General features: G+C 72.6%; 101 protein-coding genes and 1 riboswitch (2 of these 102 only partly in view). Of the genes, 50 read left to right on the top strand and 51 right to left on the bottom strand.

Features of this window, described 5'->3' with window-relative positions:
- Positions 1-217, top strand: partial view of a phospho-sugar mutase gene (locus BLT76_RS01665; RefSeq protein WP_090850105.1) — the end only. The gene continues 1,436 nt to the left of window position 1, outside the view; 217 of the gene's 1,653 nt are visible here — the last part of the coding sequence; the start codon falls outside the window, past its left edge; it ends in the stop codon at positions 215-217.
- Between the two features lie 7 nt (positions 218-224).
- Here BLT76_RS01665 and BLT76_RS01660 read toward each other — a convergent pair whose 3' ends face one another.
- Positions 225-815: a hypothetical protein gene (locus tag BLT76_RS01660; RefSeq protein WP_170866899.1), complete on the bottom strand. Its 591-nt coding sequence runs from the start codon at positions 813-815 to the stop codon at positions 225-227.
- A 52-nt stretch (positions 816-867) separates the two neighbouring features.
- On the opposite strand from BLT76_RS01660, the gene deoC reads away from it, so the two are divergent.
- From deoC to BLT76_RS01635, 5 genes are read left to right on the top strand one after another with little or no spacing between them, the layout of a single operon-like run.
- Positions 868-1,830, top strand: coding sequence for a deoxyribose-phosphate aldolase (gene deoC / locus BLT76_RS01655; protein ID WP_090850101.1), 963 nt, complete (start codon positions 868-870; stop codon positions 1,828-1,830).
- Positions 1,831-1,835: 5 nt separating this feature from the next.
- Complete coding sequence (locus tag BLT76_RS01650; protein WP_211752662.1) at positions 1,836-3,293, top strand: aldehyde dehydrogenase family protein; 1,458 nt, start codon at positions 1,836-1,838, stop codon at positions 3,291-3,293.
- Complete coding sequence (locus tag BLT76_RS01645) at positions 3,290-4,162, top strand: aldehyde dehydrogenase family protein (RefSeq protein WP_090850097.1); 873 nt, start codon at positions 3,290-3,292, stop codon at positions 4,160-4,162. Before BLT76_RS01650 ends, BLT76_RS01645 begins: the two co-directional genes overlap by 4 nt.
- Positions 4,162-5,226 carry a serine/threonine-protein kinase gene (locus tag BLT76_RS01640; RefSeq protein ID WP_139175373.1) on the top strand — a complete coding sequence of 355 codons (1,065 nt, stop codon included), beginning with the start codon at positions 4,162-4,164 and terminating at the stop codon, positions 5,224-5,226. The genes BLT76_RS01645 and BLT76_RS01640 overlap by 1 nt, the downstream gene beginning before the upstream one ends.
- 34 nt (positions 5,227-5,260) lie before the next feature.
- Entirely contained in the window at positions 5,261-5,899 is a 639-nt protein-coding gene (locus tag BLT76_RS01635) for a nucleoside/nucleotide kinase family protein (RefSeq protein WP_170866898.1), read from the top strand.
- On the opposite strand, the gene BLT76_RS01630 is transcribed toward BLT76_RS01635, so the two are convergent.
- Together BLT76_RS01630 and BLT76_RS01625 are read right to left on the bottom strand one after the other, a co-directional pair.
- Positions 5,855-6,322, bottom strand: a complete 468-nt coding sequence (locus BLT76_RS01630) for a DUF3592 domain-containing protein (protein WP_090850093.1) — start codon at positions 6,320-6,322, stop codon at positions 5,855-5,857. The two genes, BLT76_RS01635 and BLT76_RS01630, sit on opposite strands and share 45 nt — an antisense overlap.
- A 3-nt stretch (positions 6,323-6,325) precedes the next feature.
- Positions 6,326-7,441, bottom strand: coding sequence for an adenosine deaminase (locus tag BLT76_RS01625; RefSeq protein ID WP_090850091.1), 1,116 nt, complete (start codon positions 7,439-7,441; stop codon positions 6,326-6,328).
- 52 nt (positions 7,442-7,493) lie between these two features.
- On the opposite strand from BLT76_RS01625, the gene BLT76_RS01620 reads away from it, so the two are divergent.
- Positions 7,494-7,949, top strand: coding sequence for a MaoC family dehydratase (locus BLT76_RS01620; protein WP_170866897.1), 456 nt, complete (start codon positions 7,494-7,496; stop codon positions 7,947-7,949).
- Positions 7,950-8,038: 89 nt separating this feature from the next.
- Entirely contained in the window at positions 8,039-8,809 is a 771-nt protein-coding gene (locus BLT76_RS01615; protein WP_090850087.1) for a hypothetical protein, read from the top strand.
- A gap of 28 nt (positions 8,810-8,837) precedes the next feature.
- Here BLT76_RS01615 and BLT76_RS01610 read toward each other — a convergent pair whose 3' ends face one another.
- Positions 8,838-10,124 carry a thymidine phosphorylase gene (locus tag BLT76_RS01610; RefSeq protein WP_090850085.1) on the bottom strand — a complete coding sequence of 429 codons (1,287 nt, stop codon included), beginning with the start codon at positions 10,122-10,124 and terminating at the stop codon, positions 8,838-8,840.
- Positions 10,125-10,128: 4 nt separating this feature from the next.
- Entirely contained in the window at positions 10,129-10,545 is a 417-nt protein-coding gene (locus tag BLT76_RS01605; RefSeq protein ID WP_090850083.1) for a cytidine deaminase, read from the bottom strand.
- A 223-nt stretch (positions 10,546-10,768) separates the two neighbouring features.
- Here BLT76_RS01605 and BLT76_RS01600 point away from each other — a divergent pair, with 223 nt between their 5' ends.
- From BLT76_RS01600 to BLT76_RS01585, 4 genes are all read left to right on the top strand, one after another.
- Positions 10,769-11,860 (top strand): BMP family lipoprotein, encoded by a 1,092-nt coding sequence (locus BLT76_RS01600; protein WP_090850815.1) that lies wholly within the window; start codon positions 10,769-10,771, stop codon positions 11,858-11,860.
- A gap of 139 nt (positions 11,861-11,999) precedes the next feature.
- Positions 12,000-13,514, top strand: coding sequence for an ABC transporter ATP-binding protein (locus BLT76_RS01595; RefSeq protein WP_090850081.1), 1,515 nt, complete (start codon positions 12,000-12,002; stop codon positions 13,512-13,514).
- On the top strand, positions 13,511-14,746 hold the full coding sequence (locus tag BLT76_RS01590; RefSeq protein WP_211752660.1) for an ABC transporter permease: 1,236 nt from the start codon (positions 13,511-13,513) through the stop codon (positions 14,744-14,746). The genes BLT76_RS01595 and BLT76_RS01590 overlap by 4 nt, the downstream gene beginning before the upstream one ends.
- Positions 14,743-16,038 (top strand): ABC transporter permease, encoded by a 1,296-nt coding sequence (locus BLT76_RS01585; protein WP_139175372.1) that lies wholly within the window; start codon positions 14,743-14,745, stop codon positions 16,036-16,038. The genes BLT76_RS01590 and BLT76_RS01585 overlap by 4 nt, the downstream gene beginning before the upstream one ends.
- 15 nt (positions 16,039-16,053) lie before the next feature.
- Here the strand turns inward: BLT76_RS01585 and BLT76_RS01580 are convergent, their stop codons facing one another.
- The 5 genes from BLT76_RS01580 to BLT76_RS01560 all read right to left on the bottom strand — a co-directional run bounded on the left by BLT76_RS01580 (position 16,054) and on the right by BLT76_RS01560 (position 28,227).
- Complete coding sequence (locus tag BLT76_RS01580; RefSeq protein ID WP_090850079.1) at positions 16,054-17,250, bottom strand: amidohydrolase; 1,197 nt, start codon at positions 17,248-17,250, stop codon at positions 16,054-16,056.
- A gap of 79 nt (positions 17,251-17,329) precedes the next feature.
- Positions 17,330-18,310, bottom strand: a complete 981-nt coding sequence (gene meaB, locus BLT76_RS01575; protein ID WP_090850808.1) for a methylmalonyl Co-A mutase-associated GTPase MeaB — start codon at positions 18,308-18,310, stop codon at positions 17,330-17,332.
- 79 nt (positions 18,311-18,389) lie between these two features.
- Positions 18,390-24,164: a glycoside hydrolase domain-containing protein gene (locus BLT76_RS01570; protein WP_139175371.1), complete on the bottom strand. Its 5,775-nt coding sequence runs from the start codon at positions 24,162-24,164 to the stop codon at positions 18,390-18,392.
- 185 nt (positions 24,165-24,349) lie between these two features.
- On the bottom strand, positions 24,350-26,512 hold the full coding sequence (gene scpA / locus BLT76_RS01565) for a methylmalonyl-CoA mutase (protein ID WP_090850075.1): 2,163 nt from the start codon (positions 26,510-26,512) through the stop codon (positions 24,350-24,352).
- Positions 26,509-28,227 (bottom strand): methylmalonyl-CoA mutase family protein, encoded by a 1,719-nt coding sequence (locus tag BLT76_RS01560; RefSeq protein WP_090850073.1) that lies wholly within the window; start codon positions 28,225-28,227, stop codon positions 26,509-26,511. Before BLT76_RS01560 ends, scpA begins: the two co-directional genes overlap by 4 nt.
- A gap of 72 nt (positions 28,228-28,299) precedes the next feature.
- On the opposite strand from BLT76_RS01560, the gene BLT76_RS01555 reads away from it, so the two are divergent.
- Positions 28,300-28,716 carry a hypothetical protein gene (locus BLT76_RS01555; protein ID WP_090850071.1) on the top strand — a complete coding sequence of 139 codons (417 nt, stop codon included), beginning with the start codon at positions 28,300-28,302 and terminating at the stop codon, positions 28,714-28,716.
- Here BLT76_RS01555 and BLT76_RS01550 read toward each other — a convergent pair.
- Together BLT76_RS01550 and BLT76_RS01545 are read right to left on the bottom strand one after the other, a co-directional pair.
- Positions 28,713-29,225: a DUF1707 SHOCT-like domain-containing protein gene (locus tag BLT76_RS01550; protein WP_090850069.1), complete on the bottom strand. Its 513-nt coding sequence runs from the start codon at positions 29,223-29,225 to the stop codon at positions 28,713-28,715. The two genes, BLT76_RS01555 and BLT76_RS01550, sit on opposite strands and share 4 nt — an antisense overlap.
- Positions 29,222-30,790, bottom strand: a complete 1,569-nt coding sequence (locus BLT76_RS01545; protein ID WP_244509206.1) for a sulfatase-like hydrolase/transferase — start codon at positions 30,788-30,790, stop codon at positions 29,222-29,224. Before BLT76_RS01545 ends, BLT76_RS01550 begins: the two co-directional genes overlap by 4 nt.
- Before the next feature lie 151 nt (positions 30,791-30,941).
- On the opposite strand from BLT76_RS01545, the gene BLT76_RS01540 reads away from it, so the two are divergent.
- From BLT76_RS01540 to BLT76_RS01520, 5 genes are all read left to right on the top strand, one after another.
- A complete protein-coding gene (locus BLT76_RS01540) occupies positions 30,942-32,006 on the top strand; it encodes a glycosyltransferase (RefSeq protein WP_090850064.1) in 1,065 nt (354 codons plus the stop codon).
- A 49-nt stretch (positions 32,007-32,055) separates the two neighbouring features.
- On the top strand, positions 32,056-34,881 hold the full coding sequence (locus BLT76_RS01535; protein ID WP_090850062.1) for a helix-turn-helix transcriptional regulator: 2,826 nt from the start codon (positions 32,056-32,058) through the stop codon (positions 34,879-34,881).
- A gap of 130 nt (positions 34,882-35,011) precedes the next feature.
- Positions 35,012-35,716 (top strand): succinate dehydrogenase cytochrome b subunit, encoded by a 705-nt coding sequence (locus tag BLT76_RS01530; protein WP_090850060.1) that lies wholly within the window; start codon positions 35,012-35,014, stop codon positions 35,714-35,716.
- 21 nt (positions 35,717-35,737) lie between these two features.
- A complete protein-coding gene (locus tag BLT76_RS01525) occupies positions 35,738-37,759 on the top strand; it encodes a fumarate reductase/succinate dehydrogenase flavoprotein subunit (protein WP_090850058.1) in 2,022 nt (673 codons plus the stop codon).
- Complete coding sequence (locus tag BLT76_RS01520; RefSeq protein ID WP_090850055.1) at positions 37,759-38,502, top strand: succinate dehydrogenase/fumarate reductase iron-sulfur subunit; 744 nt, start codon at positions 37,759-37,761, stop codon at positions 38,500-38,502. Before BLT76_RS01525 ends, BLT76_RS01520 begins: the two co-directional genes overlap by 1 nt.
- An 86-nt stretch (positions 38,503-38,588) precedes the next feature.
- On the opposite strand, the gene BLT76_RS01515 is transcribed toward BLT76_RS01520, so the two are convergent.
- Genes BLT76_RS01515 through trpS form a run of 4 tightly spaced genes read right to left on the bottom strand, consistent with a single transcriptional unit; the run spans position 38,589 to position 41,469 of the window.
- Positions 38,589-38,810 carry an SCO4848 family membrane protein gene (locus BLT76_RS01515; RefSeq protein WP_090850053.1) on the bottom strand — a complete coding sequence of 74 codons (222 nt, stop codon included), beginning with the start codon at positions 38,808-38,810 and terminating at the stop codon, positions 38,589-38,591.
- The gene (locus BLT76_RS01510; RefSeq protein WP_090850051.1) at positions 38,807-39,859 is read right to left on the bottom strand and encodes a YihY/virulence factor BrkB family protein; all 1,053 of its coding nucleotides are present in this window, start codon (positions 39,857-39,859) and stop codon (positions 38,807-38,809) included. Before BLT76_RS01510 ends, BLT76_RS01515 begins: the two co-directional genes overlap by 4 nt.
- Positions 39,860-39,864: 5 nt before the next feature.
- Positions 39,865-40,401 carry a 2'-5' RNA ligase family protein gene (locus BLT76_RS01505; protein ID WP_090850049.1) on the bottom strand — a complete coding sequence of 179 codons (537 nt, stop codon included), beginning with the start codon at positions 40,399-40,401 and terminating at the stop codon, positions 39,865-39,867.
- Positions 40,402-40,410: 9 nt separating this feature from the next.
- Positions 40,411-41,469, bottom strand: coding sequence for a tryptophan--tRNA ligase (trpS, locus tag BLT76_RS01500; protein ID WP_090850047.1), 1,059 nt, complete (start codon positions 41,467-41,469; stop codon positions 40,411-40,413).
- A gap of 91 nt (positions 41,470-41,560) precedes the next feature.
- Here trpS and BLT76_RS01495 point away from each other — a divergent pair, with 91 nt between their 5' ends.
- The gene (locus tag BLT76_RS01495) at positions 41,561-42,274 is read left to right on the top strand and encodes a DUF4328 domain-containing protein (RefSeq protein WP_170866896.1); all 714 of its coding nucleotides are present in this window, start codon (positions 41,561-41,563) and stop codon (positions 42,272-42,274) included.
- A gap of 48 nt (positions 42,275-42,322) precedes the next feature.
- Entirely contained in the window at positions 42,323-43,441 is a 1,119-nt protein-coding gene (locus tag BLT76_RS01490; RefSeq protein ID WP_090850044.1) for a GNAT family N-acetyltransferase, read from the top strand.
- 125 nt (positions 43,442-43,566) lie between these two features.
- On the opposite strand, the gene BLT76_RS01485 is transcribed toward BLT76_RS01490, so the two are convergent.
- The 10 genes from BLT76_RS01485 to BLT76_RS01440 all read right to left on the bottom strand — a co-directional run bounded on the left by BLT76_RS01485 (position 43,567) and on the right by BLT76_RS01440 (position 55,551).
- A complete protein-coding gene (locus tag BLT76_RS01485) occupies positions 43,567-44,814 on the bottom strand; it encodes an MFS transporter (RefSeq protein ID WP_244509205.1) in 1,248 nt (415 codons plus the stop codon).
- Positions 44,815-44,839: 25 nt separating this feature from the next.
- Complete coding sequence (locus tag BLT76_RS01480; RefSeq protein WP_244509204.1) at positions 44,840-45,622, bottom strand: alpha/beta fold hydrolase; 783 nt, start codon at positions 45,620-45,622, stop codon at positions 44,840-44,842.
- An 11-nt stretch (positions 45,623-45,633) separates the two neighbouring features.
- Positions 45,634-46,077 (bottom strand): hypothetical protein, encoded by a 444-nt coding sequence (locus BLT76_RS01475; RefSeq protein WP_139175370.1) that lies wholly within the window; start codon positions 46,075-46,077, stop codon positions 45,634-45,636.
- The gene (locus BLT76_RS01470; RefSeq protein ID WP_170866895.1) at positions 46,074-47,222 is read right to left on the bottom strand and encodes a glycosyltransferase family 4 protein; all 1,149 of its coding nucleotides are present in this window, start codon (positions 47,220-47,222) and stop codon (positions 46,074-46,076) included. Before BLT76_RS01470 ends, BLT76_RS01475 begins: the two co-directional genes overlap by 4 nt.
- Before the next feature lie 145 nt (positions 47,223-47,367).
- Positions 47,368-48,159, bottom strand: a complete 792-nt coding sequence (locus tag BLT76_RS01465) for a DUF4184 family protein (RefSeq protein ID WP_090850036.1) — start codon at positions 48,157-48,159, stop codon at positions 47,368-47,370.
- Between the two features lie 74 nt (positions 48,160-48,233).
- Positions 48,234-51,743 (bottom strand): ABC transporter ATP-binding protein, encoded by a 3,510-nt coding sequence (locus tag BLT76_RS01460; protein WP_090850034.1) that lies wholly within the window; start codon positions 51,741-51,743, stop codon positions 48,234-48,236.
- A gap of 152 nt (positions 51,744-51,895) precedes the next feature.
- On the bottom strand, positions 51,896-52,324 hold the full coding sequence (locus BLT76_RS01455; protein ID WP_090850032.1) for a hypothetical protein: 429 nt from the start codon (positions 52,322-52,324) through the stop codon (positions 51,896-51,898).
- 23 nt (positions 52,325-52,347) lie between these two features.
- The gene (locus BLT76_RS01450; RefSeq protein ID WP_090850030.1) at positions 52,348-52,836 is read right to left on the bottom strand and encodes a DinB family protein; all 489 of its coding nucleotides are present in this window, start codon (positions 52,834-52,836) and stop codon (positions 52,348-52,350) included.
- Between the two features lies 1 nt (position 52,837).
- Complete coding sequence (locus tag BLT76_RS01445) at positions 52,838-53,359, bottom strand: hypothetical protein (RefSeq protein ID WP_090850028.1); 522 nt, start codon at positions 53,357-53,359, stop codon at positions 52,838-52,840.
- On the bottom strand, positions 53,356-55,551 hold the full coding sequence (locus BLT76_RS01440; RefSeq protein ID WP_090850026.1) for an NADP-dependent isocitrate dehydrogenase: 2,196 nt from the start codon (positions 55,549-55,551) through the stop codon (positions 53,356-53,358). The genes BLT76_RS01445 and BLT76_RS01440 overlap by 4 nt, the downstream gene beginning before the upstream one ends.
- A gap of 186 nt (positions 55,552-55,737) precedes the next feature.
- Between BLT76_RS01440 and BLT76_RS01435 the strand changes: the two genes are divergently transcribed.
- Complete coding sequence (locus BLT76_RS01435) at positions 55,738-56,781, top strand: MIP family channel protein (RefSeq protein ID WP_090850024.1); 1,044 nt, start codon at positions 55,738-55,740, stop codon at positions 56,779-56,781.
- A 1-nt stretch (position 56,782) separates the two neighbouring features.
- On the opposite strand, the gene BLT76_RS01430 is transcribed toward BLT76_RS01435, so the two are convergent.
- Positions 56,783-57,361: a hypothetical protein gene (locus tag BLT76_RS01430; protein ID WP_139175368.1), complete on the bottom strand. Its 579-nt coding sequence runs from the start codon at positions 57,359-57,361 to the stop codon at positions 56,783-56,785.
- Positions 57,362-57,466: 105 nt separating this feature from the next.
- Here BLT76_RS01430 and BLT76_RS01425 point away from each other — a divergent pair, with 105 nt between their 5' ends.
- A complete protein-coding gene (locus tag BLT76_RS01425) occupies positions 57,467-58,453 on the top strand; it encodes a malate dehydrogenase (protein ID WP_090850020.1) in 987 nt (328 codons plus the stop codon).
- Positions 58,454-58,574: 121 nt separating this feature from the next.
- On the opposite strand, the gene BLT76_RS01420 is transcribed toward BLT76_RS01425, so the two are convergent.
- The 5 genes from BLT76_RS01420 to BLT76_RS01400 form a co-directional block, all read right to left on the bottom strand.
- Entirely contained in the window at positions 58,575-58,994 is a 420-nt protein-coding gene (locus BLT76_RS01420; protein WP_090850018.1) for a DUF3017 domain-containing protein, read from the bottom strand.
- A gap of 12 nt (positions 58,995-59,006) precedes the next feature.
- Entirely contained in the window at positions 59,007-59,861 is an 855-nt protein-coding gene (locus BLT76_RS01415) for a bifunctional methylenetetrahydrofolate dehydrogenase/methenyltetrahydrofolate cyclohydrolase (protein WP_090850016.1), read from the bottom strand.
- 128 nt (positions 59,862-59,989) lie between these two features.
- Positions 59,990-61,549 carry a bifunctional phosphoribosylaminoimidazolecarboxamide formyltransferase/IMP cyclohydrolase gene (purH, locus tag BLT76_RS01410; RefSeq protein WP_090850014.1) on the bottom strand — a complete coding sequence of 520 codons (1,560 nt, stop codon included), beginning with the start codon at positions 61,547-61,549 and terminating at the stop codon, positions 59,990-59,992.
- A gap of 31 nt (positions 61,550-61,580) precedes the next feature.
- A riboswitch (ZMP/ZTP riboswitch) is annotated at positions 61,581-61,657 on the bottom strand.
- Positions 61,658-61,659: 2 nt separating this feature from the next.
- Positions 61,660-62,286, bottom strand: a complete 627-nt coding sequence (purN, locus tag BLT76_RS01405) for a phosphoribosylglycinamide formyltransferase (protein ID WP_090850012.1) — start codon at positions 62,284-62,286, stop codon at positions 61,660-61,662.
- Between the two features lies 1 nt (position 62,287).
- Positions 62,288-63,538 carry a cell division protein PerM gene (locus BLT76_RS01400; RefSeq protein ID WP_090850009.1) on the bottom strand — a complete coding sequence of 417 codons (1,251 nt, stop codon included), beginning with the start codon at positions 63,536-63,538 and terminating at the stop codon, positions 62,288-62,290.
- 70 nt (positions 63,539-63,608) lie between these two features.
- On the opposite strand from BLT76_RS01400, the gene BLT76_RS01395 reads away from it, so the two are divergent.
- On the top strand, positions 63,609-65,453 hold the full coding sequence (locus BLT76_RS01395; protein ID WP_090850007.1) for a SigE family RNA polymerase sigma factor: 1,845 nt from the start codon (positions 63,609-63,611) through the stop codon (positions 65,451-65,453).
- A gap of 37 nt (positions 65,454-65,490) precedes the next feature.
- On the opposite strand, the gene BLT76_RS01390 is transcribed toward BLT76_RS01395, so the two are convergent.
- A complete protein-coding gene (locus BLT76_RS01390; protein ID WP_090850005.1) occupies positions 65,491-66,273 on the bottom strand; it encodes an inositol monophosphatase family protein in 783 nt (260 codons plus the stop codon).
- A gap of 125 nt (positions 66,274-66,398) precedes the next feature.
- On the opposite strand from BLT76_RS01390, the gene BLT76_RS01385 reads away from it, so the two are divergent.
- Together BLT76_RS01385 and BLT76_RS01380 are read left to right on the top strand one after the other, a co-directional pair.
- Entirely contained in the window at positions 66,399-66,917 is a 519-nt protein-coding gene (locus tag BLT76_RS01385; protein ID WP_090850003.1) for a SigE family RNA polymerase sigma factor, read from the top strand.
- A gap of 46 nt (positions 66,918-66,963) precedes the next feature.
- Complete coding sequence (locus BLT76_RS01380) at positions 66,964-67,716, top strand: hypothetical protein (protein ID WP_139175367.1); 753 nt, start codon at positions 66,964-66,966, stop codon at positions 67,714-67,716.
- A 67-nt stretch (positions 67,717-67,783) separates the two neighbouring features.
- On the opposite strand, the gene sucD is transcribed toward BLT76_RS01380, so the two are convergent.
- The 3 genes from sucD to BLT76_RS01365 all read right to left on the bottom strand — a co-directional run bounded on the left by sucD (position 67,784) and on the right by BLT76_RS01365 (position 70,267).
- Positions 67,784-68,665 (bottom strand): succinate--CoA ligase subunit alpha, encoded by an 882-nt coding sequence (sucD, locus tag BLT76_RS01375; RefSeq protein ID WP_090849999.1) that lies wholly within the window; start codon positions 68,663-68,665, stop codon positions 67,784-67,786.
- Positions 68,666-68,683: 18 nt separating this feature from the next.
- Entirely contained in the window at positions 68,684-69,850 is a 1,167-nt protein-coding gene (gene sucC / locus BLT76_RS01370) for an ADP-forming succinate--CoA ligase subunit beta (RefSeq protein WP_090849997.1), read from the bottom strand.
- Positions 69,851-69,982: 132 nt separating this feature from the next.
- Positions 69,983-70,267 carry a hypothetical protein gene (locus BLT76_RS01365; RefSeq protein ID WP_090849995.1) on the bottom strand — a complete coding sequence of 95 codons (285 nt, stop codon included), beginning with the start codon at positions 70,265-70,267 and terminating at the stop codon, positions 69,983-69,985.
- Positions 70,268-70,586: 319 nt separating this feature from the next.
- Here BLT76_RS01365 and BLT76_RS01360 point away from each other — a divergent pair, with 319 nt between their 5' ends.
- Entirely contained in the window at positions 70,587-71,528 is a 942-nt protein-coding gene (locus BLT76_RS01360; RefSeq protein WP_090849993.1) for a M23 family metallopeptidase, read from the top strand.
- A 400-nt stretch (positions 71,529-71,928) separates the two neighbouring features.
- On the opposite strand, the gene pcrA is transcribed toward BLT76_RS01360, so the two are convergent.
- The 5 genes from pcrA to BLT76_RS01335 form a co-directional block, all read right to left on the bottom strand.
- Positions 71,929-74,346 (bottom strand): DNA helicase PcrA, encoded by a 2,418-nt coding sequence (gene pcrA, locus BLT76_RS01355; protein ID WP_090849991.1) that lies wholly within the window; start codon positions 74,344-74,346, stop codon positions 71,929-71,931.
- A gap of 53 nt (positions 74,347-74,399) precedes the next feature.
- Positions 74,400-75,821: an APC family permease gene (locus BLT76_RS01350; RefSeq protein ID WP_090849989.1), complete on the bottom strand. Its 1,422-nt coding sequence runs from the start codon at positions 75,819-75,821 to the stop codon at positions 74,400-74,402.
- Positions 75,822-75,882: 61 nt separating this feature from the next.
- Entirely contained in the window at positions 75,883-76,584 is a 702-nt protein-coding gene (locus BLT76_RS01345; protein WP_090849986.1) for a hypothetical protein, read from the bottom strand.
- An 85-nt stretch (positions 76,585-76,669) separates the two neighbouring features.
- Complete coding sequence (locus tag BLT76_RS01340) at positions 76,670-77,320, bottom strand: LuxR C-terminal-related transcriptional regulator (protein ID WP_090849984.1); 651 nt, start codon at positions 77,318-77,320, stop codon at positions 76,670-76,672.
- The gene (locus tag BLT76_RS01335; protein WP_090849982.1) at positions 77,313-78,596 is read right to left on the bottom strand and encodes an ATP-binding protein; all 1,284 of its coding nucleotides are present in this window, start codon (positions 78,594-78,596) and stop codon (positions 77,313-77,315) included. Before BLT76_RS01335 ends, BLT76_RS01340 begins: the two co-directional genes overlap by 8 nt.
- A 132-nt stretch (positions 78,597-78,728) precedes the next feature.
- On the opposite strand from BLT76_RS01335, the gene BLT76_RS01330 reads away from it, so the two are divergent.
- Both BLT76_RS01330 and BLT76_RS01325 read left to right on the top strand, forming a co-directional pair.
- Positions 78,729-79,937 carry a PspC domain-containing protein gene (locus BLT76_RS01330; RefSeq protein WP_170866894.1) on the top strand — a complete coding sequence of 403 codons (1,209 nt, stop codon included), beginning with the start codon at positions 78,729-78,731 and terminating at the stop codon, positions 79,935-79,937.
- The gene (locus BLT76_RS01325) at positions 79,934-80,248 is read left to right on the top strand and encodes a hypothetical protein (RefSeq protein ID WP_090849978.1); all 315 of its coding nucleotides are present in this window, start codon (positions 79,934-79,936) and stop codon (positions 80,246-80,248) included. The genes BLT76_RS01330 and BLT76_RS01325 overlap by 4 nt, the downstream gene beginning before the upstream one ends.
- Positions 80,249-80,251: 3 nt before the next feature.
- Here the strand turns inward: BLT76_RS01325 and BLT76_RS01320 are convergent, their stop codons facing one another.
- Together BLT76_RS01320 and BLT76_RS01315 are read right to left on the bottom strand one after the other, a co-directional pair.
- Complete coding sequence (locus BLT76_RS01320) at positions 80,252-81,394, bottom strand: glycerophosphodiester phosphodiesterase (RefSeq protein ID WP_090849976.1); 1,143 nt, start codon at positions 81,392-81,394, stop codon at positions 80,252-80,254.
- A gap of 48 nt (positions 81,395-81,442) precedes the next feature.
- Positions 81,443-82,447, bottom strand: a complete 1,005-nt coding sequence (locus BLT76_RS01315) for a glycerophosphodiester phosphodiesterase family protein (protein WP_090849974.1) — start codon at positions 82,445-82,447, stop codon at positions 81,443-81,445.
- Between the two features lie 77 nt (positions 82,448-82,524).
- Here BLT76_RS01315 and BLT76_RS01310 point away from each other — a divergent pair, with 77 nt between their 5' ends.
- Positions 82,525-83,076, top strand: coding sequence for a YbaK/EbsC family protein (locus BLT76_RS01310; RefSeq protein ID WP_090849972.1), 552 nt, complete (start codon positions 82,525-82,527; stop codon positions 83,074-83,076).
- Positions 83,077-83,079: 3 nt separating this feature from the next.
- On the opposite strand, the gene npdG is transcribed toward BLT76_RS01310, so the two are convergent.
- The gene (gene npdG / locus BLT76_RS01305; RefSeq protein ID WP_090850804.1) at positions 83,080-83,766 is read right to left on the bottom strand and encodes an NADPH-dependent F420 reductase; all 687 of its coding nucleotides are present in this window, start codon (positions 83,764-83,766) and stop codon (positions 83,080-83,082) included.
- Positions 83,767-83,878: 112 nt separating this feature from the next.
- Here npdG and BLT76_RS01300 point away from each other — a divergent pair, with 112 nt between their 5' ends.
- The 3 genes from BLT76_RS01300 (at position 83,879) to BLT76_RS01290 (ending at position 87,607) form a co-directional block, all read left to right on the top strand.
- The gene (locus BLT76_RS01300; protein WP_090849970.1) at positions 83,879-84,916 is read left to right on the top strand and encodes an LLM class F420-dependent oxidoreductase; all 1,038 of its coding nucleotides are present in this window, start codon (positions 83,879-83,881) and stop codon (positions 84,914-84,916) included.
- The gene (gene arr / locus BLT76_RS01295) at positions 84,913-85,335 is read left to right on the top strand and encodes an NAD(+)--rifampin ADP-ribosyltransferase (RefSeq protein WP_090850802.1); all 423 of its coding nucleotides are present in this window, start codon (positions 84,913-84,915) and stop codon (positions 85,333-85,335) included. The genes BLT76_RS01300 and arr overlap by 4 nt, the downstream gene beginning before the upstream one ends.
- An 88-nt stretch (positions 85,336-85,423) precedes the next feature.
- On the top strand, positions 85,424-87,607 hold the full coding sequence (locus BLT76_RS01290; protein ID WP_090849968.1) for an acyltransferase family protein: 2,184 nt from the start codon (positions 85,424-85,426) through the stop codon (positions 87,605-87,607).
- On the opposite strand, the gene BLT76_RS01285 is transcribed toward BLT76_RS01290, so the two are convergent.
- A complete protein-coding gene (locus BLT76_RS01285; RefSeq protein ID WP_244509203.1) occupies positions 87,585-88,292 on the bottom strand; it encodes a MerR family transcriptional regulator in 708 nt (235 codons plus the stop codon). The two genes, BLT76_RS01290 and BLT76_RS01285, sit on opposite strands and share 23 nt — an antisense overlap.
- Positions 88,293-88,371: 79 nt before the next feature.
- On the opposite strand from BLT76_RS01285, the gene BLT76_RS01280 reads away from it, so the two are divergent.
- The 15 genes from BLT76_RS01280 (at position 88,372) to BLT76_RS01210 (ending at position 106,480) form a co-directional block, all read left to right on the top strand.
- Positions 88,372-89,520 carry an acyl-CoA dehydrogenase family protein gene (locus tag BLT76_RS01280; RefSeq protein ID WP_090849967.1) on the top strand — a complete coding sequence of 383 codons (1,149 nt, stop codon included), beginning with the start codon at positions 88,372-88,374 and terminating at the stop codon, positions 89,518-89,520.
- A 134-nt stretch (positions 89,521-89,654) separates the two neighbouring features.
- Positions 89,655-90,497, top strand: coding sequence for an ABC transporter permease (locus BLT76_RS01275; RefSeq protein ID WP_090849966.1), 843 nt, complete (start codon positions 89,655-89,657; stop codon positions 90,495-90,497).
- A 34-nt stretch (positions 90,498-90,531) separates the two neighbouring features.
- A complete protein-coding gene (locus BLT76_RS01270; RefSeq protein ID WP_090849964.1) occupies positions 90,532-91,617 on the top strand; it encodes a taurine ABC transporter substrate-binding protein in 1,086 nt (361 codons plus the stop codon).
- Positions 91,614-92,402 (top strand): ABC transporter ATP-binding protein, encoded by a 789-nt coding sequence (locus BLT76_RS01265; protein WP_090849962.1) that lies wholly within the window; start codon positions 91,614-91,616, stop codon positions 92,400-92,402. The genes BLT76_RS01270 and BLT76_RS01265 overlap by 4 nt, the downstream gene beginning before the upstream one ends.
- 84 nt (positions 92,403-92,486) lie before the next feature.
- Entirely contained in the window at positions 92,487-93,974 is a 1,488-nt protein-coding gene (locus BLT76_RS01260; RefSeq protein WP_090849960.1) for a hypothetical protein, read from the top strand.
- Positions 93,971-94,939, top strand: a complete 969-nt coding sequence (locus tag BLT76_RS01255; protein ID WP_090849958.1) for a phosphatase PAP2 family protein — start codon at positions 93,971-93,973, stop codon at positions 94,937-94,939. Before BLT76_RS01260 ends, BLT76_RS01255 begins: the two co-directional genes overlap by 4 nt.
- Before the next feature lie 4 nt (positions 94,940-94,943).
- Positions 94,944-95,399, top strand: coding sequence for a VanZ family protein (locus tag BLT76_RS01250; RefSeq protein ID WP_090849956.1), 456 nt, complete (start codon positions 94,944-94,946; stop codon positions 95,397-95,399).
- Between the two features lie 101 nt (positions 95,400-95,500).
- Positions 95,501-95,905, top strand: coding sequence for a pyridoxamine 5'-phosphate oxidase family protein (locus tag BLT76_RS01245; protein ID WP_090849954.1), 405 nt, complete (start codon positions 95,501-95,503; stop codon positions 95,903-95,905).
- A 107-nt stretch (positions 95,906-96,012) separates the two neighbouring features.
- Positions 96,013-98,145 (top strand): MMPL family transporter, encoded by a 2,133-nt coding sequence (locus tag BLT76_RS01240; RefSeq protein WP_090849952.1) that lies wholly within the window; start codon positions 96,013-96,015, stop codon positions 98,143-98,145.
- Positions 98,142-100,640 carry a bifunctional FO biosynthesis protein CofGH gene (locus BLT76_RS01235; protein ID WP_090849950.1) on the top strand — a complete coding sequence of 833 codons (2,499 nt, stop codon included), beginning with the start codon at positions 98,142-98,144 and terminating at the stop codon, positions 100,638-100,640. Before BLT76_RS01240 ends, BLT76_RS01235 begins: the two co-directional genes overlap by 4 nt.
- A gap of 72 nt (positions 100,641-100,712) precedes the next feature.
- Positions 100,713-101,750 carry a mechanosensitive ion channel family protein gene (locus tag BLT76_RS01230; protein ID WP_090849948.1) on the top strand — a complete coding sequence of 346 codons (1,038 nt, stop codon included), beginning with the start codon at positions 100,713-100,715 and terminating at the stop codon, positions 101,748-101,750.
- Positions 101,751-101,933: 183 nt separating this feature from the next.
- Positions 101,934-103,028: a sugar ABC transporter substrate-binding protein gene (locus tag BLT76_RS01225; protein WP_244509202.1), complete on the top strand. Its 1,095-nt coding sequence runs from the start codon at positions 101,934-101,936 to the stop codon at positions 103,026-103,028.
- 132 nt (positions 103,029-103,160) lie between these two features.
- Positions 103,161-103,937, top strand: a complete 777-nt coding sequence (locus BLT76_RS01220) for an ATP-binding cassette domain-containing protein (RefSeq protein ID WP_090849946.1) — start codon at positions 103,161-103,163, stop codon at positions 103,935-103,937.
- A 20-nt stretch (positions 103,938-103,957) separates the two neighbouring features.
- Entirely contained in the window at positions 103,958-105,232 is a 1,275-nt protein-coding gene (locus tag BLT76_RS01215) for a sugar ABC transporter permease (protein ID WP_090849944.1), read from the top strand.
- A 21-nt stretch (positions 105,233-105,253) separates the two neighbouring features.
- Positions 105,254-106,480: an ROK family protein gene (locus tag BLT76_RS01210; protein ID WP_090849942.1), complete on the top strand. Its 1,227-nt coding sequence runs from the start codon at positions 105,254-105,256 to the stop codon at positions 106,478-106,480.
- Here the strand turns inward: BLT76_RS01210 and BLT76_RS01205 are convergent.
- The 3 genes from BLT76_RS01205 to xylB are packed head-to-tail and all read right to left on the bottom strand — an operon-like array spanning position 106,463 to position 110,224.
- The gene (locus BLT76_RS01205) at positions 106,463-107,677 is read right to left on the bottom strand and encodes an ROK family transcriptional regulator (protein WP_090849940.1); all 1,215 of its coding nucleotides are present in this window, start codon (positions 107,675-107,677) and stop codon (positions 106,463-106,465) included. The two genes, BLT76_RS01210 and BLT76_RS01205, sit on opposite strands and share 18 nt — an antisense overlap.
- A complete protein-coding gene (gene xylA, locus BLT76_RS01200; RefSeq protein ID WP_090849938.1) occupies positions 107,667-108,833 on the bottom strand; it encodes a xylose isomerase in 1,167 nt (388 codons plus the stop codon). The genes BLT76_RS01205 and xylA overlap by 11 nt, the downstream gene beginning before the upstream one ends.
- A gap of 26 nt (positions 108,834-108,859) precedes the next feature.
- Positions 108,860-110,224: a xylulokinase gene (xylB, locus tag BLT76_RS01195; RefSeq protein WP_090849936.1), complete on the bottom strand. Its 1,365-nt coding sequence runs from the start codon at positions 110,222-110,224 to the stop codon at positions 108,860-108,862.
- 103 nt (positions 110,225-110,327) lie between these two features.
- Here xylB and BLT76_RS01190 point away from each other — a divergent pair, with 103 nt between their 5' ends.
- Both BLT76_RS01190 and BLT76_RS25540 read left to right on the top strand, forming a co-directional pair.
- Positions 110,328-110,789 carry a DUF5709 domain-containing protein gene (locus BLT76_RS01190; protein WP_090849933.1) on the top strand — a complete coding sequence of 154 codons (462 nt, stop codon included), beginning with the start codon at positions 110,328-110,330 and terminating at the stop codon, positions 110,787-110,789.
- Positions 110,790-110,813: 24 nt separating this feature from the next.
- Positions 110,814-110,957 (top strand): GPGG-motif small membrane protein, encoded by a 144-nt coding sequence (locus BLT76_RS25540; RefSeq protein WP_170866893.1) that lies wholly within the window; start codon positions 110,814-110,816, stop codon positions 110,955-110,957.
- 53 nt (positions 110,958-111,010) lie between these two features.
- Here the strand turns inward: BLT76_RS25540 and BLT76_RS01185 are convergent, their stop codons facing one another.
- On the bottom strand, positions 111,011-111,409 hold the full coding sequence (locus BLT76_RS01185) for a VOC family protein (RefSeq protein WP_090849932.1): 399 nt from the start codon (positions 111,407-111,409) through the stop codon (positions 111,011-111,013).
- A gap of 60 nt (positions 111,410-111,469) precedes the next feature.
- Here BLT76_RS01185 and BLT76_RS01180 point away from each other — a divergent pair, with 60 nt between their 5' ends.
- On the top strand, positions 111,470-112,345 hold the full coding sequence (locus BLT76_RS01180) for a TIGR03619 family F420-dependent LLM class oxidoreductase (RefSeq protein ID WP_090849930.1): 876 nt from the start codon (positions 111,470-111,472) through the stop codon (positions 112,343-112,345).
- Between the two features lie 120 nt (positions 112,346-112,465).
- Here BLT76_RS01180 and guaA read toward each other — a convergent pair whose 3' ends face one another.
- Together guaA and BLT76_RS01170 are read right to left on the bottom strand one after the other, a co-directional pair.
- Positions 112,466-114,031 carry a glutamine-hydrolyzing GMP synthase gene (guaA, locus tag BLT76_RS01175; protein WP_090849928.1) on the bottom strand — a complete coding sequence of 522 codons (1,566 nt, stop codon included), beginning with the start codon at positions 114,029-114,031 and terminating at the stop codon, positions 112,466-112,468.
- A gap of 255 nt (positions 114,032-114,286) precedes the next feature.
- Positions 114,287-115,343 carry the 3' portion of a GMC oxidoreductase gene (locus tag BLT76_RS01170; RefSeq protein ID WP_090849926.1) on the bottom strand. 671 nt of this gene lie beyond the right edge of the window, so only the last 1,057 of its 1,728 coding nucleotides appear in the window; its start codon lies off the right edge, out of view; it ends in the stop codon at positions 114,287-114,289.

Here is a 115,343-nt window from a genome sequence, read left to right as displayed (position 1 = left end):
CAGCGCCGACCTGCCGCCGACCGACGGGCTGCGCTACGTGCTGGCCGAGGGCGCGCGGGTCGTCGTACGCCCGAGCGGGACGGAGCCCAAGCTGAAGTGCTACCTCGAGGTGGTCGTGCCGGTGAACCCCGAGGACGGCGTGGACGCCGCCCGGATCGCCGCCGCCGGTCGCCTCGACGCGGTGCGCGGCGACATCCAGGCTGCGGCCGGGATCTAGTGCCGCACTAGACGACCAGCGTCACGACGAACGCGACGACGGCCGCCGCGAACAGGCCGATCTCGAGCCAGGCCGGCTCGCGGCGGACCTCGGCGGCCAGCGCGACCTGCTCGTCGGAGTAGCGGCCCACGCCCTCGAGCGTGCGCGCCTCCTCGGTCAGGTGACGCAGCCGCTGCTCCACGAAGTCGGGGTACGACGGCGCGGAGGCCCCGGTCGGCTGCGGCTCGGGCGCCTGTCGGTTGCTCCTCATCACCTGGCGGAAGGACCGGCCGAGCGCGGGCGAGACGTAGCGCCGCTCGCCGGCGCGGACGGCCAGCACCTGCCGGATCGCCAGCTCCTCGATCGCCGCCAGCGGCACCCGGACGGTCTCGAACATGTTGCGCAGCACCAGCCAGCGCCCCTCGACCAGGACGCGGGGCTTGAGCATCGCGGCCCAGTCGAGCACGCCGAGCGCCAGCGCGCCCGCGGCGACCGACGGCGCCCCGGACACAATCCCCAGCAGCACCGCGCCCGCCGCGAGGACGAGTCCGATCCAGCCGACGACCTGGCCGCTCGTGGGTCGGAACCGCTCCACGGCCCCGTCCTGCCCCTGCGTCACCGGCACTCCCTGGGTTTGCGGTCCTGTCGGCGGCCAACCCTATGCTGGACCGGTGACAGCCTCCCCCACCGTCGCGGGCGGCGCCGACCTCGCAGACGTAGCCCGGTCGGACGCGAGCCTCCGACGCTTCCTCCACGGCCTCCCCGGAGTCGACCAGGTCGGCGCGGACGCCCGCGCCGCCGCCCTCGGCACCCGGTCGATCAAGACGACGGCGAAGGAGTTCGCCCTCGACCTCGCGATCCGGATGGTCGACCTGACCACCCTCGAGGGCGCCGACACCGCCGGCAAGGTCCGCGCGCTCGCCAGCAAGGCGATCCGCCCCGACCCGACCGACCCGTCGTGCCCGCCGACCGCCGCGGTCTGCGTCTACCCCGACATGGTGGCCACGGCGCGCGAGACCCTCGGCGACAGCGGCGTCCACGTCGCCGCGGTCGCGACGGCGTTCCCGAGCGGCCGCGCGTCGCTGGCCATCAAGCTGGCCGACACCCGTGACGCGGTCGCGGCCGGCGCCGACGAGATCGACATGGTCATCGACCGGGGCGCCTTCCTCTCCGGGCGCTACCTCCAGGTCTTCGAGGAGATCGTGGCGGTCAAGGAGGCCTGTGGCGACGCCCACCTGAAGGTCATCTTCGAGACCGGCGAGCTCCAGACCTACGACAACGTCCGGCGCGCCAGCTGGCTCGCCATGCTGGCCGGCGGTCACTTCATCAAGACCTCCACCGGCAAGGTGCAGCCGGCCGCGACCCTGCCGGTCACCCTGGTGATGCTGGAGGCGGTCCGCGACTTCCGCGAGGCCACCGGCCAGCAGGTCGGCGTGAAGCCGGCCGGCGGCATCCGCACCACCAAGGACGCGATCAAGTACCTCGTGATGGTCAACGAGGTCTGCGGCGCCGACTGGCTGGACCCCGACTGGTTCCGCTTCGGCGCCTCCACCCTGCTCAACGACCTGCTGATGCAGCGGTCGAAGATGCGCACCGGCCGCTACTCCGGCCCCGACTACGTGACCCTGGACTGATCGCCATGACCACCACTCCCGCAGGTGACGTGTTCGCCTACGCTCCCGCCCCCGAGTCCCGCGCGATCGTCGACATCAAGGCGTCGTACGGCCTGTTCGTCGGCGGCGAGTTCGTCGACGGCGGCGGCACGTCGTTCAAGACGATCAACCCGGCCACCGAGGAGGTCCTCGCCGAGGTCGCGGAGGCCACCGACGCCGACGTCGACGCCGCGGTGAAGGCGGCCCGCAAGGCCTATGACAAGGTCTGGGGCCCGATGCCGGGCCGCGAGCGCGCCAAGTACCTCTACCGGATCGCCCGGATCATCCAGGAGCGCGGCCGCGAGCTCGCCGTCCTGGAGTCGATCGACAACGGCAAGCCGATCAGGGAGGCGCGCGACGTCGACGTCCCGACCGTCGCGGCCCACTTCTTCTACTACGCCGGCTGGGCCGACAAGCTCGAGTACGCCGGCCACGGCACCACCCCGCTGGGCGTCGCCGGCCAGGTCATCCCGTGGAACTTCCCGCTGCTGATGCTGGCCTGGAAGATCGCCCCGGCGCTGGCCTGCGGCAACACGGTCGTGCTGAAGCCCGCCGAGACCACTCCGCTGACCGCGCTGCTGTTCGCCGAGATCTGCCAGCAGGCCGACCTCCCGGCGGGCGTGGTCAACATCGTCACCGGCGCCGGCGCGACCGGCCAGGCGCTGGTCTCCCACCCGGGCGTCGACAAGGTCGCCTTCACCGGCTCCACCGACGTCGGCAAGGCCATCGCCCGCTCGGTCGCCGGCACCGACAAGAAGGTCACCCTGGAGCTCGGCGGCAAGGCCGCCAACATCGTGTTCGACGACGCCCCGCTCGACCAGGCCGTCGAGGGCATCGTCAACGGCATCTTCTTCAACCAGGGCCACGTCTGCTGCGCCGGCTCCCGGCTGCTGGTCCAGGAGTCGGTGGCCGACGAGCTGCTGGCCAAGCTCAAGCGCCGGATGAGCACGCTGCGCGTGGGCGACCCGCTCGACAAGAACACCGACATCGGCGCGATCAACTCCGCCGAGCAGCTCGCCCGGATCCGCGAGCTCAGCGACATCGGCGAGGCCGAGGTGGGAACTGGGGAGGGGGCCGGCCGCTGGTCGCCCGCCTGCGACCTGCCGTCGACCGGCTTCTGGTTCCCGCCGACGCTGTTCACCGGCGTCTCGCAGGCCCACCGGATCGCCCGCGAGGAGATATTCGGCCCGGTGCTGTCGGTGCTGACCTTCCGGACCCCCAGCGAGGCGGTCGAGAAGGCCAACAACACGCCGTACGGCCTCTCCGCTGGGGTGTGGACCGACAAGGGCTCGCTGATCCTCCACATGGCCAACGCGCTGCGGGCCGGCGTGGTCTGGGCCAACACGTTCAACAAGTTCGACCCGACGTCGCCGTTCGGCGGCTACAAGGAATCGGGCTACGGCCGCGAGGGCGGCAAGCACGGTCTGGAGGCGTATCTCAAGTGAGCGACCGCATCGACGTCCGCAAGACGTACAAGCTCTACATCGGCGGCGCCTTCCCGCGCTCGGAGTCCGGCTACTCCTACGAGGTGACCGACAGCAAGGGAACCTTCGTGGCCAACGCCTCGCTCGCCTCGCGCAAGGACGCCCGCGACGCCGTCGTGGCCGCCCGCAAGGCCTTCGGCGGCTGGTCCGCGCGCACGGCCTACAACCGCGCCCAGATCCTCTACCGCGTCGCCGAGGTGATGGAGGACCGCCGCCCGCAGTTCGTCCGCGCCGTCGAGCAGTCGGAGGGCCTGCGGACCAAGGACGCCGACAAGGTCGTCGACGCCGCCGTCGACCGGCTGGTCTGGTACGCCGGCTGGGCCGACAAGCTCACCCAGGTCGTCGGCAACGCCAACCCGGTCGCCGGCCCGTTCTTTAACCTCTCCACCCCCGAGCCGACCGGTGTCGTCGCCGTGCTGGCCCCCCAGGGGTCGTCGCTGCTGGGCCTGGTGAGCGCGGTGGCCCCGGTCGTCGTCAGCGGGAACACCGCGGTCGTGGTGTCGTCGTACGCCCGGCCGCTGCCGGCGGTGACCTTCGCCGAGGTGCTGGCCACCTCCGACGTGCCCGGCGGCGTGGTCAACATCCTCACCGGCGCGGCCGCCACGGTCGCGCCCTGGCTGGCCTCCCACCAGGACGTGAACGCGATCGACCTGACCGGCATCGCCGGCGAGACGCAGCTCGCGACCGACCTCGAGGTGGCCGCGGCCGACAACCTCAAGCGCGTACGCCGGGCGCCCGCGGCCGAGCCCGACTGGTCCGCCGACCCGGGCCTCGACGCGATGACGGCGTTCCTCGAGACCAAGACCGTCTGGCACCCGATCGGCGTGTGATGCGGTGGGCGACGACCCTGGTCGTCCTCCTGCTGTTGGCGACCGGTTGCTCCGGTCAGCCGGGTGATCACTACGCCGACGCCACGGACGTCGCGCGGGCCGAGCGGGTGTGGGCCGACCCGTGGGCCGCGCCCCGACCGGAGCTGCCCGAGGCCGGCTACGGCAGCAACGGGCTGGTCTCGCGGGAGGCCGGCTCCCGCGAGACGTCGTACGACGGTGTCGACGCGGTCCGGGCCGCTCGGCTCGAGGTCGACGCCGCGGTGGCCGCCGGCTGGTCGCTGACCGGTGCGGAGTGCGCGCCGGACGAGGTGCGCCTGGTGCTCACGCGCGGCACCGAGGACCTCGACACCACCGCCGCGGCCGGCGTCACCGTGACCGGGTCGGCCGAGGTGCGGGTCGAGGTCGCCGTCCCCCACCACGCCGACGGCTCCTGGCCGGACCTCGGCTCCCCGGTCCGGCCGGCCGACAGCTGCCTCGGCGGCGGCGGCGCCGTACCCCTGCCCGACGTGCCGTACGACGGGTCCCCGATCGACGCGGACGGGACCGACCAGGACCCGCCCCGGTGGGAGGGGACCGACCCCGGTGACGAGGCCCTGCGCGCGAGGATCGCCGACGACGCCTGGTTCCGCTCCACCGGCGCGGAGCTGTCCGTCGGCGAGCCCGCCACGGGCGACCGGCGACGCTCCGCACCCGCGGCCGAGGGGTCGCTCACGCAGCCTGCCGCGGACGCCCGCACGGCCCTCGCCGTCGTGGTGGGCGACCTGACCGCCGGTGGCTGGGAGACGACCTGGGTCTCGTGCGGGGCCCAGGCGCCCGCCGACGCCACCCTGCGCCTGGTCGTCGGCGGCCGGCCCGCCACGGTGCGGCTCACCGCTGCGGCGACCGGCACGGTCTCCTGGCAGCTCACCCTGCCCGTGACCGACGGACCCGACCCGGCCTGGGTGCTGGACCCGCCGGCGCTGCGGACCCCGGCGTGCCTCGGGGCGGAGCCGCTCCCCCGTGGGCTGGTCCACGAGGGCACCCCCGTCGGGCTGCCGCGCCGGCTGCAGCCGATCAGCCGATGACGCCCCCGGCCCAGGGCTCGGGCAGAATGACCCGGTGCACGCGCGGGTGATCGTCCTGGCCGGTCCGTCCGGCACCGGCAAGTCCCGCCTCGCCGAGCGGATCGGGCTGCCGGTGCTCCGGCTCGACGACTTCTACAAGGACGTCGGCGACCCCACGCTCCCCCTGATCGCCGAGGGCGCGAACGCCGGGCTCGTCGACTGGGACGACCCCGCGTCCTGGCTGCTCGACGACGCCATGGCGGCGCTCGACGAGCTGTGCCGCACCGGCCGCGCCGAGGTCCCGATCTACGACATCTCCCAGAGCGGTCGCTGCGGGTCGCGGACGCTCGACCTCGCGGGCGGCCCGCTGTTCGTGGCCGAGGGGATCTTCGCGCAGGAGATCGTCCCGCACGCGCGCGAGGCCGGGATCCTCGCGGCGGCGTACTGCGTGCGGCGGCATCCGCTGCTCACCTTCTGGCGCCGGCTCACCCGCGACCTGCGCGAGCACCGCAAGCCGCCGCTCGTGCTGGTACGCCGCGGCCTCGCCCTGATGCGCGCCCAGCGCGGCGTCGTGGGACACGCGGTCGCGCTCGGCTGCGTGCCGGTCACCAACGAGGAGGCGTACGCCGCCAGCCGCGACCTGGCCCGCTCACTCCCAGACGAGCAGCGCCAGCAGCAGCCACGCGACCGGTAGCGCCAGCGCGACCGTGACCAGCAGCCGGGCCACGACGAACGAGCTCCGCCCGGCGGAGGCCTGCGGGTCGACGTCGGCCAGCTCGACGTGGGTCGGGTGCTCCGGGTCGTAGCGGACCTCGACCGGGTCGCCCGCGTGCGGCGGGGGCGGCTCGACCCCGGTGAGGCACTCGGCCTCGACCGGCTCGCCGCCCTCCGGCGTGAACCGGACCGTCGGGTAGTAGAGCGTCGTCGGGTCGCCCCCGACGCTGACGTCCTTCGCCGAGAGCTCCAGCACCTCCGCCCGCGCGGTCACCGCGCGCCCGGCCACCTGCACCGCCGTACGGCGCTCCCGCAGCCCGCGGGCCGCCGCCGCGGCCGCACCGGCGAGCAGCGCGAGCGCACCGACCAGCAGGACGACCGAGGGTCCCGCGTGGACGGTCACGGGTCAGTCCCGACCCGCGGACCGCTCGGCCGCGAGCTCGGCGTACGCCGGCTTGATGACCCGCTCGATCAGGTCGAGCCGCTCGTCGAACGGCAGGAACGCCGACTTCATCGCGTTGACCGTGAACCACTCGAGGTCGCGGACGCCGTACCCGAAGGCCTGGACGAGGTCCCACAGCTCGGCGGTCATCGACGTCTGGCTCATCAGCCGGTTGTCGGTGTTGACGGTGACCCGGAAGCGGAGCTTCTTCAGCAGCCCGATCGGGTGCTGGGCGATCGAGGTGGCCGCGCCGGTCTGCACGTTGGAGGCCGGGCACATCTCCAGCGGGATCCGCTGGTCGCGGACGTACGCCGCCAGCCGGCCCAGCTCCACCGACCCGTCGTCGTGCACGGTGATGTCGTCGATGATGCGGACGCCGTGGCCGAGCCGGTCGGCGCCGCACCACTGGATCGCCTGCCAGATCGACGGCAGCCCGAACGCCTCGCCGGCGTGGATGGTGAAGTGGGAGTTCTCGCGCTGGAGGTACTCGAACGCGTCGAGGTGGCGGGTGGGCGGGTAGCCGGCCTCGGCGCCCGCGATGTCGAAGCCCGCGACGCCGCGGTCGCGCCAGGCGATCGCCAGCTCGGCGATCTCCATCGAGCGGGCCTGGTGGCGCATGGCCGTCAGCAGCTGGCGTACGACGATCCGCCCGCCCGCGGACGCGACCCCGGCGTCGAAGCCCTCCTGCACGGCCGCGACCACCTCGTCGAGGGTCAGTCCACCCTCGACGTGCTGCTCGGGCGCGTAGCGGACCTCGGCGTACACGACGCCGTCGGCGGCCAGGTCCTCGACGCACTCGCGGGCCACCCGGGTGATCGCCGGCCCGGACTGCATGACGGCGACCGTGTGGTCGAAGGTCTCCAGGTAGCGTTCCAGCGAGCCCGAGTCGGCCGACTCGGCGAACCAGGTGCCGAGCGCGACGGCCTCGGTCGCCGGCAGCTCGTGGCCGCAGTCGGCGGCCAGGTCGATGATCGTCTGCGGTCGCAGCCCGCCGTCGAGGTGGTCGTGCAGCAGCACCTTCGGCGCTCGCAGGACGGTGTCACGCGTGAGACCGGTAGGTTCGGCGGCGGCGCTGCTCATGGCGCCATCCCACCACAGAACCAGCCCCGAGTTCACTCGACAGGAGCCTGCCTTGCGCGTGTTCACCAGCTTCGACGACGTCGCCGCGGCCGCCGGCCAGGACCTCGGCAGCACCGACTGGGTCACCATCGACCAGGAGCGCGTCAACACCTTCGCCGACGCCACCGGCGACCACCAGTGGATCCACGTCGACGTCGAGAAGGCGAAGGCCGGACCGTTCGGCGCCACCATCGCCCACGGCTACCTCACGCTGTCGCTGGTCCCCTGGCTCGGCGGCCAGATCTTCAGCCTCGACACCCCCGGCGCCAAGCTCAACTACGGCGTCAACAAGGTCCGCTTCCCGAACCCGCTGCTGGTCGGCAAGCGGGTCCGCGGCCACGCCGCGTTCGGCGAGGTCACCGACCTGCCCGCCGGCAAGCAGCTGATCATCCGCTACACCGTCGAGATCGAGGGCGAGGCCAAGCCCGCCTGCGTCGCCGAGACCGTCGTCCTCCTCCTGGAGGACTGAGCTCTCCGGGTCCCGGGCGGACCATCGTTTGGCCGATCGGCTGGCGGGTAGTCACCCACCACTCGACACGCACCTCTCGGGAGGCCCTCATGCACCTGCCCCGCATCGCTGGGACCGTCCTCGCCACCGTCCTTCTCTCCGTCCCGCTCGCCGCACCCCCGGCCTCGACCGCTCAGCCCGAGCCGTCGTCCGAGCAGGCCTCGGCCAGGGGCAAGGACCCGAACGTGTTCTGGCGGACGAAGTCCAAGGGGCAGCTCGACGGGGGCCAGCGCTACCTGCCGCGGGTCAAGATGTGCGCACGCTGGACCTACCGGGCCAGCTGGACGGTGCGGGTCGCGGTCGACAAGAACCAGAAGATCTGGGGCTTCAAGGACCCGAAGATGAAGAAGCCCGTCCTCCAGGTCAAGTTCTACAAGAACTGCAAGACGGGCGCTCCCCGCCGCAAGGCCTCCCAGGTGGTCGCGCAGAGCCGGGTCAGCGCCGCGAACTTCACGATCCGGCTCTGCTCGTGGAACCCCTCGGTGGCGATCGGCTACCCGTGGCAGATCAGCGCAGGCGTGGCTCCCACCTGCGAGGGCGACCAGGACCGGGTGTCCCGCACCCGCACCCTCGAGCCCGACCGCGCCTACCACAAGTTCGACGTGTCGAGCACCGGCACGGCAGCGACCTGGAAGAAGTTCGAGTACTGGCACGACGCCCCGGGCGACCGGAGCCTGCAGGCCTGCTTCAAGCTCCGGGTCTACCTCGACATCTCCACCCCCAAGGGCAACCGCGCGCAGGACGCCACGATGGCCCCGGTGACCGACCGCTTCTGCCTCCCGGTCGGCAGCTGGGCGATGGCCATGGCCGGGCGGGACTGACCCCTCCTCGCCGACTCGGGGGTTCGGGTCAGCCGATGCGGTCGAGGACCAGCGGCGTCGGCGTGTACGGCGTGCCCGCGGGCGCGACGTCGTACCCGCCCTCGAGTGAGGCGAGGGCCCGGTCGAAGCGGGCGGGCTCGTCGGTGAGCAGGGTGAGCAGCGGCTGACCCTCGGTGACCTGGTCGCCGGGGCGGGCGTGCCAGACGACGCCGGCCCCGGCCTGCACCGGGTCCTCCTTGCGGGCGCGGCCGGCGCCGAGGCGCCAGGCGGCCAGGCCGACGGCCATCGCGTCGAGCCGGGTCAGCACGCCGGTGGACGGCGCCGCGACCACGTGCGACTCGCGGGCGACCGGGAGCTTCGCGGACGGGTCACCGCCCTGGGCGGAGATCATGGCGCGCCACGCGTCCATCGCGCGACCGGAGGCCAGCACGTCGGCCGGGTCGACGTCGGTGACGCCCGCGCCGGCGAGCATCTCGCGGGCCAGGGCCAGGGTCAGCTCGACCACGTCGGCGGGGCCGCCGCCGGCGAGCACCTCGACCGACTCGGCGACCTCGATCGCGTTGCCGGCGGTCAGGCCGAGCGGCGTCGACATGTCGGTGAGCAGCGCGACCGTGCGGACGCCGGCGTCGGTGCCGAGCGCCACCATCGTCTCGGCCAGCTCGCGGGCCTTGTCGAGGTCCTTCATGAACGCGCCGGTGCCGACCTTCACGTCGAGCACGAGCGCGCCGGTGCCCTCCGCGATCTTCTTCGACATGATCGAGGACGCGATGAGCGGGATCGCCTCGACGGTGCCGGTGACGTCGCGCAGGGCGTAGAGCTTCTTGTCGGCGGGCGCCAGGCCGTCGCCGGCCGCGCAGATGACCGCACCGACCGACTCCAGCTGGGCGAGCATCTCGTCGTTCGACAGCGCCGCCCGCCAGCCGGGGATCGCCTCGAGCTTGTCGAGGGTGCCGCCGGTGTGGCCGAGGCCCCGACCCGACAGCTGGGGTACGGCGACCCCGCAGGCCGCGACCAGCGGCGCCAGGGGCAGGGTGATCTTGTCGCCCACTCCACCGGTGGAGTGCTTGTCGGCGGTCGGCCGCGACAGGGACCCGAAGTCCATCCGCTCCCCCGACGCGATCATGGCGCCGGTCCAGCGGGCGATCTCGGCCCGGTCCATGCCGTTGAGGAGGATGGCCATGGCCAGCGCCGACATCTGCTCGTCGGCGACCTCGCCCCGGGTGTAGGCGTCGATCACCCAGTCGATCTGGCTGTCGGACAGCGTTGCGCCGTCCCGCTTGGCGAGGATGACCTCGACCGCGTCGTGGAGAGTCACCGCGTCAGGCTAGCGGGAGGGTCCCGCGCGTCAGGTCATCGGGACCGAACGCCTGCGGCAGCACGTGGTCCATGCCGAGGACACCCTCCGGGGTCTGGACGAGCAGGTCCGCACCGCCGTGCTCCCAGAGCAGCTGACGGCAACGGCCGCACGGCATGATCACGTCACCGACGCCGTTCACGCAGACGAAGTGGGTCAGCCGCCCGCCGCCCCCGGCGACCAGCGAGGAGACCAGGCCGCACTCCGCGCACAGCGTCACGCCGTACGCCGCGTTCTCGACGTTGCAGCCCACGACGGTCCGGCCGTCGTCGACCTGCGCGGCCGCGCCCACGGCGTACCGGCTGTACGGCGCGTACGCGTGACCCGCGACCTCGACGGCGAGCTGGCGCAGCGCCTCCCACCCGCCCGACGGCTCGCTCATGTGTCTGCTCCTCTCGTCCGCGGCCGATCCGCGGCCCCAGGGTGGACCACGGGGGCGTCGACGGCAATCCGGCACAGTCCCACACCCCCCGTTTCATCCCAAGTCGATAAACCTTTCGTCACTACGCCCTCAAGCAGGAGCAACTGCGGCCGACAGCCGCTAGCGTGCCTCCCCGTGCGCCCCCGGTGGTGTGGGGCTGGATCTGGAGGCAGAAGTGAAGAAGATGCGGAAGGCCATCGTCGGCGGGATCGCCGTCCTGGCCGCGTCGAGCGCCCTGGTGGCGTGTGGTGACGCGCCGGACGAGTCGGGCTCCTCGGGCAGCAACGACGCGGCGAAGACCGACTTCCTCCCGTGCATCGTCTCCGATGCCGGCGGCTTCGACGACAAGTCGTTCAACCAGCTCAGCTATGAAGGGGTCCTCCAGGCCGCCGAGGAGCTCGGGTCGGAGCACAAGGAGGTCGAGTCGAACAGCGAGAACGACTACGCCCCCAACCTCGAGAGCCTCGTGGCCGAGGGTTGCGACGCCATCGTGACGGTCGGCTTCGCCCTCTCCGCCGCGACCGTCGAGTCCGCCAAGGCCAACCCCGACGTCGAGTACATCCTCATCGACGACGCGGCCGACAACGACTTCGACGGCACCAAGGACGCGGAGAACATCAAGCCGCTCCTCTACGACACGGCCCAGGCCGCGTTCCTCGCGGGCTACGCCGCGGCCGACTACACCAAGACCGGCGTCGTCGGCACCTACGGCGGCCAGCCGTTCCCGACCGTCACGATCTTCATGGACGGCTTCAAGCAGGGCGCGGAGTACTACGCGGCCGAGAAGGGCAAGGACGTCAAGGTCGTCGGCTTCGAGGGCGGCGAGAAGGGCCTGTTCACGGGTGGCTTCGAGGCCAACGAGACCGCGACCACCACGGCCAAGGGCATCATCGACCAGGACGCCGACGTGATCCTCCCGGTCGGCGGCCCGATCTACCAGGGCGCCCTGACCGCGATCGCCGACTCCGGCAAGGACGTCGCCCTGATGGGCGTCGACGCCGACTTCTTCGAGACCGACCCGAAGACGCAGGACGTCGTGCTCACGTCGATCCTGAAGAACATGAAGGTCTCGACCTACGAGGCGATCGTGGCCGCCGGCAACGACGAGTTCGACCCCGAGGCCTACGTCGGCACGCTCGAGAACGACGGCGTGGGCATCGCGCCGTTCCACAACTTCGAGGACAAGATCTCCGACACCCTGGCGGACGAGCTCGAGCAGGTGAAGGCCGGCATCATCGACGGCTCGATCCCGGTCACCTCGTACCTCAACCAGTGACCCTGCACCACTCGTAGGAACAGCCCCGGCTGAGCACCAGAGGGGGGTCGGCACCTGCCGGCCCCCCTTTGGTGTCGCTAGCCTGAGGCGCGCACCTCCCGATCACCCGGCCACGTCGCCCATCTCCTAGGGACCTCGCATGACACTCGCCCTGCGCGGCATCACCAAGCGCTTCGGCACCCTGGTCGCCAACGACCGGATCTCGCTCACCGTCGAGCCCGGCGAGATCCATTGCCTCCTCGGGGAGAACGGCGCCGGCAAGTCGACGTTGATGAACGTCCTCTACGGCCTCTACCAGGCCGACGAGGGCGAGATCCTCCTCGACGGCGAGGCTCAGCACTTCTCCGGTCCCGGCGACGCCATCGCGGCCGGCATCGGCATGGTCCACCAGCACTTCATGCTGATCCCCGTCTTCTCGGTCGCCGAGAACGTCATGCTCGGCAACGAGGCCACCGGGTTCCTCGGCACCCTCGACCTCGACTCCGCCCGCGCCCGCGTGCGGGAGATCTCCGACCGGTTCGGCTTCGACGTCGATCCCGACGCACTCGTCGAGAACCTCCCCGTGGGCGTGCAGCAGCGCGTCGAGATCATCAAGGCCCTCTCCCGCGACGCCCGCGTCCTCGTCTTCGACGAGCCGACCGCGGTGCTGACCCCGCAGGAGACCGACGAGCTGATGACGATCATGCGCCAGCTCAAGGAGTCCGGCACCTCGATCGTCTTCATCACCCACAAGCTCCGCGAGGTGCGCGAGGTGGCCGACCGGATCACCGTGATCCGGCGCGGCACAGTCGTGGGCGAGGCCGACCCGGCCGCCAGCAACGCAGAGCTCGCCGCCCTGATGGTCGGTCGTCCGGTCGAGCTCACGGTCCACAAGGAGCCTGCGCAGCCCGGCCCCGCGACCCTGGTCGTCAGCGATCTGAAGGTCACCGACGCCGAGGGCCACGTCACCGTGGACGGCATCAGCTTCACGATCGACGCCGGCGAGATCGTCGGGGTGGCCGGGGTCCAGGGCAACGGCCAGACCGAGCTGACCGAGGCGATCCTCGGCCTCCAGAGCCACGTCTCGGGCTCGATCGCGCTCGGCGGCGTCGAGCTGGTCGGTCGCTCGGTCCGCAAGGTCCTCGACGCCGGGGTCGGGTTCATCCCTGAGGACCGCCAGGTCGACGGGCTGGTCTCGGGAATGACGATCGCCGAGAACCTGATGCTGAACCGCACCTACGGCAAGCCGTTCGTGAGCGGCGGCTCGCTGCGGCTGAAGGACCTCGCGTCCTTCGCCCACGAGAAGCTCGTCGAGTACGACGTCCGCGCGCCCGGCATCGAGACCCTCGCCGGTCAGCTGTCCGGCGGCAACCAGCAGAAGGTGGTCGTCGCCCGGGAGCTCTCCCGCGACCTGCGGCTGCTCGTCGCCGCCCAGCCGACCCGCGGCGTCGACGTCGGCTCCATCGAGTTCATCCACAAGCAGATCGTCGCCGCCCGCGACACCGGCGTCCCCGTGCTCCTGGTGTCGACCGAGCTCGACGAGATCGCCGCCCTCTCCGACAGGATCATGGTGCTCTACCGCGGCCGCATCGTCGGCATCGTCCCGTCCACCACCCCGCGTGACGTCCTCGGCCTGATGATGGCCGGCGAGCGTCCGGAAGGGAGCGTCGCGTGAGCTCCGAGCAGCCCCCCGTCCAGGAGACCGCCGAGGAGCGGCCCCCCGCCGAGCAGAAGCCGGAGCCCAGCCGCTGGCACCTGGCGCTGCGCGAGGTCGCCGCCGGGCAGGTCTCGGTCGCGTTCTTCTCCGTCCTGCTCGCCGTGATCGTCGGGTCGGTGATGATCCTGTTCACCGACGACCAGGTCCGCGAGACGGCCAGCTACATCGGCGCCCGTCCCGGCGACTTCTTCCAGGCCGTCCAGGAGGCCATCACCGGCGCCTACTCCGCCCTGGTGCGCGGCTCGATCTGGAACAACCGGGTCGACACCTTCGAGCAGCAGATCCGGCCTCTCACCGAGACCCTGAAGTTCTCGGCGCCGCTGATCACTGCCGGCCTGGGCGTCGGCCTCGCCTTCCGCGCCGGGCTGTTCAACATCGGTGGCCGCGGTCAGATGCTGCTCGCCGGCGCGGCCGCCGGCTGGGTCGGCGTCAACGCCGACCTGCCCGCGATCGTCCACCTGCCGCTCGCGATCGCGGCCGGCATGCTGGCCGGCGCTCTGTGGGCCGGCATCGCGGGCCTGCTGAAGGCCCGCACCGGCGCCCACGAGGTGATCGTGACGATCATGCTCAACTACGTCGGCTACTACCTCGTCTTCTTCGCGCTCACCCGCAAGGAGATCCTGCAGGCCCCCGGGACGATCAACCCGAAGTCCGAGCCGATGCCCGACTCCGTGGTCCTCCCGAAGATCCTCGGCGACAAGTTCAACCTGCACCTCGGTTTCGTGCTGGCCCTGCTCGCGGTGGCCTTCGTGTGGTGGCTGCTGAACCGCTCCGCGGCCGGCTTCCGCTTCCGTGCGGTCGGCGAGAACCCGGACGCGGCCCGGGCCTCGGGCATCGACGTCGGCCGGACCTACACCGTAGTGATGCTGATCGCGGGCGCCCTCGTCGGCCTCGCCGGCGTCAACCAGGCCCTCGGGACGGTCACCAGCGGCGTCGCCACCGACCTGGACGCCGGCATCGGTTTCGACGCGATCACGGTCGCTCTGCTGGGCCGGTCCCGGCCGCTCGGCATCCTCGCGGCCGGACTCCTCTTCGGCGCCTTCAAAGCCGGCGGCTTCGCGATGCAGGCCTCGGAGAACATCCCGGTCGACATCGTGCTGATCGTCCAGTCCCTCATCGTCTTGTTCATCGCCGCTCCCCCGCTGGTGCGGGCGATCTTCCGACTGCCCGCGAAGGAGGCCACGGCGTGAGCACCGACCCGATCGTCCGTCCCGACGAGCCGCCCGTCACCGCGCTCGAGCCCACGGCCCCGCCGCCGGGCCTGGGCAAGACTCCGGTGCTGTTCGGCGTCTTCGCGGTGCTGATCGCCGCCCTCGTCCTGTTCAAGCCCCGCCACGAGGACACCACGTTCCGGCTGGCCACGGACACCGACCTGGTCAAGCTCCCCGAGATCACCGTGCCCGCCGACGCCACCACCTGGGTGATGGTCGTGCTGATGGTCCTGGCCGCGGCCTTCGCGGCCTGGTCCGCCCGCGCGGGGCGTCGTACCCCGCTGTGGCTGGTGGCCCTCTTCGGCGTGGCCGCGATGACCGCGTTCCTGAGCTGGGCCGCGGCCGGCGAGACCGTGCCCGTCATCGGCCTGCTCGCCGGGGCGCTGGCCCTGGCCGTCCCGCTCGTCTTCGGCGCCCTCGGCGGCGTGCTGGGCGAGCGCGCCGGCGTCGTCAACATCGCCATCGACGGGCAGCTGCTCTTCGGAGCCTTCGGTGCCGCCCTGGTCGGCTCGATCACCGGGTCGCCCTGGGCCGGCCTGCTCGCCGCGATGCTGGCCGGCGCGCTGGTCGCGCTGGTGCTGGGCGTCTTCGCCATCACCTACTACGTCGACCAGGTGATCGTGGGCGTGGTGCTCAACGTGCTGGTCATCGGCCTCACCAGCTTCATGTTCAGCCAGGTGCTCGCCCCGAACGCCGCCGACCTGAACAGCCCGCCGCGGTTCGAGCGGATGCCCATCCCGCTGCTGGGCGAGATCCCGGTCATCGGCCCGATCCTGTTCCGCCAGACGATCCTCGTCTACCTCATGTACGCCGCGGTCGCGATCGTCACCTGGGCCCTCTACCGGACCCGCTGGGGTCTGCGCGTGCGGGCCGTGGGCGAGCACCCGAAGGCCGCCGACACCGTCGGCATCAAGGTCAACCTCACCCGCTACCGCACCGTGCTGCTCGCCGGCCTGATCGCCGGCGCCGGAGGGGCCACCTACACCCTCGTGTCGGTGTCCCAGTTCAACCGCGAGATGACGGGTGGAGCGGGCTACATCGCGCTGGCCGCGGTCATCTTCGGCAAGTGGGACCCGATCCGCGCGACCCTGGCCGCGCTGCTGTTCGGGTTCGCGTCCAACCTGCAGAGCGTGCTCTCGGTGATCGGCTCGCCGGTGCCGAGCCAGTTCATGCTGATGCTGCCGTACGTCGTGACGATCTTCGCGGTGGCCGGGCTGGTCGGGCACTCCCGGGCACCGGCCGCCGACGGCGTGCCCTACCGCAAGGCCTAGACCGGGCCGCCCGCCTCAGGCGGGCGGCTCGGTGAGCGCCCGGGCGGCCGCCCCGGCCATCAGCCGGGCCCCGATCCCGATCGCGCGCTCGTCGATGCGCAGGTCACCCTGGTGGAGGTCGTACGTCGGGCCGCCCGGGGTGCGGGTGCCCAGGCGCATCATGGCGCCCGGGACCTGGTCGAGGTACCACCCGAAGTCCTCGCCGCCGAGGCTCTGCGGCGCGACCACGTGCCCGTCGTCCCCCAGGACGTCGCGGACGGTCTGGGCCAGGATCCGGTTGGAGACCGGCTCGTTGACCACCGGCGGGACCCCGCGCTGGTAGTCGACGTGCGCGGTCACGCCGTACGGACGGACGATCTCGTGGACGACCTCGCGGACCAGCTTCTCGCAGTCCGCCCAGGCGATGGCGTCGAGGATCCGCACCGTGCCGGCCAGCAGGCCCTGGTCGGGGATCACGTTGGGGGCGGCCCCGGCGCTGACGACGCCCCAGACGACGCTGACGCCGGCCCGGGGGTCCATCCGCCGCGAGAGGACGGCCGGCAGCTCGGTCGTGACCTTGGCCAGCGCGAAGGTGAGGTCGCCGGTGAGGTGCGGCCGGGAGGTGTGCCCGCCCCGACCCTCGAGGCGGACCTCGACGCGGTCGGCGGCGCTGGTCAGCGGGCCGAGGCGCAGCCCGACCTGGCCCACGTCGACACCCGGGTCGCAGTGCAGGGCGAAGATCCGATCGACGTCGTCGAGGACGCCCAGCCCCATCAGGTGGACGGCGCCGCCGGGCATGACCTCCTCGGCGGGCTGGAAGAACAGCCGCACCCGGCCCGCGAGCCGGCCGCGGTCGTGGGCCTCGGCCAGCGCGAGCGCCGCACCGACCAGCGCCGTCGTGTGGACGTCGTGCCCGCAGGCGTGCGCGACGCCCGCGACGGTGCTGCGCCACGGGTCGTCGGTCGCGTCCTGGACGGGCAGCGCGTCGATGTCGGCCCGCAGGGCCACCACCCGGCCGCCGGAGCCGAGCTCGGCGACAACACCGGTGCGCGGCAAGGGGGTCAGCCGCCAGCCGGTGTCCTCGAGGCGTCGGGCGATCAGCCGGGTCGTGCGCACCTCGTCCCACGAGAGCTCGGGGTGGGCGTGCAGGTCACGGCGCAGCCCGACCAGCTCGGCGTCGTGCTTGTCCACGACGCCGGCGACGAGCGAGGGGAGGGAGTCGTCCGCGGGCATCCCCAGGAGGTTAGCCCGCCGGTCGTCGTCGAGTGACGCCGGATGGCTCGCTCGGACGGCTCCGGGCAGCCATCTGGCGTCACTCGACGGCGTCGTACGCCGCCAGCAGGCGGTCGGCCGCGACCGGGGCGGGCAGGTCCCCCGCGAGCACCTCGGCCCGGATCCGGTCCCGGACCGCGCGCACGCCCGGCGAGTGCCGCAGCCGCTGGTCGAGCTCGTCACGGACCAGGGCCCAGGTGAAGTCGAGCTGCTGCCCGGCCCGCTTGTGGGCGAGGCCGTCGACGCCGAGGTGGTCGCGGTGGGCCTGCACCCGCTCCCACAGGTCGTCGACGCCGACGTCGGTCAGCCCGGAGCAGGTGACGACCGGCGGCGCCCACTCGCCGTGGCCGCGGACCAGGCGCAGCGCGCCGGCCAGTTCGCGGGCCGCGCCGCGGGCCTCCTGCTCGCGGTCCCCGTCGGCCTTGTTCACCGCGATCACGTCGGCGATCTCGAGGATCCCCTTCTTGATGCCCTGCAGCTGGTCGCCGGTGCGGGCCAGGGTGAGGAACAGGAAGGTGTCGACCATGCCCGCCACGGTCACCTCGGACTGACCGACGCCGACCGTCTCGACCAGCACCACGTCGTACGACGCCGCTTCGAGGACCGACATGGCCTGCACCGTCGCCCGCGCCACCCCGCCGAGCGTGCCGGCGCTGGGCGAGGGCCGGATGAAGGCGCCGGGGTCGACCGAGAGCCGCGGCATCCGGGTCTTGTCGCCGAGGACGGAGCCGCCGGTGCGCACGCTGGACGGGTCGACGGCCAGCACGCCGACGCGGTGGCCGGCGGCCGTGAGCCGGCTGCCGAGCGCCTCGATGAAGGTCGACTTGCCGACGCCGGGCACGCCCGAGATCCCGACCCGGACGGCCGAGGTCTCCGGGACGGGCAGGGCGGTCAGCAGCTCGCGGGCCCGCTCGCGGTGGGCCGGGTTCGCGGACTCGACGAGGGTGATCGCCCGCGAGACCGCAGCCCGGTGGCCGGCGGCGACTCCCTCGAGCAGATCGGGCACGGTGACGGCGGGCACGTCGGGCACAGTACCGCCGGACGCGAACGGCGCCCCGGTCCAGGAGGACCGGGGCGCCGGGTGCAGCGGGACGGACGGGTCAGCGGCGGACCCGGACCGCCTTGCTCGTCACGGTGGTGGCCGTCCAGTCACCGCGAGTGCCGGTGACCCGGACGGTGACCCGCTTGCCCGCGAAGGCCGGCTTCAGCCGCAGTCGGGCCGCGGTGCTCACGACCTTCCCGTCGACCCGCCACTGGTAGGTGAACCGGGTGCCCGCACTCCAGGAGGTGCGACGCAGGTTGACCGCGAGGGTACGGCGGACCTTCGCCTGGCCCGTGATCGTCACCGTCGCGGCCTTCACCCGCGGCCGGGCCGGCGTCCGGACCGTGGTGGTGGCCGCCGCGGTGCCGCCGACCACCCCCACCCGGACCTGGTACGACGTGCCCGCCGCCAGACCGGCGAAGGTCACGCCGGTGGTGTCGGACCACACCTGACGACTCGCGACGACGCGTCCGGCACGACTCAGCGACACCTGGAGGACGAACCGCTGCGGGCCGGTCGCCGTCCACCGCACCTGGACCTGCGACCAGGCCGGGGCCGTGGCCGTGGCCCGGATGACGGTCGGCGCGGCGAGGACGGTGGCCCGCGCGGACGGCGTCGAGACGTTCGACGTGCCGTTCACGTTGGTCGCCGCGACCGTGGCCGTGTAGTCCCCGGCCGCCAGGCCCGGGAACGTGTGGCTGCTCGTGCCCCCGGCCACCTGGGCCTCGGCGCCGTTGCTCAGCCGCACCGTGTAGCCGGTGATGGTCGAGCCGCCGTCGTCCGGCGCGTCCCAGCTGACCGTGACCGCCCGACCGGTCACCGAGACGCCGGGTCGGGCGGGTGCCGTGGGCCGGACGCTGGCGATCGGGACGTAGGCGCTGTAGCCGCTGGCCGGCGAGGCGCCGAGGGCGTTGACCGCCTTGACGCTCGCCCGGTACGACCTGCCGCGGTCCAGCCCGGTGAAGGTGTACGACGTCGTCGCGGCGTCCACCGAGACCGGCTCCCCACCCTCCAGCTGCACGGTGTAGCCGGTGAGCGGCGAGTTGCCGTCGTACGCCGGGGCGGCCCACGACACGGTGACGTTGCGCAGCGAGACCGTCGCGGACACCGCCTGCGGGACGTCGGGCGCCGCCGAGGCCCGCAGCTCCAGGCCGTCGACCGCGGCCTGCAGGGTGGCGCCCTGGCCGGCGTACTGCTCGTCGGTGGCGGTGCCGGCCGCCAGCAGGGCCGTGGAATCGGCCAGCGCCGAGCGGAGGACGCCGACCGTCGCCGGCGAGTACCGGGTCAGGTCCATGGCCTGGACGTCGGCGACGCCCACCATCAGCGACCGCCGGACCCGGGGCGCCAGCTGGCCCACGGCGAGCCGCAGGTCCCGCAGGGCGGCCTTGACCTCGGAGGCGATCGCCGTCTCGTCGACCAGCACCTCCGACGCCGACTCCATCGCCCGGATGAAGGCCGCGAAGTCCACGCCGACGTAGCGCGCGCCGTTGGTCAGCTCGGGCCGGTGCGCCTCATGGAGCGCGCGCAGGGCCGACGTGTCCACGCCGTAGTTGAACGTGAGCGAGTCGAGGTTCGACACGAACGGGTGGTTCGCGTCGGGGACGTCCGTGCGGAGCACCGCGATGACGTCGTGCGTGCCGCTGACCGCGGTCGGAAGCGACACGGTGGTGGTCCCGGCGGACGACCAGTTGGCGCCGGTCACCGGGAGCGGGACGGTCACCAGCGGGGCGCCCGTGCGCGAGCCGAGGTAGAGCTCGATCCGGGAGTTGTTGCCGACCCGGCTGGAGTTGTTGACGTAGTGGACCGAGACCGAGGTGGCCGTCTTGGCGAACCGCAGGTCGTCGTACTCCAGGACGTCGCCGTCGCGGGTGCCCCCGACGTTGACGCCGGAGGTGCCGTCGTTCCAGCTGAAGCTCTCGGTCTTCAGCTCGGTGCCGGCCCACCGGCTCCGGTTCTCGAACTCGACGACCAGGCCGTCGCCGGACGGGGCGTCCGGGACGTCGAAGGTGAGGCCGCCGAGGTTGCCGATGTAGGGCCGGGCCTCGGTGTAGGTGCCGCGCAGGACGATGAAGACGTCGTGCGTGCCGGTGAGGCCGGCCGGCAGGTTCACCTCGGCGACGCCGCTGGAGTTCCAGTCCGAGCCGGTGGCCGGCAGCGGCACGTTGACCAGCGGGGTGCCGGTCATCGAGTCCAGATAGACGTCGAGGTTGGCGTCCGGAGCGACCCGGTTGGAGTTGTTGATGTAGCGCATCGACAGCTTGGTCGGGGCGTCGGGGAAGGCCACGCCGGCCCAGCGCACCCAGTCACCGTGGTGGGTGTTGGCGATGGCGGTGAACCCACCCGCGCCGGCGGAGGCCGTCTCGGTCTTCATGGTGTTGCTGCCGACGCTGACGCCGTCGCCACCCCACCCGGTCCGGCCCTCGGGGGTCAGGACGACGTTGTTGTCGACCGGCTCCTCCTCGACGGCGCCGGAGTCGGCGAACTGCATGAAGTCGAAGTTGCCGACCCAGTGCAGCGCGGTGTCACCGGCGGTGGGGTTGGAGCCGGTGAAGACGAAGTAGACCTTCGCCGGGCTCGCGGCGAGCAGGGCCTCGACGTCGGTCAGGTCCGCGGTGGCGGTGACGTAGGTGCCGAAGGTGGAGGCGGTCGGCGGGGTCGGCACCGTCGCCACCAGGTGACCCGTGGGCGATCCGAGGCGCACCTCGACGGCGGCGTTGGCGTAGCCGTCGGCCGAGGCGCCGGCGTACCGCACCTGGAGCTGGTCCGGGACCTGGCCCTCGCCGAAGGTGACCCCGTTGAACGCGATCCACGAGCCGGGACGGACGCCACCGATGCCGGTGGTCTCGTTGCCGAGCAAGCCGCCCGACCACTCGTCCTGCTTCTCAGCCTCGAGCCGGCGGAATCCGCCCTGGCTCAGGACCAGCCCGTCGAGAGCCGCGGTGAGCGCCGCGTCGGCCGCGTCGAGCTCGTCGTCGGTCGCCTCCGTGCGGGCGAGGACCGTGCGGGCGGAGTCGCGCGCGGTCGCGAGGGCGGCGTACGTCGAGCCCTCGTAGTTGCCCGCGACGACCAGGCGCGCCTCGGCGTAGGTCTCCTGCAGCTGAGCACGCCAGTGGTCGGTGACCCGGAGGGCGAAGGGGTCCCGCGTGGAGAGGCCCCTGCCGGTGACCGCTGCCGCCGGGACTCCGGTGAGCGCCCCGTCGGTCAGTCGTACGGCGAACCGCGACCGGGCCAGCCGCACCAGGGTGCCGGTGACCCGGACGGCCAGCGTGGTGGCGCTGGACCTGGTGACCGTCGCGGTGACGCCGGCCGGCAGCCCCACGACCCGGACGAGTCCGGCCGCGGCGAGGTCGGTGCCGGTGGCGCCGGCGAAGGCCGCGCCCTGCAGGGACATCGTGATGGTTCCGTCGACCTTGCCGTCCGCGTCCGCGGTCAGCGCCGCCCGGTCCGAGGTGATGCTCGCCGTCGCCGGCGCCCCCGTCCCGGCGGTGCTCATCGAGAACGCCGGGCGGCTGCTGGTGCCCCACGTCGAGGCGGCGGCGCCCATCGTCAGCTCGAACGAGCCGTCGCCGACGATGTCGGCGTAGTCGACCCAGGTGTCGCCGTGGGTCCGGCCGTTGAGCTCGGCGCCCTGGATGTAGTAGTTGTCCGGGGATACCTGGTCGGCCGTGATGCTGAACGACGTGCCGTCGGCGTGGGAGATGTCGACGCGCGGGAAGAACGGCGAGCCGACCTGGTACTGCGAGGAGCCGGCGGTGACCGGGTAGAGGCCGAGCGCCGCCGCGACGAACGTCGCCGACATGGCACCGGTGTCGTCGTCCATGGTCGGCAGGAAGCCCTGCGGCTCGTTCTTGAAGACCTTGGTCCTGATCGGAGGGGTCAGCTTGCCGTTGCTCGACGGGGGCGTGTTGCCGTCCGTGCCGCCGGTGGCGATGTACTGCTGCCAGGTCTCCTTGGTGTAGAGGTCGCGCACCCACTTCTGGGTCTTGGCCGGCTGGCCCAGGTAGTTGAAGAGGTACGGCGTCTGCAGGTCGACCTCGTTGGCGTTCGACTTCAGCATCCTGGTGCCGTCGTCGGGCGCCTGCTCGCCGAAGTAGTGGCTGAGCGCCGACCGCGCGGCGGCGGTGCCGCCCATGGCGGTGATCAGGCCGGCCATGTCCTGCGAGGGGTACCAGTGGAACTGCCAGAGCGTGCCCTGGTAGAGGCGCGCGGCCTGGAACTGCTCCAGGTCGTCCGAGGCCCACTCACGGCTGGCGTTGCGCGAGGACAGCACGGCGACGTCGGTGCCGTCGGAGGCCTTCCACGCGGCCGGCTTCAGGACGTTCTTGTAGTTGGCGGCGCGGGCGGCGTACGACGCGGCGTCGGCGCTCAGGCCGAGCTCGGTCGCGATGACCGAGAGCGCGTAGTCGTCGTACGACGCGGCGACGGTGGTGCCCGGGTCGTCGGCGAGGTAGCCGAGGGCGCGGTTGGTCGCGTTGTAGGTGGTGGAGTTGGCGACCACGGCCGGGAAGGCCTTCGCGAGCCGCTCCAGGTGCACACCCTTGGAGATCGCGTCGGCGATGACGATCGCGGAGCGCTCGAAGCGGACGGTCGGGACGGCCATCATCCGGCTGCTCAGCGTCGCGTTGCCCACGGTGGCCGCGTCGGCGTAGAGGTCGACGAGCGACTGCACGAGGTCGCCGTACACGTCCGGGTACATGGTGGCGAGCACCGGGAACTTCCGGAAGTCGTCCCAGGTGCCCCACCCGTCGTAGTGCGTGTAGCCGTCGGCGCGGTGCACCGCTCCGTCGACGCCGCGGTAGGTGTCGTCGGTGCTGGTCGCGTTGGTCGGCGTCGCCAGCATCCGGTAGAGGCTCGTGTAGAAGATCGCGGCCAGGTCGCCGTCGGGATCGCTGGTGGCGTCGGAGGTGACCGCGACCTTGCCCAGGGTCTCCTGCCACACGTCGTGCGCGTCCTCGCGGACGTCGGCGAACGACTTGCCGGCCAGCTCGGCGGCCTGGTCCCGGCGGGCCTGGGCGACGCTGATCGGCGACAGGGTGGTGGTGAGCTGCACGGCCTCGCCGGCGTCCACGTCGAAGGTCATCACGGCGCCGGCGTCGACACCGGTACGGCGCTTCGTGGGCCCGAACGCGGCTCCCTCGCCCCAGGTCTGCACGCTGGCGACGGGCGCGCTGGTGACCGCGGTGTAGTAGAGCTTGTAGTTGTATCCGTTGAAGGTGCCGGTGACGCTGCCGGACAGCTCGGCCCGGCCGTCCTCGAGGGTCGTCACGGCGAGCTCGGACCCGAGCCGGCCGGTGAAGTTGTTCTGGAGGTCCAGCACGAGCGAGGCCCGGCCGGCCCGCGGGAAGGTGAACCTCTCCAGGCCGCTGCGGACGGTGGCGGTCAGCTCCGCGTCGATGGTGCCGCGCGGGGACTGCAGGCCGACCTGGTAGTAGCCGGGCTCCGCGGTCTCGTCGTCGTGCGAGAACGGCAGCGCGTAGCTGCTGGTCGCGGGCCGCGCGGAGTAGCTGTTGTAGGTCGGGACGACGAGCAGGTCGCCGCCGGCCCCCGAGCCGCCGACGCCGTCGAGGTTCGTGAGCGTGAAGCCCCGGATGTTGCCCTGCGCGTAGTCGTAGCCCGAGTGGGTGCGTCCGGGCGCGGTCATCGGGTTGGGCTTGGCCAGGCCGTGGGGCACCTGGGCGCCCGGCAGGTTCTGCCCGTGGTCGCCCTGGGTGGCCATGAACGGGTTGACGAGCTCGGTGAAGTCGGTCGCCGGGTCGACGGCGGCCGCCGTGGCGGCCGGCGACGTCGCGGCGAGGCCGGCCACCGCGAGGGCGGCGGCGAGGGCGGTGGACACGAGACGTGGCGCGCGTGGGACACGCCGGTACGAGAGGGGCATGCAGTCGCTTCCTTGGCAGGGGGATGTGGCCGAGAACCGCCATGGAAGTTAAGGAGGGTCGGTTAACCGGAGGGGACCTCCGGGGGACGACCGCCCCGAGGGGAGACGTACGACGTCTGTCGATCAGGTGAACGAGCCCGCGATCAGTGCTCGAGCTCCTCGCGCAGCGCGGCCAGCAGGTCGAGGGCCGACTCCGCGATGACGGTGCCGGGCAGGAACACCGCGGCGGCCCCCATCTCGCGCAGGGTGGGGACGTCGTCGGGCGGGATGACGCCGCCGATCACGATCATGATGTCGGGACGGCCCTGCTCGGCGAGCGCCTCCTTCAGCGCCGGCAGCAGCGCGAGGTGGCCGGCCGCGAGCGAGCTGACGCCGACGATGTGCACGTCGGCGTCGACCGCCTGCTGGGCGACCTCCTCCGGCGTCGAGAACAGCGGCCCCACGTCGACGTCGAAGCCGAGGTCGGCGAACGCGGAGACGACGACCTTCTGGCCGCGGTCGTGGCCGTCCTGGCCCATCTTGGCGACCAGGATGCGGGGTCGGCGGCCCTCGGCCTCCTCGAACTGCTCGGTGGCGTCCAGCACCTGCTGCACCAGGGTGCCGTCGCCCTCGCCGGCGGTGTCGCGGTACACGCCGCTGATCGTACGGATCACGGCCTGGTGCCGGCCGTAGACCTTCTCCAGCGCGTCCGAGATCTCGCCGACGGTGGCCTTGACGCGGGCCGCGTCCACGGCCAGCGCGAGCAGGTTGCCGTCGAGCGAGCCCTTCGACGCGCCCCGCTCGGCGCTGTTGGTCAGCGCCTCCAGCGCCCGTCGTACGTCGTCGTCGTCGCGCTCGGCCCGCAGCCGGTCCAGCTTGGCGATCTGCTGGCGGTAGACGTCGTCGTTGTCGACGCGCAGCACGTCGAGCTTGTCCTCGGCCGCCAGCCGGAAGGTGTTGACGCCGATGACCTTCTGGGCGCCCGAGTCGATCCGCGCCTGGGTGCGCGCGGCCGCCTCCTCGATGCGCATCTTGGGGATGCCCTGCTCGATGGCCTGGGCCATGCCGCCGGCCTGCTCGGCCTCCTGGATGTGGGCCCAGGCCTTCTCGGCGAGGTCGTGGGTGAGCCGCTCGACGTAGTAGCTGCCGGCCCACGGGTCGATGGTCCCGGTCGTCCCGCTCTCCTGCTGCAGCAGGAGCTGGGTGTTGCGGGCGATCCGGGCGGAGAAGTCGGTCGGGAGCGCGATCGCCTCGTCGAGCGCGTTGGTGTGCAGCGACTGGGTGTGGCCCTGGGTCGAGGCCATCGCCTCGATGCAGGTGCGGCCGACGTTGTTGAAGACGTCCTGGGCGGTGAGCGACCAGCCGGAGGTCTGGCTGTGCGTGCGCAGGCTGAGCGACTTGGGGTTCTGCGGCTCGAACTGGCGCACCAGCCGACTCCACAGCGCCCGGGCCGCGCGCATCTTGGCGATCTCCATGTAGAAGTTCATGCCGATCGCCCAGAAGAAGCTGAGCCGCGGCGCGAACTGGTCGATCGTCATGCCGGTCTCGAGGCCCGCGCGGATGTACTCGACGCCGTCGGCCAGGGTGTAGGCGAGCTCCAGGTCGGCCGTCGCCCCGGCCTCCTGGATGTGGTAGCCGGAGATCGAGATCGAGTTGAACCGCGGCATCCGCGCCGAGGTGAAGCTGAAGATGTCGGAGATGATCCGCATCGACGGCGCCGGCGGGTAGATGTAGGTGTTGCGGACCATGAACTCCTTGAGGATGTCGTTCTGGATCGTCCCCGCGAGCTGCTCCGGCTTCACCCCCTGCTCCTCGGCCGCCGCGATGTAGAGCGCGAGCACCGGCAGCACCGCGCCGTTCATGGTCATCGACACCGACATCTCGTCGAGCGGGATGCCGTCGAAGAGCGTCCGGGCGTCGTAGATCGAGTCGATGGCCACGCCCGCCATGCCGACGTCGCCGCGCACCCGCGGGTGGTCGGAGTCGTAGCCGCGGTGGGTCGCCAGGTCGAACGCGACCGACAGGCCCTTCTGGCCGGCCGCCAGGTTGCGGCGGTAGAAGGCGTTCGACTCCTCCGCGGTGGAGAACCCGGCGTACTGCCGGACGGTCCAGGGCTGGGTCGTGTACATCGTCGGGTACGGCCCCCGCAGGAACGGGCTGAGCCCGGGCCAGGTGTCGAGCGCGTCGAGACCGGCCAGGTCCGCGGCGTCGTACGACGGCTTGATCGGGATGCCCTCGGGGGACGTCCACGGCTCGCCGGACACCTCCCCGGTCGGCGCGATCGCGCCGGCCAGGTCGAGGCCGCTGAAGGACTTCGGAATGCTCATGCCAGCTGCTCCCGGACTCGGGTGAGGAAGGCGAGGGCGTCGACGCCCATCGCGCAGGAGTCGTCGGTGCCGTCGATCGGCTTGCCCGCGACGATGACGTACGACGCCCCGGCGGCCCGGAGCGCCTCGGCGGCGGCCGGTCCCAACGCGGCGTAGGCGCCGTCGGGTCCGGCGAGGCAGACCACCCGCTGACCGGCGTAGGCCGCGACCAGCTCGTCGGCGTCCTTCGTCGGCCCGGCGACGTCGACCGCGACCCCGCCCGCGGCGAGGAGGTTGGTCGCGAAGGTGGCCCGCGCGGTGTGCTGGGCGATCGGGCCGAGCGTCGCGAGGAAGACGTGGGCGTCCGGCGGGGTGTCGCGCATCGCCTCGTAGCTGGCGCCGTACGGACGGACGTCGGTCCAGGCGTCGTCGGCCGCGCGCTGCGGCAGCGTCTCGGCCAGGTTCGGGAACTCCGAGAGCCCGGTGAGCGGGCGCCTGCGCTTCGCGACCTCGGCCTCGCGGCGCTCGACGGTGGCGGCGATCTCGGCGTCCAGGTCGGCCCCGTCCTCGAGCCGCCCGAAGAGCTCCCACGCGGCGACGGCCAGGTCGTCGGTGAGCTTCTCGACGGCGTACGAGCCGCCGGCGGGGTCGGCGACCTTGGCCACGTGGGACTCGTCGACCAGCAGGTGCGAGGTGTTGCGGGCGATCCGGCGGCCGAAGCCCTCCGGGCGACCGAGCGGGCTGTCGAACGGCAGCACCGTCACCGCGTCCGCTCCCCCGACGCCGGCCGCGAAGGCGGCGACCGTGGTGCGGAGCATGTTCACGTAGGGGTCGTAGCGGGTCATCATCGGCCGGCTGGTGACGGCGTGCTGACGCTGCCCGCCCTCGCCGCCGCTCAGCTCGAGGACCCGGGCCCAGAGCCGACGGGCGGCGCGCAGCTTGGCGATCGTCGGGAACTGCTCGTCGGTCGCGGCGTAGCGGAACTCCACCAGCGACGCGGTCTCGGTGACCGGGATCCCGGCGCCCTCGAGGACCCGCAGCAGCCGGGCGGCCACCGCCAGCGCGTGGGCCAGCTCCTGGACGTCGGAGGCGCCGCGGTCGTGGACGGCGGTCGCGTCGACGACGAACCCGAGGACGCCCGCGTCGCGGGCCAGGCCGGCCGCAGCGACGAGGACCTCGTCGGCGGCCGTCGCGTCCACCCCGAGGTTGGTGCCGGTCGCGAGCTCGCGGTCGCCGACGTACTCGAGGAAGGCGCGGGCGGCGGCGAGCGGGTCGGCCGGCGCGTCGAGGACGACCGGCGCGAGGTCGAGCAGCACGCCCTCGAGGAGCGCCGCGAGATCGGTGCCGTCGGTGCCGACCCACAGGGAGGTCACGCCACCGTCGAGGTCGATCAGCGCGGCCTCGTTGGCCGACTTGGCGTCACCGCCCCCGAGGTGGGCCCGGACGTCCCAGGCGCCGACGCGGGTCGGCCGGCCGCTGGTGACCAGGCCGTCGAGCAGGTCGGGGGTGCCGAGCGGGGTGACGGCGATGCCGTCGAGGGTCGTCCGGGTCAGCTTGTCCCAGACGACCGCGTCCGGGTCGTCGTCACCGATCCGTCGGGACTTGCGGAGCACCGCGGCGGTGGCCGCCTCCCACTCCTCACGGGTGTGCCGGTCCTCGGGCGCCGCCAGGTCGAGCGAGCCCTGCTCGGGCTCCAGCTCCTCGGGCTCGGGCAGCCCACCTTCCACCTCGGTCATGGTCGGCACCTTAGGAGCGTCGCGTGACCGGGGCCACGAAGTGTGACCTTTTCGACCGATAGCCTGCGCCGCGTGAAGGTGCGCGACCCGCAGGGCCAGACCTGGCGGGTGACCCGGCGATGGGTGCCGTGGCGACGCCGGCTGAAGGGCAGCCTCGACGCGTTGCCGGACCTCCCCGGCGGCACCTCGCTCGGCGACGACCCGGTCAGCCTGGTCATCGGCCTCGTCCTCCTGGTCCTGCTGCTCCCCTTCCTCCTGCTCGTCCTGGTCGCCGGGCTGGAGCTGCTGCTGCTCCTGCTGGTCCTGCCGTTCGCGATCCTCGGCCGGGTGCTGCTGGGCCGCCATTGGACGGTGGAGGTACGACGCGGCTTCCGCCCCTTCTGGGAGCAGGAGACCGGCGACTGGCAGGCCAGCGGCGTGCGGATCCACGAGGTGGCCGACGCGATCCGCCGCGGCGACCCACCGGCGCAGACCCTCGGTCGGGGTTAGCGCGGTGGCGGACCAGCCATCAGCTCTCGCTCACGCAGCGCGATCCGCGTGCGCGCCCGGACCAGGGTGAGCAGCAGCGGGATGCCGGTGTAGACGAGGATCCAGACCGGCCAGAACAGCCCGCGGCCGTCGAGCCACCAGACCAGCACGCAGGCCGCGCCGGGACCGAGGAACACGGCCAGGTCCTTCATCAGCTGGCCTCGAAAACCGGCCATGGCCATCGCCCGGGCGACCCGGGGGTCCATGCCCCCGGCGGCCAGCGGGTCGGGCTCGGGTCGGCCGGTCGGGAGCAGGTCGGAGACCAGCTCCAGCAGCCCGCCGAGGGTGAGCTCCGGCGTCAGGTCGGCCGACCTCGACTCCAGGTCGGACTCGGTCAGCCGGCCCTCGGCGTACGCCTCGCGGAGCAGGGCGCGGACCAGGTCGCGGTCGGCGTCGGAGCTGCGCAGCCGGGCGTGCTCGGGAAGGCGGGGGTCGTAGGTGAAGCCACGCCAGCGGGCGTCGACGCTCATCCCGGGAACCTCGTCGGGTCGGCGGCCCAGGCGGCCGGGTAGAACTCCTGCGGGCACTGCGCTCCCATGCAGTCCCGGTAGCGCACCGCGAGCCGCTTCAGCGCCAGCAGCACCGGCTTCGACGCCGGGTCGTGAGCGAGGTTGCGCATCTCGTACTCGTCGGTGGCCCGGTCGTAGAGCTCCTCCTCACCGCCGCGGAAGCGGACGTAGGTCCAGGCGCCCAGCCGCACCCCCATGTAGAGCCGACGGCTGCCGTCGCCGCCCGGCCAGCCCTCGATCGGGATCGCGCGGACCTGGTCCAGGGCGTTGACCCACGGCAGGATGTCGACGCCGTCCAGGGGATGGTTCACCTCGGCCCCGGCGACCCCGAGGAGGGTGGCGGCGAGGTCGGGGTTGGTGACCGCCGTCCTCACCTCGTGGCCCTGCGGGAGCCCGGGACCACGCATCAGGACCGGGATGCGCAGCGAGTCGTCCCAGGGGTAGAGCTTGCCGTTGAGGTTGTGGGCGTCGACCGTGAATCCGTTGTCGGAGGTGAAGACGACGAGCGTCCGGTCGAGCTGGCCCGTCTCCTCCAGCGTGTCGACGAGCGCCGCGACCCCGCGGTCGATGCCGCGGGCGGCCTCGATCCGCCGCTGGTAGACGGTGCGCAGGGCCCGCTTCTCCAGCTTGGTGAACCGCCGGTGGGACGGCTTGTTGGCCTTCGCCAGATCGTCGGTGTCGTCGGGGAACGAGTACGGCAGGTTCGGGATGCTGACCCGCTGGTAGTAGCCGCGGTCCTCGTCGGCCGGGACCGTCGTCTTGAACGCGGCGCGGGTGTCCTTCGGGTGGATGGTCCGCGGGTCGCCCGGGCCCTCCGGGCCGCCGACGTGCGGAGCGACGTAGTTGACCCAGGCGAACCACGGCCTCCCGTCCCGGTCGCCGGTGATCATGTCCTGGGTCTGCTCGGTCATCACCTCGGTGGCGTAGCCGGGCACCCGCCGGACCTCGCCGTTGATGTTCATCCGCCGCCGGTCGAAGCGGTACGTCGACGGGTCGATCGTCGCGCGCCAGTCGGTCCAGCCCGGTGGGAGGTCGTGCTCGGTGTCGGCTCCGGTCAGCGGGTTCACCTTGCCGTAGCCGTTGATGTACTTGCCCGCGAACAGGGTGTCGTAGCCGACCTTCTGCAGGGCGACGGGCACGGTGTTGGTGTCGTCGAAGCTGGCGTAGCCACCCCCGTGCCCGGTGATGGTCACGGCACCGTGGTTGTGGGCGTACTGACCGGTCAGCAGCGACGCCCGCGCCGGCACGCAGATCGGCGTCGGCGCGAGGGCGTCACCGAACGCGACCCCGCCCTCCTGCAGGAGCTCGAGCGTCTTCGGCATGAAGACCAGGTCGCGGACCGCGAGGTCGTCGGCCGTGATCAGCAGGATGTTGGTCCGGCCGTCGGGCCGCTCGACCGCAGGCGTCGGCGTGGAGGCCGCGTCCGACCCGATCCCCGTCACCGCCAGCGCCCCCACGGCCAGCGTCGCCAGCAGCGCGCGAGGCGTCCGCGGCGTCCGTGCGGGCCACCCTCTCACCCGTCCCACCCCGTCATTCGAAGGTCACTCGATCAATCAGCACAAGTCGAGTCAGGTTACTTCTCGGGGGTGCCCGGCCGACGCGGGCACGCCGGGCGGATTCACGCGACGTCCACCCGCACGCCACCGGGCCGACGGACGGCGGGGCGAGGGTGGGCCCATGAGGATCGCGCTCGTCACCGAGACGTTCTACCCGGCCGTGGACGGCGCCACGACGACGGTGAAGGCGGTCGCCGACCGGCTCATCGACACCGGCCACGAGGTGCGGATCATCGCGCCCGGTCCGGGACTGTCCTGCTACCGGCACAGCGAGGTGGTCCGCCTGCGGCCGCTCGACAAGCCCGGCGGGCAGGTACGGGACGCGCTGGCGTCGTACCGCCCGGACGTCGTGCACGTGACCAGCCCCGGCACCGTCGGCCGCAAGGCGCTCAAGCACGCCGCCCGCCTGGGCATCCCCAGCGTCGTCGTCCAGCAGGCGCCGGTCCCCGACCTGACCGCCGACTACTGGCGGGCCAAGGTCGCCGACCGCGCCGGGCGGGTCCTCGTCACCGCCCCCTGGATGGTCGACCGGGTCGCCGCGCTCGGCGTCGAGGCGGCGCTCTGGGAGCCCGGCGTCGACACCGACGCGTTCACGCCCGCGCTGCGCGACGCCTGGCTGCACGGCTCCTGGTCGCGGGCCCGCTCGAAGCAGGGCCCCCTCGTCACCGTCGGGTACGTCGGCAGCCTCCACCGCCGCCACGGCGTACGACGGCTGCCGGAGCTGAACGCGGTCGCCGGGATCCGGCCGGTCGTCATCGGCGCCGGGCCGCAGCGCGACTGGCTCCGGTCGCGGATGCCGCAGGCCAAGCTGACCGGCGCGCTGGAGACGGGCGATCTCACCGTGGCGCTGGCGACCCTCGACGTGCTGGTCCACCCCGGCACCGAGGAGACCTGCTGCCACGCGCTGCGCGAGGCCGCGGCGAGCGGCGTCCCCGTGGTGGCCCCGGGGGCCGGCGGCGCGCGCGACGTCGTACGTCCGCTGGAGACCGGGCTGCTCTACGACCCCGAGGACCCGCACGGCCTGGTCCGCGCGGTCCGGGCGGTGACCGCCGACCGCCAGCGCGCGCTGCTCGGTGCGCGGGCCCGCGAGCTGGCCACCCGGGACTGGCGGCAGGCCGTCGACGAGCTGGTGGAGCGGCACTACGGCGTCTTCAGCAGCCGGGAGATTCGCCCCACGACCCGGTAGTCGCGCCCTATGCTTCGCGCGTGCGGGACGACGCGAGGGCCGGGGCGCGATGAGCTCCGCCGCGGACATCCTCGAGCGTGAGAGCGAGCTCGACCGGCTCGCCGCGGCGCTGGCGTCCGCCGCCACCGGGTCCGGTCAGGTGGTGGTGATCGAGGGCGAGGCCGGGATCGGCAAGACCCGGCTGGTGCGCGAGGCGCGCGAGCTGGCCCGGGCGCGCAGGTTCGGGCGGCTGCAGGCGACCGGCGACGAGGCCGAGACCACGGTCGCGTGGGGCGTCGTACGCCAGATGGTGGAGCGCTCGGTCTCCCGCTACTCCGGCGAGGTCCGCGACGCGATCCTGGCCGGCCCGGCCGGCGCCGCGCTGCGCGCCCTCGACGTCGCACCCGACGGGCCGGGCGCCACCGACGCGGAGGTGGCCCGCACCCTGCACGCCCTGTGGTGGGTGGCCGTCGACCTGTCCGCCACCCGCCCACTCCTCATCACCGTGGACGACGCGCAGTGGTCCGACCAGCCGTCGCTGCGCTTCCTCAGCTACCTGTCCCGCCGGGTGGCCGACCTGCCCATCGCCCTGGTGGTCGCGACCCGCCCGCCGTCGGGCGGCACCGGCCCGCTCACCGAGCTGACCGTGTCGCGCCAGGCCGAGCGGCTGCTGCCCGGACCCCTGACGCCGGCCGCGGTGGCGGCCTTCAGCACCCCCGCCGGCGTCTCGCCGTGCCCGCCCGTGGTCGCGGCGATGCACGCGGCGTGCGGGGGCAACCCGTTCCTGACCGGCGCGCTGCTCGACGAGCTGGTCAGCGGCGGACACGACGTCACCGACCCGGCGGCCGCCGCGGTCGTGGCCGGCCTCGGGCCCAGCACCGTCTCGCGCGCGATGCTCAGCCGGCTCAGCGAAGAGGCGCTCGCGGTCGCCGGGGCGGCCGCGGTGCTCGGCACCGGCGCGAGTCCCTGGCTGGCGGGCCGGGTGGCCGCCGTACCCGACGAGGCGCTGCCGCAGGCGGTGGCCACGCTGGTCCGCGACAACGTGGTCGTCGAGGGCGCCGAGGGCCTGGTCTTCGTCCACCCCGTGATCCGCGAGGCGACGGTCGCCGCGCTCGGGCCGCTCACCGCGGCGGCCATGCACGCCCGGGCCGCGGTCGAGCTGCACGCGCGCCAGGCCCCGCCGGCCCAGCTGGCCACGCATCTGCTCGCCGCGCCGGCCGGCACCCTTCCCGACGGGCCGGACCTGCTGGCCCGAGCGGCCGCCGGCTCCCTCGCCGTCGGAGACACCCGTACGGCGACCGCCTGCCTGGAGCGCGCGCTCGACGAGCGACCCGGCGACCCGGTGCTGCGCGAGCGGCTCGGCCGGGCGCTGCTGCTGGCGGGCGACGCCGCGGCCGCGCGCGACCACCTGCTCGCCGCCGCCACGACGGTCACCGATCCCCGCGAGCGTGCCGACCTGCTGGCCACCGCGAGCCGCGGCACCCTCGACGCCGACGGCCCGGCGGCCGCGACCGAGGAGCTGGAGCGCGCGCTCGCCGACTGGCCGCCGGTCGAGGAGGAGCCGGCCCGGCTGGTGCTCGAGGCCCGGCTCGGCGTCACCCGGTCCTTCGTCCCCGCCCAGCGACGGGTCGCCGACCGGCACCTGGCCGGGTTCACCGACCTCGCGGGCGACACCCCCGAGGAGCGGACCCTGCTCGCGCTGCTCGCCCAGCGCGGCCGCTACCGCAACGACCCGCACCTGGCGACGGCCGAGTTCGCCCGTCGGGCGCTCCGCCACGGGGCGCTCTTCGACGACGCCGCCCGCGGCGACGGCCTGGTCGGCTGGGTGCTGGCGATGATGTCGTTCATCTCCGCCGATGCCCTGCCCGAGGCCCGCGCCGAGATCGACCGCGCGCGGCTGCGGGTGGTCCGCGGCGGCTCGCCCGTCGACTTCGCGATGGTCGCCAACGCGGCCTGTCTCGCGGCCTGGCGCTCCGGCGACGTCCGAGCCACCGAGGCCGAGGCCGACGCGATCCTGGCCGCCGTCGAGCACGAGCCGCCGTCGCCCGAGGTGGTCTCGCTGCGGGCCACCGCGGCCAACCTCGGCGGGTACGCCGCCCTCGAGCGCCGCGACCTCGCGGCGGTCCGCGCCCTGCTCACGTCGTACGACGACCACACCGGCGGGTTGCGCGTGATGCCGGCGATCTGGCTGCACGAGCTGCGGGCCCGGGTCAGTCTCGCCTCCGGCGACCCGCACGCCGCTCTCCAGCAGCTCGACCGGCTGCGCCGCGAGGCCGCCGACGCCGACGTCGATCCGGCCGCACTGGCCTGGCGGCTGCCCGCCGCGATCGCCCACTGGCGCCTCGGCGACGCGGCGAGCGCCCGGGCCCGGCTGGCCGAGCAGGCCGCGCTCGCCCGTCGCTGGGGCAGTCCCACGGACGTGGGCGCCGCGATCCGCGTCGCGGCCCGCTTCGAGGAGGACGCGGCCGCGCGGGCGGGACTGCTCGCGGAGGCGGTCGCCGTCCTCGAGGGCGCGGCCGACCGGCTGGAGCACGTCAAGGCGATGGTCGACCTCGCCGAGACCTGGCGGGCGCTGGGTCGTCGTACCGAGTCGCGCGAGCTGCTCGGCCCGGCCACCGAGCTGGCCGCCGCCTGCGGCTCGCCGTGGGTGCGCCAGCGCTGCGCCGCCGCGCTGGAGGCGCTCGGCGACCGGCCGCGCCGCTTCGTCGCCCCGGGCCCCGACTCACTGACCGCGAGCGAGCGCCGGGTCGCCGGCCTCGCCGTCGTCGGGCACAGCAACCGCGACATCGCCCACGAGCTGTTCGTCTCGCCCAAGACCGTCGAGAATCACCTGGGCCGGGTCTACACCAAGCTCGGGATCAGCTCGCGGCGGGAGCTGGCGAGCGCACTGGGCTGACCCGGGTTGGCAGGGCGCCCCAAGCATGGTTAGGCTTGCCTAAGTTCTGCGCCTGAGCGGGTTCAGTAGCGGTGTTTGTCACACCGCCTGCCCGTCCCCGCGCGCACGCTGGGCGGTAGCGTGGTCACTCGTGGCAACCCCGACACTCGTCAAGGGAGCGCGCTCGACCCGCTCCACGATCGCCCTGAAGCTGGCCATGGCCGTCAGCGGACTGATCTTCATCGGCTACGTGCTGGCGCACATGTACGGCAACCTGAAGGCCTTCTCGGGTGAGGAGGCCTTCAACGAGTACGCGCACCACATCCGCGAGATCGGCGAGCCGATCCTCCCGCACGCCGGTGCCCTCTGGATCTTCCGCGTCGTGCTGCTGCTCGCCCTGGTCGTGCACGTGGCCTCGGCCGTCGCGCTGTGGCGCCGCGCCAGCAAGGCCCGCACCCAGAAGTACGCCGTCAAGAAGAACATCCGGTCGTCGCTGTCGTCGCGGACGATGCGCTGGGGCGGCCTGACGCTGCTGCTCTTCATCGTGTGGCACCTGCTCCACTTCACGATCGTCAAGGTCGACGTCAGCACCGGCGACACCGGCAGCGACAACCCGTACCGCCTGCTCGTCGACTCCTTCGACGTGTGGTGGATGACGGTGATCTACCTCGTCGCCATGCTCGCCCTGGCCATGCACCTGCACCACGGCATGTTCAGCGCCATCCAGACGCTCGGCTTCACCAACACCGCGAAGTCCCGGGCCCGGGCTCGCGAGGCCGGCTGGATCCTCGCCGTGGTCGTCGCCGGCGGCTTCTCGCTGGTCCCGATCTTCACGCTCTTCGGCGTCATCTCCTAGGAAACGGAAGCGATCGCACTCATGGCAGCCACCGATCCGTCGCACACCACGCCGCTCAACTCGGCGCCGACGCAGATCTCCGACGACGCCCGCGGCTACTACACGCCCGGCGAGCCGCTCGTCGACCCCGTCGCGCCGACCGGCCCGATCGGGCAGCGCTGGACCCAGCGCAAGTTCGACAACCGCCTGGTCAACCCGGCCAACCGTCGCAAGCTCGACGTGATCATCGTCGGCACCGGCCTCGCCGGCGGCGCGGCCGCCGCCACGATGGGCGAGGCCGGCTACAACGTGAAGTCCTTCTGCTACCAGGACTCCCCGCGCCGGGCCCACTCGATCGCCGCCCAGGGCGGCATCAACGCGGCCAAGAACTACAAGGAGGACGGCGACTCGACGTTCCGTCTCTTCTACGACACCGTCAAGGGCGGCGACTACCGCTCGCGGGAGTCGAACGTCTACCGGCTGGCCGAGGTCAGCGCCGACATCATCGACCAGTGCGTGGCGCAGGGCGTCCCCTTCGCCCGTGAGTACGGCGGCCTCCTCGACAACCGCTCCTTCGGCGGTGTGCAGGTCTCCCGCACGTTCTACGCCCGCGGCCAGACGGGTCAGCAGCTGCTGATCGGCGCCTACCAGGCCATGGAGCGCCAGGTCGCGGCCGGCACGGTCACCGAGTACACCCGCCACGAGATGCTCGAGGTCATCGTGGTCGACGGCAAGGCCCGCGGGATCATCGCCCGCGACCTGGTCACCGGCGAGATCGAGACCCACCTCGCGGACGTCGTCGTCCTCGCCACCGGCGGCTACGGCAACGTCTTCTTCCTCTCCACCAACGCGATGGGGTCCAACGTCACCGCTGCGTGGCGCGCGCACCGCAAGGGCGCCTACATGGCCAACCCCTGCTACACGCAGATCCACCCGACCTGCATCCCCGTATCCGGCGACCACCAGTCGAAGCTGACGCTGATGTCGGAGTCGCTGCGCAACGACGGCCGCATCTGGGTGCCGAAGAACAAGGAGGACTGCGACAAGGACCCGCGGGACATCCCCGAGGAGGACCGCGACTACTACCTGGAGCGGATCTACCCGTCGTTCGGCAACTTGGTCCCCCGCGACATCGCGTCCCGCCAGGCCAAGAACGTCTGCGACGAGGGCCGCGGCGTCGGCCCGATGGTCGGCGACTTCCGCCGCGGCGTCTACCTCGACTTCACCGACGCGATCGCCCGCCTGGGCGAGGACGGCATCCGGGAGAAGTACGACAACCTCTTCGACATGTACGCCCGGATCACCGGCGAGAACCCGTACGAGACGCCGATGCGGATCTACCCCGCGGTGCACTACGTCATGGGCGGCCTGTGGGTCGACTACCACCTGCAGTCGAGCATCCCCGGCCTGTTCGTGACCGGCGAGGCCAACTTCTCCGACCACGGCGCCAACCGCCTCGGCGCCTCGGCGCTGATGCAGGGTCTGGCCGACGGCTACTTCGTGCTCCCGAACACCATCCGCGACTACCTCGCCGACGGCCCGTTCGAGAAGATCACCGAGGACCACCCGGCCGTCGTCGAGGCCCGCACGCAGGTCGAGGAGCGGGTCACCAAGTTCCTCTCCATCAACGGCACCCGCAGCGCCGACTCCTTCCACAAGGAGCTCGGCCACATCATGTGGGAGTACTGCGGCATGGAGCGCTCCGAGGACGGCCTGCGCAAGGCCATCGACATGATCCGCGAGCTGAAGGCGGCCTTCTGGTCCGACCTGAAGGTGCTCGGCACGGCCGACAGCCTCAACCAGAGCCTGGAGAAGGCCGGCCGCGTCGCCGACTTCATCGAGCTCGGCGAGCTGATGTGCATCGACGCGCTGAACCGGCGCGAGTCCTGCGGTGGCCACTTCCGCGCGGAGTCGCAGACCGAGGACGGCGAGGCGCTGCGCCACGACGAGGAGTTCGCGTACGTCGCGGCCTGGGAGTGGGGCGGCGAGGGCGGCGACCCGGTGCTGCACAAGGAAGACCTGATCTACACCGCCATCGAGATGAAGCAGCGGAGCTACAAGTAATGGACCTGACTCTCAACATCTGGCGACAGCCCGACGCCGTCACCCACGGTGCCCTGCACACCTACCAGCTGGCCGGCATCTCCGAGGACATGAGCTTCCTGGAGATGCTCGACGTCCTCAACGAGCAGCTGAACGCGGCCGGCGAGGACCCGGTGGCCTTCGACTCCGACTGTCGCGAGGGCATCTGCGGCACCTGCAGCTTGATGATCAACGGCCAGGCCCACGGCCCCGAGGTCACCACGACCTGCCAGCTGCACATGCGGTCGTTCAAGGACGGCGACACGATCACCGTCGAGCCGTGGCGTGCCGACGCGTTCCCGGTCCTGAAGGACCTGGTCACCGACCGCTCGGCCTTCGACCGGATCATCCAGTCGGGCGGCTACATCTCCGCGAACACCGGCTCGGCCCCCGAGGCCAACTCGGTCCCCGCGCCCCGCGACAAGGCGATGCGGGCGTTCAACGTCGCGACCTGCATCGGCTGCGGCGCCTGCGTGGCGGCCTGCCCCAACGGCTCCGCCTCGCTGTTCATGGGTGCCAAGATCACCCACCTCGGCGAGCTCCCGCAGGGCCAGCCGGAGCGCTACACCCGCGTGGTCGACATGGTCGCCCAGCACGACGCCGAGGGCTTCGGCGGCTGCACCAACATCGGCGAGTGCACCGCCGCCTGCCCCAAGGAGATCCCGCTCGACGTGATCTCCCAGCTCAACAAGGACCTGCGCACCGCCATGAAGCAGGGCCGCTAGCCCCACCTCGGGCGCCCAGTCAGCAGAAAGCGAGGGCCGAGTCAGCACTAGTAGTGCTGACTCGGCCCTTTCTGCTGACCCGGGGGTCAGCGGGGCTTGCGGAGGGCTTTGAGGCCCAGGCGGCCGAGGACGACCCCGATGATCACGTTGACGACGATCAGCACGGTGTGGGCGACCCAGTAGCCGGTGGGTCGGTCCTCGCCCGAGGAGTGGGCGTTCCAGAGGTTGCGGGTGAAGGTGGCGTAGGTGACGAAGTTCCACACCGCCACCCCGACGAGCAGCCAGGCGTGCCGGCGTTCGAGCTTCACGAATCGTTCTCCCTGACCTTGTGGACCACGGCGGCGGCCGCGGCCCCCGCGACGGCGCCGGCGGCGAACGCCGCCCGGCCGGTCGGCCGGCCGTCGTCCTCATTCTCCACCTCGTCGAGCGACGGCATCCGGGGGCCCTGCACCGGCTCGGGGGGCGCGACCCAGCGGGCCTCACGCGCCTCCGGCGTCGTGTAGGCCCAGGCGGCGGCGTACAGGATCACCCGCGAGGTGTAGTTCATCCACACCACCAGGACGAGCGCGATCCCGAAGGCCTGGAAGGCCGGGTTGCCCTTCGTGGTGGCGAGCAGGACGCCGGACAGCTGCTTGAGGAGCTCGAAGACGACACCGCCCAGCAGCGCGCCCGACCACAGCGACCCGCGGGGCACGTGCGGCTCGGCCAGCAGCCGGAACATCAGGAAGAACAGCACCGCGTTGGCGCCCAGGCCCAGGGCGATGCTGAGCGCCCACACCAGCCAGCCCAGCTCGGTGCTCAGCCCGATCCAGCTCAGCACGTCACCCGAGAAGCGGGACACGAAGCCGGTGACCGCGACCGCGACCAGGAGCACGCTGCCGAGGACCACGAGCGCGATCAGGTCGCGCAGCTTGCCGGCCACGAACCCGGGCTGCTCCTTGTCGGGCGTCTCGAAGGCCACCAGCAGGGCGTCGCGCAGGGCGGAGATCCAGCCCAGGCCCGAGTACAGGACGCCGAGGACGCCGACCACGGCCGTCCAGCCCGAGAAGGTGCGGATGTCCTCCAGCGAGATCTGGCCCTCGCCGTTGCCGACGATGCCGGGCACGACCGAGTTGATGGTGTTGGCCAGGTCGGGGTCGGGACCGTCGTACAGGCTGGAGAGCCGGCCCAGCACGAAGACCGCCAGGGCCAGCAGGGGGAAGAAGGACAGGAACGCGAAGTAGGTGACCGCACCCGCCTGCTGGGCGGCCTTCACCGAGCCGTAGTGCTCCTGCATGAGCACCGCGTGGTCGACGGCCGGACGCCGACGACGTACGTCGGCGACCTTCGCAGTGATGCGGTCCGTGATCGCCGGCATGGGGGCTACCGCCTCGTGGCAGGGGGGTCTGGCTCGGTCAGGGTGAACTCACTGGTGGGTTGCCAGCCGAGCGCCTCGTCATGCACGTAGAGGTGGAAGTCACCCACCGCGAACTCGCACTCGAAGTCCGCGAGCTCGCGGAAGGCCCGGTCGAGGCGGTCGTCGTCGAGGTGGTGGGCGACGGTGACGTGCGGGTGGTACGGGAAGTCCAGGGGTACGTCGAGCGGCCCCCGTCGTACGGCGGAGGCCAGCTGCTCGCACTGCGAGATCCCCTCCACCAGGGTCACGAAGACCACCGGCGAGACCGGCCGGAAGGTGCCGGTGCCGCGCAGGTGCACGGCGAAGCCGGCGAAGTCGTCCGCGACCTCCTGCAGGTGTCCCTCGACGGCGCGCAGCTCGTCGTCGCTGAGCTCGGTCGGCGGCACCAGGGTGATGTGGGTGGGGATCATCGTGGCCGTGAGGTCGCCCACGGCCGTGCGGTAGTCCTGGAGCTCGGTGGCCCAGGGCTCGGGGATCGCCACGGCCACACCGATGGTCGGCATGCCTCGACCCTACTGAGCCGGGGCGACGAACCCGACCCGCTGGTAGACGTCGCGCAGCGTCGCCTCGGCGACCTCGCCCGCACGCTCGGCGCCCTGTTTCAGCACGGCGGTCAGGTGGGCCTGGTCGTCGAGCAGCTCCAGGGTCTTCTCGCGGAACGGCGTCACGAAGGTCACGACCGCGTCGGCGAGGTCCTTCTTCAGGTCGCCGTACCCCTTCCCGGCGTACTCCTCGGCGAGGTCGTGGACGCCGGTGCCGGTGAGCGCGGAGAAGATCGTCAGCAGGTTGGAGACGCCCGGCTTGGCCTCGGGGTCGAAGCGGACCTCGGCCTCGGAGTCGGTCACCGCGGAGCGGATCTTCTTGGCGCTGACCTTGGGGTCGTCGAGCATCTCGATGATGCCGGCCGGCGAGGACGCCGACTTCGACATCTTGGCCGTGGGCTCCTGCAGGTCGGCGATCTTGGCCGTGGCCTTGAGGATGTACGGCTCGGGCAGCCGGAAGGTCTTCTTGTAGCGGTGGTTGAACCGCTGCGCGACGTCGCGGGTGAGCTCGAGGTGCTGGCGCTGGTCCTCGCCGACCGGGACGTAGTGCGGCCGGTAGAGCAGGATGTCGGCCGCCTGCAGGATCGGGTAGGTGAACAGGCCGACGCTCGCGGCCCCCTCCCCGCCCTTGGCCGACTTGTCCTTGAACTGGGTCATCCGACGGGCCTCGCCGAAGCCGGTGAGGCACTGCAGCACCCAGGACAGCTGCGGGTGGGCCGGCACCTGCGACTGGATGAAGATCGATGAGCGGGCGGGGTCGATGCCCATGGCCAGCAGCTGGGCGGCCGCGCGCAGGGTCCGCTCGCGGAGCACCTTCGGGTCCTGCTCGACGGTGATCGCGTGCAGGTCGGCGATGAAGAAGAACGGCTCGTGGTCGCGCTGCAGGTCCACCCACTGGCGCAGCGCGCCGAGGTAGTTGCCGAAGTGGAACGAGTCGGCCGTGGGCTGGATGCCGGAGAGCACGCGCGGCCGGGCACCGCCCGACGCCTGCGTGGGCACGGCGACGTCCGGCTGGGTGGTGGTGGACATGGCAGGCATTCTCCCCGATCCCGCCACCCGGGGCGCGAACGGCCCCTACGCTGGCGCCTCCCCCGTCCCTGCACGACCGCCGGAGCCTCCCGTGAGCAACCCCTACCAGCCGCCGACGCCGTACGGCGAGCCGTACCCGGCGCAGCCGTCCGGGCCCTTCCCGCCCCAGTCCGCCTGGCCGTACGGCGCCCCGCAGCTGCGGGTCCCGAGCGACCTGGCCGTCGGCGCGATCGTCGTGGCCTCCGTGCTGACCTTCGTGCAGGTGGTGATCACGATCGCGTCGTGGCCGGCCGCCGAGAGCTACCGCCAGGCGGCGGCCGACGGCGTCCCGGCCTGGGACGTCTTCACGGTGTACGACGGCCTCACCATCCTGCTGTTCCCGAGCATGATCGCCTGCTACGTCGTCACCTGCCTGTGGCTCTCCCGCTGCCGGAGCAACATCGACACGTTCGCCCCGCACCGGCACCACGCGCGCAGCCGCTTCTGGGTCTGGCTCTGCTGGTGGGTGCCGATCGTCTCGCTGTGGTTCCCGTTCCAGGTGGTGCGCGACGTGCAGGTGGCCGACCCGTCGGGCCGGCCACCGGTGCGCCTGGGCTGGTGGTGGACGGGCTGGCTGACCTACCAGATCCTGTCCCAGGGAACCGGCCGGATGACCAGCACCGACGGTGTCATGAGCGAGGGCGTCGCCACGGCGCTGCCGGTGCTCGAGACGATCGCGACGGTCGCGCTGGTGGTCGCGCTGGTCCGGTGGGTGGCGATCGTGCGCCGGACCACCGAGGGCCAGCGGTACCTCGCGCCGCAGTAGCCGCTTATCCGGTTGGCGGTCGCCCGCCTCCTCGGTGAGGGTGTCCGCATGCCCGAGCCCCGCATCGCTCCCAGCCTCACCGACGGCGACGTCACCCTCCGCGCGCACCGGCCCGCGGACGCCGAGGGCTCGTGGGAGCAGTCCCAGGACCCGCTCTCGCAGCGCTGGACGACGGTGCCGGTGCCCTACGACATGACCGACGCCGCGACGTTCGTCGGCGAGGTCATGCCGCGGGGCTGGGCCGACGGCTCGGAGTGGGGCTTCGCGATCGAGTACGACGGCCGGTACGCCGGCACCGTCTCGCTGCGTGACCAGGGCAGCGCCCGGGCGGAGATCGCCTACGGCTCGCACCCCGCCGTGCGCGGGACCGGCGTGGTCGAGCGGGCGCTCCGGCTGCTGCTCGAGTGGGGCTTCGCCGAGCAGCGGCTCGAGACGGTGCTCTGGATGGCGCACACCGGCAACTGGGCCTCGCGTCGGGTCGCGTGGCGGCTCGGCTTCTCCTGCGACGGGACCCTGCGGCAGTGGGCTCCGCAGCGCGGTGAGCTGCGCGACGTCTGGATCGGCACCCTGCACCGCGGGGAGCCGCGCGAGCCGCGGACGACGTGGCTGGCCTGCCCGGTGGTCGAGGCGTACGGCGTACGCCTGCGGCCGATCGTCGCCGCCGACGCCCCGCGGATCCAGGAGGCGTGCAGCGACGAGCGCACCCAGCGCTGGCTCGGCCAGCTGGCGTCGCCGTACACGCGGGCGGACGCCGAGGCGTACGTCGAGTCGCGCACGGCGATGCTGGCCGACGCCCGGGGCGAGACCTGGGCGGTCACCGAGCCGGGCGACGACCGGATCCTCGGCAGCGTCGGCTGGTTCGACCACCGGCCGGGTGTGGGATGCGAGATCGGCTACTGGGCCCACCCCGACGCCCGCGGCCGCGGCGTCACCACCCGGGCGCTGGCCGCCGTGACCGACCACGTCATCGCCACCCTCGGCGTCCCCCGGGTCACCTGCTTCGCCGCCGTCGGCAACACCGCGTCGCGCCACGTCATCGAGGCCAACGGCTTCCAGCAGTACGGCGTCGAGCGGCTCGGCGCCCGAGTCCGCGACGGCCGCGCCGACCTCGCGCTCTACGACGTCCTCGCCGACGAGTGGCCCTCCCGCCGACCCGTCACTGGATGACCTGTTTCTGCGGCGTGTCGGTCAGCCGGTGACGGTTCGACCAGCGGACGCCGTACGCCGCTCAGCGACCCGTCGATCTCGGATCGACACGCCGCGAAAAGGCGACATCGAGTGACGGGTCGCGGTCAGGCGTGGTCGCGGCGGTGGCTGGCCGCCGACCAGAGGAGGATGCCGATGCCGAGGACCGACAGGGCCGCACCGACGAGGGCGGGCGAGCGGTAGCCGTAGCCGGCCGCGATCACCAGGCCGCCCAGCCAGGCACCGAGCGCGTTGGCGGTGTTCAGGGCCGCGTGGTTCATCGCCGCGCCGAGGGTGACCGCATCGCCGGCGACGTCCATCAGCCGCAGCTGCAGGTTGGTGACCAGGATCGAGCCGATGGCGGTGATCGAGAAGACCACCGGCAGCAGCCACCAGCCGTACGGCGCGACCGCCCAGAAGACCAGCATGATCACAACCGAGCCGACGCCTGACCACAGCAGCGACCGGAAGACCGACCAGGCCGCGAGCTCGCCCGCGAGCCAGGTGCCGCCGACCATGCCGAGTCCGAAGGCCAGCAGGAAGAACGGGACCGCGCCCTCGCTGAGGCCGGCGACGTCGGTGACCGTGGTGGCGATGTAGGAGTAGACGGCGAACAGCCCGCCGAACCCGATCGCACCGGCGGCCATGGTCAGCCAGACCTGCTTGCGGCTGAAGAAGTCACGCGCCTCCTGGCGACCGGTGGCCTCCTTGTCGCCCGGCACCGACGGCACGAACAGCAGCACCAGGACCATCGTCAGCAGCGCGATGACCGAGGTCATCACGTACGCCGCGCGCCAGCCCATGGCCTGGCCGACCCAGGTCGCGGCCGGGACGCCGACCACGTTGGCGAAGGAGAGACCGAGCATCACGCTGGCCACCGCGCGGCCGCGATGCCGCGGCTCGGCGAGGCTGGCGGCGACCAGGCTGGCGACGCCGAAGTAGGCGCCGTGCGGCAGCCCGTCGAGGAAGCGGGCCAGGGTGAGCAGGCCGTAGCCGCTGGCGGCCGCGCTGAGCAGGTTGAACGCGCCGTACGCGCCCATCAGGCCGACCAGCAGGCCGCGTCGCGGCAGTCGCGCGGCGAAGAAGGACAGGATCGGCACACCGACGACGACCCCGAGCGCGTACGCCGAGATCACGTGGCCGGCCTTCGGCTCCGAGACGCCGATGCCCTCGGCGATCTGCGGGAGCAGCCCCATGGTCACGAACTCGGTGGTGCCGATCGCGAAGCCGCCGACGGCGAGCGCGAGCACGGCGAGCACGAACCTTCGGCCACCGAGCTCCGGGGTCGAGTCGGTGCTGGTGGCGGGCGCGGTCGTCGTCATGATCGCTTTCGGCTCGGAGTCGGGCGGACTCATCCTCCAACCTGGCCCCCGCGGGCACCTATTCCAGGAACTCCCGGACCAGCGGCGTGATGTCGGTCGCGGACTCCTCGAAGAACCCGTGTCGGCCGCCCTCGTGCAGGTGCAGCAGCGCTCCCGGGATCCGCTCGGCGAGCAGCGGCGCGTTGGCGGTCGGCACCATCCGGTCGTCGGTGCCGTGCAGCACCAGGGTCGGCGCAGTGATCCGCGGCAGCAGGTCCCAGGCGTCGTGCCGGGCGCTGGCCCGCAGGTGGGCCCGGGTCTCGTCGGCGCTCATCGCCCGGTCGCCGAACAGCACGCTGTCCTCGGGCCGGTGCGGCCACGCGTCGGTGTAGAAGAGGTCGCGCAGCACCGCCCGGCGGTGGGCCGGGTCGGGGTGGGCCAGCTCCCGTCGTACGGCGGCGTCGCGCTCGTGGGCGTGCGCGCCGCCAGGCGAGGTGCAGGCCAGCACCAGCCGATCGACCAGCTCCGGGTGCTCCCCCGCCAGCACCTGGGCGACCCGACCGCCCATCGACGTGCCGTAGACCGGGACCGGCCCGCCCACCAGATGCTCGACGACCGCGGCCGCGTCCGCGGCGAAGAGCCGCGTCGACCACTCCGTCACGGGCCCGCGGCTGTCGCCGGTGCCGCGCTGGTCGAGGCTGATCGTGCGCCAGCGGTCCTCGAAGCCGCCGCGCACGTGGTCCCACCAGTGGTGGTTGTTGGCCTGCCCGGCCAGCAGGAGCAGCGGTGGTCCGTCGTCGGGACCGGCGAGCTGGACGGCGATCCCGAAGCCGTCGGACGTCGGGACGGTCAGGGTCTCCACGGTCGTCGAGGCTAGCCCTCGGGTTCCAGACGGCGGAGAACGGCCAGCTCGCGGGAGCCGGCCCGGATGGTCCCCTCCGCGTGAGCGCGACTGACGGTCCCGAATCCCGCCACCATCTCGATCCGCGCACTGCGGATCGACGCCTCGGCCTGGGCGACGAGGAGCGCGACGAGGCCCCGATCGCTCACCGGCACGTCCGCCGCCGACGTCCCGGCCGATGCCGCGGCGACCGGCCGGGTGACCACGACCGTGCGGCCCCACTCGCGCATCAGGGAGGTCAGGGCGCGCACGTCGTCCCGCTGCGCCACGCGCGTACGACGGGCGGAGGCGCGCAGCCGCGGGTCGCGGGCTCCGGCGACCACGGCATCACTGGCGAGACCCGCGTCCCGGAGGGCCCTCAGCGCGTCCCGGACATAGCTGAGGTCGGCGTCGTTGTGGGCGCTCTCGGAGGTCACGATGCCACCCCTCCCGCTCCACAGGCGGCGCGGGTGGTCGCGGGGACCGGCCACCTCGTCGGCGGTGCGGCCGACGGCAGGTTGACCATCTCCTCCAGCTCCTGGACGACGCGGTACGGCGTGGTCGTCGACGGCGACCTGAGCACGTCCAGCAGCGTGTCGACCGACTGGGCCACCGTGTACCTCTCGGCGGCCAGCGCCCGTTCCGCTCCCGAGACTGGGGGCAGCGACAAGGACTCGACGATCCCGAGCGCCAGCGCCTCGGCGTGGTCGGCCTCGACCAGGCGCAGCCCGCCGCACTGGGTCTCCGGGAGACCGCCGTCGTCCGAGGCCACGACCCGGGCTCCGGCGTGCTGCGCCTCGATCGAGACGATCCCGAAGGTCTCGTGCCAGTACTGCCCGTTCGAGGGCATCGCCACCACGTCGTGCGCCGCCATCAGCGCCGCGACGCCGGCCGGGGTGGTCCGGGCGGGCACCAGGTCGACGCGGGGATGGGTCCGGAGCATCGCCTCGATGATGCGGCCCTGCGGCTTGTCGGCGCCCGCCGTCGTGACGGTGAAGTGCAGGGAAGGGTCCTGGTCGACCAGCTCGCTGTGCAGCATCGAGAGGAAGGTGTAGATCCCCTTCTCCGGGCTCAGCCGACCCGCGTAGAGCACGCGTTGTCGACCAGGCTCGGGCGCGGGACGCGGCACCACCGCGAAGACGGGCTCCGCAAACGGGTGGACGACGTGCACGGTGTCGACGTCCACGTCGAGGAACTGCGCCCACAGGCCTGCGGCGTAGCGGCTCGTGGCGATCAGGGTCCGGTCGCGGGTGGCGGCCGCCACCTCGGCCCGGCGCGGTCCCCGCAGCGGCGGCGGCACGTGCAGGATCTGGTACGCCGGGCCGCGGGTCGGAACGAGCGGCGCCTCGCTGACGAAGACCGCCGTGCCGTCCAGCCCGGTGACGTCCTCGAGGCGGGGCAGCGCGAGGAACGGGACGTCGGCGAACTCCTCGCGACCGTCCGCGGCACCGAGCCCGATGCTGACGACGCGCGCGGCGATGCCTCGACGGTTCAGCTCCCGGACCTGGCCGACGGTGTAGTTCTCCGAGCCGCCGGTGCCCGCGGGGAGCCGCTCGCCCGGGGACCACACGAACGAGATCACCGGAACGCCCGGTGGGGTGCTGGCTGCTGAGTCGTGCGCTGTCGCGAGTTCATCTCGCTGCCGCCTCAAGTTGCTGCTGGCGCCGGACTCGCGGGGTGCCGTGGAGCACGGCACACGGCCTGGCACTTGCAGTCTTGCCCCCACCCTAGCCGAGGGCCCGGCCGCCGTTGACCGCGACGGCGTTCCGGACCAGCCGGACGACGTGCCAGACCGCGGCGTACCAGACGACGACCACGGCGAGGGCGGCTCCGCCCTGGACCACCAGCTCGCGGGCCAGGTGGTCGGCGAGGGCGGAGCGGCTGAAGCCGCCGTACTCGTGCAGGTCGTCGCAGACCTGCCCGGCGACCTGGGCCACCCGGACGACGCCCCAGGCCAGCGGCAGCGCGAGCAGTGCGCCCAGGGCTGCCGTGCGCGTGCGGGGCGCCAGGAGGCGCCCGTCGGGCAGCGGGCGCGGGGTGGTGGTGCGCCACCAGTGCACGGCCCAGCCCAGCAGGACGAGCGCGCCCAGCACGTCGCTGAGCAGGTTGAGGCGGGTCGACCAGCCGTAGCCGGCCGCATCGGCCGCCGCGTCCCACAGCAGGTGGGTCGCCGCCCCGACCGCCAGCGACACCACGATGAGGGCGGCGGCCCGCGGGCTGCGCCAGACGAGTCCGTACGGCGACAATCGGCCCGCCACGGCAGGTGGCAGCAGCGCGACGAGCGGCCGCCGGAGCACGCCGTGGAACACGGCCAGGAGCACCAGTGCGATCGCCGGGTCCAGCCACAGCAGCGAGGACGCCGAGTGGGTCAGCGTCAGGTTGTAGTCGCCACCGATCCACCGCAGCGAGACGAAGTAGGGCAGGTCCGGTGCCACCGAGCCGAGGAAGAGCGCGGACGGCACCAGCGGGGTGCGCACGAGCGGGAGGACGGCGGCGGGGTGGACGAGCGTGAACGGCACACCACGACGCTAGGTCGCCGGCCGGGTCGCTCACCTCGGCCGGAGGTACCGGACCCGTGGCCCGAGGTGCCGGGTTACCCCGCCAGGTGCCCCCAGGTCGGCGCCAGCTCGGCCCACGGCCCGACGCCGGCGACGGTGCCGTCGACCAGGACCACGACCCGGTCGGCCTGGGCCAGGGCCGCCTGCTTCGACGTCGCGCCGAGGACGGTCGTGCCGCGCTCGCGCAGGGCCCGCCACAGCTCGATCTCGGTGGCGGCGTCGAGGGCGCTCGAGACGTCGTCGGCGAGCAGCAGCTCGGTCTCGGCGGCCAGGGCGCGGGCCAGCGCGAGCCGCTGGACCTGACCGCCGGAGAGCCGGACCCCGCGGTGGCCGACCAGGGCGTCGGGCCCGCCGGCGTCGGCGACGTCGGCGGCCAGCCGGGCGTCGGCGACCGCGCCGTCGAACGGCCGCTCGTGGCCGAGCCGGACGTTGTCGGCGAAGGTGCCGGAGAGCACCCGCGGCACCTGGGCGATGTGGGCGACCTGCCCCGGCCGCAGGAAGGTCTGGGCGTCGACCACCTCGGCGCCGTTCCAGCGGATCGACCCGGTGTGCTCGACCAGGCCGGCCAGGGCGGCCAGCAGGCTGGACTTGCCGGAACCGACCTGGCCCAGCAGCAGCACCAGCTCGCCGGCCTGGAGGGTCAGGTCGACCCCGACCACGCCGCGGACCCCGTCGTCGTGGACCGCCTCGACTCCCCGCAGCTCCAGCTCGCGCAGGGGCACCCGCTCAGCGGTGGCCGGAGCCGGGGCGGCACCGGTCACGAGGTCGACCCCCGGCGGGAGGTCCATCAGGTCGACCCCGCCGGCGAGCCGACTGGTCGCCTGCTGCCAGGAGCGGGTGCCGGGCGCCTCGGTGATGACCGCGCCCGCGACCCGGCCGAACCAGTCGAAGCCGTTGACGGCGTTGGCGACCAGCAGCGCGGTCGCCAACCCCCAGCCGCCCGAGAAGAAGACCGCCCAGGCGGCGACCACGCCGGCCTGGACCATGACGACCGGGACGCCGTCGAGGACCGCCTGGACGCGGTGCTCGCGCACGGCGGCGTCCACCCGGCCACCGTCGACCCGGCGCAGGTGGGCGTGGACGTCAGGGGTGGCGGCAGCCAGCTTGACCGTGCGCGCGGACTCCAGCGCGGAGACCAGCGAGCGACCGAACCGGGCCCGGGCCGCGGAGGAGGCGGTCGCCGAGCGGCCCGCGATCGGCCGGCCGACCGACGAGGCCAGGGCCGAGGCCACCATCACGGCCAGCAGCACGCCGCCGGCCAGCAGGCTGCCGCCCAGGATCGCGGTCACGACCACGATGGCCAGGCCGTTGACGAAGTCGACCCAGCGGTCGGCGTAGCGGGCGAACCGGTCGGCGTCCATCGCGCGGGCGACCACCTCGCCGGGCGGGGTGCGGGTCAGCCGGTGCTGCTCGGTCTGGCCGGCGAGGACGCCCATCCGCACACGGAGCATCACCTCGATCCACCAGCGCGGGTAGCGGACGAACGCGCTCGCCAGCAGCAGCGGCGCCGCGAGCAGCGACACGACCAGCCCGAGGGTCAGCAGCACCGGCTGGCCACCCGCCTGCAGGTCCTCGACGATGTGGCCCCAGACCAGCCCGGTGACCGCGCCGTAGGCGCCGACGACGGCCGCCACCAGGAAGAGCACGGCGCCGGCGACGCCCCACCGCGGCTCGACCAGCAGGGCATGGGTGATGCCGCGGGTCAGGCTCGGCCCGTCGGGCACCACCGGGAGGTCCGGCGGCGCGCCGGAGCGTCGTACGCCGCCGACGGCGGTGGCGGGCTCGTCCTCCGGCTCCTCGGCCTGCTCGGAGCCGCCTGCGTCGAGCAGGTCGCGGAAGTGGCCGGGGCGGGTGGCGAGCAGCGCGCGCGGACCCTGCTGGACGACCCGGCCGAGCTCCAGCACGGCGACCAGGTCGGCCCGGGCCACCGTCGAGAGCCGGTGGGCCACCAGGACGCCGGTGCGGCCCGCGAGCAGCCGCTCGGACGCTCGTACGACGCGCGCCTCGGTGAGCGGGTCCATCCGCGCGGTCGCCTCGTCGAGGACCACGACCCGGACGTCGCGGACGAGCAGCCGGGCGAAGGCGACCAACTGCTCCTCGCCCGCCGAGAGGGTGGTGCCACCGGGTCCGAGCCGGGTGTCGAGGCCGTCGGGCAGGCCCGCGACCCAGTCGGCGAGGCCCAGCTCGGCGACCGCCGCCTCGATCCGCGGCCGGGGCAGGTCGGCGAAGAGGGCGACGTTCTCGGCGAGCGTGCCGGCGAGGATCTCGGTGCGCTGGGTGACCACGCCGACCGAGGCGCGCAGCCGCTGCAGGTCGAGCTCGAGGACGTCGACCCCGCCCAGCAGGACGCTGCCCGGCTCCGGGTCGACCGCGCGCGACAGCAGCGAGGCGAGGGTGGACTTGCCGGACCCGGTGCGGCCGACGAGGGCGATCGTCTGACCCGCCGGGACCCGCAGGTCGACGTCGCGCAGCGCGAAGGTGCCCTCGGCGTAGGAGAAGTGCAGCCCGCGCAGCTCCACCTCGAGGCTGCCGTCGGGCAGCGGCCGGCCGCCGATCGGCTCCGGCTCCGCGCCCAGCATCTGGCGCAGCCGGATCAGCGCCCCGACCCCCGCCTGGAGGTCGGGCAGGTGGCGGGCAACCTGGTCGATCTGGCCGACGAACATCGTCGTGACCAGGAACAGCGTCACCAGGCGCGGCACGGACAGATCGCCGCCCGCGGCCAGCGCGACCCCGACCACGCCCACCCCCGCGAGCAGGCCGTGCAGCAGCAGGCCGGCGCGCCGCGCGAGCCGGGTCTCGACGGCCAGCACCTGGCCGAACAGCTCGTGCACGCGGGCCGACAGCCCCGCGAGCCGTCGTACGACGTGGGCCTGGCCGAGGCTGGTGCGCAGGTCGTCGCGGCCGGTGACGCCCTCCTCCATCGCAGCCGCGTGGTCGGTCCAGGCCATCTCCTCGACGACCTTGCGGCGCGCGATCTCGCCGAGCAGCGGCCGGACGATCACGAAGGTGACCACCCCGACCACCGGGAAGAGGAACCAGGCTGGCCACCAGGTCACCCCGGCGACGATCCACATCGGCACCGTGGTGAAGACGGTGCGCAGCGCGTCCCAGACCTGCCGACGCACGAGCGCGCCGACCTCGTGGGTGTCGTCGTCGACGCGGTCGAGCACCTCGCCGACGGCCTGCTCGGACAGCAGCGCCAGCGGCTGGTGCAGCGCGGCCTCGAGCAGGTCGGCGCGGAGCTGGCCCTCGGCCCGGTCCGACACCCCCGCCCAGGCGGTGCGGCCGATCGTGTCGAGCACGGCGGAGCCGACCACGCAGATCGCGAGCAGCCCGACCAGCCGCCCGGTCGGGTCGTCGGCCAGCCGGCCGGCCACCACGGTGCCGAGGGCCTGACCGATCGCGGAGATCATCGAGGCGACCAGCGCCGCGATCGCCACGCCGTTGCGCAGCCGGCGCCAGTCGACGCGGCGGCGCGGGTCCTCCGTCGTCGGGAGGAGGGTGGTCGTGGCGGTGGTGGTGTCCCCGAGGGTGGCGCTGCTCATCAAGGGACGACGGTACGACGCACCACCGACCATCCTCGACAGGTTTTCGCCTGGCCCGTGGCCGACGTCATACGGACCCGGTGCTCGAGACCACTGCCACGTCTGACCGGGTCGCCCACGCGCCGAGCGGTGGCCGGGGCCCGGCGGACGCCTCAGCAGACGTCGGTCAGCCCGCGGGCGGCCTCGTCGTACTCCTCCTGAGCGGACGCGACGGCCTCGTCGTCGACCTGGGTGCCGTCGGCGGCGGCGCTCGCCTGGTCGAGCAGGTCGTCGACGGCGCTCCGCGCCTGCTCCAGCCGCTCGCGGGTCTCGCCGCCGAGCCCACGCTCGGCGGCGGCGAGGCTGTCCCGGAGGGCGGTGAGCTCACGGCGGGCGGAGGCGCGCTCGGAGGCGGTGCCCGAGGCCAGGTCGCGGGCGATGCCGTCGACCCGGCTGCGCGCGTCGTCGACGACGCCGCCGGCGACCGCGCAGGCCGCGTCCGACGCGGCGTCGGAGGCGGCGTCGCGGACGGCGTCCTCGGCGTCCGAGCAGGCGGCGAGGGTGAGGACGGCGAGCAGGGCGAGCGGCGCGAGACGGGTCACGCCACCGAGGGTGACAGGGCGTCTCAAGGCCGGGAGGCGAGCACCTGCTCGCGCAGGATGTCGGCGTGTCCGCCGTGCTGGGCCAGCTCGCGCAGCAGGTGGAGGTAGATCCATCGGAGCGGCAACGGCCCCCGCCTGTTGCCGCTGACGACGTCGTCGGGTCCCAGCCCCGCCGCCGCGCGCCGGGACGCCGCACAGGCCTCGTCGTACGCCGCCCGCACCGACGCGATCGTGTCCTCGGGCGCCAGCACGAAGGAGTCGTCCGGGTGCTCCGGCAGTCCCAGCTCGGCCCGCGACCGGCCGGTGAAGGCCTCCTCGAACCAGACCCGCTCGACGAACACCGCGTGCTTGACCAGCCCCAGCAGGGTGGTCCGCGACGGCACCAGCGAGCGGCGCGCCTCCTCCTCGCTCAGCCCGTCGAGGCAGGCGACCAGCCCGGCCCGGTGCTCGTCGACGAACACCTCGAGCTGATCGCGCAGCGGGGCGTGGAGGACGTCCTGGGAGCTCGGCACCTCAGCCGGCCACCACCTGGACGGCGGACTCGATGGCCAGGACCTGGCCGCCGGCCGGTGCGCACGGCTTGCCCGCGAAGGGCGAGCCGGCCACGTCGACCAGGCTGCCGGTCGCCCGGACCTCCTGGTCGGCGCGGGCGGCGGGCTTGCCGTCGGGGTCGTAGACCGTGAGCGTGCCGCCCGGGCTCAGCCGCGCGGAGAACCCGGCGGGCCAGGCCACGGCGACCTCGCCGTCGTCGGTGACCAGCACCGCGCAGTCGTCGTCGTCCGCCGCCAGCACCCCGATCACCGGCTCCGTGCCGGCCGGCTGCCCCGGCTGCCACGACGACGCCAGCAGCGGCGCCGTGGTGCCCTGGATGTCGGCGTCGTCGTAGTTCCAGACCACCAGCCCGAACAGCCCGGCGGCGATCAGGACCGGGATCACGACGGCGGCGACGTACCCCCTCGTCGAGAGGGCCCGTCGTCCGTACGTCGGGTCCGGCCCCAGGGGCTGGCCCGGCTGCTCGGCCTGCTGGTCGGTCATCGGGCGAGCGTCGCCAGCGCCTCGTTGAGGGTCGCCGACGGGCGCATCACGGCGTCCGCCTTGGCGTCGTCGGGCTGGTAGTAGCCCCCGATGTCGGCCGGGCTGCCCTGCACGCCGTTGAGCTCGCCGACGATCTTCTCCTCCTGGGAGGTCAGCGCCTCCGCGAAGGGGGTGAAGATCTCGGCCAGCGCCGCGTCGTCGGTCTGCTGCGCCAGCTCCTGGGCCCAGTAGAGGGCCAGGTAGAAGTGCGAGCCGCGATTGTCGATGCCGCCCACGCGACGCGTCGGCGACTTGTCGTTCTCGAGGAACGTGCCGGTGGCCTTGTCGAGGGTGTCGGCCAGCACCTGCGCGCGCGGGTTGCTGTCGTAGCCCGCGAGGTGCTCGAACGACGCGGCGAGCGCGAAGAACTCGCCCAGGCTGTCCCAGCGCAGGTAGTTCTCCTTGACGAGCTGCTGCACGTGCTTGGGCGCGGAGCCGCCGGCGCCGGTCTCGAACAGGCCGCCGCCGTTCATCAGCGGGACGACGGAGAGCATCTTCGCCGAGGTGCCGAGCTCGAGGATCGGGAACAGGTCGGTGTTGTAGTCGCGCAGCACGTTGCCGGTCACCGAGATGGTGTCCTCGCCCTTGCGGATCCGCTCCAGCGAGTACGCCGTCGCCTCGGCCGGGGCCAGGATCTCGATGGTCAGGCCGTCGGTGTCGTGCTCGGGCAGGTACTTCTTCACGAGCTCGATCAGGTTGGCGTCGTGGGCGCGGGTCTCGTCGAGCCAGAAGACGGCCGGCGAGCCGGTGGCACGGGCACGGGTGACGGCCAGCTTGACCCAGTCGCGGATCGGGGCGTCCTTGGTCTGGCAGGCGCGCCAGATGTCGCCCGGCTGCACATCGTGGCTGATCAGCACCTCGCCGGCCGCGTTGACGACCTGGACCGTGCCGGCGGCCGGGATCTCGAAGGTCTTGTCGTGCGAGCCGTACTCCTCGGCCGCCTTGGCCATCAGGCCGACGTTGGGCACCGAGCCCATGGTGGCCGGGTCGAAGGCGCCGTGGGCGCGGCAGTCGTCGATGACGGTCTGGTAGACCCCGGCGTACGACGAGTCCGGGATCACCGCGAGCGTGTCGGCCTCCTCGCCGTCCGGGCCCCACATGTGGCCGGAGGTGCGGATCATCGCCGGCATCGAGGCGTCGATGATGACGTCGCTCGGCACGTGCAGGTTGGTGATGCCCTTGTCGGAGTCGACCATGGCCAGCGCCGGGCCGTCGGCCAGCCCCTGCTGGACGGCCGCCTTGATGGCCTCGCCCTCGGGAAGGCCTTCGACCGCGCTGAGCAGGCCGCCCAGGCCGTCGTTCGGGGAGATGCCGGCGGCCTTCAGCTGCTCGCCGTACTGCTCGAAGAGGGTCGGGAAGAACGCCTGCACGACGTGGCCGAAGATGATCGGGTCGGAGACCTTCATCATCGTGGCCTTCAGGTGGGCGGAGAACAGCACGCCCTCGGCCTTGGCCCGCGCGACCTGCTCGCTCAGGAAGCGGCGCAGCGCGGCGACGTCCATGTAGGTGCCGTCGACGACCTCGCCCGCGAGGACCTTGATGCCGGTCTTGAGCTCGGTCTCGGTGCCGTCGGCGGCGACCAGCTTGATGGTCAGGGTGTCGTCGGCGGGGATGACCACGGACTTCTCGTTGGACCGGAAGTCGTGCTCGCCCATGGTGGCGACGTTGGTCTTGGAGTCGGCGGTCCAGGCACCCATGCGGTGCGGGTGGGCCTTCGCGTAGTTCTTCACCGAGAGCGGCGCGCGGCGGTCGGAGTTGCCTTCGCGCAGCACCGGGTTGACCGCGGAGCCCTTGACCTTGTCGTACTTGGCCGCGGTGGCCTTGTCCTCGTCGCTCTGCGGGTTCTCGGGGTAGTCGGGCAGGTCGTAGCCCTTCCCCTGCAGCTCCTTGATCGCGGCCTTCAGCTGCGGGACGGAGGCGGAGACGTTGGGCAGCTTGATGATGTTGGCCTCGGGCTTGGTGGCCAGCTCGCCCAGCTCGCCCAGCGCGTCGTCGGCCAGCCCGAACTGGGCCAGGATCCGCGCCGCGACCGAGATGTCGCGGGTCTCCACCTCGACGCCGGCCTGCGCGGCGTACGCCTGGATGATCGGCAGGAAGGAGTACGTCGCCAGCAGCGGCGCCTCGTCGGTGTGGGTGTAGATGATCGTGGCCATGGCGCAGCGACTCCTGAGCTGGTGGAGGAAGTTTCTCGACGTCAAGATACCTGACGGCTCCGACCCCTTCACCCTCGCACCCGAGGAGGTCGTCGGCAACGTGAGTAGGCCGCACGCAATGTGGGGAGGGATGACTACAGTTCTCACGCCCGGACCCGCCGGGATACGCCTCCAGGAGCCACCCCCATGACTGAAGCCGTCGTCGAGGCGCCACCCGCGCCCACCACCCTCCAGAAGATCGTCGCCGAGGTCCTCGGCACGTTCGTGCTCGTGTTCTTCGGCTGCGGCTCCGTGGTCTACGCCGGGATGCGCGAGACCTTCGACATCCTCGCCATCGCCCTGACCTTCGGCCTGGCCGTGCTGGTGATGGCCTACGCCGTCGGCCGGATCTCCGGCGGCCACTTCAACCCGGCCGTCAGCGTGGCCGCCGCCATCGGCGGCCGGATCGCCTGGCGGGAGGTCCCGATCTACGTCGGGGCCCAGCTCGCGGGTGCGATCGCCGCCGGCGGCGCGCTGCTCGGCCTGCTCCAGGGCTTCGAGGTCTACGACGTCGACCGCTTCGGCCTCGGCCAGAACTCCTTCGGTGACGACGGGTCCGGCTACTCGCTGTGGGCCGCACTGATCCTGGAGCTCCTGCTGACCGCGATCTTCGTCTTCGTGATCCTGGCCGTCACCGACGCCCGCAACGAGCACCCCGCCCTCGCGCCGCTGGTCATCGGCTTCACGCTGACCGCGATCCACCTGGTCGCCATCCCCGCCACCGGCACCTCGGTCAACCCGGCCCGCTCCATCGGCCCGGCCCTCTTCGCCGGCACCGACGCCATCCAGCAGGTCTGGCTCTTCATCGTCGCGCCGCTGCTCGGCGCGGTCATCGCCGGTCTGGCCTACCCGGCCGTGTTCGGCCACGCCGGCGAGCCCGTCCCCGGCTCGGGCTTCCGCTTCCCCGAGCGCACCGCCGCGGCGGCCGTGCCCGGCTACGGCGCCTCGGACCAGTACCAGCAGCAGTGGAACCAGCAGGTCTGGAGCGGCGAGCCGATCATCCAGGACGGCTGGCAGTGGGACCCCTACGCCCAGCAGTGGATCCCGGCCCCGCAGCCCGGTGCCGCTCCGCCGGCGCCCCCGGCCGCGCCCGCGGCTCCGGCTGCACCGACCGGTCCGGTGACCCCGGGTCAGCCGGCCCCGCCGGACACCGACGAGGGCCACACCCAGATCCGCCCCCCGCAGGTCTGAGCTACCGCTCGAAGACTCCGGCACCGGTCTCGATCCGTACGAGGCCGGTGCCGTTCTCGTAGGTCGCCACGGTGTGCTCGCCGGGTCGGGCCGGGTCGATGGTCGCGATCTCGAGGGTGTCGCCCTCCAGCTCGGTCACCTCGGCCCGCTCCTCGACGACGCCCTCGTCGTACGCCGTGCGGTAGCCGTCGCCGTACCGCGGGGTGGCCGCCATGAACAGCCCGGCCTCCCCTTCCTCCAGGAAGCGCCACACGTTGCCGTCGTCGTCCTGCGCCAGCAGGTACGACGTGTCGCCGAGCGTCATCGTGGTGACCGCGACGCCCCCGACGGTGGTCGTCTCGTCGCCGACCGCCAGCACCAGGTCGCCGGTCGGACCGGTCAGCGTGGTGCTCTCCCCCGGGCCGAGCGCCAGCCACGGGTTGTCGATCCGGTCGACGAAGTCGTCGGGGTCCGGCGACGGGGTGGGGATGGTCAGCTCGTCGACCCCGGCCGGCGGGCTGGCCTCGGGGTCGGAGGCGCAGCCGGTCAGGAGGACCGCCGCCGCCACGGTCACCGCGGCCCGGCGTACTCGTCGCTGCATGGGGGAAGCATCTCTCACGCCCCGAGCCACCCGGCCGCGGGCCTCCCCCCGCTGCTAGCGTCCGAGACGGATACGTCATCGGACCAGAACCGACTAGGAGTCCCCGTGAGCACTGCCCCCCTGAAGGTCGCCGTCACCGGCGCCGCCGGCCAGATCGGCTACAGCCTCCTCTTCCGCCTCGCGAGCGGCGCCCTGGCGGGCGACCGGCCGATCGAGCTGCGCCTGCTGGAGATCACGCCGGCGCTGAAGGCGCTCGAGGGGGTCGTGATGGAGCTCGACGACTGCGCGTTCCCGAACCTCGCCGGCGTCGAGATCGGCGACGACGCCGAGAAGATCTTTGACGGCGTCAACCTCGCCCTCCTCGTCGGCGCCCGCCCCCGCGGCCCCGGCATGGAGCGGAGCGACCTGCTCTCGGCCAACGGCGCGATCTTCACCGCCCAGGGCAAGGCTCTCAACAAGGTGGCGGCGTCCGACGTACGCATCGGCGTCACCGGCAACCCCGCCAACACCAACGCCCTGATCGCGATGTCGAACGCCCCCGACATCCCGCAGGAGCGGTTCTCGGCGCTCACCCGCCTCGACCACAACCGGGCGATCTCCCAGCTCGCGGCCAAGACCGGGGCACCCGTCACCGACATCACGAAGATGACCATCTGGGGCAACCACTCGGCCACCCAGTACCCCGACCTCTTCCACGCCGAGGTCGCCGGCCGCAACGCCGCCGAGGTCGTGGGCGACCAGGAGTGGCTCGAGAGCACCTTCATCCCCACCGTCGCCAAGCGCGGTGCCGCCATCATCGACGCCCGCGGCTCCTCCTCGGCCGCCTCCGCCGCGTCCGCCACCATCGACGCCGCGCGCGACTGGCTCTTCGGCTCCGCCGAGGGCGACTGGGTCTCGATGGCCGTCCGCTCGCAGGGCGAGTACGGCGTACCCGAGGGCCTGATCTCCTCGTTCCCGGTCACCACCTCCGGCGGCGACTGGTCGATCGTCGAGGGCCTCGAGATCGACGAGTTCTCCCGCGGCCGGATCGCGGCGTCGACCGACGAGCTCGCCGAGGAGCGCGCCGCGGTCACCGAGCTCGGCCTGATCTAGCCGCCCGCGACCGGCCGGTGAGAGTTTCATCGGCTGGCCGACGGACCTCACGCCTGGACGACGAAGCTTTGTCGTCCAGGCGTGAGTTTTATCGGCTAGCCGATAAAACTCACCGGCCCCCTCAGAACCCCGGCTGGTCCGGGATCGTCTGGGCCAGGAAGATCAGCGCGACGCCCACGCCGCCGAGCAGGACGCAGTCGAAGAGCCGGTGGCGGACGGCGAGCATGCCGGCGTCGCGGCGGGGCAGCACCAGGCGCACCGCCGCAGCCACGATGAGCGCCCCCGCCATCCACTGCACCCCGAGCCGCCAGTTGCCGGACCAGACGATGCCGAGGCCGACGCCGGTCGCGAGCAGCACGAGCAGGTAGAACGCCCCGCCGATCGTCGAGGGGTAGCGGCGGGTGTCGTCGGGCTCCCCCGACTCGTCGGGTCCGACCCCGTCCCCCGCCTCGGCCGCGGCGAGCTCCGCGGCGACCTCGTCCGGCGTCGGGACAGGGGTCTCCTCCGGCTGCTCGGACGGCGGTACGCCGGGGTCGCTCACGCGGGCTCGATCTCAGGCGGACGCCGCGGCCGACTGCTCGGCCATCGACACGATGTTGGACAGCAGCATGGCGCGGGTCATCGGACCCACCCCGCCCGGGTTCGGGGACACCCAGCCCGCGACGTCCCAGACGCCGGGGTCGACGTCGCCGGCGATCTTGCCGTCGACGCGCGAGACGCCCACGTCGAGGACGGCCGCACCGGGCTTCACCATGTCGGCGGTGATGATCCCGGGTACGCCGGCCGCGGCCACCACCACGTCCGCCTGGCGGGTGTGGGCAGCCAGGTCGCGGGTGCCGGTGTGGCACAGCGTGACGGTGGAGTTCTCGCTGCGGCGGGTGAGCAGCAGGCCCATCGGCCGGCCGACGGTCAGGCCGCGACCGACCACGACCACCTCGGCCCCGTTGAGCTCGACGCCGTGGCGGCGCAGCAGCTCGATGCAGCCGATCGGGGTGCAGGGCAGCGAGCCGGTCTCGCCCAGCACCAGGCGGCCGAGGCTGACCGGGTGCAGGCCGTCGACGTCCTTGTCGGGGTCGACGCGCGAGAGCAGCGCGAACTCGTCCAGCCCGGTCGGCTGCTGGATGAGGAAGCCCGTGCACGACGGATCGGCGTTGAGCCGGTCGATCTCGGCCTCGACCTCGGCCTGGGTGGCGGTCGCGGGCAGGTCGACCCGGATCGACTCGATCCCGATCTCGGCGCAGTCCTTGTGCTTGGCGCCGACGTACCAGTGCGAGCCCGGGTCGTCGCCGACCAGCACGGTCCCGAGGCCCGGGACGATCCCCTGCTCCTGGAGCCGGGCCACGCGCTCGGCGAGCTCGAGCTTGATGGTCTTCAGCGTGGCGCTGCCGTCGAGCTTCTGTGCAGTCATCGCGTTCAATCCTGTCAGGGTTGCTGCTGCTTCTCGTCTTACTGATGTCTCGACACGCGCGTTCCGACTTCGTCCCTCAGTCGGAGCGCTCGCTCGACCCGCGCACTCGCGGCCCGGCTCCGCCGTGCCTAGTGCGCGAAGTGGCGGGTGCCGGTGAAGTACATGGTCACGCCCGCCGCCTTGGCGGCCTCGATCGTCAGCTCGTCGCGGACCGAGCCGCCGGGCTGCACGATCGCGGCGACGCCGGCGTCGATGAGGATCTGCGGGCCGTCCTCGAAGGGGAAGAAGGCATCGGAGGCGGCGACCGAGCCGACCGCGCGCTCCCCCGCCCGCTGGACGGCGAGCTTGCAGGAGTCGACCCGGTTGACCTGGCCCATGCCGACGCCGACCGAGGCGCCGTCCTTGGCGAGCAGGATCGCGTTGGACTTCACCGCGCGGCAGGCCTTCCAGGCGAAGGCCAGGTCGGCGAGGACCTCCGGCGAGGCCGCCTCGCCGGTGGCCAGCGTCCAGGTCGCCGGGTCGTCGCCCTCGGCGTCGACGTGGTCCACGTGCTGCATGAGCAGGCCGCCGCTGATCGGGCGGGTCTCGACCGCCGCGCCCCCGTCCGCGGGGGCCACGAGGATGCGGATGTTCTTCTTGCCCTGGAGCACCTCGACCGCGCCCTCGTCGTACGACGGCGCGACGATCACCTCGGTGAAGACCTCGGAGACCTGCTGGGCCAGCTCGACCGAGACCGGCCGGTTGACCGCGATCACGCCGCCGAAGGCGGAGACCGGGTCGCAGGCGTGCGCGCGCCGGTGGGCCTCGGCGACGTCGGCGCCGACCGCGATGCCGCACGGGTTGGCGTGCTTGATGATCGCCACCGCCGGCTCGGCGAAGTCGTTGGCGGCGCGGCGGGCCGCGTCGGTGTCGACGTAGTTGTTGTAGGACATCTCCTTGCCGTGCAGCTGCTCGGCGGCGGCCAGGCCACCGCCCTGCGCGGAGACGTAGAGCGCGGCGGGCTGGTGCGGGTTCTCGCCGTAGCGCAGCACCGCCTTCTTCTCCCAGGTCGCGCCGGCCCAGGCCGGGAATCCGGTGCCCGCGGAGGAGTCGGTCAGCACGTTGCCCATCCACGACGCCACGGCGACGTCGTACGACGCGGTGTGCACGAACGCCTCCGCGGCCAGGGTCTGGCGCTGGGCCAGGGTGAAGCCGCCGTCGGCGACCGCGGCCAGCACGTCGGCGTAGCGCTCCGGGGAGGTCACGATGGCGACCGAGGGGTGGTTCTTGGCGGCCGCCCGGACCATCGAGGGGCCACCGATGTCGATCTGCTCGACGCACTCGTCCGGGCCCGCGCCCGAGGCGACGGTCTGGGTGAACGGGTAGAGGTTGGACACGACCAGGTCGAACGGCTCGACACCGAGGTCGGCCAGCTGGGCGACGTGGGAGTCGAGGCGACGGTCGGCCAGGATGCCGGCGTGCACGCGCGGGTGCAGGGTCTTCACGCGGCCGTCGAGGCACTCGGGGAAGCCGGTCAGGTCCTCGACCTTGGTGACCGGCAGGCCGAGGCCCTCGATGAGGGCGGCCGAGCCGCCGGTCGAGACCAGCGCGACGCCGGCCTCGTGCAGGCCGCGGACGAGGTCCTCGAGACCGGACTTGTCGTAGACGGAGACCAGCGCGCGCTTGATCGGGACACGGGCTTCAGACACGGAACGCTCCTGAGGGGTGGGGCTGGGGCGGTCGGGGCACCCAGGCGGTCGATGCTCCCGCGTTCACTCCCTGGTGGTCACCCACCTGCGCCAGTCGTGTGGAGAGCAGTCTACCGGCCGTAGCGGACCCGGCGTCCCTCGACCGTGAACCCCTCGCGGGCCATCCGGCCGAGGGTCTCCACGAGCATCGTCCGCTCGGCGACCTTGATCCGCTCGTGCAGGGTCTCGACGGTGTCGTAGTCCTCCACCGGGACGGCGGTCTGCGCGATGATCGGCCCGGTGTCGACGCCCGGGTCGACGACGAAGAGGGTCGCGCCGGTGATCTTCACGCCGTACGACAGCGCGTCCTCGGCGCCGTGCATGCCCGGGAACGCCGGGAGCAGCGCCGGGTGGCTGTTGACGTACTTGCCGCCGTAGAGGGCGAGGAAGGTCGGACCCGCGAGCTTCATGAAGCCCGCGGAGACGATGAGGTCGGGGTCCCACGCCGCGACGGCGCCGGCCATCGCCGCGTCCCACTCCTCGCGGGTCCCGAAGTCGGCGACCTTCAGCACGAACGTCGGGATCCCGGCGCGCTCGGCCCGGGCCAGCGCCTCGATCCCGTCGCGGTCGGCGCCGACGGCGACGACGCGGGCGCCGTACGCGGGGTCCCGGCAGGCCTCGATCAGGGCCTGGAGGTTGGTGCCGGACCCCGACACGAGGACGACGATGGCGGCGGGTTCGTCTGGCACGGGCGGCACTCTAGGGCATGGCGTCGCGGCGGGCGCGGCGTCGCTGCAGCGCGGTCGCGAGCACCCCGCCGAGCAGGCCGCCGAGGCCGAACGCGGTCACGGCGTACACGGTGGTGTCGAGCACGAGCGGCCCGACCTCGGCCATCCGACCCGGCCCGACGGCGCCACCGGCGAGCGCCGCGAGGACGCCGAAGATCAGGCCGGCCAGGACGCCACCGGCCAGCCCGCGGATGATGCCCTCGTCCCAGCGGGTCGTCGGGGCCAGCCGCTGCGAGCGCATGGTCGCGACCAGCGCGACCAGCGGCGGCAGGAGCATCAGGTACGCCGTCCAGACCGGCGGTGTCCCGGCGTCGGGCAGCGCGGCCAGCAGCGGGAACATCGGCAGCGGGCCGAGCGCGACGGCCGACGGCGAGACCAGCGTGCCGACGCCGACGGCGAAGCCCGGCCCGAGCAGGTAGGAGCCGGAGAAGATCACCGCGTTGGGCACCACGGTGGCGCTGAGCAGGGTGAAGAGGGTCGCGTCGCCCGCGTCGGTGTGGAGCTGCGACATCACGTTCACGGCGGTGTCGAGGTCGACGATCAGCGCGGCGAGCAGCACGAGGCCGGCGACCAGTGCCCAGCCGAGCAGGATCCGGCGGCAGGTGGCGGCGGCCTCGCGCAGCGCGACCGGGAGGAACGAGGCCCAGATCGCCGCGCGCCCCGAGCCGACGGCGACCGCAGACCCGCCCACGAGGCCGCACAGCAGGACCGTCCACAGCAGCGGGCGGACCAGCGAGGGGTCGGTCGCGGGGGTGGCGGCGACCGCGTGGGTGCCGACCACCACGACGGCGTACCCGAGGGCGAACAGCCCGGTCGCCGCCGGCACCGTCCAGTCGCGCTCGCCGTCGGCGATGGCGTCGGCGTCGGGTCCGTGGCCGGACACGGCGTCGCCGACCCGGGTCGCGACCCGCCAGATCGTCCACGCCACCACCAGCGTCAGCGCCAGGGGTACGGCGGTCACCGGCGTGCCCTGCACGTGCACGCCCGAGCCGTGACCCATCAGCCAGCCCAGGGCACCGACCCGCAGCGCGTCGCGCGGCTCCCCGTGGGCACCGGCATCGGTGAGGAACCAGCCCGCCACCCCGGCCCCCAGGCAGACGACCAGGGTCGCGGCCGCGGCGGTCGCGCCACCGAGCGTCGCCAGCAGGACGAGCGGGCGACGGTGCCGCAGGTCGTCCCGGGCACGGGTCGCGTCGGGCCGGTGAGGGAGCACGGAGGTCATGGTCGATCCATCATGACCGGAGCGTCCGGGGCGACGGCGTTGCCACGCCGTCGCGTACCGTGGTCGGGCCATGAGGGACCCCGACGAGTTCGACGCGTGCTACCAGGACGCCCGGACCAGGCTGCTGCTGCAGACCTACGCGCTCACGGGCGACCTCTCGGCCGCCCGGGCCGCCGTCCGCGACGCGTTCGTCGTCGCGTGGCACCACTGGCGCAAGGCCACCCGCCACGGTGACCCGGAGGCCTGGATCCGCCCGATCGCCTGGGCCCACGCGCAGCGCCGGCACACCGCACGCCTCTGGCACCGCGAGAAGGGCCTGTCCCCCGAGGTCCGGGCCACCCTCGACGCACTGGGCAAGCTGAGCGTCGACCAGCGCAAGATCCTGCTGCTCACCGTGCTCGCCAGCGGGACCCTCGCCGACTTCGCCCGCGAGGTCGGGCTGACCCGCGAGGACGCCGAGCGCGAGCTGCAGACCGCCACCTCCCAGCTGGCCATCCACCTCGACCTCGGCACCCCGGTGGCCCGCACGCTCTTCGCCCCGCTCGCCGAGGCCGTCGGGGAGGTCCGGCTGCCCCGGGCCTCGATCCTGCGGCGGGCCGGGGCAACGCGCCGGCGTACCCACACGACGGTGGGGGTCGTCGCCGCCGTCGCCGCCCTGGTCCTGACCGGCACGGCCGTCACCGACGGCGGCGGCGTCCGGCCGACCCTCGACCGTGGCCTGGTCTCGTCGTCCGACGAGCCGGACCCGCAGCCCGAGCCCCCGCCGCCCCCGGCGCTCTCCGAGGACGCCCTGCTCACCGCCGCCCAGGTCGACGCGAGCGTCCCCGGCCGACCCTGGGCGGTCGGGACGACCCACGACAACAGCGCGGGCGACGGGCTGGTGCTCCCCTGCCAGCGCGAGCGGTACGCCGACGCCCGCAGCTCGGTCGCCCTGGTCCGCGACTTCGCGGCCGCCCCGCAGCGCCGCGAGCCCGCGCGCACCACCGTCCAGCTGGCCGAGGCCTCCGCCTCCGAGCGGGCCGCCCACCGGGCTTTCCGCACCACCCTGCGCTGGTTCGCCGGCTGCTCCGACCCGCGCACCCAGCTGCTGACCACGCAGCGGGTGACCGGGGTCGGCGACGAGGCGGTGCTGCTGACGCTGCGCCGCTGGGGGGCCGGCGAGGCCACCTACGTCGCCGCGGTCGCCCGCACCGGGCAGCTGACGACCACGACCTTCACCACGGTCGCCTCCGACGACGAGGCCCGCGCCCGCCCGGCCGCCAAGCTGCTCAGCGCCGCCGTGGGCGACCTGTGCACGCTCCCCGACGCCGGCGGCTGCGGCGTCGCGCCGCGGTTGGAGCCGATGGACCCGCTGCCGGTCGGGGTGGTGCCCGCGATGCTCGACGTCGTCGACCTGCCGCCGCTGAGCGACGTCCGGCGCCGTACCTGGGCCGGCACCGAGCCCCGTCTGGCCCGCACCAACCTGGCCGCGACCCGGTGCGACGGCGCGGAGTTCCGCGGCCGGGGCTGGTCGAGCAATCTCACCCGCACGTTCCTGGTCCCGGAGGCGCGGCTGCCCGCGGAGTTCGGGCTCACCCAGACCGTGGGCGCGCTGGGTCCCCAGCGGGCGCGGGCCTTCGTCGAGGACGTCCGCGAGGCGATGCGGACCTGCCCGGAGGAGGACCTCGGCACCGACGTCAGCCGGATCACCGACCGCCGCGAGGACGGCGAGGACCTCACCGTCTGGCGGATCACCACCGAGGTCTCCGACGACCAGTCGGTGGAGTTCCGGATGGCCATCCTGCGCACCGGCACCTCGGTCGCCCAGATCAGCTTCGTGCCCACCGCGGACGTGCGGATGAGCGACGACGACTTCGTCGCCCTGGCCGAGCGCGCCCTGACCCGGCTGAGCCGGCTGCCCCGCCCTGGCAGCTGACGGACGCCCCTGCGTCAGACGCTGCCCAGGCGCTGCGTCAGAGGCCGGGCAGCGCGCCCAGCAGTCCCTGGACCAGGTCGTAGGTCGGCCGGTCCGCGGCCGCGACCAGGCCGGACGGCAGGGGCGCGCGGGCGTCGTACGGCTCGCCGGAGAAGGTGCCGACGAAGCCGCCGGCCTCGGTGAGCAGCAGCGAGCCGGGCGCGTGGTCCCAGGGCTTGGTCCCGCGGTAGAGCACGTAGTCGGCGTCGCCCTCGACCAGCTTCGGGTAGTCCACGCCGCAGCAGACCCAGGTGGTCTCCAGCTTGCGCAGGGTGCCGAGCGCGCGGCCGAGCCAGCTGCGTCTCGAGGTGATGCCGCGCAGGTCCTCGCCCAGCGGCGGCCGCTCGAGCCGTACGCCGTCGCGCCAGGCGCCGGCGCCCCGCTCGGCGACGTAGGCGACGCGGTGCTGCGGCTGCCAGATCCAGCTCCGTACGACGACCCCACCCCGCAGCTCGGCGGCCATCACGGCGTGGTCGGGCGAGCCGTGCACGAAGTTGCGCGTGCCGTCGACGGGGTCGACCGTGAACGCGTGCTCGGCCGCCTGGAAGCGCTCCAGCAGCCCCGGGTCGGACGCGGCGGCCTCCTCCCCCAGCACCAGCGCGTCCGGGTAGGCGTCGGTCAGCGCCGCGGTGATCAGCACCTCCGCCTCGCGGTCGGCGACGGTGACGAGGTCGCCCGGGCCCTTCTCGTCGACCTGGTCGTCGGCCAGCGCCCGGAACCGCGGCTCGATCACCTCGGCCGCCGCGTCCTGGAGCAGGGTCAGCACCTCGTCGGTCCGCACCCGGCCAACCTACCGACGCGGGGTGACGTCTAGACGGGCACGTCGTATGCAACCGTGCTGCCCGGTGGGGCGTATCCACTCCGACAAGCACCACGGAGAAACCCCCAGCAGACGGGAACGAGGAGATGGACGAACGCGAGTTCGACGCCTTCTACACCGCGTCGTTCACCCGCATCGTCGGCCAGCTCTACGCCATGATCGGGAACCGCGACGAGGCGCAGGAGTGCGTGCAGGAGGCGTTCGTGCGCGCCTGGGCACACCGCCGCAAGCTCGACCGAGCGGACCACCCGGAGGCCTGGGTGCGGACGACGGCGTACCGCCTGGCGGTGAGCCGCTGGCGTCGTACCGTCCGGGCCCGGCGGCCCGAGGACCGCGCCCTTGGCGCCGTCACCCAGGCGCCGGCGCCGAGCGAGAGTCACGTCGCCCTGGTGACGGCCCTCAAGCAGCTGCCGGAGGCGCAGCGTCAGGCACTGGTGCTGCACCACATCGCCGACATGTCCGTCCACGACGTCGCCCGCGAGGTCGGCGTCCCCGAAGGCACCATCAAGGCCCGGCTCAGCCGCGGCCGGGCCGCGCTCGCCGCGCTGCTCTCCGACGACCGCTTCAACGACGGAGGCCTCCAGGAGGGAGCCAGTCATGCCTGACCTCAACGACGAGCTCTTCTCGAGCTTCAGGACCGAAGGACCCACCGTGAACCCCCTGCCCGCCTCCGAGGTACGCCGCCGCGGCGACCGGATGCGCCGGCGCAACAACGCCCTGGCCGCGGTCGGGGGTGTCGCCGCCGCGCTCGTCGTGATCGCGACCCCGGTCGCGATCATCACCCAGCAGGGCACCGACGATCCCAGCCCGCCGGTCGCCACGCAGACGACCGAGGCACCCCAGGTCTCGTGGCGGCAGGAGATTCCGGCCGACCTCCCCCTCACCGCGGGCCTGGCGGACGGCGCCGAGACCTCGGAGGAGCCGGGTGTCGCCCAGCTGACGCTGTGCGACCAGACCGCCTTCGATGCGGACCTGCAGACAGTCGATGTCACCGGCGCCACCCGCCGCGGGGCTCCCAACACCGACGAACCCGAGCTCAACCGCACCCTGGCGCTCTACCCCGACGCCGCCACCGCCGCCGAGGCCGTCGAGCGGCTGCGCGATGCCGTGAGGTCCTGCGGCTCCCAGCCCGGTGCAGGAGACATCACGATCAGCCACCAGCTGCTCGACTCTGTCCTCCCCGCCGACGAGGCGTTCATCCTCTCCTCCGACTACGTCGCAGCGGGCGACGACTTCGCGCAGGAGATCGACTACTTCGTCGTGGCTCGCACCGGGAACGCCGTCCTGCTGACCTCCGACCTGGGCACCGTGCCCTACGACGCCCAGGTCTCGATCGAGCAGGAGCGGGTCGCCGACCTGGTCGACGCGATGCAGGTGTTCTCGGAGGCGGAGAACAGCCGCTGATCCGGCTCGAGACACGTGCGCCCCGAGCCTCGGAAGGCTCGGGGCGCACGGTGTTGCGGCTGATGGATCAGAGGCTCTGCAGGATCTCCCGCATCAGCGCGGCGGTCTCGGACGGCGTCTTGCCGACCTTCACGCCGACGGCCTCGAGGGCCTCCTTCTTCGCCTGCGCGGTGCCGGAGGAGCCCGACACGATCGCCCCGGCGTGGCCCATCGTCTTGCCCTCGGGGGCGGTGAAGCCCGCGACATAGCCGACGACCGGCTTGGTGACGTTGTCCTTGATGTAGGCCGCCGCCCGCTCCTCTGCGTCGCCGCCGATCTCGCCGATCATCACGATCGCCTTGGTGTCGGGGTCCGCCTCGAACGCCGCGAGAGCGTCGATGTGGGTGGTCCCGACGATCGGGTCGCCGCCGATGCCGATGGCGGTCGAGAAGCCGAAGTCCCGCAGCTCGTACATCATCTGGTAGGTCAGCGTGCCGGACTTCGACACGAGACCGACCGGGCCGGTGCCCGCGATGGTGTGCGGCGTGATGCCGGCCAGCGACTCGCCCGGCGTGATGATGCCGGGGCAGTTCGGGCCGATCATCCGGGTGGACTTGCCCTGCAGGTAGGACCAGACCTCGGCCGTGTCCTGCACCGGCACGCCCTCGGTGATGACCACGAGCAGGCCGATGCCGGCGTCGATGGCCTCGATGCAGGCGTCCTTGGTGAACGCCGGCGGCACGAAGACGACCGACACGTCGGCGCCGGTCTCCTTGATCGCCTCGGCCACGGTGCCGAACACCGGCTGCGTGGTCCCGGCGAGCTCGACCGTGGTGCCGGCCTTGCGGGCGTTGACACCGCCGACGATGTTGCTGCCGGACTGGATCATCAGGGTGGTGTGCTTGGAGCCCATGCCGCCCGTGATGCCCTGGACGATGATCTTGGAGTCCTTGTTGAGGTAGATGCTCACTGTTCTCTGCTCTCTATCTCAGGCGTTCGCCAGCTCGGCGGCCTTGTCGGCCGCGCCGTCCATCGTGTCGACCTGGGTGACCAGCGGGTGGTTGAGCTCGTCGAGGATCCGACGGCCCTCCTCCACGTTGTTCCCGTCCAGGCGTACGACGAGCGGCTTGGTCGCCTCGGCGCCCAGGATCTCCAGGGCGCCCTTGATGCCGTTCGCGACCTCGTCGCAGGCGGTGATGCCGCCGAAGACGTTCACGAACACGCTCTTGACCTGCGCGTCGTTCAGGATCACGTCGAGGCCGTCGGCCATCACCTGGGCGTTCGCGCCGCCACCGATGTCGAGGAAGTTGGCGGGCTTGACCCCACCGTGCGCCTCGCCGGCGTACGCGACGACGTCGAGGGTCGACATGACCAGGCCCGCGCCGTTGCCGATGATGCCGACCTGGCCGTCGAGCTTGACGTAGTTGAGCCCCTTGTCCTTGGCCTTGGCCTCGAGCGGGTCCGTCTCGTCCTTGATCTCGAACGCCTCGTGCTCGGGGTGCCGCACCTCGGACGCGTTCTCGTCGAGCGAGACCTTGCCGTCGAGGGCCTCCAGCTTGTCGCCGGCCAGCCGCGCGAGCGGGTTGACCTCGACCAGCGTGGCGTCCTCCTCGACGAAGACCGTGTAGAGCGACTGGATCATCGCCACGGCCTGCTCGAAGACGGCCTCGGGGAACGCGGCCTCGGTCGCGATCTCGCGTGCCTTGGCCTCGTCGACACCGGCACCCGGGTCGATCGGGATCTGCTTGACGGCGTCGGGGTTGGTCTTCGCGACCTCCTCGATCTCGACACCGCCCTCGACGCTGGCGATGCAGAGGTACTGGCGGTTCGCGCGGTCGAGCAGGAACGAGAAGTAGTACTCCTCCTCCGGCGGGGTCGCGGGCGTGACGAGCACGCGGTTGACCGGCAGGTCCTTGATCTCGAGGGCGAGGATGTTCGTCGCGTGCTCGAAGGCCTCGTCGGGGGTCTTGGCGAGCTTCACGCCGCCGGCCTTGCCGCGGCCGCCGGCCTTGACCTGCGCCTTGATGACGGTCACGCCGCCGATCTGCTCGGCAGCGGCCTTGGCGGCCTCGGCGGTCTCGACGACGACACCCAGAGTCGTTGCCACACCATGCTTGGCGAAGAGCTCCTTCGCCTGGTACTCCATCAGGTCCACTGATCCACCAGTCTCTAGTCGCGGGTATCCCACGGGACGTATCCCACGGGACGATAGCCCTGTCACGTCGCCCCCGATAAGGGCCGGGGGGCCGACGTGACGGAGGACATACGCGGGCTGGGTATCCCGTCGTCAGCCGTCGTACGCCGCCACCCGGCGCAGCGTCCCGGCGAGGTCCGCCGGGTCGGCGACAACGACCGGCACGTCGGCGACGTCCCGGTCAGCGAGAGCCACCAGCAGCTCGTCGAGCGGGCCGCCGAGCGTCACGACGAGGTCGGCGTCCTCCTGCAGCACGACGGCGGCGAGGCCCGCCTCGTCGTACCCGCCGGCCAGGACGACCTCGTGCCCGGCGTCGCGCAGGACCCGGGCAAGCGCCTCGGGACCGGGACCCGGTCCCCCCAGGACGATGCGCGCCATGTGGTCAGCCTGACACGCGCCCACGTCCGGGCGGGCTGACCTGCGAATATCCCCGAATCGATCACGACCGGGCAGTGAAACGTGCACAATCGGACAGCGCCCGGTTTCGGCCTGCCGACGCCATCCGTTACAGTCTGGGGCGCTTGTCACACCTCTGCACGACCTCGCGAACGAGACCTCCGGAGCGACTTGATCCATGGGTAACCACCGAGCGGAATACCGCGGCTCACGTCGTGGACCCTCGGAGACCCAGGAGACTCCGTCGACGTACGTCGGGCGTCGCGTCGCTCGCCCTGTAGTACCCGAGACGCCGCCGGCCATGCCGGTCGTGCCCGAGCGGGCCCTCTTCGTCGAGCCGGTCGTCGCCGCGGAGCCCGCCCTCTTCGCCGAGCCGGAGCCGACGCCGTCGTACGTCCGCTCGGACGTGACGACCCCCCTCCACAGCGACACCACCGCCTCGCTGCCGCTCGTGACCGCCCCGGGCAAGCGCAAGGCCGTCAAGCACGTCGGCAACCGCGGCCCCCTGTTCCGCGGGCTGCCGTCGGTGCCGGTCCTCGTCGGCATCGCCGCCCTGGCCGTCTCGGCCGGCGGCGCCGTCCTCGCAGGCGGCCCGGGTGCCGGGGTCGGCGAGCCGCCCCGCCTGAGCCAGGCCAGCGCCCTCAGCGGCGCCAGCGCCGGCTCCACCGTCAACCTGATGAAGGACAAGCGCCGCCAGGTCGTCAGCCGCGACAACCGACGCGACGCACTCGCAGACGCGGCCGACCAGGAGCTCCAGGCGGCCGTCGAGAAGCAGTACGAGGCCCACACGGGCGCGCTGCAGAGCCTCGCCAAGGAGGCCGGCAAGTTCGCTGCGGTCCTTGAGGAGAACAAGTGGGTGCTGCCGCTCAGCGGCTACCGCCTCACGGCCCGCTTCGGTGAGTACGGCCTCTGGTCGAGCTACCACACCGGCCTCGACTTCGCGGCGCCGACCGGCACCCCGATCAACGCCGTCGCCAACGGCACGGTGACCGAGACCGGCTACGACGGCGCCTACGGCAACAAGACCGTCGTGACCCTCGAGGACGGCACCGAGCTCTGGTACTGCCACCAGACGACGATCGACGTCAACGTCGGCGACGTCGTCCGTGCGGGCGAGCACCTCGGCACCGTCGGCTCGACCGGCAACGTCACCGGCCCCCACCTCCACCTCGAGGTCCGCCCCGGCGCGGGCGACCCGGTCGACCCGTACTCCGCGATGGTCGTCAACGGGGTGACTCCCTGATCTGCGGAGCAGATCAGAGAGTCACATCGGTGGTCGAGTAGCGTCCGCGGCTGAGCCTGCGAAGCCGCGAATCGAGACCCATCCGGTCTCGCGTACCTCGCTGGTCGAGTAGCCCGGCGAGGAACGAGTCGGGCGTATCGAGACCCCCCGAGGTTTCGGTATCAGGTTCTCCCGCTCGCTGGTCGTCACCGGGTCGACCTGTCACGACCGTGACCGCGAGAGCTGGATCAGGGTCTCGACACGCCGGTCGCGACTTCGTCCCTCAGTCGCGCGGCTCGCTCGACCACCAACGTCAGCGCCGCTGGCGCGTCCCTGACCGACACGCCGGTCGCGACTTCGTCCCTCAGTCGCGCGGCTCGCTCGACCACCCATCAAGCTGATGGAACTCGCTTCGCTCGCTCTACAGCTTCTCCACCGGGGCGTACCGCAGCAGCAACCGCTTGACGCCCTCGGTCCCGAAGTCGATCGACGCGACCGCCTTGTCGGCTGCCCCCTCGACCGCGACCACCGTGCCGAGGCCGAAGGTGTCGTGCTGGACCCGGTCTCCCGGCTCCAGGGACGGGACCTCGCGGGCCGGCTTGGCCTTCCGCGCTGCGTCGGCGCGGGCGGCGGCCGAGGAGAAGTTGCGGCGTCCGGCGGCGGTGGGCTCCCCCATCCGGGCCGGGGAGCCGCTGGCCAGGTCGGGCCGGCCCCAGCGGGTCTGGGCGGCCTCGGTCCGGCGCCAGTCGACCAGGTCGACCGGCAGCTCGTCGAGGAACCGCGAGGCCGGGTTGTGGGACGGCGCGCCCCAGGCGGAGCGGACCACGGCCCGGGAGATGTAGAGGCGCTCGCGGGCCCGAGTGACGCCGACGTACGCGAGGCGTCGTTCCTCCTCGAGCTCGGGCTGGTCGCCCAGCGAGCGGGCGTGCGGGAAGACGCCGTCCTCGAGGCCGGTCAGGAAGACGACCGGGAACTCCAGGCCCTTGGCGGTGTGGAGCGTCATCAGGGTGACCACCCCGGCGTCGGTCTCGGGGATCTGGTCGGTGTCGGCGACCAGCGCGACCCGCTCCAGGAAGTCGGTGAGGCCGGGCGCGACCGTGCCGGCGTCGACGTCGGCGGGGTCGGCCGACGGGCCGGCGACCGGGTCGTCGCTGAACTCGCGGGCCACGGCCACCAGCTCGGCGAGGTTCTCCAGCCGGGTCGCGTCCTGGGGGTCGTCGGACTCCTCCAGCTCGGTGAGATAGCCGGACCGGGCCAGCACGGTCTCGAGGACCACGTCGGCTCGCTCCCCCGCCTCGACCATCGACTGCAGCTCCTCGACCAGGCCGACGAAGCCGCGGATGTTGGTGAGCGAGCGGGTCGCCAGGCCCGGAGCCTGGTCGGCCCGGCGCAGTGCCTCCCAGAAGGTCAGCCGGTCGCGCTCGGCCAGCACCGTCACGCACGCGACCGCCCGGTCGCCGATGCCGCGCTTGGGGGTGTTGAGGATTCGCCGCAGCGAGACCTGGTCGTCGGGGTTGGCCAGCATCCGCAGGTAGGCCAGGGCGTCGCGGACCTCGCGCCGCTCGTAGAACCGGACCCCGCCGACCACCTTGTAGGGCTGGCCGGTGCGGATGAAGATCTCCTCGAACACCCGGGACTGGGCGTTGGTGCGGTAGAAGATCGCGACGTCGGACGCCTTGGTGCCGGCGTCGGTCAGCTGGTCGATCTCATCCGACACGAAGCGGGCCTCGTCGTGCTCGTCGTCGGCGACGTACCCGACGATCCGCTCGCCGTCGCCGGCCTCGGACCACAGGCGCTTCTCCTTGCGGCCCTTGTTGTGGCCGATGACGGAGTTGGCGGCGGTGAGGATGGTCTGCGTGGAGCGGTAGTTCTGCTCCAGCAGAATCGAGGTCGCGTTCGGGAAGTCCTGCTCGAAGTCGAGGATGTTGCGGATGTTGGCCCCGCGGAACGCGTAGATCGACTGGTCGGCGTCGCCGACCACCATCAGCTCCGCCGGCTCGACCCGCTCGCCCCCGCTGTGCTCCGGGACCTCCTCCATCTGCTCGGCGCAGAGCTGGTGGATGAGGGCGTACTGGGCGTGGTTGGTGTCCTGGTACTCGTCGACCAGGACGTGCCGGAACCGCCTCCGGTAGACCTCGCGCACGTCGGGGAACGACTGGAAGAGGTGGACGGTCAGCATGATCAGGTCGTCGAAGTCGAGCGCGTTGGCCTCGGTCAGCCGCCGTTGGTAGAGCGAGTACGCCGCGGCGTACTGCTCCTCGAGCTTGTTGCGGGCGTCCTTGGCCGCCTCCTCGGCGTCGCGCAGCTCGTTCTTGTGGTTCGACACCCAGTGCAGGACAGGTCCCGGCTGGTACTGCTTCGGGTCGAGGTCCAGGTCCTTGAGCACCAGCGTCATCAGCCGCTTCTGGTCGGCGGCGTCGTAGATCGAGAAGCTGGACTTGAACCCGAAACGGTCGATCTCCTTGCGCAGGATCCGGACGCACGCGGAGTGGAAGGTGCTGACCCACATGATCCGCGCGCGCTTGCCGACCAGGTCCTCGACCCGCTCCTTCATCTCGGCCGCGGCCTTGTTGGTGAAGGTGATCGCCAGGATCGACCCCGGGTGCGCCTTGCGCTCCTGGATCAGCCAGGCGATCCGCCGCGTCAGCACCCGGGTCTTCCCCGACCCCGCCCCCGCGACCACCAGCAGCGGCGCCCCCTCGTGGACCACGGCGGCGCGTTGAGGGTCGTTCAGCCCCTCGAGCAGCTCCTCGCGACTGGGGCCGCTGCGGGTCGTGCGCGGCTCGGGCGGCGGCGCGGACGTGAGGTGCTCGAAACCAGGAAGGGAGGGGGTGCTCATGCTGCGCTCAGCCTACGTTCCGCCGGGGACGGTCGGGGGCGGCGGGCGCCGCGTCACCGGGAGGCGGTCGGACCGCCCCCACCCACCTCGGCCGTCCGGTCGGTCGAGCCGAAGAGGTGCTCGAGCACGAACAGCACCCCGCCGACGGCGATAAGACCGGCCGACCAGATGAGCGTGGCCGGGTCGTCCCAGACGACGTACACGAGCAGGCCCGCGTTGCCGACCAGGCCGAGCAGGAGCAGCGCGGTCGAAGCCCGGTAGGTCTCCCCAGACTCGTCCTGCCCCCGCAGCTTCAGCGCGGACACGATGACCATGGCGTAGACGAAGAGCAGCAGGACGACGGTGACCGCGGCGAGCCGGCGTACGAGGTCGACCTCGACGCCCGCCTTCGGGAGGACGGTGCCGACGACCAGGAGCGCGCCGACGACGACGGCCGAGAAGACCAGGCCGACCCAGGGGCTGCGACGCGAACCGTGGATCCGGGCGAAGACGTTCGGGACGACGTCCTCCTGGGCCATGCCGTAGAGAATCCGCGACTGGGTCACCACGGCCACGAGCGTCGTGTTGGTGATCGCGGTCATCGCGATCAGCGCGAAGACGACAGTGAACACGCCCATCGGCAGCGGGATGATCCCGGTCTCGACGACCTCCATCAGGGAGGCCGGGGAGGTGGCGAGGGTGTCGATGGGCACCGTCAAGGCGGCCGAGACGGCGACGAGGACGTAGATGAGGCCGGCTCCGACCATGCCGCCGATCAGCGCCTTCGGGAAGGTACGGCGGGGCGCGGTGCACTCCTCGGCGACGTTGGCAGCGTTCTCGAACCCGGTCATCGCGAAGAACCCGGTGGCGACACCGGCCACCAGGGCGAGCACGGCGTTCTGGTCCCCGGTCTCGAACTCGGTCAGCACACCGAAGTCGGCGTCGCCGCTCAGCACATGGACCAGGCCGATCGCGATCACGATCGCCAGGCCGAGGACCTCGACGACGGTCATCACCACGTTGGCCACGACCGACTCCGTGATGCCGACGAAGTTGATCACCGACAGCATCACCACGAACGCGAGGGACACCAGGAGCGCCGGCGGCAGCGACCACACCTCGGCGAAGTAGTCCGAGAAGCCGGCCGCCAGGGAGCCCGCGGCGGCGAAGCTGGAGGAGAGCATCGCGACGGTGACGAGGAACGTCAGTCCCGGACGGCGGAACGCCCGGTTGACGTAGAGCGAGGCACCGGCGGCGCGGGGGTACTTCGTCACCAGCTCCGCGTAGGCGAGTCCGGTGAGCGTGGCGACGGAGATGCCGAGCAGGAACGCGAGCCAGAACGCGCCGCCCACCGCCGCGGCGACGGCGCCAATGAGCACGTAGACACCCGACCCGAGCACGTCGCCGAGGACGTAGAAGAAGAGCAGCCGGCCGGTGATGGTCCGGTTGAGCTCGGTCTCCTCGAGCTGCTCGGTGGTCTCAGCGGTCGCCGTCATCGGGCCTCCTGGATCGCGATCCTCGGCGAGTACCCCTCGCCCTCGGGGACGAAACGGCGAGCTACTTCGTCAGGCAGAGGTCGGGGAAGGAGACCTTCTTGGCCACCGTCTGCCGCTCTGCTCCCTGACTGTCCTTCATCCGGAAGTAGCCCGACAGGCTGGTGCAGAGCTTCACCGACCCCGGCTCCACCACGGAGTCCGAGCCGTCCCACCCGAAGGCGTAGCCCTCCGTGTCCAGCACGAACCGGTAGGCGCGCCGGGCCCGGCCGTTGACCTCGCCGACCTTGGCGACCTTCTCGCTGCCGCAGTCGGGGGTGATCCCCACACCGACGGTCCAGGGTGCCCCGGCGGAGAACGACGGGTCGAAGGAGCACTTGTAGCCGTAGTAGTAGTTGCTGTACGAGATCTTGTTCGCGCGGTGCTTCTTGCGGTACTTCGCGTCGTCGTCGCAGGAGCGCTTGACGGTCACCTGCAGGCTCGGGTCGATGATCTTGGGGTCGCGCAGCTCCGAGACGACGCCCTGGGAGATGGGCCGCCGCTTGTAGGTGGCCTGGAGGCGCGCCGTGGCATAGACGCCGAGGCAGAAGCCGAACTGCGGCACGTCGACGTACCGGTAGCTCGAGTAGGACCGGGAGACGGTCTCTCCGCCACGCCGCTCGCTGGCGGAGGCGGAGGCGGACCCGGACGGGCTGAGCAGCGAGATGGTCAGGACCGCGGCGAGCGCCCCGGCCAGGAGCAGGATCGGGCGACGTGCTGAGGTCAAGGTTGGCTCCCGAGAACCGCGCCGGTCGGGTGAGCGGCGTCACCGGGCCCCGGTACCGCAGCGCGCCGTACGGCAAACCCGCCGGTCAGAGCAGACGGCGGTCCGAGGCCCAGCGGCTCAGCTCGTGGCGCGAGGAGAGCTGCAGCTTGCGCAGCACGCTCGACATGTGGGTCTCGACGGTCTTGATGGAGATGAACAGCTCCTTGGCGACCTCCTTGTAGGCGTAGCCGCGGGCGATCAGCCGCATCACCTCCCGCTCGCGCTCGGTCAGTCGGTCGAGGTCCTCGTCGACCGCGGCCACCTCGATGGAGCCGGCGAAGGCGTCGAGCACGAACCCGGCCAGCCGCGGCGAGAACACGGCGTCGCCGTCGGCGACCCGGCGGATCGCGGAGACCAGCTCGGGCCCGGTGATGGTCTTGGTGACGTAGCCGCGTGCTCCCCCGCGGATGGTGCCGATGACGTCCTCGGCCGCGTCGGAGACGCTCAGCGCGAGGTACCGGGTCTCCGGCGACTGGCCGCGCCGCATCACCTCGACGCCGCCCCCACCGGGCAGATGCACGTCCAGGAGTACGACGTCCGGCCGGTGCGCGGCGACCGCGGTCACGGCCTCGTCGACGTCGGCGGCCTGCGCGAGCACCTCGACCTCCCCCGCGCCCGCGGCCTCGAGCTCGGCGATGACGCCGCGGCGGAACATGGCGTGGTCGTCGACGACGACGACCCGCACGGGGCTAGTCATGAGATGCCTCCTGGGTGGTGGTGCGGGACAGGTGCAGGCGCACCTCGGTGCCCTCGCCGGGACCGGTGCGGATCTCGGCGGTGCCGCCGTGGCGGCGCATCCGGTCCACGATGCTGTTGCGGACGCCGTACCGGTCGTCGGCCACCGCCTCGGGGTCGAAGCCGACCCCGCGGTCGCGGACGAAGACGTCGACGGCGGCCGGGGTGATCTCGGCGTACACGTCGACCCGGCCGGTCCCGGCGTGCTTGGCGGCGTTGGTGACGGCCTCGCGGGCCGCCTGGACCACGGGGCGCAGGTCGTCGGTCAGCGGGCAGTCGCCGACGGCGACCACGTCGACCGAGACGCCGTGGGCGTCCTCGACCTCGGCCGCCGCGCCGCGCAGCGCGCTCGCCGCGGAGGACTCGTCGGCCGACTCCCCGGCGTAGAGCCAGGAGCGCAGGTCGCGCTCCTGGGCCCGGGCCAGCCGGGCGACCGTGGCGGCGTCGCCGGAGCTCTTCTGGATCAGCGCGAGGGTCTGGAGGACCGAGTCGTGCAGGTGGGCGGCGACGTCGGCGCGCTCCTGGGAGCGCACCCGCTCCTCGCGCTCGGCGCTGAGATCGGAGGCCAGGCCGAAGACCCAGGGGCCGATCACGATCGCCAGGCCGATCAGCACCAGGCCACCCGCGATGAGCCCGGCCCGGGCGTCACTCGCCGAGGCCCCCTCGAAGCCGACGATGAAGACCGCCGAGACCACGAGCAGCGCCCCCGCGGCCACCCGGGCGTACGACGCCCAGCCGCCGCTGCCGAAGACGATCCGGACCGGGTCGATCCGCCCGCTCTGGTCGTTCCAGCGCTCGCGCTGCGCCTCGTCGGCCTGCCGCCAGAGCAGCGCCAGGCCCACCAGGCCGAAGAACGCCGGCCAGAACGCCGCCCCCCGCCCCACCAGCGCCTGCAGCGCGAGCACGCCGCCGAGACCCAGCGCGGCGAGCGCGATCGCCGGCCCGACGTCGCCGAGCCGCCGCAGCCGACCGGGCCGCCGACCGCCGCGGGTCGCGCTGGCCAGGCCGGGCGGACCCTCCTCGAACCGGGTGTCGCTCGGCAGCATCAGCCACAGCCCGGCGTACACCATCACGCCGAGCCCGCCCAGGAGCGAGGTGAGCAGGAACCCGGCCCGCACCCACAGCACCGGGACGGCGAGGTGCCGGGCCAGTCCGGACGCGACGCCACCGAGGACGGAGTCGTGGGAGTCGCGGTAGGCCTTCCGGGGCTCGTACGGCGGGTTCGTCGTCATGCTCATCGCCCCTCCATCGTCTCATCGGGCACGATGCCGGACCATGAGGATCGACCCCGAGAGAACCCCGGCCCGCCTCGGGGAGGATCAGGGTCGACCCCGATGGTCCGCGGGCCGCTCGACGACGATGGTGGTGACATGACGACGACACCACCCGAGGCACCGACGGGTCCCGGCCCCCAGGAGGGGCCACGCACCACCCGGGACGAGGTCCGCGACCTCGGCCGCCTCCGCCGCTCCACCACCGACCGCAAGATCGCCGGCGTCGCGGGCGGCCTGGGCCGCCACCTCGACGTGGACCCGCTGCTGCTGCGGGTCGTGCTCGTGGTCCTGGTCTTCTTCGGCGGCGCCGGGCTGATGATCTACGGCGCCTGCTGGCTGCTGGTCCCCGAGGACGACGGCTCCGAGCCGGTCGTCAGGCTCGACGAGCGCACCCGCACGGTCGCGCTGGTCGTCGTCGGCATCGTCGCCGCGGCCGCCCTGGTCGGCGACTCGTGGGGCTTCATCGGCTTCCCGTGGCCGGTGGTCGTGATCGGCGCGATCGCGCTCGTGGTGCTGACCCGCACGAAGAAGCCCACCCCGACGTACGCCGGACCGCCGGCGCCGTCGTACGCCCCCGGCGCGCCGCCGTACGCCGCACCGCCGCCGTACGCCGCCCCGCCGACCTACGCCGCCCCGCCGACTTACGCCGGGCCGCCGACCTACGCCGCCCCGCCGGTCTACGTGCCGCCGCCGCGGAACCCCCGCAAGCGCGGGCCGCGGCTCTTCTGGTTCACCCTGGCCCTGATCGCCCTCGCGGAGGGACTGCTCGGCACCGCCGACCTCGCCGGTGCGCCGGTCGCCGACTCGGCGTACCCCGCCCTGGCCCTCGGCCTGGTCGCGGTGATGCTGCTCGTCGGGTCGGTCTACGGGCGAGCCGGCGGCCTGATCGCGCTCGGCCTGGTCGCCGCGATCGGCGTGGTCGCCTCGACCGCCGCCGACCGGTGGGACGCCGAGGGCGTGACGGAGCGTCCACTCACGGCGGCCGGCCTGCAGGACGACTACCGGCTCGGTGCCGGCGAGATGGTGGTGGACCTGACCGGGATCACCGACCTCGACGCGCTGGACGGCCGCACCCTCGAGCTCGACGTCAGCGTGGGCCGGATCGAGGTGATCGTGCCGGACGACCTCGCCGTCGAGGTGCAGGCGGCCGCGCACGGCCCCGGCAACATCATGCTGTTCGGCAACGACCGCGGCGGCATCGACAGCAGCGCCAGCGCGTCGTACGACCCCGGGCTCGGGGACCACCCCGAGCTGTCCATCGACGCCGAGATCAACGTCGGCGAGATCGAGGTGAGGACCCGATGAGCACTCCCCTGGACAGCGGACGCCACCCCGTCAACGTGGGCCACCTCGTGATGGGCATGGCCTTCCTCGGCCTGGTCGCCGTGTGGGCCGTCGTGCAGAGCGACGTCATCGACGACGACGCCATCCGCTGGCTGCTGCCCGTCCCGTGGGTGCTGGCCGGCGCGGCCGGCCTGGTGGCCTCGGTCCTCAGCGGACGGCGCCACACCCAGCGCCAGGTCGGCTGGGTGCCGCCGGCCGAGACCGCCGAGGAGGCGGACCCGGCCGACGACCCGGCCGACGACGCGATCGACGACACCCGGCCGTTCAGCTGAGGATCAGTCCACCCAGGCGTCCCGGGCCGTGACGGCGAGGTCGGGGTGGTCGGCGAACAGGCCGTCCACCCCGGCGTCGAGCAGGGCCCGGATCTCGGCGCCGACCCGGCCGTAGGCGTTCGGGTCGGTGCCGCGCCGGAAGTTGGTGGCCAGGAACTGGTTCTCGGCGCGGACGGTGAAGACCAGCACCCGCAGCCCCGCCGCGTGCGCGTCGCGGACCACGGCGCTCGGCCGACCGGTCGCCCCGGTGGCCGGGTCGCGCGGCAGCACCCAGTCCTTCTGCGGGCCGACCCAGTCGGCGTACCGCGCGATGTCGCGCAGCCCGCGCCGGCTCAGCATCGAGGCGTACGTCGTCCCCGGCCGGTCGGCCGGCCCGCCGCGCGAGTCGACGAGCTGCTCCAGCGGCAGGTCGGTGACCCGGTCGAGCTCCTGCAGGTTGCCGACCTCGAAGGACTGCAGCAGCACCTTCGACCGCTTCGAGGCCAGGCCGTGCTGGCGCAGGCTGCGCAGCATCGGCTCCTCCAGCGAGAGCCCGATCGAGTCGAAGTACGACGGGTGCTTGGTCTCCGGCGCCACCCCGACCCACTCGCCGGTCCGGCGGTGGTGCTCGACCACCAGGTCCAGCACCTCGTCGAAGGTCGGGACCTCGAAGCGGCCGTCGTACGCCGTGTTGTCGGGGCGGACCTGCGGGAGCCGCTCGATCGCACGGAGCGTCTTCAGCTCGGCCAGGGTGAAGTCCTCGGTGAACCAGCCCGTGAGCGGGACGCCGTCCACGACCTTGGTGGTCCGCCGGTCCGCGAACTCGGGGTGGTCGGCGACGTCGGTCGTCGTCCCGATCTCGTTCTCGTGACGGGCCACCAGGACGCCGTCCTTGGTCGGGACGAGGTCGGGCTCGACGTAGTCGGCGCCCTGCCGGATCGCCAGCCGGTACGACGCCAGCGTGTGCTCGGGCCGGTAGCCGGAGGCACCCCGGTGGCCGACGACGAGCGGCTCGTCGAGCTGGTCGAGGCCGCGGTGGCCAGCGGAGTGGCCAGTGGAGTGGCCGGTGGAGTGGCCGGTGGCGGACGCCGGCGCCGTGGGGCCGACGAGGAGGGCGGTGGAGGCGAGGGCGAGCCCCGCGAGGAGGGAGACGGTCCGAGAGGTCATGCACCGATCCCAGCCGCGCTCGGTGTGTACGGGGTGAACGGGCACCGACTAGGCGGCGGCGACCACCGCACGGATCGCCAGGTCGGGGTGGTCGGTGATCAGCCCGTCGACGCCCGCGTCCAGGAACGCGTCGGCCAGCCCGCGCAGGTCGCCGAGCCCGGCCGGGTCGTCGCCGACGCGGTGCTCGGTCGGCAGGTAGTGGTTCTCCGCGCGCAGCGTCCAGACGTAGACGTCGAGCCAGCGCCGGTGCGCGTCGCGGACCAGCCGGGTCGGCTCGTCCAGGGCGCCGTCGGCGGTGCGGGGCAGGACCAGGTCCTGGTGCACGCCGATCGCGTCGGCGTACTCCTCGATCGCGTCCAGCGCGGGGCCGTCGACCGGGTCGCCGACGTCGAGCAGCTGCACCAGCGGCACCAGCGTGCGGCGGGCCAGGCGGCGCAGCACCGCCCCGTCGAAGGACATCAGGGTCACCCGCGAGCGGGCGTGGTCGAGGCCGTGCCGGCGCAGGTCGGCCAGGAGCGGCTCGTCCAGGGACAGCCCGAGCGCGTCGAAGTACGGCGGGGACTTCAGCTCGACCAGGACGCCGACCGCGCGGCCCCGTCGTACCGACTCGGCGCCGACCATGGCCAGCACCTCGTTGAGCGTCGGCACGCCCTCGCGGCCGTCGTGGACGGTGTTGCCGGGGCGCAGCCCGGGGCGCCGCTCGCGGGCGGCGAGCGTCTTCACCTCGGCCAGGGTCAGGTCCTCGGCGAACCAGCCGGTCATCGTCTCGCCGTCGACCACCTTGGTGGTGCGCCGGTCGGCGAGCTCCGGGTGGGCGGCCACGTCGGTGGTCAGGCTGAGCTCGTTCTCGTGACGGGCCAGGAGCACGCCGTCCGCGGTCGGGACCACGTCGAGCTCGATGGCGTCGGCGCCCAGCCGGATCGCCGTCCGGTAGGCGTCGAGGGTGTGCTCGGGGCGGTAGCCGCTGGCCCCCCGGTGGGCGACCACCGCGGGGGTCACGACGAGGCTGGCGGTGCGCAGCCGGCTGGGAGGACCGGTGGTCAGGACGCTCACACGTCATGGATCGCATGCCATCACGTCCCAGCGACGGCCCGCGCGTGGCCGTCAGGTGAATGCCACATGATGGGCCCATGACCCTCCCCACGCTCGGCGGGCTGGACCCGCTGCCCGTGCTCGACCACCCCGACCTGCTCGGCCCGACCGTGGTCGCCGCGCTCGCGACCTGGCCGTACGCCGGCGAGATCGCCGTGGTGGCGATCGACCCGGACCTCGCCGACACCGCGGCGATGAGCGCGGCCTACGACCTCCCGCTCGACACCGGCGCCAACTGCGTCGTCGTCTCCGGCAAGCGCGACGGCGAGGAGCGGGTCGCCGCCTGCGTGGTCCGGGCCGACACCCGCGCCGACGTGAACGCCCTGGTCAAGCGCACCCTCGACGTTCGCAAGTGCTCGTTCCTGTCGATGGACCGCGCGGTCGAGGAGTCCTCGATGGAGTACGGCGGCATCACGCCGGTCGGCCTGCCCCCGGCCTGGCGGGTGCTGGTCGACAGCCGGGTCCTCGACGTCGACGTCGCGGTGCTCGGCTCCGGCGTACGACGCAGCAAGCTGCTGGTCCCCGGCCGACTGGTCGGCGAGCTGCCGGGCGCCGAGGTCATCGAGGGGCTGGGCCTGACCGTCGCGTGAGGGTCACTCGGTCGCCGCGTGCCCCAGCCCGGAGACCCGGATGCCGGAGTGCACCTTGTACTTGCGGTTGATCGAGATCAGCACCGCGGTGAACGGCTCCAACTGGCGGGCCAGGCGCAGCTTGCCGGCGTCGATGCCGACCCGGCTCGTGACCGACGCGGCCAGCTCCATCGCGACCTGCTTGGCCTCGACCACGTCGCCGACGACGAGGACGTCCTCGTCGAGGTAGTCCTCGTCGCCCCACAGCAGCACCGCGGAGACGTTGTGGAAGGCGCCCACCACGGTCGCCTCGGGCGCGATCCGCTGGGCCGACTCGGCCGCCGACCCCTCGCCGCCGTCGACGACCCGGCCGTGGGCGCCGCGCTTGTCGAAGGCCAGTGGGTTCACGCAGGAGATCACCGTCTTGCCGGCCAGCGGCAGCGTGGCGACCAGCTCGTCGTGGCCGTCGTACGGCACCGCGAGGAGGACGACGTCGGCTGCCGCGACCGCGTCGGCGTTGGCCAGACCGGTGACGGTGCCCGCGCCGGACACGCCCGCCAGTCGCTCGGTCACCTCGGCCGCCACCGGCTCGGCCTTCTCGGCGGCCCGTGAGCCCAGGATGACCTCATGCCCGTGCTTGGCGAACCGGTAGCCCAGCCCCTTGCCCTGCGGTCCGGTGCCACCGATCACGGCGATGCGGTACGTCGTCAACGTGTTCTCCTCCACTCGTCTCGGGGTCGTCCGACCCCCTCGGATCATGGCACTGTTAACGTGACAGCAACGCTGTCACGATGAATGTCACACCGACCACGAAGGCAACGCCATGAAGCTCTCGACCGCTCTGATGTACGCCGGCAACCCCCGCGAGTCCGCCGACCAGATCGCCACCTGGGAGAAGGCCGGCCTCGACATGGTCTGGGTGGCCGAGGCGTACGGCTTCGACTCCCCCACGCTGATGGGCTACCTCGCTGCGAAGACCGAGACGGTCGAGATCGCCGCCGGCATCCTCAACGTCTTTTCGCGGACGCCGGGCGCACTGCTGCAGACCGCCGCCGGCCTCGACAACGTCTCCGGCGGCCGCGCCGTGATCGGTCTCGGCGCCTCCGGGCCGCAGGTCATCGAGGGCTTCCACGGGATGCCCTACGAGCGCCCGCTCGGTCGCACCCGCGAGGTCATCGAGATCCTGCGCGCCGGCCTGCGCCGCGAGACGCTGGTGCACGAGGGCCGCAACTTCACCCTCCCGCTCCCGAGCGACCAGGGTCTCGGCCTCGGCAAGCCGCTGAAGCTGCTGACCCGGCCCGAGCGCGCCGACGTCCCGATCTGGGTGGCCGCCCTGGGCGACAAGAACGTCGAGATGACCGCCGAGATCGCCGACGGCTGGCTCCCGCACCTCTTCCACCCCGGCAAGGCCGCCGACGTGTGGGGCGAGGCGCTGGCCCGCGGCACCGCCAAGCGCTCCGCCGACCTCGGCCCGCTCGAGATCAGCGCCAACGCCATGGTGGCGATCGGCGAGGGTCCGGAGACCAAGGCGATGCTCGACTTCGCCCGTCCGCTCTACGCCCTCTACGTGGGCGGCATGGGCGCGCGCGGCAAGAACTTCTACTTCGACCTGGCCTGCCAGTACGGCTACGAGAAGGAGGCGCAGGAGATCCAGGACCTCTACCTCGGCGGGAACAAGCGGGACGCCGAGGCCAAGGTGCCGCTCGAGTGGCTCGAGGCCGGCAACCTGGTCGGCCCGAGGTCGTACGTCGCCGAGCGCATCGCCGCGTTCCGCGAGGCCGGGGTGACCAACCTGTCGATCGTGCCGGCCACCGCCGACCCCGCCGCCACCATCGCGGAGGTCAAGGAGCTGGTCTCCTGAACCCGCCCGACGACCCCGGGCCGTTCTTCCACGGGACCAGGGCGACGCTCGCGGTCGGCGACGACCTGGTCGCGGGCTTCGGGTCGAACTTTCAGGCCGACCGGGTGATGAACCACGTCTACTTCACCTCGATCGTCGAGACCGCGGTCTGGGGAGCCGAGCTGGCCACCGCGCTCGCCGGGCTCGACGAGCGCGGTCACGTCTACGTCGTGGAGCCGCAGGGTCCATTCGAGGACGACCCGAACGTCACGGACAAGAAGTTCCCCGGCAACCCCACCCGCTCCTACCGCACCCGGTCCGCGCTGCGGGTGGTCGGCGAGGTCGAGGACTGGGAGGGACACCCGCCCGAGGTGCTCGCGGGGATGCTCGACAACCTCGCGCGGCTGCGCGAGCAGGGTCTGGACGTCATCGAGGACTGAGACCGAGGTCATGGCCTGGTGAGGAGTCCTCTCAGTCTGAGTGGGTAGGGTCCCCGACGATCTTGGCCGCGCCGGAAGGACCCACCCCGTGCCCCAGCGACCGGACGGACGCGTCCGCGTCCCGACCGAACGCCCCGGTCGGCACCGCCTGACGCGGACGCCGGCCACCGGCCGGCCCGGCTTCCGCGACGACATCCAGGGCATGCGCGCGCTCGCCGTGCTGGCCATCATGGTCTTCCACGCCGGACTCAGCCCCTACCCCGGCGGGTTCGTCACCCTGGACGTCTTCTTCGTCCTGTCCGGCTTCCTGATCACGTTCCTGCTGCTGCGCGAGATCGACCGCACGGGCACCGTGTCGCTCACCTCGTTCTACGCCCGCCGGGCCCGCCGGATCCTGCCGGCCGCCACCGTCGCGACCCTCGGCACCCTGCTCGCCACCTGGCTGTGGCTGGGGGTCGTCGAGGTGCGGGACACCGCCACCGACGGGATCTGGGCGAGCCTCTTCGCCGCCAACGTCCGGTTCGCCACGCAGGAGACCGACTACTTCGCCCAGGACCAGCCACCGTCCCCGCTCCAGCACTACTGGTCCCTCGCGGTCGAGGAGCAGTTCTACGTCGTCCTGCCCCTGCTGCTGCTCGCCTGCGTCCTCGTCGTACGACGTCGCTGGGGTGGCGACCGGGGCACGACCAGGCACGCGATCGGGCTGAGCATCGCGGTGATGACCTCGGTCAGCCTGCTCTGGTCGACGCACGCCTCGACCGCCAGCCCCGACACGGCGTACTTCTCGACCTTCACGCGGGCCTGGGAGTTCGGGGTCGGCGCCCTGCTGGCACTGGCCGCCCCGCGCTTCGCGTACCTGCTCACCGACCGGGCCCGCAACCTGCTCGCCGGCGCAGGTCTGGCCCTCATCGTCATCGCCTGCTTCACCGTCACCGAGTCCGACCCGTACCCGGGCGTGCTCGCCCTGCTCCCGGTGCTCGGCACCGGCGCGGTCCTGGTCGCGGGCGCGGAGGCGACCGGGCGACCGGCCCTGGTCCAGCGCGCCCTGGGCTGCCGTCCGCTGCGGTTCGTGGGCGACGCGTCGTACTCCCTCTACCTGTGGCACTGGCCGGTGCTGGTCATCGCGACCCAGCACGCGGGACGCGACCTGCGCCTGGGCGAGACCCTGGCCATGCTCGGGCTCAGCGTGCTCGTCGCGCTGGCCAGCTGGCGCCTGGTCGAGCAGCCGTTCCGCCGACCGGTGCTGCGCCTGCCGCGCGCGCTCGTGCTCTACCCGCTCTCCGTCATCCTGGTCGTCGGGGGCAGCACCTGGGCGGTCCGCTGGGCCGAGGCGCCCTCCGGGACGCTCCAGCCCGCCATCACCTCCGCCGACCTCGACGAGGGTCCCGGCGACGAGCCCGTCTCCGAGGAGCCGGCGGTGGCTCTCGTCCAGGCCTCGGTGGTGGCCGCCCAGGACGGGACCGACATCCCCTCGGTCCTGCGTCCGGGGCTGCTCGACCTCGACGCCGACCGCGCCGACCTCGGGGGCTGCGAGTTCTACGGGACCCCGTTCGAGCGGTGCCAGCGCGGGGACCCCGACGCCGACCGGACCCTGGTCGTGCTGGGCGACTCCCACGGACGGCACTGGATCCCGGCCTTCGAGGAGATGGGCTTCACGACCTACTACCTGGTCAAGTCGGGCTGCAACCCGAGCCTGCGGGACGTCGCCGCCCGCGACCTCAGCGGTGACTGGGAGCAGTGCGCCGACTTCGCTGACTGGGCTCGCGAGCAGGTCGCCGACCTCCGCCCCGACCTGGTCGTGCTGTCCGGGTCGGCGCCCCCGGGATTCTCGATCGACGGCGAGGTCCGCACCGACGACCTCACCGCCCGGGACACGGTGCTCGAGAGCTACCGCGAGACGATCGACGAGCTCACCCCCCTCGCCGGCGAGGTCGTCGTGCTCGGCGACGTGCCCCGGCGCCAGACCCTGGCCGGCAGCTGCCTCGGCGCCCGCGGCGCCACGCTCGACGACTGCCTCGAGCGGCCCGCCGAGCGCAGCCTGATGATGACGGAGGCGATGCGGGAGGCGACCCGCGGCACCTCCGCGCGCTTCGTCCCGATCGACGACTGGTTCTGCGCCGACGACCGCTGCCCCGCCGTCGTCGGCGACGTCATCACCATGCGCGACAAGCACCACATCTCGACCGTCTACGCCGCCGAGCTCGCCGTACCCCTGGCGGAGCGGATCGGGATCGAGATCCCGACGTCGGTCATCGAGCCAGCGACCTCGTGATGACCGCGTTGGCGGCGCCCTGGAACCGGGCGACGAGCGCCTCCAGCGTCAGCTGCCGCAGCCGCGGCAGGGTCTGCTCCAGCCGGGCGGCCTCCTCCGGCGTGTGCCCCTCGCGGTACGGCGCGAGCACCTCCGCCCGGAGGATCTGGGTGAGCTCCTCGGCGAGCGCGTCCATGTGGCGGGCGATCGCCTCCCCCGCGGCGGCCACGCCCTCGGGCGCGATGTCGAGCTCGAGCAGGTCCAGCCCGATCCGCAGGTTGGGCAGCGCGCGATAGCCGCGGCCCTGACGCTCCAGGGCACCGAGGCGGACCAGCAGGTCGAGGTCAGTGGCGGACAGGCGGCGGCCCGCCTCCTCCTCCAGGCCGGCCCGGGTGACCTCGCGCGGCGGCTCGGACGTCCAGGACGTCAGCATCGCGCGCTGCAGCGCGAGATCCTCCACCGTGGCGCCCGCGGGCAGCGACGCGACGTACCGCTCGACGGCCTGGAGGGTGAAGCCGTGGTCCTGCAGCGCCCGGACCAGCTCGAGGTAGGCCTCGTGCAGCGGACCGTAGTAGGCGATCCGACCGCGCCGCTCGGGCGGCGGCAGCAGGCCGAGCGAGGCGTAGTAGCGCGTCGTGCGCACGGTCATGCCGGCCGCGGCGGCCAGCTCGTCGACGGTCAGCAGCCCGGTCGGCGAGGTGGTCACGAAACGAACCCTAACGGTTGAACCGTGACAGTATGGCTGTCACAGTAAGACCGTCACGTCCGCACCGAAGGAGACCCCCATGCCCGAGCGCCCGTCCGTCTACGAGCAGGAGCACGAGGACTTCCGCGGCACCGTCCGCGCCTTCCTCGAGCGCGAGGTCGTGCCTCACCACGAGCAGTGGGCGAAGGACGGCCAGGTCGACCGCGCCGTCTGGACCAAGGCCGGCGAGCAGGGGCTGCTCTGCTTCGACGTCGAGGAGGAGTACGGCGGCCCGGGGATCCAGGACTTCCGCTACAACATGGTCGTCGCCGAGGAGATCTCGCGCGTCGGCGCCAGCGGACTGGGCTTCCCCGTCCACACCGACATCATCGTCCCCTACATCAGCCAGCTGGGGACCGAGGAGCAGAAGCAGCGCTGGCTCCCGGGCCTGGTCAGCGGCGAGCTGATCTCGGCCATCGCGATGACCGAGCCGGGCGCCGGCTCGGACCTCCAGGGCATCAAGACCACGGCCGTCGACAAGGGCGACCACTACGTCCTGAACGGCTCCAAGACGTTCATCAGCAACGGCATCCTCTCCGACGTCGTCATCGTGGTCGCGCGCACCAACCCCGACGCCGGCCACCAGGGCATCAGCCTCCTGGTCGTCGAGCGCGGCATGGAGGGCTTCGAGCGCGGGCGCAACCTCGACAAGATGGGGCTGAAGGCCCAGGACACCTCCGAGCTGTTCTTCGACAACGTCGTCGTCCCGAAGGAGAACCTGCTCGGCGAGGAGGGCTCCGGCTTCATCTCACTGATGGTCAACCTGCCCCAGGAGCGGGTCTCGATCGCCGCCATCGCCATCGCCGCGATCGAGCACATCCTCGACCTCTGCCTCGCCTACGCGAAGGAGCGCGAGGCGTTCGGCAAGCCGATCGGCAAGTTCCAGCACAACCGGTTCCTGCTGGCCGAGATGGCCACCGAGGCCCACATCGCGCGACTGTTCGTCAACGACTGCGTGATGAAGCTGAACGAGGGCAAGGTCGACACCGCGCTGGCCTCGATGGCGAAGTACTGGACCACCGAGCTGCAGAAGAAGTTCGCCGACCAGGGCGTGCAGCTGCACGGGGGCTACGGCTACATGAACGAGTACCCCATCGCCCAGGCGTACGTCGACAGCCGGATCCAGACGATCTACGGGGGCACGACCGAGATCCAGAAGGAGATCATCGGGCGGAGCCTGGGGATCTGAGGAGTCTCGACCCGCTCGCGACCGCGGCCGCCCCTCGCGAGGGGCGGCCGCGGTCGCGAGCGGGACTAGACCGATCGTCTCGAAATACACCTCGCCGATAAAGACGATCAGATCACTATGATTTGATCGGCCGCATGGCCTCCCCCACGACCGTGCGCGCCCGCGCCGTACGACGGCAGCGCCTGCGCCGGATCCCGCTGCACGTCGGGACCCTGGTGGCCCTGGTCGCCCTGTGGTGGCTGGTCACCCGGCTGGGGCTGGTGCGACCGCTGTTCCTGCCGCCGCCCGGCGACGTCTGGGACGCGTTCGTCCGGGCCAACACCGACCACCCGCTGAGCCCGGGGTCCGACCGGATCGTCCGCGGCGAGCAGAACTACTACCTGTGGGAGCACCTGCTCGCCAGCCTGCAGCGGATCGGCCTTGGCGTCGGGGCGGCCGTCGTGGTCGGGATCCCCGTCGGCCTGGTCATGGCCACCACCTGGCTCGGCGTCGTCCTGGAGCCCTACCTGAGCTTCCTGCGCGCGCTCCCGCCGCTCGCCTACATCGGCCTGCTCATCGTCTGGTTCGGGATCGGCGACACCTCGAAGGTCTGGCTGCTCTTCCTGGCCGCCTTCCCGCCGATCGCGATGGCCACGATCTCCGGCGTGCGTGGCGTGCGCGAGGACATGGTCAACGCGGTGCTCTCGCTCGGGGCGTCGCGCCGCCAGACGCTGACGGCGGTGATGATCCCGGCGACCCTGCCCGAGATCCTCACCGGCGTCCGGGTCGCCGTGGGCTTCGCGTGGACCACCGTCGTGGCGGCCGAGATCGCCAACGGGATCCCCGGCATCGGCGCGCTGGCCTATCTGTCGGGCCAGAAGCTGAACTCCGACCTCGTCGTCGCCTGCATCCTCGTGATCGGCCTCGCGGCGATCGCCCTCGATCTCGGCCTGAAGTTCCTGGAGAAGGTCCTTGTCCCCTGGCGGGGCAAGGCGTGAACCACGCCGCCACGGCGTACGAAGGAGAACCCACATGACCCGAAGGACCACCGGCGCGGCCATGCTCGCGACCGCCGCACTCGCGCTGACCCTCAGCGGCTGCGTCGAGTCGGCCGACGAGCGGAAGGCCTCCGACGCCGAGAGCAAGGCGGCCGAGACCGACTGCCCCTGGACCCCGGACGAGTCGGTCACCACGACCGCCCGGATCGCCTGGCAGGCCATCCCGAACGGCGACGCGGTCGTCAAGGACCGCGGCGTCCTCGAGGCCTGCCTCCCGAACGCGAAGATCACCTGGGTACAGGCGGCCTCCGGCGGCGACGTCATCACCTACTACGGCGCGGGCGAGGTCGACCTCGGCCTGATGGGCTCGGCACCGGCGGCCCGGTCCTCCTCCGAGCCCGTGGTGCGCGACGTCGACATCGCGACGATCTGGATCCACGACGTGATCGGCGACGCCGAGTCCCTGATCGTCAAGGACGCCGCGGTCACCGACCTCGCCGGCCTGAAGGGCGGCACCATCGCCACCCCGTTCAGCAGCACCGCGCACTACTCGCTGCTCCAGGCCCTGGCCGACGCCGGGCTGGACCCGGCGAAGGACGTCACGGTCATCAACCTCGACCCCGACAAGATGCCGGCGGCCTGGCTCGGCGACGAGATCGACGCCGCCTGGGTCTGGGACCCGGTGCAGAGCCAGCTCCTCGAGGAGGGCGGCACCCGGCTGATCTCCAGCTCCGACACCGCCGCCGCGGGCCGTCCCACCTTCGACGTCGGGACGGTTGACCGCGCCTTCGCCGCTGAGAACGAGGACTTCCTCACCACCTGGGCGAAGGCGCAGGACTGGGCCGTCCAGCTGATCCAGGACTCCCCGGCCGAGGCCGCGGAGTCGGTCGCCGTGGTGCTGGGCATCGACCCGGCCGCGGCCGAGGCGCAGTTCGCCGGGCTGGAGTTCCACGGGGCGGCCGAGCAGGCCGGACCGGACTTCCTCGGCGGCAAGTTCGCCGACGACCTGCTCACCACCGCCCAGTTCCTGCTCGAGCAGGGCGAGATCGAGGCCGTCGGCGACGCCGCGCAGTACGCCGAGCACGTCGACGCCGGCCCCGCCACCCGGGCCGCCGAATGAGCCACGGGCGGGCCATCGCGTTCGAGGGCGTCGAGCACCACTTCGACGTCGGTGGCACGCCCGTGCCCGCGCTCGACCGGATCGACCTCACCCTGGAGCCCGGCGAGCTGGTCACGCTCGCCGGGCCCTCGGGGTGCGGCAAGACCACCCTGCTGCGGCTGGTCGCCGGCTTCCTCCCGCCCGCGACCGGCTCGGTCACGGTCGGGGGCGAGCCGGTCCGCGGCCCCGCCGAGGAGCGCGGGGTCGTCTTCCAGCAGCCCACCCTCTTCCCCTGGCTGACCGTGCGCGGCAACGTCGAGCTCGGACCGCGGCTGCGGGGCGTGGCGAAGGCGGAGCGGGCCGAGCTGGCCGACCGCTACCTGCGCCTGGTGGGCCTGCAGGACTTCGCGCAGCACCGGCCGTACGAGCTCTCCGGCGGCATGCAGCAGCGCTGCCAGATCGCCCGGGTGCTGGCGAACGAGCCCGGCATCGTGCTGATGGACGAGCCGTTCGGGGCACTGGACGCGCTCACCCGGGAGCGGCTGCAGGAGGAGCTGCTGGAGATCTGGCGGGCCACCGGTCGGACCATCCTGTTCATCACCCACAGCGTCGACGAGGCGGTCTTCCTCGGCTCGCGGGTCCTGGTGATGAGCCCGCGCCCGGGCCGGATCGTGTTCGACGAGCCCGCTGTCTTCGGCGAGCACGGGGCCCGGGTGCCGGCCGACGAGATCCGCGCCCTGCCCGAGTACGTCGCCCTCTGCGACCGGGTGCGGCACGCGATCCACCAGCCGACCAACGTCGACTGAGACACCGACCCAGGTATCTGGCGCGACCTGAGAGAACTCCTCACCCTAGAGTTGTCGCCTGTCAACCGCCTGTGAGGGGAATCCGTGCACCGCCGCGTCACCAGCCCCTGGACCCTCCGGTCCCCGTGGCTGTACGTCGTCGGCCTCGCCCTGCTGGCCTGCCTGGGCTGGGTGCCGTTCGCCGGCCGCACGCTGAGCCCCGACGAGGGCGGCATGCTCATCGTGGCCGGCCAGTGGGCCCCCGGCAGCTCGCTCTACGGCGACTACTGGGTCGACCGGCCGCCGGTGCTGGTGGCCCTGTTCGCGCTCGCCGACGCCCTGGGCGGCGCGGTCGCCCTGCGGGTGCTCGGCGTGCTGGCCGTGGTCGCCTCGGTCGCGCTGGCGGGTCTGATCGGGCGGCTCGCCGTACCCTCCTCGCGCGGAGCGCCGCTGCTCACGGCCGGCGCCGCGGCCGCGCTGGTCGCGACCCCGCTCTTCGGCGGCGGCGCGGTCAACGGCGAGCTGCTGGGGCTGCCGTTCCTGCTCGGCGGTACGGCGGCCCTGCTGCGCTCGCGGACAGCGACCGGCTGGCGGAGCGGGTTCGGCTGGGCGCTCCTGGCCGGCGTCGCCGGAGCCTGCGGGGCGATGGTCAAGCAGAACCTGGTCGACGTCTTCGTCCTCCTGGCCGCCCTGGTGGTGCTCCAGTGGCGGCCGCGGCGGGACGAGTCGGCGATGGTGACGCGCACCCTGGCCGGCGCTGCGACCGGCGCGCTCGCCGCCGTCGCGCTGGCGGTCTGGCTGGCCGCCCTCCGCGGCACCGACCCGGGCGCGCTGTGGGACGCGGTCGTCTCCTTCCGCGGCGAGGCCGCGGCCAAGATCGTCTCCTCCGCCACCGAGACCACCACCCGCCGGCTGCTCGGCATGATCGGCGCCCTGGTGGCCAGCGGGGCGCCGCTGCTCGTCGCCGCGCTCGCCCTGACCGCCCGGCGGCCGCTCCGCACCGTCGACGGCCCCGGCGACCTGCGCTGGGCCGCCCTGGTCGTGCTGGGCTGGGACCTGCTGGCCGCCTATCTCGGCGGCAGCTACTGGCTGCACTACCTGACCGGGCTGGTGCCCGGCATCGTGCTGGTCGCGGCCGCCGCCGCGCAGCGCCGGCCCCCGCGCACCCGCCTGCTGTCCACGGCGTACGCCGTCACCGCGCTCTCCTCGGTCGTCGCGATCCTGGTCGTGGCGGTGCACCCGGTCGAGCGGCCCGAGGAGCCGGTCATCGACTACCTCAGCGACAAGGTCCGGCCGGGCGACACCGGCATGGTCGCGTTCGGCGCGGCGAACATCCTGCAGGAGTCCGGGCTGCGCAGCCCCTACCCTGACCTCTGGAGCCTGCCGGTCCGGGTCCGCGACCCCGACCTCGAGCGGCTCTCGGAGCTGCTCGCCGGCCCCCGGCGGCCGACGTGGCTGGTCCTCGCGGGCCGCACGATCGGCACCTGGGGCGTCGACGCCGGCACGGCCCAGGAGCAGGTCGAGACCCACTACGAGCTGGTCGGCAGCCCCGGCCGCTTCACCGTCTACCACCGGAAGGACCACACCCCGTGACGTCCGCGCCCGCCCAGGTCGTCGTACCGCCCACGCGCGGGGCGACCCGGCGCCTCGCCATGACGGCGTACGCCCTGGCCCTGCTCGTGTGGAGCCTGACGATCGGCATCCCGAGCGACACCCTCGGCGTGTGCCTGTGGATCTTCATCGGGACGGTCGCGTGGCACGCGGCCGCGCCGGTCGACACGGCGCGGGCCTGGTGGCGCGACTGGTGGCTGCCGATGGTGCTGCTGGTCGCCTACTCGCTGCTGCGCGGATTCGCCGACCAGACCTTCATCCCGGTCCACGTCACCGCGCCGATCCGCTTCGACGAGTGGCTCGGCGGCGGCACCACCCCGACCGAGCAGCTGCAGGCCGCGTGGTGCGGCGACCCGTGCATCGTCACCGACCCGCCGCGCTGGTACGACACGGTCGTCACGAGCGTCTACGCCTCCCACTTCCTGGCCTCGCTGGGCCTCGCCGGGGTGCTCTGGGTCCGCAACCGCGACGAGTACGTGCGCTGGATCCGCCGCTTCGTCGCGATGAACTTCGCCGGCCTGACGATCTACTTCCTCTACCCGATGGCACCGCCGTGGATGGCCGGGCGCGACGGGTTCATCGGCACGGTCGTCCGGATCACCGGACGCGGCTGGTCCGAGATCGGCCTGCACCGGCAGTCGATCTTCTTCGGCGGCCTGCCCAACAAGGTCGCGGCGATGCCGTCGCTGCACGCCGGCTTCTCGTTCCTGCTGGTCTTCTACGCGATCCAGCGGCTGCGCCACCCCGCCCGCTGGCTCCTGCTCGCCTACCCGGTCGCCATGTCGGCGAGCCTCGTCTACTCCGGCGAGCACTACGTCATCGACGCGATCGCCGGCGCGCTGGTCGCCCTGCTCGTGCTGGTCGGCTGCCAGGTCTGGGAGAACCGGCGCGCCGCTCGCGACACCAGCACCGCCACCAGCACCGCCACCAGCACCTCGGCAGACTGAGGGGATGCTGCACCGCCACCCGCTCCTCAGCCTCTCCACGCTCGCCTACCTCGGGTTCGTGGCCTGGCTGACCCTGACGCCGGCCTCCTCCGCGCCGACGTCGAGCGACCTGGTGCTGCGGGTCCTCGCCCGCCTGCAGCGGTACGACGAGCTCACCTGGCTGACCTACGACCGCGCCGAGTTCCTCGCCAACGTGGCCCTCTTCGTCCCGGTGGGGCTGTTCCTGCTGCTCCTGGTCGGCACCCGCTTCTGGTGGGTCGCCGCCGGCCTCGCCTTCGCGATGACCTCCGCCATCGAGACCGCCCAGCGCTCCATCCCCGGGCGGGTGCCGGACGAGCGCGACCTGCTCGCCAACACCGCGGGCGCCCTGGTCGGCATCGTGGTCGGCGTGGTGCTGACCCTGCCCGCGACTCTGCGTCGTGGCCGGGCCCGTCGCACCCGCAGCCACCAGCCCGCCTGACCCCCCATCGCCGAGTCGGCGTGAGTTCGGCGGCCGAAGGTCCCGCGTCCGTGGGACCTCCGCACCTGTCGGCCCCGGGCCCGCGGCCGGACGCTGGACCCATGACGGACGAGCAGGCGCACGCGGTGGAACTGGACCCGGCGGAGTGCTGGGAGCTGCTGGCCTCGGTGCCGGTCGGGCGGGTCGCGTGGACGACGTCGGCCGGCCCGGCGGTGGTCCCGGTCAACCACGTCGTCGATGCCCAGACGGTCCGCTTCCGGACCGCGGCGTACGCCGCCCTCGCGCAGAAGGTCGACGCCGAGCGGGTCGCCTTCGAGGCCGACGCGATCGACCCCGCGAGCCGGACCGGGTGGAGCGTGGTCGCCCGCGGCCGCGCCGAGGTCCGGTACGACGGGGGCCGCGACGGCGCCGTACCGCTGCCGGAGCCGTGGGCGGCCGGTTCTCGGCACACGGTCGTGGTGGTGCACGTCGACGAGATCACCGGCCGCCGCCTGCAGCACGGCTGACCGGTCTGGACCAGTCGGCAAAATGCCGATGAGACTCACCCGCGCGGGTGGTCGGATCAGGGACATCCCCGATGTCCTCGATTCCCCCTCCCTGCTGGAGTCCCCCCATGCACCGTCAGATCGCCGGCCGACTCACGAGCCCGGTCACCAAGTGGATCGTCGTGGTCTTCTGGATCGCCATGTTCGCGGCCATGGGCTCACTGAGCTCGAAGCTGATCGACGTCCAGAACAACGAGGCGTCCTCGTGGCTGCCCGAGAGCGCCGAGTCGACCAAGGTCGCCGACGAGCTCTCGGCGACGATCGACCCCAACGACATCCCGACGCTGGTGGTCTACAACCGGGAGGGCGGCCTCACCGACGACGACCGCGCGGCGATCACCGAGCAGGCGGTCGAGCTCGGCGAGATCGACGGCGTCACCGGCGAGGTGCTGTCGGCCGAGGCCGCTGCGGCCGCCGGGTTCGGCGGCTACTCCGAGGACGGTGCGGTCGCCGTGACCTCGCTGACCTTCAACTTCGGCGCCAACGGCTGGAACGACATCCCCGACGCGGCCGACGAGATCCGGGACATCGCGGAGATCGACGGGGTCACGGTCCATCTCGCGGGCTTCGGGGGCCAGGCGGCCGACGCGGCCGAGTCCTTCGAGGGCATCGACACCAACCTGATCCTGATCACCCTGCTGGTCGTGATCGTGATCCTGCTCTTCACCTACCGCAGCCCGATCCTCTGGCTGCTGCCCATCATCAGCGCCGTCTTCGCCTACACGGTGTCCGGCGGGGTGGTCTACCTGCTCGCCAAGTACGCCGACCTGACCGTCAACGGCCAGAGCCAGTCCATCCTCGGGATCCTGGTCATCGGCGCCGGCACCGACTACGCGCTGCTGCTCGTCGCGCGCTACCGCGAGGAGCTGCGCCGGCACGAGGACCGGCACGAGGCGATGGCCTTCGCCCTGCACCGTGCGGCACCCGCGATCCTGGCGAGCGCCGCCACCGTCGTGGTCGGCCTGCTCTGCCTGGTCTTCGCCGACCTCAACTCGACCGCCGGTCTCGGCCCGGTGCTCGCGGTCGGGGTCGCGATCACGTTCCTGGTGATGGTCACCCTGCTGCCGGCCCTGCTGGTCATCGTCGGCCGCTGGGTGTTCTGGCCCAAACGCCCCACCTTCGGCTCGGACGAGCCGAACACGACCGGCTTCTGGTCCCGGGTCGGCCAGCGGATCGACCGTCGCCCCCGCCGGGTCTGGGTCGTCACGGCCGGCCTGCTGGCCATCGCCTGCCTCGGGCTCTTCCGCCTCGACGCGTCCGGCCTGTCGACGGAGGACACGTACACGAAGGAGTTCGACTCCATCAAGGGCCAGAAGGTGCTGGTCGAGCACGGCATGGTCGACAACTCCAACACCGTGCAGGTCGTCACCAACACCGAGGCAGCGGGCGCCGTCAGCGAGGCCCTCGGCACCGTCGACGGACTCGGCACGCCGCTCGAGCCGAAGCCGGTCTCCGACACCCGGGTGTACGTCGAGGCCACGATCGACGCCGACATCTCCTCGACCGCCGCCTTCGACATCGTCGAGGCCACCCGGGACGCGGTGCACGGGGTCGACGGCGCCGATGCCCTGGTGGGTGGCGGCTCCGCCTTCTACCTCGACACCAAGGTGGCCTCCAACCGCGACAACGTGGTGATCATCCCGATCGTGCTCGTGGTGGTCTTCCTGATCTTGGTCCTGCTGCTGCGGGCGCTGCTGGCTCCGCTCCTGCTGATGCTGACGGTGGTGCTGTCGTTCGGGGCGGCGCTCGGGATCTCCGCGCTGCTGTTCGAGTACGTCTTCGGCTTCGCCGGCTCCGACCCGTCGTTCCCGCTGTTCACCTTCGTGTTCCTGGTCGCCCTGGGCATCGACTACAACATCTTCCTGATGACCCGGGTCCGGGAGGAGGCGGCGGTCCACGGCACCCGCCAGGGGTCGCTGATCGCGCTCGGCTCGACCGGTGGGGTCATCACGTCAGCCGGCCTGGTGCTCGCCGCGACCTTCCTGGTGCTCGGCACGATCCCGCTGGTCTTCCTGGCCGAGCTCGGCGTCGCGGTCGCCCTCGGCGTCCTGCTCGACACGATGATCGTGCGCTCGGTGCTGGTGACCGCGCTCAACCTCGATCTCGGGGGACGGATCTGGTGGCCCTCGTCGCTCGACCGGGGCCCAGTGACCGGTCCCTCACCCACGGACCAGGGCGGCGAGGCTAGCCTGACGAGGTGACGGACCGGCCCACTCCCCAGCAGGTACGACGAGCCCTGGCGCGGGCCGAGCGAGGGGCGGCCCTCGACGTACCGGAGGCGGCGGCGCTGCTCGCCGCCACCGGACCCGACCTGGAGCGACTGACCGCGGCGGCCGCCAAGGTGCGCGACGCGGGCCTGGTCGCGGCCGGACGGCCGGGGGTGGTGACGTACTCGCCGAAGGTGTTCATCCCGGTCACCAAGCTGTGCCGCGACAAGTGCCACTACTGCACCTTCGTGGAGACGCCGGGCCACGCGCGGCGCGAGGGCCGCGAGCCCTACCTCTCCCCCGACGAGATCCTCGAGATCGCCTCGCAGGGGGCGGTCCTGGGCTGCCTCGAGGCGCTGTTCACCCTGGGCGACCGCCCCGAGGACCGCTGGCCCGAGGCCCGCGAGTGGCTCGACGAGCGCGGCTACGACTCGACGCTGGCCTACGTCCGGGCGATGGCGATCCGGGTCCTGGAGGAGACCGGCCTGCTGCCGCACCTCAACCCCGGCGTCATGTCGTGGGAGGAGATGAACCGTCTCAAGCCCGTCTCCCCCTCGATGGGGATGATGCTGGAGACCACCTCGGCGCGGCTGTTCGAGACCAAGGGGCTGGCCCACTTCGGCTCGCCCGACAAGGACCCCGCCGTACGCCTGCGGGTGCTGGAGGACGCCGGTCGGCTCTCCATCCCGTTCACCACCGGGATCCTGGTCGGCATCGGCGAGACGCTCGAGGAGCGGGCCGAGACGATCTTCGCGCTCCGCGCGACCTCGAGGGCGTACGGCGCCGTGCAGGAGGTGATCGTCCAGAACTTCCGGGCCAAGCCCGACACCGCCATGCGGCACACCGACGACCTCGACCTCGACGAGTACCGCGCCGCGCTGGCCGTCACCCGCCTCGTCCTCGGCCCCAAGGCCCGGATGCAGGCACCACCCAACCTGGTCGACCTGGCCGAGTGCCGCGCGCTGCTCGACGCCGGCGTCGACGACTGGGGCGGCGTCTCGCCGCTGACCCCCGACCACGTGAACCCCGAGCGGCCCTGGCCCTCGCTGGAGCGGCTGCGCTCGATCACGGCGGAGTGCGGCTTCGACCTGCAGGCCCGGCTCACCGTGCACCCCGAGTACGTCCGCCAGGGCGAGCCGTGGCTCGACCCGCGCATCTCGGCCCACGTCGCCGCGCTCGCGACCGACGACGGACTGGCGCGGCCCGGCGTACGCCCGACGGGGCTGCCGTGGCAGGAGCCCGACGGCGGCTTCGCGAGCGTCGGACGCACCGACCTGTTCGCCGCCGTCGACACCGAGGGCCGCACCGACGACCGGCGCTCCGACTTCACCGACGTGTACGGCGACTGGGACTCGGTCAAGGACGCCGCGTCCGCGACCGGCGCTCCCGCCGTGCTGCACGCCGAGGGCCGCGAGGCGATGGCCGCCGCCGAGGCCGACCCCGGCAACCTCTCCGACGAGCACGCGCTGACCCTGATGACCGCCGAGGGCCCGCTCCTCGAGCAGGTCGTGAAGCTGGCCGACGCGCTGCGCCGGGAGACCGTGGGCGACGACGTGACCTACGTGGTGAACCGGAACATCAACTTCACCAACGTCTGCTACGTCGGCTGCCGCTTCTGCGCCTTCGCCCAGCGGCGCACCGACGCCGACGCCTACTCCCTGTCGTACGACGACGTCGCCGACCGGGCACAGGAGGCCTGGGAGCTCGGCGCGACCGAGGTCTGCATGCAGGGCGGCATCGATCCCGAGCTGCCCTCGACGGCGTACTTCGACCTGGTCGCGGCGGTGAAGCAGCGCGTCCCCGAGATGCACGTGCACGCCTTCTCGCCGATGGAGGTCGTCAACGGCACCGCCCGCACCGGGCTGTCCATCGAGGACTTCCTCATCAAGGCTCGCGAGGCCGGCCTCGGCTCACTGCCCGGCACCGCCGCCGAGATCCTCGACGACGAGGTCCGCTGGGTGCTCACCAAGGGCAAGCTGCCGACCCGCACCTGGATCGAGATCGTCTCCACCGCCCACCGGGTGGGCGTCCCCACGACCAGCACGATGATGTACGGCCACGTCGACAACCCGAAGCACTGGGTCGGCCACCTCCGGGTCCTGTCCCGGATCCAGGACGAGACCGGTGGGTTCACCGAGTTCGTGCCGCTGCCGTTCGTCCACACCAGCGCGCCGATCTACCTCGCCGGCGTGGCCCGCCCCGGCCCCACCCTGCGCGACAACCTCGCGGTGCACGCGATGGCCCGGATCCTGCTGCACGGCCGGATCCGCAACATCCAGACCTCCTGGGTCAAGCTCGGCGTCGACGGCACCCGCGCCATGCTGAACGCCGGCGCCAACGACCTCGGCGGCACCCTGATGGAGGAGACCATCTCCCGGATGGCCGGCTCCGAGCACGGCTCGGCCAAGACCGTCGCCGAGCTGATCGAGATCGGCAGCGGCATCGACCGACCCGTCCGCGAGCGCACCACGACGTACTCCCTCCGCTGAGGGCCTGTGGAGTGACCGACCGCACCGGGACGGGGCGCATCGGCGGGCGGTGACACGGGGACCGGTGGCCACATGGCTGTCTCTCCCGTGAACGCCCTGGTCGCCGCCGGCTCCGCGCTGGGCGGCGCACTCGTCCTGATCCTGGTGGTGCACCTGCTCGCCAAGGTGCTGGTACGACGGTGGCCGCCCGCCGACGAGCTGGTGCGTACGGCGAAGCTGCCGTTCCGGGCGCTCGTGCTGATCCTGGCGGTGAACGGCTGGGTCGCAGGAGTCCGTCCGCACGACGGCGGGGACCTCTGGTGGGACGCCGCCGGCCTGGGCTGCCGCGTCCTGGCGATCTCGGCCGGCGCCTGGCTGCTCGCGGCCGCGCTGCTGTTCGTCGAGGACCTCGGGATGGGCCGGGCGCGCACCGACACCCGCGACAACCGGGTGGCCCGCCGGGTCCGCACCCAGGTGCTGATCATCCGGCGGCTCACAGTCGCCGCGGTCGTCGTGATGGCGGTGGGGGCGATCCTGCTCAGCTTCCCCGGCGTCCGGGCGGTCGGCGCGAGCGTGCTGGCCTCGGCCGGCCTGATCTCCGTGGTCGCGGCGCTGGCCGCCCAGTCGACGCTGGCCAACGTCTTCGCCGGCCTCCAGCTCGCGTTCAACGACGCGATCAAGATCGACGACGTCGTGATCGTCGAGGAGGAGTGGGGCTGGATCGAGGAGATCACGCTGAGCTACGTCGTCGTACGGCTCTGGGACGACCGGCGGCTGATCCTGCCGTGCACCTACTTCACGACGACGCCGTTCCAGAACTGGACCCGGCGCAACTCCGAGCTGCTGGGCGCGGTCGAGCTGGACCTGGACTGGGACGTCGACACCGACGCCCTGCGGCTCGAGCTCGACCGGATCATGGCGACGGCCGACCTCTGGGACGGCCGGGTCGCGCACTTCCAGGTCGTCGACGCGGTCGGCGGCTACGTCCGGGTCCGGGTGCTGCTCACCGCCGTCGACGCCCCGACCCTGTTCGACCTGCGCTGCCACGTCCGCGAGGCGCTGGTCCGGTGGCTGCGGACCGAGGCCCCGCAGGGCCTCCCCCGCCAGCGTCTCCGGATCGACCCGTCCTGAGCGTGGTCGCGCGTCGTTCGTCAAGGGTCGTACGGACCGCTTGGTAACAGATCGGAAACGTCGCTCGTCACAGGTAGACGTGACTGCAGTCACCTCATATGTTGTGGCGCACAACAAACGCGCGGCGAACCTCCGACGGACGGACGGGCGGGCGCGGTCGAAAATCGCAAGGAGGCGGTTCGCGTGAAGCGAAAGCACAGCTTGGCCATCGTCGGGATGCTCGGCGTGGCGATGTCCCTCACCGCATGTGGGGACGACTCGTCGTCCGGCAGCGGTGGCGGCTCGGGCAACGAGGGTGGGTCTGAGGTCGGCAAGGTCGGCGTCATCCTGCCCGACACGGAGTCGTCGGTCCGCTGGGAGAGCGCGGACCGGCCGGCCCTCGAGGCGGCCTTCAAGGCGGCCGGCGTCGAGGCCGACATCCAGAACGCCGGCGGCGACGCCGAGCGGATGACCCAGATCGCCGACACCATGATCGGCGACGGCGTCACCGTCCTGGCCATCGTCAACCTCGACTCCGAGTCGGGCGCGGCGATCCAGGAGAAGGCCAAGGCGGCCGGCGTGGCCACCATCGACTACGACCGCCTGACCCTGGGCGGCACGGCCGAGTACTACGTCTCGTTCGACAACACCGTCGTCGGCGAGCTGCAGGGCCAGGGCCTGGCCGACTGCCTGGGCGACAAGGACGCGAACATCGTCTACCTGAACGGGTCGCCCACGGACAACAACGCGACCCTGTTCGCGGAGGGCGCCCACAGCGTCCTCGACGCCAAGACCAACTACACGGTCGTCGGCGAGCAGGCCGTCCCGGACTGGGACAACGAGCAGGCGGCCACGATCTTCCAGCAGCTCTACACCGCTGCTGACGGCAAGGTCGACGGCGTCCTCGCCGCCAACGACGGTCTCGGTGGCGCCGCCATCGGCATCCTCGAGGGCAACGGCCAGGCCGGCAAGGTCCCGGTCACGGGTCAGGACGCCACGGTCGAGGGTCTGCAGAACGTCCTCGCCGGCACGCAGTGCATGACGGTCTACAAGTCCGCCACGCAGGAGGCCGGCGCGCTGGCCGAGGTCGCCATCGCCCTGGCCAAGGGCGAGGAGGCCGACGTCACCGGCACCACGGTCGACTCCTCGGACGACAGCGAGGTCCCCTCGATCCTGCTGGAGCCGCAGTCCATCACCAAGGACAACGTGAAGGACGTCATCGACGACGGTGGCCAGAAGGCCGCCGACGTCTGCACCGGCGACTTCGCCGCTCTCTGCACGGAGGCCGGGATCTCCTGATCCCCGCCGGGCAGGCCGCCGACCGGATCGGTCGGCGGCCTGCCTCCTTCCACGAGAGGCGCCTGGCTCGTACCCTCGGCCCGGGCGCCTTTCGTTCTTCCGAACAACAATTACTGAGGAGAGTGGGACCTCATGACACAACCGCTGCTCGAGCTGCGCGGGGTCAACAAGAGCTTCGGTGTGGTGCACGTCCTGCACGACGTCGATTTCGCCGTCTACCCGGGCCAGGTGACCGCCCTCGTCGGCGACAACGGCGCCGGCAAGTCCACCCTGGTCAAGATCATCGCCGGCATCTACGGCCGGGACACGGGCGACTACCTGTTCGACGGTGAGCAGGTCAACGTCCACGGTCCGCGCGACGTCGCGGACCTCGGCGTCGAGGTCGTCTACCAGGACCTCGCGCTGTGCGACAACCTCGACATCGTCGAGAACATGTTCCTCGGCCGCGAGCTGCGCTCGGGCATCGTGCTCGACGACAACGCGATGGAGGAGAAGGCGCGAGAGACCCTCGCCTCCCTGTCGGTCCGCACCGTGAAGTCGGTGCGCCAGAGCGTGGCCAGCCTCTCCGGCGGCCAGCGCCAGACCGTCGCCATCGCCAAGGCCGTGCTGTGGAACTCGAAGGTCGTGCTGCTGGACGAGCCGACCGCCGCCCTCGGTGTGGCCCAGACCCGCCAGGTCCTCGACCTGGTGCGCCGCCTCGCCGACCGCGGACTGGGCGTGGTGCTGATCTCGCACAACATGACCGACGTGCTCGAGGTCGCCGACCGCATCACTGCTCTCTACCTCGGCCGGGTCGCGGCCGACGTCTTCAAGGAAGACGTCAACCAGACCCAGATCGTCGAGCTCATCACGACCGGACGCTCCGGGGAGCTCGGCATCGCCGAGAACCCCGCGACCGCGACCGTCTGAGAAGGACCGGAGACCTCATCATGACCGTCGGATCCGACATCCCCGCGAAGACCGCCGACAGCGACTTCGCCAACGACAACCGCCAGGCCGCCACCATCGGCGACGCCGCGCGTGACTACCTCAACCGCCTCCGCGGCGGTGACATGGGCTCGCTCCCGGCCATCCTCGGCCTGGTCGTGCTCTTCGGCGTCTTCACGACGCTGCACGACCGGTTCCTCACCACCTACAACATGGCGAACCTGGTCATCCAGGCCAGCTCGATCATCGTGCTGGCCATGGGCATCGTCTTCGTCCTGCTGCTCGGCGAGATCGACCTCTCGGCCGGCGTCGCTGGCGGCGCCTCGGCGACGATCATCGCCCTGGTGATGATCGACTACGACTGGCCGTGGTGGGCGGCCACGATCGCCGGCATCGCCGCCGGTGCCGTGATCGGGTTCGTGATCGGCTCACTGGTCTCGTTCCTGGGCATCCCGTCCTTCGTGGTCACCCTGGCGTTCTTCCTCGCGCTCCAGGCGGTGCCGCTGAAGCTCATCGGCTCGGGCGGCTCGCTCCGGTTCGACGACTCGGTGCTGCGTGGCCTGTCGATCAAGAACATCCCCGTGACCGCCGGCTGGATCGCAGCCGGCCTCATCGTCGTCGGGTTCGCCGCCCTGTCGCTGTGGCGCTACCGGTCGCGCTCGGCGCGTGGCCTGGTCCACCAGCCGCTGGCCCTGGTCGTCATCCAGATCGTCGTCCTCGCCGCGATCGTCCTGGGCCTGACGGCGCTGCTCAGCGCCAACCGCGCCCCGAACCCGAACCTGTTCGAGATCTCCGGGATCCCGCGGGTGCTGCCGGTCGTCATCGCGCTGCTGCTGTTCTGGACCTTCGTGCTGACCCGGACCCGCTTCGGCCGACACCTGTACGCCGTCGGCGGCAACGCCGAGGCCGCGCGCCGCGCCGGCATCAACGTGACCCGGATCAAGATCAGCGCCTTCATGATCTGCACCGGCATGGCGGCGATCAGCGGCCTGCTGTCCGCGTCGTACACCGGCAAGGTCTCGCCGGGCTCCGGCGGCGGCAACGTGCTCCTGTACGCCGTCGCGGCGGCCGTCATCGGCGGCACCAGCCTCTTCGGTGGTCGCGGCCGGGCCATGGACGCGGTCATCGGCGGCCTGGTCATCGCGACCATCCCGAACGGTCTGGGTCTGCTCAACCAGGCGGCGTACATCAACTTCGTGGTGACCGGCGGCGTGCTGCTGCTCGCCGCGAGCGTCGACGCGATCTCGCGCCGCCGTCGCTCCGCAGCGGGCGTCTAGGGCGAGACCGGACCGATCACCATGAGCCGCCAACGGGCGGGCCTCGGCACCAACCAGGAGGCCGTGCGCCGCCACAACCTCGGGACCCTCCTGCGCCACGTGCACCGGGCGGGACACATCTCCCGCGCCGAGCTGACCAGCATGATGGGGCTGAACCGCAGCACCATCGCCGGGCTGGTCGCGGAGCTGGAGTCGCTCGGCGTCACCGAGCGCGCGCTGCCGGTCGGCGCGCGCCAGGGCGCCGGGCGACCCTCCGCGGGGGTCGCCCTGGCCGACAACGGCCCGTACGTCATCGCGGTCGACCTCGGGGTCGATCGCGCGGCGGTGGCCCGGGTCGGGCTGGGCGGCGTCGTCCAGCAGCGCACCGAGGCCCCCATCGACGGGGGCGGGGGCGAGGCCTGGCAGGTCGGCGCCTCGGTCGCCGCCCTGATCCGGGGCGTCGTCGAGGGCGCGCCGGCCGCCGCTCCCCTCGTCGGGATCGGCGTCAGCGTCCCGGGTCTGGTCCGGCGCAGCGACGGGCTGATCCGGCTGGCCCCGAACCTGGAGTGGCACGACGTCTCCTTCGGCAGCATCGTGCTGGCGGCGCTCGGCCTGGACATCCCCGTGTCGATCGCCAACGACGCCGACCTCGGCGCCCTCGCCGAGCACCAGCGCGGCGCCGGCGTCGGGATCGACGACCTCATCTACGTCTCCGGCAACGTCGGCGTCGGTGCCGGCGTGATCACCGGCGGCCACCGTCTCCAGGGCGCGGGCGGGTACGCCGGCGAGCTCGGCCACCTGCGCTTCAACCCGCAGGGCCGTCCCTGCCACTGCGGCAACCTCGGCTGCTGGGAGACCGAGGTCGGCGCGCACGCGATCGCCGAGGCGATCCACTGCCCCGCCGACAAGGTCGCCCAGCTCGGCGAGGTCCTCGGCGGCTTCGACAAGCCGACCCGCGAGCTGCGCGCCACCGGTACGGCGCTCGGCCACGGCCTGGCCAGCATCGTCAACGCCTTCAACCCGCGCCTGGTGGTCCTCGGCGGCTACTTCCGCTCGCTCTTCATGCTGGTGGGCGCCGAGGTCAACGCCGGTCTCGCCGACCGCGCGCTGCCCGCTCCCCTGGAGTCGGTCACCCTCGCGCTGCCGGGCCTGGGCGAGGACTCGGTGCTCCTCGGGGCGGCCGAGATCGCCTTCGAGCCGCTCTTCGTCGACCCGGTCGCCGCACTCGGCAACGCCCTGGTCGACGTGCGCTCACGCCTCGCCGGCTGAGGCCTCGCGCGCCGTCAGGTCGAGATCGCCGGCGAACACGTCCGCGAAGGCCTGCTCGGCCGCGCCCAGCGCGGCCGCCTGGATGCCGAGCGTGCTGAGCCGCAGCTCTGGCCGCACCTGGGCCGCCGACGCGAGTCGCCGGTCGAGGGTGGCCCGGGCGGGGGCCAGGACCAGCTCGCCGAGCGGCACGAAGTAGCCGCCGAGGACGACCACCTCCGGATCCAGCACGCCGGCCAGCATCGCCAGGCCGAGACCGACGTCCTCCCCCACCCGGGTCAGCACCGCCCGTACGCCGGGGTCGAGCGCCGCCCGCTCCGCGACCGCGGCGGCCGTCTCCAGCGGGGTGTCCAGCTCCGGCATGCCGACCGCCGCGAGCACCGCGTGCAGGCCGATCGAGGCCTCCCAGCAGCCCTGCCGCCCGCAGCCGCAGCGGGCCGAGGAGTCGCCGATCGGCATGTGGCCGACCTCCCCGGCAAACCCCGCTGCACCGCGGACCAGCTCGCCGCGGTCGACGATGCCGGCGCCGATGCCGACGGTGCCGGTGAGGTAGAGGGCGTGCTCGGCGCCGACCGCCGCGCCGTGGTGCGACTCGGCGTACGCCGCGCAGTTGGCGTCGTTCAGCACCCGGACCGGCGCGCCGACCAGGGCCTCGACCCCGTCGGCCAGGCCCGGGCCCTCGACGCCCAGGTTCGGCGCCCAGGCGACGGTGCGGTCGTCGCCCCGCACCAGCGCGGGTACGGCGACCGTCGCGCCGACCAGGACCTGCCCGGCGGCCCGGCAGCGGGCGGTGACGTCACGGGCCAGCCCGGTCAGGGCCGCCTCGTCGACGCCCCCGTCGAGGGCGACCGGGCGGGTCTCGGTGAGCCGCACCTGCCCGGCGAGGTCGAGCACGACCGCGGCGACGTAGTCGACGTTGAGCTCCAGGCCCAGGCCGACCCAGGGCTCGCCGCGCAGCGCCACCGGGCGCCCGGGCCGACCCCGGGCGCCGCTGCGGACCTCGCTCTCGGCGGAGGACTCGGTGACCGCCCCGGCCTCCTCCAGGCCGGCGACGATCACGCCGACCGTGGCCTTGGCGAGGGCGGTGCGCTGCGCCAGCTCGGCCCGGGTCGCGGGTCCGAGCTGGCGCAGGCTGCGGAGCACCAGCGCGGCGTTCTGCCGCCTCAGGCGCTCCGTGCTGGCCGGTCGGTCAGCGGACACCGTAGAGGTGCTCGAGGGCGAGCTGGTCGAGGTGCTCGACCGCGGCGCCCTGCTGGGCCAGGAGCTCGGGGTCCGGCAGCGGCCAGTCGAGCAGCTGCTGCCACCCCTCGCCCTCACCGAGCGTGGTCTGCGCCAGCTCGGGGAGCTTGGCGGCCGCCAGCGCGGCCTGGACCTCGGGGTCGGCGCGGAAGGCCTTCACCTTCTCGCGCAGGATGAGGTAGTTGCGCATGTTGGCCGCGGCCGAGACCCACACGCCGGCCTCGTCCTCGATGCGCGCCGGCTTGTAGTCGAAGTGGACCGGGCCGTCGTACCCGCCGGCGAGGAGGGTGTCGACCACCCAGAACGCGCCGCGGACGTTGCCGGCGCCGAAGCGCAGGTCCTGGTCGTACTTCGGGCCGTTCTGGCCGTTGAGGTCGATGTGGTAGAGCTTGCCGGCCCACAGCGCCTGGGCGTAGCCCGCCGCGGCGTTCATGCCGGCCATCTCCTCGTGCCCGATCTCCGGGTTGACGCCGACCAGCTCGGGCCGCTCCAGCTCGTTGATGAACGCGAGCGCGTGACCGATCGTCGGGAGCAGGATGTCGCCGCGGGGCTCGTTCGGCTTCGGCTCGATGGCGAAGCGGAGGTCGTAGCCCTTCTCGGTGACGTACTCGCCCAGGAGGTCGAAGGCCTCCTTCATCCGGTCCAGCGCGACCGCGGTGTCCTGCGAGGCGCCGTACTCCGCGCCCTCGCGGCCGCCCCAGGCGACGTACACCTTGGCGCCGAGCTCGGCGGCGAGGTCGACGTTGCGCATCACCTTGCGCAGCGCGAAGCGGCGGATGTCGCGGTCGTTGTTGGTGAAGCCGCCGGCCTTGAAGACCGGGTGGCTGAACAGGTTGGTGGTCGCGGTCGTGACCGCGAGACCGGTGTCGGCCAGGCCCTTCTTGAACCGCTCGATGATCGCGTCGCGGGTGGCGTCGTCGCTGCCGAAGGGGATCACGTCGTCGTCGTGGAAGTTCACGCCGTACGCGCCCAGCTCGGCGAGCTTCTCCAGCGCGTGGACGGTGTCCATCGGCGGGCGGGTCGCGCCGCCGAACGGGTCGACGCCCTGCCAGCCGACGGTCCAGAGACCGAAGGAGAACTTGTCCTCGGGCTGCGGCGTGGGGATCTCGATGGTCATGGTGGTGCCTCTCTTCGTTGAGCCGGTCAGGCGTCGCGCACGGCCGCGTAGGCCGTGCGTACGACGGGGGTGGGGTCTGCGGTGAGGGTCTCGGTGGCGGCCAGCTCCCAGTCGGGCAGCCGACCGGTCAGCGCCCAGGCGGCCTGGCGGGCGGCGCCGCGGGCGACGTACTCCCCGGCGGGCGGGAGGACGACCGGACGGCCGAGGACCGCCGGCGCCAGCGCGCGTACGGCGGCGCTGCGCGTCGCCCCGCCGACCATCAGGATCCGCCGCGGCTCCTGGCCGGTCGCCCCGACGACGAGATCGACGGCGTCGGCCAGCGAGCAGAGCAGCGCCTCGACGGCGGCGCGGGCGAGGTCCTCGCGGGTGGTGCGCGGGGTGAGCCCGACCCAGGTGCCGGTGGCGTCGGGCCGGTTCGGGGTGCGCTCGCCGCCGTAGTAGGGCAGCAGGGTGAGCCCGTTCGACCCGGCCGGCGCGGCGAGCGCGAGCGCGGCCAGCTCGTCGTGGTCGACGCCGAGCCAGCGGGCCTGCAGGTCGAGGATCTGGGCAGCGTTGATGGTGGTGGCCATCGGCAGGAAGCCGCCGGCGGCGTCGGCGAAGCCGGTGATCGCCCCGCTGCCGTCGGCGACCGGGACGGCGCTGATCGTGGACGCGACCCCGGAGGTGCCGATGGAGACCAGGACGTCGCCCGCCTCGAGGCCCATGCCGAGGGCGGCCGCGGCGTTGTCACCGGAGCCGGCCGCGACCGGCGCGCCGCCGGCGGTGTGCGCGGCGACGGCGTCGGGGGCGACCACGGTCGGCAGGCCGACGACGCGGCCGAGCGCGAGCTCGAGCAGGTCGGGACGCCACTCCCCAGCCGCGGTGGCGAAGTAGCCGGTGCCGGACGCGTCGCCGCGGTCGGTGAAGGCCGGGGTGCCCGGCGCCGAGAGGTGGCGCGAGACGTAGTCGTGGGGCAGCAGCACCTCGGCGACCCGGGCCGCGTTCTCGGGCTCGTGGTCGCGCAGCCAGCGCAGCTTGCTGGCGGTGAACGAGGCGACCATGACGCTGCCGATCGCGTCGGCGCAGGCCTGCGGGCCGCCCATCTCCCCGATCAGGTCGCGGGCGGCGCCGGCGCTGCGGGTGTCGTTCCAGAGCAGGGCGTCGCGGACCGGCTCGCCGGCCTCGTCGAGGGCGACCATGCCGTGCTGCTGGCCACCCACCGCGACCGCGTCGGCCCGCTCCAGCAGGCCGGCGGTGGCGGTGTCGAAGGCGGTCAGCCAGGCGCGCGGGTCGACCTCGGTGCCGGCGGGGTGCGGCGCCGTACGGCTGTCGACGACGGTGCCGTCGTCGGCATCGACGAGCAGGGCCTTGGTCGACTGCGTCGAGGAGTCGACGCCTAGGACGAGGGTCACACCTGCAATTAAGTACGAGACTCGAACTAAAGTCAAGGAGCGGGCATGACGCTCATGACGGCCGGGTACTCGACCGGACGGACACGACAGACGAGGAGGGACCATGACCCAGGGCGACAGCACCCCGGATCCGGCCGACCAGGAGACGTACGGCGACTACAGCGTCGACGACGAGGACCAGCCGGTCGCCGAGGACCAGCTCCTCGACCAGGACGTCGCGGACGAGGCCGACCGCGGGTACAGCCCGCCCGAGAGGTACTCCGCCGGCCAGGGCTACGGCAACACGCCCTGGGAGGAGGAGCACCGCGAGACCATCGACCAGCGCCTCGACCAGGAGGAGCCGGAGCCCGACCCGTACGACGAGAAGGTCACCGAGGACCTTCGCGACGGCGAGGTCGGCGATCGCCGTGCCGGCCGCCTGGTCGACCCCGACCAGGGCTTCGGCACCGACACCGAGTCCGACCTGGTCGGCGAGGACGTCGGCATCGACGGCGCCGCGGCGTCGGCCGAGGAGGCCGCCGTCCACATCGTCGAGGATCCCTCCTCCGACGACGACTACCGCTAGACCTCTACGACAGGAGCAACACTCATGGGCTTCATCCTCTGGATCATCGCCGTCATCCTGGTGATCGCGGGCATCTTCCAGCTCTTCAAGGGCGAAACCCTCTGGGGCATCGTGCTGATCATCGTCGGCTTCGCCGTCGGCCCGGGCGGCTACAGCATCTTCAAGTAGCGCCCGTTCCTCGATCGCCCGTCCGACCCCGTCGGGCGGGCGATCGTCATCTCTCAGTCCTCGGGCTCGTCGGCCAGCACGACCTCGACCTCGAACCCCTCGTCGTTCTCCAGGTAGAGCGCCGTGTGTCGGTCGCCCCCGGCGTGCGGGTAGCGGTCGGCGAACATCTCGTGCCAGCCGTGCGCGCTCGACTCGGCCCTCAGCCGGTCGAGGGTGCGGCGGTCGCCGACGTGCAGCGCGAGGTGGTTGACCCCCGGCCGCAGCCGGTCGTGCGGCTCGTCGGCCTGGTCGGGCGAGCGCTCCAGGAAGACGTAGGTGCCGTCCGGGTGCGCCCACGAGCGGACCGCCTCGTCGGCCTCCCAGCCCAGCTCCCCGAGCAGCCAGCCCCACTCCTCCGCAGCCAGGTCCGGGTCACTCACCCATAGGTCGAGGTGGTGCAGCGCGCGCATCATCGGCCCACCCTAAGTCCCGTCCGCCGCGCACGAAACGAGAACAGGTTCTAGTCTGACTCCGTGCGCTTCTCCATCAGTACGGCGTTCCTGCCGACCGACCAGCTGACGCCCATCGCCCGGGCGGCCGACGAGCTGGGCTACCACGCCCTGGCGATCCCCGACCACGTGGTCGACCTGGAGACGCTGAGCACGCCGTACCCCTATACGCCGGACGGGGCCCGCCGGTGGGACTTCTCCGCGGAGTGGCCCGACCCCTGGGTCCTGGTCGGCGCGCTCGCCGCCGTCACCACCCGACTGAGGTTCTTCACCTCGGTCTACGTGCCGGCGATGCGCAACCCGTTCCAGGTCGCGAAGTCGGTCGGCACCGCCGCCGTACTGTCCGGCAACCGGGTCGCGCTGGGGGTGGGCATCGGCTGGTGCGAGGAGGAGTTCGCGCTGCTCGAGGAGAACTTCCGCACCCGCGGCAAGCGCACCGACGAGGGCCTCGCCCTGGTCAAGGAGCTCTGGGAGCCCGGCTGGACCGAGTTCCACGGCGACTTCTACGACGCCCCGCGGCTGGTGATGGAGCCGACCCCGACCGAGCAGCCCCCGGTCTACGTCGGTGGCCTCTCCGAGATCGCCTTCGCCCGGGCCGCCCGGCACGACGGCTGGATCGGCGACATGTACAAGACCGACGAGGCCATCGGCTGGGCCACCCGGCTCGCCGAGGTGCGCGAGGAGAAGGGCGCGACCGGCGACTTCTCGGTCATCGTCGCCCTCACCGACGCGTTCCTGCCCGAGCACTTCGAGCGCGCCCGCGCCGGCGGCGTCACCGACTGCATGACCATGCCGTGGGCCTACTACTTCGGCCTGGACGCGAACGTCGACCAGAAGGTCGAGGGCATGGCCCGCTTCGCCGCCGACGTCATCGAGCCGCTCCGGGCAGCCACGGGCTGATTCGTCCGCTATCCGGACGCCGCGCAGCTGTAACGCGATGTTCGCCGCACTGGGGACGCGCTGCAGCGCGTACCTAGTGCGGCGAACATCGCGTTACAGCCCGGCTGACCGGCCCCCCGGCTACTCCCACTCGATGGTGCCGGGAGGCTTCGAGGTGACGTCGAGGGTGACCCGGTTGACCTCGGCGACCTCGTTGGTGATGCGGGTGGAGATGCGCTCGATGACGTCGTACGGGAGCCGGGCCCAGTCGGCGGTCATCGCGTCCTCGGAGGTGACCGGGCGGATCACGACCGGGTGGCCGTAGGTGCGGCCGTCGCCCTGCACCCCGACGGAGCGTACGTCGGCCAGCAGCACGACCGGCATCTGCCAGATGTCGCGGTCGAGGCCGGCGCGGGTGAGCTCCTCGCGGGCGATCGCGTCGGCCTCGCGGAGCAGGTCGAGCCGCTCGCGGGTGACCTCGCCGATGATGCGGATGCCCAGGCCGGGGCCGGGGAACGGCTGGCGCCAGACCATGGTCGACGGCAGTCCGAGCTGCTCGCCGACCGCGCGGACCTCGTCCTTGAACAGGGTGCGCAGCGGCTCGATCAGCTCGAACTTGAGGTCGTCGGGCAGCCCGCCGACGTTGTGGTGGGACTTGATGTTGGAGGTGCCGGCGCCGCCGCCGGACTCGACCACGTCGGGGTAGAGGGTGCCCTGGACGAGGTACGCCGTCTCCCCCTCGTCGGCGTCGCCGAACACCCGGACCTGGGCGGCCTCGAAGGTGCGGATGAACTCGCGCCCGATGATCTTGCGCTTCTGCTCCGGCTCGCTCACTCCGGCGAGCGCGTCGATGAACTGGTCGGCGGCGTCCACGACGTCGAGGGCGTCGAAGACCTCCTCGAAGTCCCGGCGGACCTGCTCGGTCTCGCCGAGGCGCATCATCCCGTGGTCGACGTACACGCAGGTGAGCCGGTCGCCGATGGCGCGCTGCACGATCGCCGCGGCCACGGCGGAGTCGACGCCGCCGGAGAGCGCGCAGATCGCCCGGCCGTCGCCGACCTGCTCGCGGATCCGCTCGACCTGCTCCTCGACGATGTTGAGCATCGTCCAGGTCTGCCGGCAGCCGGCGATGTCGTGGAGGAAGTGCTCGAGGACGGCCTGGCCGTGCTCGGAGTGCAGCACCTCGGGGTGCCACTGCACGCCGGCCAGGCCGCTGTCGACGTTCTCGAACGCCGCGACCGGCGTGGACGCGGTCGAGGCGAGCACGGTGAAGCCCTCGGGAGCCGCCGTGACGGAGTCGCCGTGCGACATCCAGACCCGGTGCTCGGCGGGGATGTCGGCCAGCAGGGTGCCGGGCTCGCCGACGACCACGTCGGTGCGGCCGTACTCGCGCGCCCCGGTGTGCGCGACCTCGCCGCCGAGGCCGCTGGCCATCAGCTGGAAGCCGTAGCACATGCCGAAGACGGGGGTCCCGGACGTGAAGATGGCGGTGTCGATCCCGGGCGCACCCTCGGCGTACACCGAGGACGGACCGCCCGACAGGATGATCGCCTTCGGCTTGCGCGCGAGGATCTCCTCGACCGGGAGCGTGTGCGGCACGATCTCGGAGTAGACCCGCGCCTCGCGGACCCGGCGGGCGATCAGCTGGGCGTACTGGGCGCCGAAGTCGACGACCAGGACCAGGTCGTGGTCGGGCTGCTGCGTCATGGGCTGAGCCTATCGGCGCGCGGGCCCCTCCCCCCAGTCGGGAGACGCCCCCGGACGTGCATCAGGGCCCGGCCGGGGAGGGAGGGTGGCCGGGCCCTGATCCGTCCACGCACCTGTTGGACAGCGCCTGGACACGTCGACCCGGTGATGGGAGGGAGCAAGTGGTCCGGGTCTTCTGCTGCTCCAACGACCCCTCGGCGGGCGGGTTACGGCGGGCGCCGTACGAGTTCCGCCGAGGTCTGGACCAGCGTGCCGTCAGCTGACTCCGACGATGGGCAGCCGCAGCGCCCCCGGCGCGTCAGCGGGTACGACGGGCGCCGCCGGGGCGACCGGCTCGAGGCGGACGTAGCTCTCCCCGAGGCCGGGACGCTGGTCGCGCTCGCCCTTGTTGGGCCAGAACGCCATCGCCCGCTCGGCCTGAGCGGTGATCGTCAGCGACGGGTTCACGCCCAGGTTGGCGGTGACCGCGGAGCCGTCCACGACGTGCAGGCCGGGGTGGCCGTAGAGCCGCTGGTAGGGGTCGACCACGCCGGTCTCGGGCGAGTCGCCGATCGCGCAGCCGCCCAGGAAGTGGGCGGTCAGCGGCATGTTGAACGCGTCGCCCACGGCGCTGCCGGGGAAGCCGTTCATGATCCGCGCCATCGCCCGGATCGCCTCGTTGCCGGCCGGGATCCAGGTCGGGTTCGGCACGCCGTGACCCTGCTTGGAGGTGAGGTAGCGCTTGCGCGTGAACGGGATCCGCTTGGTGTAGGTCGTGATCGAGTTGTCGAGGCTCTGCATGACCAGCGCGATGACCGTCCGCTCCGACCAGTGCTTCATGTCGTAGAGGTTGGGGACATCGCGACGTTGCCGCCACATCTCGCGCGCCCAGGTGCGCCAGCGCGGCTCGTCGCCGTCGCCGTCGGTCAGCACCGACTGCAGCAGCGACATCAGGTTGCTGCCCTTGCCGTACCGCACCGGCTCGACGTGGGTGTCGGGGTCGGGGTGGAAGCTGGAGGTGATCGCGACGCCCTGGCTGTAGTCGACGTCGCCGTCGTAGGCGATCGCCCCGCCGATGGACTCCGAGTTGGTCCGCGCGAGGTAGCCGATCCGCTCCGAGACGCCGGGCAGGTGCCCCTCGTCCTTCATCCGGTGCAGCAGCCGCTGGGTGCCCAGCGCCGACGCCGAGAAGACGACCTGCTCGGCCGTGAGGGTACGGCGGGCGCCGCGGCTCGGTCGCTTGGCCTTGGTGAACTTGACCTGGACGTCGTACCCGCCGCCGTCGCGGGGGCTGACCCGGGTCACCGTGGTCAGCGGCAGCACCGCCGCGCCG

It is taken from the genome of Nocardioides lianchengensis (genome assembly GCF_900101465.1).
GTDB classification, from domain to species: Bacteria; Actinomycetota; Actinomycetes; order Propionibacteriales; family Nocardioidaceae; genus Nocardioides; species Nocardioides lianchengensis.
Note: the sequence above shows the minus strand (reverse complement) of the source record. Positions and strands in the feature narration are given on the sequence as shown.

Bases quoted from the DNA above. Each gene is read 5' to 3' on its own strand.
- BLT76_RS01650 (WP_211752662.1), top strand. From the start codon at position 1,836: ATGACCACCACTCCCGCAGGTGACGTGTTCGCCTACGCTCCCGCCCCC.
- BLT76_RS01640 (WP_139175373.1), top strand. From the start codon at position 4,162: ATGCGGTGGGCGACGACCCTGGTCGTCCTCCTGCTGTTGGCGACCGGT.
- BLT76_RS01625 (WP_090850091.1), bottom strand. From the start codon at position 7,441: ATGAGCAGCGCCGCCGCCGAACCTACCGGTCTCACGCGTGACACCGTC.
- BLT76_RS01615 (WP_090850087.1), top strand. From the start codon at position 8,039: ATGCACCTGCCCCGCATCGCTGGGACCGTCCTCGCCACCGTCCTTCTC.
- BLT76_RS01605 (WP_090850083.1), bottom strand. From the start codon at position 10,545: ATGAGCGAGCCGTCGGGCGGGTGGGAGGCGCTGCGCCAGCTCGCCGTC.
- BLT76_RS01600 (WP_090850815.1), top strand. From the start codon at position 10,769: ATGCGGAAGGCCATCGTCGGCGGGATCGCCGTCCTGGCCGCGTCGAGC.
- BLT76_RS01595 (WP_090850081.1), top strand. From the start codon at position 12,000: ATGACACTCGCCCTGCGCGGCATCACCAAGCGCTTCGGCACCCTGGTC.
- BLT76_RS01580 (WP_090850079.1), bottom strand. From the start codon at position 17,250: ATGCCCGCGGACGACTCCCTCCCCTCGCTCGTCGCCGGCGTCGTGGAC.
- scpA (WP_090850075.1), bottom strand. From the start codon at position 26,512: ATGAGCATTCCGAAGTCCTTCAGCGGCCTCGACCTGGCCGGCGCGATC.
- BLT76_RS01560 (WP_090850073.1), bottom strand. From the start codon at position 28,227: ATGACCGAGGTGGAAGGTGGGCTGCCCGAGCCCGAGGAGCTGGAGCCC.
- BLT76_RS01550 (WP_090850069.1), bottom strand. From the start codon at position 29,225: ATGAGCGTCGACGCCCGCTGGCGTGGCTTCACCTACGACCCCCGCCTT.
- BLT76_RS01540 (WP_090850064.1), top strand. From the start codon at position 30,942: ATGAGGATCGCGCTCGTCACCGAGACGTTCTACCCGGCCGTGGACGGC.
- BLT76_RS01535 (WP_090850062.1), top strand. From the start codon at position 32,056: ATGAGCTCCGCCGCGGACATCCTCGAGCGTGAGAGCGAGCTCGACCGG.
- BLT76_RS01525 (WP_090850058.1), top strand. From the start codon at position 35,738: ATGGCAGCCACCGATCCGTCGCACACCACGCCGCTCAACTCGGCGCCG.
- BLT76_RS01520 (WP_090850055.1), top strand. From the start codon at position 37,759: ATGGACCTGACTCTCAACATCTGGCGACAGCCCGACGCCGTCACCCAC.
- BLT76_RS01510 (WP_090850051.1), bottom strand. From the start codon at position 39,859: ATGCCGGCGATCACGGACCGCATCACTGCGAAGGTCGCCGACGTACGT.
- BLT76_RS01505 (WP_090850049.1), bottom strand. From the start codon at position 40,401: ATGCCGACCATCGGTGTGGCCGTGGCGATCCCCGAGCCCTGGGCCACC.
- trpS (WP_090850047.1), bottom strand. From the start codon at position 41,469: ATGTCCACCACCACCCAGCCGGACGTCGCCGTGCCCACGCAGGCGTCG.
- BLT76_RS01490 (WP_090850044.1), top strand. From the start codon at position 42,323: ATGCCCGAGCCCCGCATCGCTCCCAGCCTCACCGACGGCGACGTCACC.
- BLT76_RS01485 (WP_244509205.1), bottom strand. From the start codon at position 44,814: ATGAGTCCGCCCGACTCCGAGCCGAAAGCGATCATGACGACGACCGCG.
- BLT76_RS01460 (WP_090850034.1), bottom strand. From the start codon at position 51,743: ATGAGCAGCGCCACCCTCGGGGACACCACCACCGCCACGACCACCCTC.
- BLT76_RS01445 (WP_090850028.1), bottom strand. From the start codon at position 53,359: ATGACCGACCAGCAGGCCGAGCAGCCGGGCCAGCCCCTGGGGCCGGAC.
- BLT76_RS01440 (WP_090850026.1), bottom strand. From the start codon at position 55,551: ATGGCCACGATCATCTACACCCACACCGACGAGGCGCCGCTGCTGGCG.
- BLT76_RS01435 (WP_090850024.1), top strand. From the start codon at position 55,738: ATGACTGAAGCCGTCGTCGAGGCGCCACCCGCGCCCACCACCCTCCAG.
- BLT76_RS01430 (WP_139175368.1), bottom strand. From the start codon at position 57,361: ATGCAGCGACGAGTACGCCGGGCCGCGGTGACCGTGGCGGCGGCGGTC.
- BLT76_RS01415 (WP_090850016.1), bottom strand. From the start codon at position 59,861: ATGACTGCACAGAAGCTCGACGGCAGCGCCACGCTGAAGACCATCAAG.
- BLT76_RS01400 (WP_090850009.1), bottom strand. From the start codon at position 63,538: ATGACCTCCGTGCTCCCTCACCGGCCCGACGCGACCCGTGCCCGGGAC.
- BLT76_RS01395 (WP_090850007.1), top strand. From the start codon at position 63,609: ATGAGGGACCCCGACGAGTTCGACGCGTGCTACCAGGACGCCCGGACC.
- BLT76_RS01385 (WP_090850003.1), top strand. From the start codon at position 66,399: ATGGACGAACGCGAGTTCGACGCCTTCTACACCGCGTCGTTCACCCGC.
- BLT76_RS01365 (WP_090849995.1), bottom strand. From the start codon at position 70,267: ATGGCGCGCATCGTCCTGGGGGGACCGGGTCCCGGTCCCGAGGCGCTT.
- BLT76_RS01360 (WP_090849993.1), top strand. From the start codon at position 70,587: ATGCCGGTCGTGCCCGAGCGGGCCCTCTTCGTCGAGCCGGTCGTCGCC.
- pcrA (WP_090849991.1), bottom strand. From the start codon at position 74,346: ATGAGCACCCCCTCCCTTCCTGGTTTCGAGCACCTCACGTCCGCGCCG.
- BLT76_RS01350 (WP_090849989.1), bottom strand. From the start codon at position 75,821: ATGACGGCGACCGCTGAGACCACCGAGCAGCTCGAGGAGACCGAGCTC.
- BLT76_RS01340 (WP_090849984.1), bottom strand. From the start codon at position 77,320: ATGACTAGCCCCGTGCGGGTCGTCGTCGTCGACGACCACGCCATGTTC.
- BLT76_RS01335 (WP_090849982.1), bottom strand. From the start codon at position 78,596: ATGAGCATGACGACGAACCCGCCGTACGAGCCCCGGAAGGCCTACCGC.
- BLT76_RS01330 (WP_170866894.1), top strand. From the start codon at position 78,729: ATGACGACGACACCACCCGAGGCACCGACGGGTCCCGGCCCCCAGGAG.
- BLT76_RS01325 (WP_090849978.1), top strand. From the start codon at position 79,934: ATGAGCACTCCCCTGGACAGCGGACGCCACCCCGTCAACGTGGGCCAC.
- BLT76_RS01320 (WP_090849976.1), bottom strand. From the start codon at position 81,394: ATGACCTCTCGGACCGTCTCCCTCCTCGCGGGGCTCGCCCTCGCCTCC.
- BLT76_RS01310 (WP_090849972.1), top strand. From the start codon at position 82,525: ATGACCCTCCCCACGCTCGGCGGGCTGGACCCGCTGCCCGTGCTCGAC.
- BLT76_RS01300 (WP_090849970.1), top strand. From the start codon at position 83,879: ATGAAGCTCTCGACCGCTCTGATGTACGCCGGCAACCCCCGCGAGTCC.
- BLT76_RS01280 (WP_090849967.1), top strand. From the start codon at position 88,372: ATGCCCGAGCGCCCGTCCGTCTACGAGCAGGAGCACGAGGACTTCCGC.
- BLT76_RS01275 (WP_090849966.1), top strand. From the start codon at position 89,655: ATGGCCTCCCCCACGACCGTGCGCGCCCGCGCCGTACGACGGCAGCGC.
- BLT76_RS01270 (WP_090849964.1), top strand. From the start codon at position 90,532: ATGACCCGAAGGACCACCGGCGCGGCCATGCTCGCGACCGCCGCACTC.
- BLT76_RS01265 (WP_090849962.1), top strand. From the start codon at position 91,614: ATGAGCCACGGGCGGGCCATCGCGTTCGAGGGCGTCGAGCACCACTTC.
- BLT76_RS01250 (WP_090849956.1), top strand. From the start codon at position 94,944: ATGCTGCACCGCCACCCGCTCCTCAGCCTCTCCACGCTCGCCTACCTC.
- BLT76_RS01245 (WP_090849954.1), top strand. From the start codon at position 95,501: ATGACGGACGAGCAGGCGCACGCGGTGGAACTGGACCCGGCGGAGTGC.
- BLT76_RS01240 (WP_090849952.1), top strand. From the start codon at position 96,013: ATGCACCGTCAGATCGCCGGCCGACTCACGAGCCCGGTCACCAAGTGG.
- BLT76_RS01230 (WP_090849948.1), top strand. From the start codon at position 100,713: ATGGCTGTCTCTCCCGTGAACGCCCTGGTCGCCGCCGGCTCCGCGCTG.
- BLT76_RS01220 (WP_090849946.1), top strand. From the start codon at position 103,161: ATGACACAACCGCTGCTCGAGCTGCGCGGGGTCAACAAGAGCTTCGGT.
- BLT76_RS01215 (WP_090849944.1), top strand. From the start codon at position 103,958: ATGACCGTCGGATCCGACATCCCCGCGAAGACCGCCGACAGCGACTTC.
- BLT76_RS01210 (WP_090849942.1), top strand. From the start codon at position 105,254: ATGAGCCGCCAACGGGCGGGCCTCGGCACCAACCAGGAGGCCGTGCGC.
- xylA (WP_090849938.1), bottom strand. From the start codon at position 108,833: ATGACCATCGAGATCCCCACGCCGCAGCCCGAGGACAAGTTCTCCTTC.
- BLT76_RS01190 (WP_090849933.1), top strand. From the start codon at position 110,328: ATGACCCAGGGCGACAGCACCCCGGATCCGGCCGACCAGGAGACGTAC.
- BLT76_RS25540 (WP_170866893.1), top strand. From the start codon at position 110,814: ATGGGCTTCATCCTCTGGATCATCGCCGTCATCCTGGTGATCGCGGGC.
- BLT76_RS01185 (WP_090849932.1), bottom strand. From the start codon at position 111,409: ATGATGCGCGCGCTGCACCACCTCGACCTATGGGTGAGTGACCCGGAC.
- guaA (WP_090849928.1), bottom strand. From the start codon at position 114,031: ATGACGCAGCAGCCCGACCACGACCTGGTCCTGGTCGTCGACTTCGGC.